The organism is uncultured Gimesia sp. (assembly GCF_963976445.1).
Taxonomy (GTDB): domain Bacteria; phylum Planctomycetota; class Planctomycetia; order Planctomycetales; family Planctomycetaceae; genus Gimesia.
The window spans coordinates 173,014-288,356 of the sequence record NZ_CAXBKP010000006.1; the positions used below are offsets into that span (position 1 = coordinate 173,014).

The following is a 115,343-nucleotide window of genomic DNA, read 5'->3' on the forward strand; positions in this document are numbered from 1 at the left end:
CAACCGTTGCCGAACAATTTCTGAGACGAATTCCTGTCGCGGACGGTGTCGGATTAGTGAGAACAGCGTCCAGGTGGCCCAGGGAGTCAGTGAAAACGGACGCGATAACCACGATTCAATAAACTCGTGAAGCGGGATAGAGGTATCGCTGGCTGCCGTGAGTCTGTCTCACAGTTCCTGCGATAACTGGTTCATCTGACTCAACTTCCCGAAAAGCATGTTTCGATCATTCTGACTTTGATCTTAGCGGATCTGTATCACCAGTCCAGTTCTTTGTTTTCCATGCACAAGCTTTTCCAGTGATAATTCCAGCAAAGCGAAAGACCGTTAAACAAACACACAATCGGCTGATATCTCTTATTATCAACAAGCTTTAGTTGACAGTTGTTGAGATGTCGCTTAATTTGGAAACCTGAAACGGTACGTATGAACAATTAAGGGGTTTTTAAATGGGACAGGGTTTGAGTCGGCGAATTGATCGCCGCGGGTTCTCTTTGATTGAATTACTGGTGGTCATCGCCATTTTGGCGCTGCTGATTGCGCTGTTGGTGCCTGCGGTACAACAGGCGCGGGAATCGATGCGGAAAACAGACTGCCAGAATAAATTGCATCAGATCGGGGTCGCCTTACATAACTATCACGAGCTGCACCGGATGTTTCCGCCGCCCACCTGTTACGGTTCTCAGTCTAACTACAAAGCCAACATGGGAAGCTGGCTGGTCCGGCTGCTGCCGATGATGGATCAGGGACCCGCTTATAATCAGTACGATTGGAGCTGCACTGCCACGGGCGGTTTCAGTGATACACTCTGCGCGGACAATTATATTCTGGCAATGCAGGAGATGCCCAGCTATCGTTGCCCTTCTGATGCGATCGTTCGCAGTCAGAATCGACCGGATCTGGCACGAACAAGTTTCATTGTCTGTCTCGGTCGCAGTCTCGATTTTAACGAGCGTCGTGGCGCGTTTGCTTTGAACCGCGGGACAGCCATCAGTGAAATCAGTGATGGTGCTTCCAACACGATGGCGGCTTCCGAAGTATTTTCACATACCATTTTTAAGGAAACACCGGCCGGGGATCCCCCTGCCTGTCCGGGTCTGCCGACGCCGTTCAATGATGCACGTGGCCAAGCGTGGGCCAGAGCTGCCGGCGTGCGAGACTGGGGATACAATACCTGGTTGAAACCCAATAGCGACGCGCGCGAGTGCAGCAGTTTCAAAGATGGATCTTCCGGTCAGCCCCAGGTTCTGTTAGCAGCAGCTCGAAGTTTTCACCACGGAGGCGTTCAAGTCTTGCTTTGTGACGGCGCGGTACGCTTTGTTTCAGATTCCATCGACATCGAAACCTGGAGGCGATTAGGGGATAAAGCCGACGGAGAAACGGTGGGCGAGTTTTAAAGCGATCTCCGAGGTTCATCGACAGGTCTTCCTTGATTTTGTATCAAGGATCCTGTCTGAGTATTTTTTTCGAAAACAATTTAACGGTAAGCAGCATGACGTTCATTCAAAGTATATCAATTCGAAGTTTGTTACTGTTGGGAATCCTGCTGATTTCCGGCCGCGCGGGGGCTGAAGAATTCACCTATGATTTCGCCACCGCCGAGTGGGAACCCTTGGTTTTTAGAGCCATCGGTACAAAGACCGGTCATCCTGGTGCGCAGTCTGAGGAAGGCGTGATGCTGACCGCACCTCACGAGAAATCGAAAAAAACGCAAGTTGGCTATGCAACGCGTTTTGCCGTGAAGGGCGACTTTGAAATTACCGTGGGCTATAAACTGCGGCAGATCGCGTGTCCCAAAAAAGGGTATGGCACGGGCCTGATGATCAAGTTGTTCAAAACTGATAATGAGCGGGCCAACTTTTCGCGATCAATGAAAGCAGACGGAGAGCAAAAACTGTCCACAGCGATGTGGGTCAAAAAAAAGGACTCCTGGACGCCACTTGTCGAACGCGTTCCGGCGGAGGATTCTTCTGGTGAACTGAAACTGGTTCGTAAAAATGCAACGCTGACTTTCCTGGTGAAAGAAGGAGCTGCGCTAGAGTTCACAGAACTCAGACAGGTCCGATTCGGCCCGGAGCCATTGAAGCGGGTCGAGATCATGGCAGACACGGGCGGCGATCAACAGCCGGTTAAAGTGTTGTTGACAAAGCTCACAATGAGTGCCAACGAAATGTTGCACTCGGCCGCACCGCTGCCGGAAGTGAAAACGATCTGGACCGTCTGGACCATTTCAGGAATCGCGGCCACGATTCTCGTCGTGTTGCTCGGCTCATTCCTCTGGTACCAGCGACGTTAGTCGGGAGCCGTTGATTCTGCTTCGCTTGCCTGTTTCTTTGACGTGACCTGTTTCAGCTTCTTATCAATGCCGCCTCCCAGTTGCTGATAGATCAAAACTCTGTTCTTATCCTGCAGGTTGCGAATCAGTCGTTCTATTTGCTCCCGCAGTCGTTTCGCTTCAGCAGACTGGTCAGCTGCTTCTGCCGCCTGCATCTGTTCAATTTGAAAATAGACAGCCCGTTTGATTAAAGGCACCATCTGAAATAATTCCTCTTGCGATTGCTTTTGTCTCCAACTGGTCAGCGCCAGAAATTGTTTCTCACTCATTTTAAGCGTTCTGAGAGACGACGCCTGAAAGTTCTTCTCAATATCTTCCGCTGCGAGCAAGTGAATCGCTGCGTCAGTTTTACCTGCTGCCTGCAGTTCCATTGCCGCGTCAAGGGGTTCAGGATCGCTTTTCTGACCGCATCCGAATGAAACCAGCAACAAGGCGAGCAAAACCAGAAGTCTGCTTAGGGAGCACATATGGCAGTTGATCCGCATGATCGTTCCTTAAACTTGTGATCGAGTCAGTAGCGATCTACTAATAACGTATTCATCAGCAGGAAGGATCATTTTATTTCGAATTTGCAGCGCGCTACCGATGAATAATCGGTTTCAAATGCCAGGCCGAGTTCCTGTCCAATAGCCTGCTGAAGGTGGTTTGATCGTTGATTTAGTTGAACCTGCCTGAGACGAGCTTTGTCTGCCTGTTATGAAAATCATCGACTTTCCACCATTACCACTGACAGAGTTCCGCTATTTGAATGCCGGAAGTCGCGGCGGTTCTTTTTACGAGGAACGGCTGCCGATTCATCATGCGCGTGTGCATCAACTGCCGCAAGGCTTGGATGCGATGGTTGTCACCGCCGATCTCCAGGGACGCGAACGGTTTCAAGAATCGCAGGGAGGACCGTTGCGGCTGCTGGGTGAAGTGGTGCCGCAACGTCTGGTGGAAGAGGTCTTTCCGGAACTGGAGATCACAGACCCCTCTCGCGTTGCTGCCTTGCTCGCCGGCGATTTCTATACCGTCCCCTCACTCAATAAACGCGGGGGAACAGGCGATGTGAGCTCGGTCTGGCGGGCCTTTGGTGATGAATTTGCCTGGGTGGCAGGTGTCGCCGGCAATCATGACATGTTCGGCGAAAGCAAAGACGCACCACCCCGCTTTTCCCGTCACTTGTATTATCTGGATGGGGAGACGGTTGAGTTGGATGGTCTCCGGTTGGGTGGCCTGGGAGGTATCATCGGAAACCCCGAACGGCATCAAAGGCGCAGTGAAGAGGACTATCTGTTCGCACTCGAGCTACTGCTGGAAGAATCCCCTGATGTGTTGCTGATGCACGATGGCCCGAGAGGCACACAGCCAGGCCAGCAAGGCTCACCTCGTGTGCGTGATTTGTTGATAGAGAGTCCGGTTTCTCTGGTAGTTCGCGGCCATTCCCATTGGGACGAGCCTTTCATTCAGTTTGAGAACGGAACTCAGGTGCTCAACGTCGATGCCCGGGTCGTTGTTCTTACTGCATAATATGGATACACACTCTTGCTTCAGTTGATTAGAATCAAACCTGTAAACTGAGAACAGAAAAAGAGGACAACCCAATGATAGACCGAAGTCGAGGCACTTTGATCGGACTGGCCGTAGGAGATGCGCTGGGGGCTGCCGTCGAGTTCGATGCCCCGGGCAGTTTTGCACCGGTAACCGGTTATCGGAGCGGCGGGCCGCATGGACTCGAAGCGGGAGAATGGACCGACGACACCAGCATGGCACTCGCTCTGGCAGATAGTATTGCTCAGGTGGGGTGGGACTTGAATGATCAGGCGGCGCGCTACGTACAATGGTGGAAGCAGGGCAAGTATTCCGTCAATGGCCGCTGCTTCGACATTGGTATGACGGTCATGTGCGCGTTGGGAGATTTCTCAGCCAATAAAGATGCACTTACGTCGGGCGATCCTTCCGAATCTGCCAGCGGCAATGGTTCAATCATGCGGCTGGCGCCCGTCCCCATACGATACGCGCCGCTTTATGCGACTGAACTGTCTGCGTTTTCGAATCTGGCGGAAGAATCGAGTTTACCGACGCACCCGAGCGAGCAATGCCTCTCAGCGTGCCGGTATCTGGCCTGCGTGCTGGCAGCTTTGATTCACGGCGAACCGCGAGAACTGGTGCTCTCGGCGGACTGGCAGACATTGCAGCAGCTCAACGAAATCAAGCCTTTACATCCGCTGGTTCAGGAAATCGCAGAAGGGAGTTTTCGTCAGAAGCAGCCGCCTGAAATTGAGGGGGCCGGCTGGGTAATCAAAAGCCTGGAAGCATCGTTATGGGCCTTTCACGATGCCGATACGTTTGAGGAAGCAGTGTTGAAAGCCGTCAATCTGGGTGACGACGCCGACACCACCGGCGCGATCTGCGGACAACTGGCGGGCGCGTATTGGGGCGAATCAAAGATCCCTCAAAGTTTGCGCACAGGACTGGCACGCAGGGATTTGTTAGAACTGGCGCTGGTAGGCATTCTGGATGACTAGGGCACGCCTCCCAGCTTTTCCTCAAATCATCCGCTTTTTACTTCACAACTGGTAGCCGATACGCGGCCGCCTGCTCGGAATTTCGCACATACAATCGGTCGCCAGTCAGCACCGGATGGTTCCAGGTTTTGCCATCCAGGGCAGAAAAAGTTGCCAACTCCTCATGCCCTGATGGATCTGCGTTGAGCAAAACGACTTCGCCCTGCTCGCTGATTACCAAAAGATGCCCGGAGTCTTTGACCAGCAGCACCTGGCCTTTCCCGTAGCGGCCTCCCTTCCACTTGCGTTTCCCATCTTTGAGATCGAAGCAGGTAAAAATCGTGCCGTCAAAGCCGTAAGCATGCCCTTCAAAGATCACGTAGTCATTAAAGTCTGGCTTAAAACGGGGCGCATTCCAGACTTGCTCTGCCGCCCATTTTCCGTCGTTGTTCGAAACACGAATCTTCTGAATTCCTTTGCCCATGCCGGTCGCAATCAGAATTTCATTCTCGCCAACCAACTGGGGCTGCAACGTACGCTGCCCCTCAAAGGAACAATCATAGTTCAGCAGAACCGTACCATCCACAGGATCCAGCAGATTGAGTTCTTTGTTCGTCAGCATCGCAATCACGGGTTGTCCGGCGATAGTCAACACTGCAGGAGAGCTATAAGAATGGTCGCCGGCGGGAGCCGACCATTTTAAGTCTCCCGTTTCGGTATCAAATGCCAGGAGCCCTTTATCATCTTTTCCGCCGGCATGCACGATGACCGACCCGTCTATCACCAGTGGCGAAGAACTGAAACCCCACATCGGCGGTTCCCGATCAGCCACCTTGCGAATATCCTGCTGCCAGACAATCTTGCCCGTCCCCGGATCCAGCCGTAGCACATGCCCGTTGGCTCCCAGCACATACAACGCGCCATCCGCCAGCACGGGAGTCGCCCGCGGTCCGGGACCGCCCAGCGCATCAAAAAATCGACTTTTGATCTCCTGCTGCCAGAGTTCTGCTCCGGTCTCCGCATCGTAGCAGACGATCAATTCTTCTTCGCCCCGTTGTTCCTGCGTAAACAGCAACTGGCCGGCGACCACAAATGAAGACCAGCCGGGCCCGACGGATATTTTCCACAGCGGCGTACCCACTTCCTGATTCCAGTCGGCATCGAGGACCACTCCCGTCAAGATGCCGTCACGTAACGCACCACGAAATCCAGGCCACTCAGGTTCATTCAATGATGATTCCAGCGCCGCACCTGTCAGCGCAGTCTGATCTGCAGGAGGCTTCAAATCCTCTTGCGCCAGCAGTCGCTCTTCGACGGTAGGCGTCCAGCGCCAGGCTAGTCCCATCTGAAAGTCACCCCACATCCCCTCGGCACGAAGCAAAAGCGAAAAGACAAAGCCCAATACCGAGCAGGCAACAATAATAAAAGTTCGCTTCACAGAACGCAGCCGAGAGACCAGCACTGCCACTATTCCAAACAACCCCAACCCCATCGGCCCGGTAATCAGCATTGCCCCGGGTCCCTGCATGGTCGGGTCAATCAACGCCAGCGTCGCTCCTCCTGCCAGTAGAACTACAAAAAGTCCAATCAGCTTTTCCTTCCACGTCGCGCGACTGGCCAGCAACCACCACACCAGAATGAGCCCCCCGCAAACCAGAGGCCCGAACACCGCCATCATGATCGGCAGCGCCGAATCCGACTCCACCAGCCGCGGCATGAGCCGTGTTACTACCATCCCGATCAGCAAAAGAATCGGCGGCCAGATTCGCAACGGCTTTAACTCGCTAACGGCAGGAGCCGTTGTACTGTCGGCAATTTTTTCTGGGGTATTGGCGTCTGTTTCCGTGTGATTGTTGTCTGTCATGACAAGCCCTGATGGGAGAGGGGAAGATGGTCGGGCTGCCTTCAGCAAATCAAACCCGCAGAACATCCCGCGCGCTCCGACCTGTCTCAATTCTGATACTGTAACGGGTCCGTTTCCGGTGTCAAATGCTGGAACTGTGATACGATGCAGCACCCTGAAGTCGGATCAGGCTGTCGCATCCATATCGCTTCTCCTCATATCATCAAGACTGTCTCCTATGGATGATTCATAGTGACTTGCCGCGGGGAGTACTGGTGACGGATTGTTGAACCGGACACCTGGGAACCATGTTGCTCTTCAAAGATCTCTATTGTTATTCTAATTCCAGTGGTTTTTCTTTACTTCTGAATTCGGGCAGGGCATGATTAAGCGTTCAGTTCGCAGGCACTCTCGACACAATTCTCATTGAAAGGGTAGCGGTATGAACTCGAATCCCGAACTCATGTCAGAGGTGATCTCGTTCTGGCAGTGGTTTGAAACCAATCTCAACCGGTTGAACAGTTTTGAGGATTATCAGGCAGAGCTGATGGAGGAACTGGGTGATCGGCTTTACGAAGTCGATGACGGACTGACCTTCGAACTCTCCGTGGTGAATGCAGCAGAGGTCCGTGATCTGGTCATCAGTGCTGATGGGATCAAGGATTTGTTTCCCGCGGTGCTGGCGCTGACCGAAAATGCCCCCGAAATTCCTGGCTGGACATTTACCCCGTTTCGTCCGAGACTCGACGTGGCTCAGTTCGGTTTACAGTTTGGAGACACGCAACTGAGCGCGAACGATTTTTATTTCTGGCTCCAGACCGAAGACGGCGCCATTGATCTGATTCTGTTTGCCCCCGATCTCACAGAAGACAATCGGGAGGAAATGATGGGCGCGGGCTTTATCCTGTTAGATATGACACTGGGCGAGTTGGACGTCACGTTGAATCTGCGCTATATCGATTTTCAACCGTTGCCCGAGGATCCCGAATCGGAAGAACTGCAGCCGCTCACCGAGTTGCCTGCAGCGTTTGACGCCCTCTACAGTGCCCTTAATGAAGGATGAGATTATTTTGAGCTTCTACCCCTTTTTCTTTACATCCCCAACCGGCATGATGGAGTGAGCGTCTTTTGCGAATTCCTTCCTATTCCCTGTTGATGAGGCGAGGTAGCTATGCTGGTGAAGAAGTTGAAAGACAAGCTGATCAAAGGCGAGACCGTGTATGGCTCGCTGTTTCAGCATTCCGTTGTGCCGGCGATGGTGGAGTCGATTCCGAAAAACTCCCTCGACTTTGTGATCGTCACGCCCGAACACACCACACTCGATCTTGCCGAGTTCCTGCCGCTGCGGTATGCGTTGAATTCCAAAGGCATTGTCTGTCTGGCTCGCACGCACAGTCGTGATCCCGCCGATGTCGCCCGTGTCTGTGATACATTTGACGGCGTAGTGGTGCCGTATGTCGAAGAATACGAACAGGCGCAACAACTGGCAGCGGCCGCCGTCTATCGTCCGCTGAAAGGCATTGTGCTCGACAAGGTTCTCAAGACCGGCAAATTTGTCAACAAAAAAACAGCAGACTACATTGAAAAAAAGAACGAGAATACGCTGTTCATCCCGATGATCGAATCGGTGCCCGGCGTGGAGAACCTGGAGAAGATCTGTTCGATTCCCGGCGTGCACGCGGTCTTCGTCGGGCCCGGCGACTTAACGACCAACATGGGCATCCCCGGCGAATATGATAATCCCGATCTCATCGCCACGATTCAGAAAGTGATCGACATCGCCAATCAGCAGCATGTCGCCGCCGGTTGCTGGTTCGGAACCACCAAGCAGGCAGTCCGCACGATCCGCCAAGGCGCCCGACTGGTTGTCTACGCCAACGATGGTCTGATGCTGCAGCACGCAATGCAAAGTGCCTTTGGTGAACTGCGCATGGGGTGATCCTTAGTTTTGCTAAACACCAAGTGAGCGGAATGGCGCCAGCCACCGTTTTTGAAACAGCAACCCTAACTCAAAAACGGCGGCTGGCGCCGTGCCGCTCACAGTAGTAACGTTTACTATGGAGACTGTGAAGTCATGAATGAACCATTCACGTATTTCATCACATGGACCACCTATGGAACATGGCTTCAGGGAGATCGGCGTGGATGGCGAAAGACAAACAAAGGCAATCAATTGCCGCAACCGTTTCTTGAAAAATGGTGTCAAAACCAAATGAAGGAACAGTCCGTTCAGTTGAATGAAAACCAGCGTAATAAAGTGGAACAGGTTTGTCATCAACACGCACAAATTCGAGGCTGGCTGATCCATGCAATCAGTGTTCGCTCGAATCATGTCCATATTGTTGTCACAGCGAATGCACCACCGAAGAAAGTTCGCGATCAATTCAAAGCATATGCCACCCGTGTTTTGCGAGAAGGTGCCAACCCGTTGATCAATAACAAAATCTGGACACGGGGCGGCGATATTGAATTCATAGACGATGTAGAGGACAATCTGGAACGAGTGATTCTTTACATCGACGAAGCACAAGACAGAAAAGGGCGGGATCTGTGAAAATTCATCCGCCTGCTCTATTCTTGGTCCCGAATCATGAGCGGAATGGCGCCAGCCACCGTTTTTAAAACAGCAACCCTAACTCAAAAACGGCGGCTGGCGCCGTACCGCTCATAATTTGCGAATCTTCATTTTAATAAAATGTCCAGACAGCCAATAAATTATGCGAAACCACTGCTAATTTTCTCTGCCGGCATGATGGCAGCGGTAACGTGGCACCTCTATCTCAGTGCGCATCATCTGCATCTCGCACTCACAGAGATTGTCTGGGCGTTTGGACTCGGGTTCAGCGCCGGCTTACCGATCGCAGCCTTCGTCGCGTTATTTAAGCATCCTCTGGAGGGAATTTTCGCAGGGGTTTCGATTTACTATTTTCTTGCGTTGGGTTATATCGTAATCTGGGTGGGAATTCCCGTTGAATGGATCTATTAAAAAACCGTATTTGTTATTCGTAAAGCAATTGAGAACAGGAATTAGATAATGGCACAGCCGCTTAAGAATACCGCAGCCCTGTTTGCCATTCTCGCCGGCCTGATCTCGATCCCCCTGAGCTGGATGACAATCTATGGAGCACAGTTTACAGATGGAGCCGGGAATCGGTTTCCGATCCCAATTGATGAGTTCAAAGTGCTAGGTTTTAGTGTAACAGGTATTAATGGCTCGTTTACGTTTTTATTTGAAACACCAATCTGGTTCCTCGTCGGTATCGCGATTTCCGCGAATGTGTTACAACTCATGCACAATTCCACGCAGTTTGCCATTCCAAGTTTTGCTGAATGGGCGACTGCACTTTTCGGGTTCATCGGGATTGGTCTCGGGATCTGCGTGGCACTATTTTCGGACAAGGTTACACTTGGCATAGGCTCGCTCATGGGACTTTTCTGTGCCGGAGTTGCGTTGTTATGTCTGGTGGTCCCTACATCGGATCAACAAGACTCGCTAATGGAATCATAGAGTCACTAAAAGGTGTCTGACACTTTTAAAATACGCAGCTGAAGCCAGCACATGGATACGGACATGCATGAAGCAGAGTTGAAACGGCGATCGGAACTGAAAGCAGCGATGCGGGTTTACCTGCTGGCGCTGATTATTGGGCTGGGCGTCGGCACGTTAGGGTCGGCCTTTCATTATAGTGTGCAGACAACGTCACTGTTGTTTAACATGATCGCAGATCAATTTTCCCATCACAGAACGCTGGCGATACTCATCGCGGCTGCACTTGGCGCCGTCATGGTAGGAATCGCTGCCCTATTGGTCCGCCGTTTTGCTCCAGAAGCCGCAGGGAGCGGAATTCAGGAAATCGAAGGTATCATGTCAGGCCTGCGGCCGTTGCGCTGGCGGCATCTGCTCCCCATTAAATTTGTTGGCGGCGTGCTGTCGATGGGCGCGGGGCTGGTTCTAGGGCGAGAAGGACCAACGATTCATTTAGGAGGCTGTGTTGGTCAGATCGTGGGCGAGAAAGCCGGATCCAATGATGAGACGATGAATACACTGCTTGCTGCCGGGGCCACCGCCGGTTTGAGCGTTGCCTTTAGCGCACCGCTCGGTGCGATCTTTTTTATGATCGAGGAGATGCGGCGGCGGTTTAAGTACAATTTCGTTTCACTGCACGCGGTGATCCTGGCCAGTATCACTGCGAATATTGTGAACGACCAGGTGTTCGGCACAATGCCACAGTTACCAGCTCAGCTCCAGACCTGGCTGCCGAAATTCCCACCACCGGAAAACCTGCTCACATCGTTGCCCTTCTATTTGCTACTGGGCGCGTTGATCGGCGTATTGGGAGCCGGATTCAATACAGTACTGCTCAAGTGCCTGCGAATTTCTGATGGGCTGAACAGACGCGTGATGCAGGTGATTGCCTGTTCGGTCGGAGCCGTCGTCGGAGCACTGATGATAGTCGCACCCGAATATGTGGGCGGCGGTGAAGCACTTGTCAAAGAAATCTTTGATAAATCGCCCATGCTCAGTTTTCTGATAGCCTTACTTGTTGTGCGAGCAGTATTGACATTTTTAAGTTATTCGATGGGCGTTCCCGGGGGCATCTTTGCTCCGATGCTGGCGCTGGGTGCTTTACTGGGAACCAGCTTCGGCTATGTCGCGCAAGAATTTGCACCGCACGCGCATATCTATCCCGGCAGTTGTGCGATTGCCGCGATGGGCGCTCTGTTCGCCGCGACGGTCCGCGCACCGCTGACGGGCATCGTACTGGTGGCCGAGATGACCGCCAGTTTCAATCTACTACCGGCGATGATCATCACCTGCATGACAGCCAGCATCGTCGCACAGTCAATGGGCAGCAAACCGGTCTACGATATGCTGCTGGAACGGACGCTGGAAGGGGATCTCATAAAAGCACAACCAGAGGCTGACTCTTTAATCTCATAAACAGGAAATCCGATGGCAGACCGAGACCGACTGATAGAACTGGTCGAGCAACTGAGCGACGAAATAGAACAGAACGGCAACCGCGATCTGTTGATTGAAGAGTTTGATACGCTGGTTCCGGATACCGGTCAGTACCTGGAAGATTTTTGCGGCTCGAATTATCCATCAGAGTTGATCGTCGATCTCTGCCTGGGCATGACAGAGGCCCAACAGCCATTGACCCGCAAGGAACTACTGGCGCTGGTCAAACGCATTCTGACAGAACCGGCAGAGAGCGAAGCCAAGTCGATTCTGCGAGTCATCGCGTTTCAATATAATTGCAGTCATCCAGGGGGATCGGATCTGCTCTTCTATCCCGATAATATTTTCGGAACTTCAGAGCCGACAGCAGAAATGATCGTGGATAAGGCGATCAGTGAGAACATGGAAAAATAATCGCCTCTTCATTCTCTAATGAGCGGAATGGCGCCAGCCATCGTTTTTAATACCAACAACCAAATACAAAAACGGCGGCTGGCGCCGAGCCGCTCAGAAACTGGGAAGATCGCGTTTGATTTCTCTGAAAAACTGCTTCCCAGCACACGGGTGATCTCATATAAAGAAGAGGTACTTGATCATTAAAGTCGTTTTCACGAGTCAGGCAAGACATGCGTCACGGTTCGAATATAAACCCGCCTAACCGGTTTGAGACAACCTACTCGGAACCGGATTTGGCGCAACTGGAGTGGGATGACGAATATCTCTCTCAGCCGCGACGGATTGAATACATCGCCGATCATGCGAAATCGATTGTCACCGAGAACGATTCGCCCGACCTCAATTTTCGTTATAGCGTCAACCCTTATCGCGGCTGCGCGCATGGCTGCAGTTACTGTTATGCTCGCCCATTTCATGAATATCTGGGGTATAACGCGGGGCTTGACTTCGAAACGAAAATCATGATCAAGCACGACGCACCGCGACTCTTGCGTGACTTTCTGAGCCGCAGCGACTGGGAGACGGAGTTGATCGCGTTCTCCGGGATCACCGACTGCTATCAACCCGCCGAGCGCGAATTCAAGTTAACGCGACAATGTCTGGAAGTCGCGTCCGAGGCGAATCAACCGGTGGGAATCGTTACGAAAAATGCGCTCGTCGTTCGGGATCTGGATCTGCTGGCATCCATGGCGGAGCGAGATTTAATTCATGTGAGTGTCTCCATCACGACACTCGATGCGCAGCTGGCCCGTGATATGGAACCACGCACGAGTATTCCAGCAGCCCGACTGCGGGCGATCCGCGAACTCTCTGCAGCAGGTGTGCCGACGAAGGTGATGGTCTCACCCATTATTCCGGGTTTGAATGATCATGAAATCCCCGCGATCTTAAAAGTAGCGAAAGAGGCAGGGGCCACGTCGGCCAGTTATATTTTGCTGCGATTACCATTAACCGTGGAGCCAGTCTTTCTGGAATGGCTGGAGCGGACACAGCCCACACGCAAGGAACGCATTTTGAGCCGCATCAGACAGACGCGCGAGGGCAAACTAAGTAACGCGGAATTCGGCAGCCGTATGCGGGGCACAGGTGAGATTGCCGAACAGATTCGCAGTCTGTTTCAAGTCTTCACCCGCAAGTACGAGCTAGACCAGCGTCTGCCGGCGTTAGACTTTTCGCAATTCAAACCGCCGACGACCGGCAAGGGACAGCAGTGGTTGTTTTAAAAAGTATCGCTGTTGGTATCGTACTTACGATGCAAACCACAGGCGCATCAACGCGGTAATGGCCTGGGGGCGTTCCAGGGGCGACATGTGGCCGCACTCTTCGATGACGGTGAGCTTTGCATCCTGAATCTGATCTGCGATAAACGGGAGCTCGCCGGCCGGAAAGAGGTTATCCTGCCGGGCATCCACAACCAGAGTCGGGCAGGAAATCCGCGGCAGCAAAGACTCTGTTGCATAATCATCAATCATTGCCTGAATCTGATTAATATAAGCGTCAGGAGAAAATCCTTTCAGCATTTCCTGGAGTGGTGTCACGAGTTCCTGATCTTCAAGCCGATCCGGATAAATAATGCTTTCCAGACTGGCATCCAGTGATTCGCTGAGCAGATTCTGTTGAATATTTTCCTTAAACTGTTCGAGTAATCCGATATGCTCTGGATTGTTTCGGGCAAATGTATTGCACAGCATTAGTTTTGAGACACGTTCTGGAGCGGCGGCGGCAACCGCTTGTGCCAGCCAGCCTCCATATGAATGTCCCGCCAGACAAAATCGCTCAGGCGCCTGGCTGAGCAGTGCAGCGACTAATTCGTCCCTACGCAAGGCCTGATCCATCACTTTCACGTGCACGTCCAACAGATCTCCCAGATGCTGCACCTGATGGTGCCAGGTAACGTTGGTGCTCCCCAAACCCGGAATCAAAATCAGTGATTCTTTCATCGGTTCTCTCATTCTTTTTATAAAGCGTTACAGGACAAACTACCGTCTACCATGAGGATAGACCCGGTCATATTACTGAAGGAATCTAAAGCAAGCAAATACAAGGGGTTCCCGGAATCAATTTCACTTTCTAGTGGCGAAGGATTGAGTCATTATTACTGGAGACTATTATAACGAGAAGACTCCGCTCGACCACAAAAGACACAATTCACACTAAAAAATAACAGAAGGCTGACACAGCATTGATTCAGAGAGAAGCGATCCCATTTCAGTTCGAGGAGCGGGGGCCTGTGACAGCGCGCGGTGTTAAGGTATCGACTTGCTGACTTGCGAATGGTTTAAACAGTTCGCACAGATCCTGAAGATAAATTGACCGTTCTTAGTCGGGTAGTCAGACGGGTCCACTCAATTCAAGTTGTCAGACTGGCCTGCAGCGGCGGATCTTCTGCGTCGGCAAGCGGTGTATTGAGCGGGTTAATATGCAGATTCTCAACAATGATGGCGTAGAGCGCAGGGATAACAAACAACGTCAGTAGCGTGGCCATCAGCAGACCGACGATCATCAGCCAGGCCATGCCAACCCACAACGGGCCGCCAGCTAATGCCAGGGGCAGCAGGCCTCCGACCGTAGTTGCGGTGGTCAGAAAGATCGGGAGCAGTCGCTGCTTGCCGGCTTCGGCCAGGCAGTCGCGGAACTCATCGCGAGTCAGACCGCCAATCGGACCTTGCCCATCGCTTTTTGCAGCACGGGACGCAATCTGAAAATCAGCGAACTCCATAAAGATAATCGCCGTATTCAGTACGATTCCAAACAGCGATAGAATTCCTAATTGCGGCATGAATCCCAGGGGATTGTCAGTCAGATACAGTCCCAGCAGCGCGCCAATCAGTGCCAAAGGCAGGGTGAAGATAATCATTATCGCTTTAGAAATACTGTTGAACTGTATCACCAGTAGTAGCAAGATAGCGATGAATGACATGCCAAAGGCTTTCAGCATCATCACGCTCGCCTGCATTGATTCTTCCAGCGCCCCGCCAATTTCAATTCGGAAGCCATTGGGAAGATTAGCCTCGATCCGTTGAAACTCCGGTGACGACATGACCCGGCTCACCACATCATTGCCGGACGCCCCCGGTTCCACCCGGGCACTGACCTCGATCGTTCGATTTAAATCGCGGCGTTCTATCACCGCAGGTTCCCAGCCATAGTCAAAGGAAGCAATCGCGCTAATGGGAACCTTGCCTTTCATCCCCTCGATAAAAGCGGATTCGATAGACGAGACCGATTTCCGACCTTCGGGAATCAGGCGGAAGTAGACGGGAACCGAATAGTCACCTTCTCGGAACATGGTCAGTTGCCGCCCCGAGTAATACGTATTCAACGTGGCGGCAATCTGAGAGTTCGTAACCCCGGCCAGATTCGCGAGGTCTTCATCCACGTTGACCTGCAATTGGTAACCATCGGCGCCCCAGGAATCATGTGTGTTCCAGGTATCATGCTGCTCACGAATCAGCTTTTTCATCTGATCGGCAACGTCGCGCAATTTCTGCATATCAGCAAAACCATCACCGGTAATCCGCAGCGCGACCGGCGCAGCCGGCGGCCCCAGCATCATCTCCATCGGCACAACACGAATACCGGGCAGCGGCGCAATACCCAATTCCGAATCCCCATTCAGTGCGACTTCCCGGACACGCTGCGCATAGTCATGAGTCAGCTTCGGATCAGAAGTACGAATGAGAATTTCCGCGTAATTCGCTTTCCGTGATTCCGGATTCCATGAAAGATACCAGCGCGAGCCCCCTCCCCCGACCAGGGTCCGCATGGCACGCAACCGTTCGACTTTTTTTCCGGATTCGTCGGTGATTGGACTTAATTTTTTGAGCAGCTCTTCCACCTGCAAAGCAGCCTGATTCGTCTGTTCAATGCCGACATTTTCGGGCAGCCAGACGCCGACAACAAACTGATCCCGTTCGCCTTGGGGAAAGAATTCACTACTCACGGGAAGCTTCAACGCCAGAAAAAACAACCCGACCGAAACCACCAGCGTAATAAATTTGTGCCGGATGGCCTGCTGCACCAGAGCCCCGTAGATATGATTGATGTAGTGTTTATTCTCCGATTTCCAGGAGAATTCGGCTGGTTTCTGTTTACGGAAAATAAAATTCTTAACCCAATAAAAGCTGCGGACCAGCGGCGCGTTGGGTTCGTCTTTGTTTACGGGCGGCCGGATAAACATAGCGGCAAGGATCACGCAGAACGTCATCGCCAGCACCCAGCTGACAGCCAGCATGACTGAAAGTGTGACCGGCAGACTGTAGATAAACTCGCGGTTGCCTCCCTCAAAGAAAATCACCATCGGCACGAATGACGCGATGGTGGTCAGGGTCCCGTTCAGCATGGGAGCCGCCAGCATCCGGGCACCACTGACGCTGGCTTCAATCGGTTTCATGCCTGCCATCTGATTGGTGCGAGACTGATCACAAATCTGCACCGCATTATCGACCAGCAGACCGAGGGAAATGATGATCGACGCCAGCGACATCTGCTCCAGCTGAACTCCGAACAGAGTAATAATACCAATCGAGACGAGAGTCACAAACGGGATGTTGGCGGCCATCACGGTCGCAGTCCGGAACCCGACGACCAGATACACCACGACAATCACGATCACCACCGCTTCGATGACGTTGATGACCACGGCATGAATCCGGGCATTGACGCTTTCCGACTGATCGGAAATCGGAACCAGCCCCAAGTCGGGGGGAAGTTCATAGGTTACGTTCTGAAGTTCATGCAAGCGGTTTTTCGCTGCGCCACAAATATCGATGATGTTTGAGCCGGACTTCATGGTAACCCCCACGATGACCGCTGACTGCGATGTTTCCGGATCAGAATAGCGGCAGATCAGTGAAGCGGGGTCCTGGTAAGCCCGCCTGACGTTCAGACCGAGGTCGTTCAGATAAACCTGGTTGGCGCCTTTATCGCTGCTGGCCATGTCGGCCACAATCGTGTTGATTTCATTCACACCATCCAGTTTCCCACCCGGTTTGACGTAAAAACGACCATCGCCCGTATCAAGTAACCCGCCCGCTTCAATAATATTCCGGGCGGAAATCAGATCTTCAAGGTCTGAAGTTGTCAGCCGCAACTTGGACCAGGTGCCCACGTCCGTTTCGATGTAGATCGCTTCTTCACGTACACCGAAGCGTTGAACTTTGGCGACGCCATCCAACAATCGCAGCGCATCGCGCACCTGTTCCGAAAAGAGATCCAGATCACGGTCGCTATAGACATGCGCAGGGTTAATCTCCGTTTCGCCGGGCAGAGGAGTTTGGTAAATCGCAAACAGAATGACGCTGGTATCTCCAAAATCGTCAGTGACAATCGGCGTGATGTCATCTTCAGGCATCTCTACATTTCGCACCCGCGCACGAACCTGATCCCAGACCTGATCGACGCGGGAGGGAGAAACATTGTCATACAAGTCGACAAAAATCGTCGATAGACCGTTGATGGAAGTGGACCGCAAAACGTCAACTTCTTCAATGCCATCCAGAACCTCTTCCAGTGGGTCAGTGATCAACTCTTCTACTTTTTCGGCAGAAACCCCAGCCCAGCGTGTTGTGACCACGCAGGTCATAATCGTGAACTCAGGGTCTTCGCGGCGAGGCATGGTCTGAAAGGAGATAATCCCCCAGATGACCAGCAATGAAACAACGGTGAAGACAATCGTACGGTAGCGGATAGCGAACTCTGGCAGTAAATTCATCGAATGACCTCCGGCTGCCTTACTATTGTGACCGGTTCTCCCTCGCTCAAAAAGGGCATGCCTTCCAGAACGACCTGTGCGTGTTCTGGTAAGGAGAACCCGGGAGCCGGTCTGATCTGACGCAGCAGCGTATCCTGTGAAGAGGCGAAACTCTTGTCCGACAGGATGACTTCGATCTCGCGGGCAATCGTCTGAGCCTCCGAGTCCTGTTCAATGATAAAAATGGAAGTCTTACCGGAATGATGTCGGACTGCTTTCATCGGCACATAAAGACCCGGTTTTCCTTCTTCATTCTGCAGACTGACACGTACGGTATCTCCAGGTCTGAGCAGCCAGCTAGATTCGTCCAACAGAATATGTGTGCCGTCCCACTGATCCGGTTTCCCTTGACTGACCGTTAATTCGCCAGCCACCAAATCGTTCTCCGGATCAATATTCTCTCCTTTCTGAACGGTCACCGGCACGAAATTCCAGTTTCCCAGAAAGGGGATTCGCATGTTTCCCGGCGTGATGCGAATCTTTTCCACGTTCAACACCCGACTTGACTCGTGCGAGACATCACTCGCCCGGCGGTTGGTAATCTTCCAGAGAAAGGCACCTTCCGCATCGTGGCGGATTGCATTCTCCTCCGTCATCAACATGTTTCCCCCCTGCACGATTGGGGCGAAATTCAGTGGCCAGATATCTTTGGTGCGGGCGATCCGTTCGGACTGGTATTCAGCAGGGATCTTGAGTTGTGTCTTCCGGTTTCTGACCAGTAATGTCACAGTAAATGTTCTGGTCTCCGCGTCTGCGTTCGGATCGGTCATGTAGACATAACCTTCGAGTTTGGTTCCCTGATCATTTCTGCCACCTGCGTAGAGCCGCACGGTATCGCCCCGTCTGAAGTTCCGGGACATGCTGGCGGAAAGTTCCAGCTCCACCTTGATTGGGTCCATAATCTGAATGGTGAGCGCCGGGTCTCCCGCGTCCAGGTAACTACCGGGGACCGCCTCCACATGAGCTACTTGCCCCCGAAAGGATGAGTACAGAACCGTGTCGCGTAAATTCCGCTCTGCTTCTGCCAACTGAAAGCGGGCTTTTTCAATTTCCGCTTCCTGCGAACGGAGTTCGGCCTTTCTGGTTTTGAGTTCCGCTTCAATATTCGCCACTCCGGCATTCGCGGTCAGCACTTCCGCCATCGCCCGATCATATTCGGAACGGGTGGCTACTTTTTTGTTGACCAGACTGATGGTCCGTTTTGAATCAGCTTCAGCCAGTTGCTGCTCTGCTTTTGCAGAAGCCAGGCGGGCGGGGATGCCTTCAGCAATTTCTACGTCCATCGCTTTTTTTCGCTGAATGGCCACATCCATGGCAGCCCGGGCCAAGTCGACCGCAATTCGGTATTGTTCATCGTGCAACCGCGCCAGAATCGTTCCAGGCACCAGAACTTTGCCATTCTGCTGATCGACAACGCGCCCCTCGATTTCGGTTTCTGGTTCCAGTAGACGTGCGACGCGCCCTGATATTTCAAAACCAATTTTTTCGGTCTTCCAGGCGCCCACCGATCCGGTCATCAGGGACTGGGATGCCGGCGTCGTCTGATGCAGTAACAAAACGGTGACGGGCCGCGGTGCTTTCGGTTTTCGTTCGTTTTGACTGGATGATTCACAGGCTGTTGATAAGATAGCAACAGCCACTAGCAGAACTGATCGGGAGACGTTCATGGTTTCCGTGATCGCAAAAGGTATTTTAAAACAATCGCAAGTAAACTACACTGAGCAGTGTATCTTTATCTTAATGTAAGTAAACCGCAAAGTGTACTTTTTATGAAGCAACCATCGGGAAACAAAACCAGACTGACCGACCGGAAACGGGCCGCGATTATCGAAGCCGCTGTTTCAGAGCTAAAATGCAACGGTTATGATAACACCAGTATGGACCGGATAGCAGAAGTCGCATCTGTTTCCAAGAGAACGGTTTACAATCATTTTCCCAGCAAGGAAGAATTGTTTGTCGCCATTGTTTCTGAACTAATGTCTCGATGCCAGATGCTGGAAGAATTCGACTTTGATCCACAAAAATCGATTGCAACTCAACTGACCGCGATTGGCAAGACCGCCGTCGAACTGATGTCATCCACGGAATTTCAGGATCTGGCACGCGTCACGCTTTCTCGATTTCTGCAGTCGCCCGAAATCGCCAGCGAAATGATGATGGAATCGACGCAGATCGAAGCGGGGTTGATTCTCTGGTTCGAAGCAGTTCACAAAGCAGGTCAGTTACGCGTGCCTGATTCGAAACTCGCTGCAAAGCAGTTTCTCGGTCTCATTCAATCCTTTGCCTTTTGGCCACCACTGATCGGTAGAGAACCTCTGTTAACAACACAGCAAAAGAAGACGGTCGTGAAATCGACGGTGAGTATGTTCCTGGATCACTATGGACCGTAGTATCGCGATTCAGACCACTGTGTTCGGTTCGAATTTGTCTCCCTCAACTCTCACGATTGGAACCAGCCGACGGTGCCACACGGCAGCTGTTTCGTATCGAAAATGATCGGGTCGGCGCTAACCGCCGGTAGGGAAAATAGAACCATTCACACAACAGCGGCTAGCGCCGTACCGCTCAGAATAATGGCTGACACTACGGACATCCCTATGGAATTGGGCCCCAGATTTTGACCAGCAGTGCGAACATCGTCGGGTCGTGCGCCTGGAGTTCTGCGCGGACAAACGGATAGAAATCGTTCACACCGAAGTAGGCTTCAGTCGATTCGGCAAAATATTCTTTGTGATTGTTCAAGCCGTAGTGCCGTACTTTTTTGCCCGTATGTACCAACACACTTTCATAAATGCCTTTTTCTTTCGCGGCGTTGAACGTTGCAACAATGTCGGCCTGATCGAAGCTCAACACTTGATCGTGATACGCGTGCGCCAGTTCGTGCAGCACAACGTACGGATGCTTGGCCCACATGTTCCGGGCCAACAGTTGTTCGGCGATCGGAATATGCACGTGCTTTGCCAGACGCGGATCATGCCCGTGCGCAATCAACCAGCCTTTGTCAGGATGGTATTGCATATTGCCCAGTTTCGAGTTCTTGAGCTCAACCCAGATCCGTAGTTTCTGCAGGTCAGCAATACGTTCTTCCGAAACAATATACTTGACCCGCTGCAGGTGATTCGCCAAGGCTGCTAACGCTTTTTTTCCCGTCTCCGCATGTTCTTGTGAGAGTAACAACGGATCGACGGCCACGGTCCAACCTTCGATTTGTTGCTCGACGGGATCATAAAATTGAGGTGATTCTTCCGCCTGCAGGCGACTGGAAGATATTACGACCACACAGAACAGAATTGTTAAAACAAGCAGTGATTCCAGCCGATGATTCAACATGTTGATCCTATGTCATTGAGAGAAGGTGTCGTGTGAGGTTCTATGTTAATGGCTCGAGCCGAAAATAGAAATGATTATTTCAGATCTGGGTGAGCAGTCGGGAAAGATCTCCTCTGGCATTTGTGAATCGCTCGTATAGAATAGAAGGGAAGTAATCGCTTATCACATTGTTTGATCCATCTCGATGACCCATGAATACGAAATCACAATCAGCTTGGAAACGTTGGCTACCGTGGCTGGTCCCCTTACCACGCAGGATGTTTGATAAACCACTAACCGGGAAACAAATGCTCGTTTATTATCTCTGGCGGATGTTCGCATTTTATGCACTCCTGCTGATTCTGTTGATGCTTGTACAACGCTGGCTCATCTATCAACCCACGCGGGTCACCTCTTTATCCGTCGATCAGGCCAATGCTCCCTTCGGTGTGATACATGAGATTTCCACCAAAACGGAAGACGGTCTCGATCTCAAAGGCTGGCATTTTCTGGCAGGGCAAGTCGCCTGTAATGATCGTGCTGGCTGTGACGCGGAACTGGCGAAAGCACAACCGGTAGTGATTCTGTTCCACGGTAACGGCGGAAACCGTCTGCACCGCATCGAAACCTGTCGACTGTTGGCCAGTCTCAACCTGCATGTGTTCGCCTTCGATTATCGCGGCTATGCCGAGAACCCGGGTAGCCCCAGCCAGGCCGGTTTGCTCAACGACGCCCGCGCCTTCTGGAAGTACGCGGTCCGCGATCGCAAAGTAAACCCGGATCGGATTATTCTGATGGGCGAATCGCTGGGAGGCGGCGTCGCGACGTTACTCGCCAGCGAACTCTGCCAACAGAACACGCCACCCGCGGGACTGATGCTGCGTTCCACGTTTAGCTCGATGGTCGATGCCGCCTCGTTTCATTATCCCTGGATCCCCGTTTCCTGGTTGCTCTGGGACCAGTACCCCAGCCAGTCCGTAATTTCCGATGTGGTCTGTCCGTTGCTTGTAATTCATGGCACGAAAGACCAGATCGTCCCCTATGTGCTAGGCAAAAAACTGTTCGACGCCGCTTCGCCCGCCTCCGCGACCGGCATTCCCAAACAGATGATCTCAATCGAGCAGGGCAGCCACAACGGTTTGATCTACGAAGCACGAGGCAAACTGACGCAAGCGTACGCTCAGTTTACCAGGCAGCTTTTCCCGTAAGAATCTGCTATTTGTCTTCCGACCGTTTACTGCGAAAATCGCTGGGGGTCTCCCCCGTCAACTTGCGAAACGTGCGTGTAAAATAAGCGGGCGAAGAAAATCCCAGCTTGCGACTGATCTGATCAATGGTCATCGAAGGATTACAGAGCATCCGTTTTGACTGCCAGATTTTGATCTCATTAAAATAGGCCATGATGCCGCATCCGTATGTTTTCCGGAACGCGGTCTTCGCCTGTGTCGGACTCACGTGCAGCTCCTGCGCAACCTGTGGGATCGTCAAGCGATCATTCACCCGATTCAACAAGAGACGGCGAATCTGTAGCGCGATGTCATCTTCTGTATTTGCGGTGACTGCAGGCGACAAGTGCTCCAGCACCTGCGACAGAAAGACCAGTAAGCTGCTGGTAACGTCCAGCTTCCGGTGTGGATGTTCGGCAATTAACATATCCGCCATCCGCCAGAACGCATGCTGCAGATCAGGGTTCCCTACAGAACTGATGGTGTGCACGCCAGTCACCAGCGTTTCCAGTTCCCGACACGCTTCCACCATTCCTGAGTCTTCCGGCCACTCTCCCAGCCGTTCCGGATCAATCAGAAAGGCGATCGTTGAAGCGGTATGCGGACCCTCGTTCATCCAGTGATGGTCCACGCCCGATCCGATCATACAGAAATCGCCTGCGTCGAGCAGCTGTCTGCCATCGGGAGTTAACATCGTGAGTGGTCCCTGCAAACTCCCATGCATGGCGATCACAGCATGATTGTGCTTCTGCGTCGTCGTGCCCGGCGGAAAATGTCCAGACGTAAACCGCGCAAAGGGCCCCGGGGTCGGATGGTAATAGGCCAGATAACTCCAACTCTGCTTCAGAGAAGCCAGACGCTGGGGCCGTGTGGAGGGGAGATAATAAGAGAGATCCGTTTTCTCCGCATCCGGACTGATTTCACGTTGATGAATCGAGGGTTGCAATCTGTCTGACCCGTTGACGGAAGCTTGATGACGCATGTGTGCACAACTTCGATTAATAGTTCTTAATTCTGCGAACCTGTCGCGATCCCTGAGTTGGTTTTCACTGCCATTACAGCGTCTATCACATCAGTTCAGCGAACCTGTTTTGTCAGATTTCAGAGCACGACTGATTATAGCGTACCCAAGAGGGTCCTCGACAGTCTCAATGATCACATCTCAACAAAACGAGTCTGATATCATCATAAACATCTATTACGAATGAAAATAGAATGTGTACTCCCACAAGCCTCTGGAATGTCCGATTGTGAAATCTTTCGGTCTAAAAAGACATATCACATCTTCGATTACTGAGTAGAGTGGGAAAGAGCAACTCTGGAATTTCACACTGGCACTCAAATTAGCCAAACGGTTTTTCCTGAACCTGTCAGCGGATTCCAGTCTGCTGCCTATCAGAACCTGAGACACTTCCGGAAACCAAACCGTTCATTCGTTTCCAGAGGTTTCCGCGAAACACGTTATTTTAATAACGCGCTCGATCATGACGTGAGAGTCCATTTTTTTTAAACCATTCGATAGTTTAATAAATTTTAGAAAAGGATGAGGTCACGTGAAACGAAAAGCATTTACCTTGATCGAATTACTGGTGGTGATTGCCATCATCGCAATTCTAATCGCCTTGCTGCTTCCCGCTGTGCAGCAGGCGCGCGAGGCCGCGCGGCGAAGTACCTGTAAAAATAATCTCAAACAGCTGGGCCTGGCGTTTCATAACTATCATGATGTCTTCGGTACTTTTCCGATTGGCGCCCAATCTCCCATCTATCAGGCCAACTGGCGTGTCTCGATTCTGCCTTACCTCGACCAGGCACCTCTGTATAATCAATTAACTCAAACTCCCGCTAACGGTCGCGGTTACAATACCTACAACGGCTGGACCGGCGACGGTGGATACGGCACTGGTGCTGGCTCCAATGAAGTCTTGAACAACGCAATGGTGCCTTCTTACAAATGCTCGTCCAGCCCTTTGAGCGCGTTCTTTGCTGGTACAGCAAATGGCATTTCTCCCGGTCAGGATAGAGGGGATGTTGGCATGACGATGGACTATGTCGGAATCGCCGGTGCTTACACCGCTGCGGCTCCCTTCGATACCAACGCAGTCGACAACACTTACTACGGAGCCATGGCTCAAAACGGGATGCTGCAGATCAGCAAATCCAGCAAAATGCGCGACTGCACCGATGGGACTTCCAACACCATCATGGTCGGCGAAGACTCTGGCTCAATCGCCGGAGTGGACTACCGCAAGAATTTATCTGGCGGCTGGTCCGGGCATCGCGGCGTCTCTACCAGCGGCGGTTCCGGCTATGGGGGCGGCGGTGTCGTCACCATCCGTTATTCTCCTAATCCGAAAACCAAACCCGCTTATACCGGCGCCGGATTTAATAACGGACCACTGACTTCGTTTCATACCGGCGGCGTGCATATCCTGCTGGGTGATGGAGCCGTTCGTTTCCTTTCAGACAACATCGACTTCAATACCCTCCTGGCACTGGGTGCATTGAACGATGGTAAAGTGCTCGGCGAATTTTAACGATTTTTGCAGTAGCTTCGGCACGCACCTGTCGCGACTTTCACAGGTGTGTGTGTCACTAAATTCCGGAATACACCTCATGATTACGACACCGATACACTACGGCCGACAGCAATGGCTCCGATTGGGAACTGTGGTCTGTCTGACCTGCCTGCTGTCAGGCTGCGGCGAAACTCAGGCGGAATCCAAGCCTATGGGTACCGTGACCGGCTCCGTTTCGCTCAAGGGAAATCCGCTCACCGACTGCCGCGTCAATTTTATCTCCGAGCAGGTGGGGGCCGGCGCGGGAGGCGATTTGCAGTCAGACGGTTCCTTTACCCTTGATGGCCCTGTTCCCGCTGGCAACTACAGCGTATTTATCTCGCTTCCCGAAAATTTCACTCCTGCCCAGGCTCAAGCCAAATCGGGCCTGTCGAATGTGCCGAAAAAATACCTCAGCCAGTCCACGACCGACTTAAAAGCGGATCTCAAGGAGGGAGAAAACAACGTAAGCTTCGACTTAAAGTAATCCCTAAACTTCCGGTCACGTTCAGAGTTTCATTACCACCATTTTTTTCGAAAGAACAGGTGTTGAAACGTCTGTGGCTCGGTTAAACTAATTAGAAGCTCCGTTTGTATCATCCCGTTTGAATTGACACCCCGGTTCCTCACTTTTCAACCAGACTCAGAAAACCTGACACCATGAATCATTTCTTCTCACACGCGCACGCCAAACAATCACAAAACGCGATCCGAATCAGCTGCGCAATGCTGCTGGTCGCACTCATCAGTTTGATGTCACCCCTGATCGCTGCTGCAGGAGAGCTCCTGGCCGGCGCCGCTAAGGTGGATATCTCGAATCGTAATGTGCCAGTGAATGATCCACTGTATGTGAAAGCTCTGGTCATCAAAGAGGGCCACACAACCGCCATCATTGTCACCGTCGATGCGGTCGCCATCGGCGAGATCGGTTCCATCACCAACGAATATCTGGGCAACGTCCGAGCACAAATTGAAAAAGATCTGCAGATCAAGCCGAAAAACATCATGGTCAATGCCAGCCACTGTCACGGCAGCGTATGTAAAGACGTCGAACAGCGGACCATACAAGCGATCAAAGCCGCCGCCAAAAACCTGGTTCCCGTGAACGTCGGCGTCGGCACCGGACACGAAGACCGCGTGATGGAAAACCGTCGCCTGTTCCTTAAAAATGGTAAAGAAGCCGACGTGCGACATGCATACTCGCTGCCACCGGATGAAGAAGTTGCCAAAATCGGCCCCATCGATCCGGAGATCGGCATCCTGAAGCTCGAAAAAAAGAACGGTGAAACGCTGGCGGTTGTCTACAACTTCGCCGTCCATCCCATTCAGGGCGTCCCCAGTAAAGGCAGTACCGCCGACATGAGCGGCTTCGCCTCGCAGGTTATTGAGGACAATCTGAGTGACGGTGCGATTGCTCTCTTCGTGCAAGGTTGTGGCGGCGATATCAATCCGGCGCAGTACAAAGACGTCGATAACCCCCGCGACGCCGAGACGCTGGGTAACCTGCTCGGCCTCAGTACACTCAAGGCACTCAAAAAAATCAAATGCACTGATGCCGGCTCCCTCAAGGTCATGAATGAAACACTGGCGGTGCCCCGTTCCAACAATGAAACCCGGATCGCATCACTTAAGGTGGAACAGGAAAAGCTATTGAACTCACTGCAGGGAACCAGTCTGAACCTGAAGACATTCCTGCCACTTATTGTGAAGTACAAACTCTATGAAGACTATCCGTCGTACTATTCGCACCGCTATCTGCTGGAACAGAAACTGGGCCGTGACGGCTTACAGAAGCTCGACGCAGAGAACCGTGCAAACATGGAACGCTATATCAACAACGTCTACAGGATGGAGCAAATGACGCGGAATAAAGCGAATCTCAGGCTCATGACCAAGCACCAGACCCGCAATCAGGCCGCCGGCAAAACGCTCGATGTAGAAGTGTTCGGCATTAAGGTTGGCGACTTCCGCATGATCACGTTCCCCGCAGAACTGACCGTCAACATCGGCTTGAACATCAAGAAAAAGTCGCCGTTCGAAAACACGTTCGTCGCCGGCTACACCAACGGCTACAACTACTACGCCCCCACCGCCGATCAGCTCAAAAATGTCGGCGGTGCCCAGGAAGACAGCGACTGCATGCTGGCCCCCGAATGGCAGGCTATCTTCGAAACCAAAGCACAAGAAATGATCAAAGCGCTGAAGTAATTTGAATCAAAATACGGATGCCGGGTGGTACCGGATGCAATCCGGTATTGCCGCAGGCAACAGGAAACTGGCAGAGTTCTGTCGCGAATGTTTTAAATTGCAACAACGCCTGGAATCATAGGGGCCACCCTGTGTGGTTGCCCGTGCTATTGGATTGTTCGCGTATTGATTTTTGAATGGTTCACTCACTCCCATCCACCTGCGAGATAGAAGTAAACGCAACCAGGCGGGCGGACACATAGGTCCCGCCCCTACGAATTAATTTCGCTGTGACAGAATTATTTCGAACGGTTTCTCCATCATTAATTTTGTGAGCGGAATGGCGCGAACCACCGTTTTAAACCGGCTACCCTCAATCCAATAAACGGCGGCTGGCGCCGTGCCGCTCACTTTGTTTCAGGCAGACATATAGATTCCACGACTCTGGAACAATCTATCAGCGTTTTCCGTTCACTGTTGGCCAGCCAACTGTGCCACACGGCCGGTTCTCTTGGCGTCTGATTTCGAACCTACTTCTTCTTAATCGTCAACCACAGGTGAGGTAGTTCGAGATCTGGTTTGGGGCGGGCGGTGTTGCGTTTGGGGCTTATGCCTTTAATGACGGCGGTTGCGGTGTGCTGCTTTGATTTGTCTTTCACACTCGTTCCCTGAATTACCAGCGGGCCTTGAAAGGCGACGTCCTTGTTGGCTTCCAGCTTCAACTTGACCGACTTGCCCCCTTTATCCTTGACCTTCGAAACGACCGGGGCACAAGTCGCCCCTTCCGGCAGACCAATCAGACTGACTTCGATATCGTCGTTGAAACGAGGACTCTGTCGGTTGATCGTCACGTCGATCTCCAGCGGCTTGTCGCCAGCTGTTAGCGTGTATTGTTCATTGGCTGCCTGCAGAGAGAAATCAGATTCAGTGGGCAGGATCGACATTAGATACACATAACGAAAGCCGCCGTGCTGAAAACGATCGGTCACATCCAGACGATATTCGCCATCGGCGGGGATCGTATAATCTAGCCGAGCGTCGAAATCATTCCGCTTCGGATCGTCGATCTCTTTGAGCAGTTTTCCTTTCGCATCGAAGAGTTTCATATGCGTATCCAACGGATAACCCAGCATGTGGGAATCGACTTTGAACGAAAGTTTTTCGCCTTTCTTTGCGGTGAAGCGATAGACGTCGATCTCTTCCGGCTCCGCAATTTTTCCCGTGACTGTCGTCGGCAGCGTCAACGCTTGCCCTTTTTCCTCTTGTGTCGCTTTCGTTTCCAGTACCACTGGAGTGGTACTCATAGGAATCGTCAACCAGTTCCCCAGTTGAGGCGCACTGAGCAGGGCACTCTCATTCGAATCGGCAACGAACGGTAATAGTGTCTTTAGATTATCAGGCAGATTCCACCCTTCCAATGCCACTGGTTTCGCGGTTGAGGGATGCCAAGCCAGAGGCAGACTGTGATCGACAAACGGCCCTGTCGTCAGTGTGAGCCGATAAATGTAAGAACCAGCGCCGGCAAAACGAATCGAGCTGTTGGCATCGGCGGGAAAGGCGAACGTTCTGATATAGTATGTCCCATCGGCGGGAGCGGTAAACACAATCCGCGGATCGTACCAGAGTGTGTCATCGATCTGCGAGAGAACCGTGCCGCGGTGATTGAGAATTTGCAGCACGCCATCCATGGGAGATCCCAGTTGTTCGTTGGCGACCTGCGAGGCAATCAGAGTCTGCCCCTTTTTTAGTGAAACCTGATACGTGTCAACATCACCACTTTTGGCAAGCACGCCGTTGATGGTTGCACTGGGTAACTCAACCTTCTGGGCGTCTGATAATTTTTCGTTGGGTTCGACTTCGGCCTGTTCGGTCAGCGTGCCAACCAGGAAGGGACGAATTCCAGAGGCCCCTTCGGCGTTATGAAACCGCAGCCAGTAGAGCCCCGGTTTAGTGGCGGGATCGATATGTATCGAAAACTGCTTCTCTTTGCCTTTGGCGGGTTTGGCCGGGATCTCGACTTTCAACCCGGGAGCCGATGTCCAGACGGAAACCGGCTGCGTTCCCAGGGTCTTGTCGACGCTGACGTCCACCTTCTGACCAACCTGTCCCCCGGCGGGACTCAGATAATTCACGCTGGGCGGTGCCGCACTGGTTGTTGCAGACAGATCGAAGACAACTGAGAATGCGAGAACAGCGGGCAGAATCTGGGCGGTGGAAAACATCGGCAAAATCATTCTCAGTCGGAGTGCAGTCAGTCTAAGCAAACAATTCCGGAATGGGTGTCGGATCGCTGACCAGATGCGAAGGACGACCTTCCGGCGTATACATGACTTTGTCGGGATCGATGCCCATTTTAGTATAAATGGTCGAGACAAAGTTTTCAGGGGAGAGTACGCGTTCCACCGCGGAGTAACCGGCTTTGTCGGTTGCTCCGAGTGCCAGTCCGCCGGGAGTTCCACCGCCGGCCATCAAAACAGACATCGCGTTCGACCAGTGATCACGACCGCCGCCCGGATTGATTTTCGGAGTCCGCCCGAATTCACCCAGCGCCAGCACCATCGTCGTATCCAACTGACCGCGTTCATCCAGGTCTTCGATCAACGTGGCAATCGTATTTTCAAAAGCAGGCATCCGGGTATTAAAGGATTTGAACAAGCTGCCGTGATTATCCCAGCCCCCTTCATACAGGGTGATGAATGGCACACCCGCTTCGGACAGACGACGGGCAAGCAGGGCTCGTTGACCGAACGAAGTCCGACCGTATTTGTCGCGGAGTGCGTCCGATTCTCGGTCTATTTCAAATGCCTTTTGAGCGTCAGTAGACGCAACCAGGCTATAGCCCTGTTCGTAATATTCATCCAGGTTCAATACCGGATCGCCAGCGACTTTGTCTTTAATGCGTTTCAGCTGATCGACCTGTTCACGTAATTCGCGGCGACTTTCATAACGCCCATCGGTTAACCCGCTGGGCAAAGCCAGATCGCGAACGCGGAAACTCTTCGAATTTGGGTTATCGGAAACAACAAAGGGTGCATACTTCGCACCCAGGAAGTTCGGACCGCCGGAACGCGACATGCTGGGCATCGAGAAATACGCGGGCAGATTATTGGTCGTCGGTTTCTGATGCGCGACAACAGACCCCATGCTAGGATGAAAACTGACGAACGCACCACAGCCCACAGGAATTCGTGGTGGGGCACCGGTCATCATGTAATGGTTGCCCGCACCGTGGTTGCCTTGGTTATGACGAATCGAACGGATCACCGAACATTTATCGAAGATCGAAGCCAACCGCGTCATATTCTGAGAAAATTGAACGCCGGGAACTTTGGTCGGGATCGGGTTGAATTCACCACGAATTTCTACCGGTGCATCTGGCTTGGGATCAAACGTTTCGTAATGCGACGGTCCGCCATCCATCCAAATCAGAATCACACTCTTAGCGGTCGCTTTCGGATTTGGCGATGCTGTTCCTTTCGCTCTGGCTCGCAATCTTAACAGGTCAACCATGCCCAGGCCGGTCATGGCGCCCAGCCCCAGCTGCAAGCAACTCCGTCGAGTCATTCCATCGCAATTTTTTGAAACGTTCATCATTTCTGATCCTGTTACTTTTTCGTTTAAAACAACCGCCGTTTTGAGGGTAGGGGACTTCAGTTCTTGAAAAGGTACTCGGGAGTATTGAGCAGCGCCCACATCAGGTCTTCAGTCGCCTGCTGTCGCTTCGCGCCTTCCTTTTCAAACAGGGAGCGTCCCAGTCGTTGTTCTTCCATGGTCGGATACCGTGAATAAGCTGTCAGATAAATTTCTTCTACAATCTGATCGGGCGTCATCTTACTTTTCGCCCATTTCGCACTATTACCATTTGATGACTGAATGCGAGAATACATATCGCGCGAATTCATCATGTGCAACACCTGCACGACTGTTGTATCGGCGGTCCGTTCGCAAGGCGGTGCCTGATTTGGATCGGGCCGCCCAAAGGAATCCAGGAAGTCCGATTTCACACGGTGCGTCCAAATTTGTTTCGCAGTCGAATCAGCGGGCATCGCCGAGAACGTTTCTGATACACCGATCAATTCGCTGACGCTGTCCACCAGCACTTCGGCACGTAAACGTTGACGATAAAACCGCGAGTAATTTCGCGTGTCACCCACATTCGTTTCGTTGGGCAGCGCGCTTAAGCTGTAAACGTGCGACGTTACAATCGTTTTGATATATTGTTTCATATCAAATTTCTGATCCCGGAAGTGTTTCCCCAGCGCTTTGATCAGCGGCCCATTCGTGGGAGGATTGCTTTCCCGGAAATCATCAATCGGCTCTACAATACCGCGTCCCATCAGATCGGCCCAGATTCGATTGGCACTCACTTCCGCAAAGAAGTGATTCTGAGGTGAAATAATCCAGTCCGCCAGAATATCGCGGGGGTCCTGATTCGGTTTGATTTCGGGTACTTCACCAAACAGAGGTCGTGGCTCAAGTACTTCGTTGGTCAGCGGGTGTTTCACGCTGCCGGAATTCGCCGTAAAGACCATTTCCTCTGAGCCCGAGATCGGCGCTGAAATCCCGCGGCCTTTGCGACCAATTTTCGCGAAGTAAGCAGCAAAGCTGTAGAAATCATCCTGTCCCCAGACTTCGGAAGGATGATGATGACACTGAGCACAACTCAAGCGAATTCCCAGGAAGAGTTGGCTGACGATCGTTGTGAGTTCTTCGGGTTTTCGACGATCGCGGAACATGGTGACCGCACCGTTGTGCCATGTCCCGCCTTTGGCCGTTAGTAATTCTCGCGCGAACTGATCGAGGGGCTTGTTCTGGTGAAATGATTGCCGAATCCAGGCATCATAATTCAACACGGTCTTGATACCCACATGATATGGATTAGGACGCAAGAGATCGGCCCATTTATTGGCCCAGTGATCACCGTACTCCGGTTGTTCCAGTAGATAGTCCACCAGGCGTTCGCGTTTGTTGGGGGAGGGATCCTGCAGATACGCGCGGGCTTCTTCAGCCGTCGGTGTGCGACCGATAATATCGATTGAGACACGACGCAGATAAGTCGCGTCATCGACCGGTTCAGAAGGTTTCAGCCCATATTTCTGAAGTTTATCCCATGCCAGTCCGTCAATAAAATTGTTGCGAGGCAGCTTGGTATAATATAGATCGGGAACAGAATTATCAGAGGGGACCGTCACACTCAGAGACGCAAAGTTTCCCATATAGCGGGCCATGATTGAGGCTTCGCCCATCAGGGAGCCTGCGGTCACGAGACCTTGTTCGTCCGCGGAAACATAGACGCTTTCGCTCGACATGAACTCTGCCAGATCGGTAACGTCACGAGTGGAACCGTCGCTGTAATGTGCGGTGACCACCATTTGCTGTTGCGTTTTGGGCTGCATGATCCGCTCGGTTGGATACGCCGAGATTTTCACCAGCTTCGGTGTCTCAGCGACGCTGCGTGTCGCACCTTCGGCGATCCATTGTTCCATGAGCCGATAGTAGGAACTGTTTTCCAACAGCTTCTTGCCTCCGCCATGCGGGACTTTTCCGGCCCCTTTGAGCAACACCAGACTTTGATCTGGCGCCAATGGAAACGCACGCCGTCCACGTGATTCTTTCGTCAGCGCGGCGTAATCGAATTCTGGATCGAAGGCAAACATCGATAATTGAAACCCACCCTGACCACGTTGCTTCCCGTGACAGGAACCGCCGTTACAGTGAAAGCGGGATAACATCGGATGCACGTCGCGCTCGAAATCGATCAAAGTCTGCTTGTCAAAGTCTTTCACTTCAACAGGTATTTTGATGTTCTGCGCGCCATCGGAAACAGTCACTGACGCCGATCCATTGGAAAGCGGCTGAATTACCCCTGTCTGATCGACACGAATCACCGTCGGTTGATCGGATTGAAATTTCACTATGCGAGTGAGATCAACGGTTTGTTTCTTATTTGTGTCGGAGACCAGCAACTGTTGCCGGGAACGCTTCCCGATTAACTGAACTTTTTCCGGGTAAACTGCCAGCGACGATTTCGGAGGCGCCTCGGCTGCTTGCGCAGAGACAGCGGAAAGCAGAATCAGACAAACAAGATACTGATAGACTAGAGATTTCATCTCGATGTTCTATCCCAAATTCAATAGGAAGGATACGCTGTGAGGTTCGGTGGTAGCAGTGCCAGGAGGAAAATGGGGAAGGAAGTAAAGGCAAGACACTCAAAAGCAAAACTGATCGTACTGACTTCTTAAGTCTTCACTTCTTATTAAGACTTCTCGGTGACTGCTTATATATATTGTCTCTTATATTCCCTATTCGTCAACTTTGTTTTAACAACTTTATTTATGAAACACGTCTTAGCATACCTTTCCTGAGTGGCAAAGACTACCCTTTATTCCAGAAACGAACCATGCGTCCACCATTTTGTGCGTCTCATAACGGTTGTCAGGGCGTATTCTGCAGTCGTTCCAGCTCAGACTTGACGTATTCGACCTTATCACTGATCGCATAATTTGCATTCCAGGCTTGGGGAAACAGAATTGCCTGCCCTCCATGCTTGCGGAATCGGTCCACATTTTTATGCTGGTCATCGATCAGGACCACGTCCGGTTTTGCCAGCAGATACTTTTGGGTCCCAATCATGAAATCCATGAACAAGGGTTGATCAAAGTGCTCTCTGAGCCATTCCACCTTGGCCGAAGCACAGGCGGCACTGCGACTCGGTGAGGTGCTGATGGTAAAGGGCGCTGTCTGTTTGATGAGCGTGAGCAACTCATTCAACCATGGATAAGGAGGAAACTCTTTCCAGAAGCGGCCGCCGATGGAATCGACGGGTTTCCAGAATTCATCCTTGGTCAAACCCAGCACGCCAGCGAAATTCGCATTTCCCTCGGGCCAGTTCTTGAGCAGATGCTCCTGACCATGCAACTCCAGAATTGCGCCCATGAAATCGGAGATGACGCCATCCATGTCCAATAAGATATGTCGCACAGCCATGCAGTTTTTTCACTCCGGGAAGACAGTTTGAAGATAAAACGGTATGATTACCTGTTGAGCATAGAATAAAATGAAATCAACGGCCAGAGTGGCAACACCCGAATTTGACGATGGACCAACACACCATGACAGACTGGATTCCACTGGGAGACGTTTCCGAAATTGCCCCCGGTGAGCGTAAATCATATACGATTAAGGGAATCGAAATCGCCGTATTTCACGTCGCGGACGCAGAACAGCCGGGCGCTTATTATGCGATTCAGGATTCCTGCCCGCATCAGGGCGCTTCGCTGATCGAAGGGGAGGGCGAAGGAACGGAAGTCGCCTGTCCGCTGCACGACTGGAGCTTCGATGTCGCGACAGGCGAATGTCACGACTTTCCGGAATTTCCTTTGACCCGCTACGAACTCAAACAGGAATCAGGAGTACTCCTGATCGATGCTTCCGCGTTTGAAGAACAAGGTCCTCCGCAAAATCTGTTTCTGGTACGTTATGGAGTCATGGGCTGGGTCGATCATTTCGCCGGTGAAGAAGAGGCCTCTTTTGCGCACCGTGATCGAATTATTTTAGAAACAAGTCGCGGCGAAGAGGTCGGCGAGATTCTCTCGTCCGTCGATCTGCTGGAACAAGCGGGAACCTCTGCCGGTTCTATTCTGCGTGAATTCACCCCGACAGACCAGGAGACACTTTCCCGTCAGGAAGATGTCACCGCGCGTGTTTTTCAAGATTGCCAGACCCTGATTCAAGAGCGGGGGATGCCAACGGAAATCATCGATTGCGAACAATTATTTGATCAGCAAACGGTTGTGCTGTATTATCTGGGAAGCAGGATGCCCGCACTGGAAATTCTTGCACAGGAACTGAATGCCAACTATGCCTGGCGCATTGTATTTCATCCCGTCGACGAAGCACCTGCCGCATCGGGCTGTTCCAGTGGCGGATGTGGCTGTGATTCAAAATGAGAACCTGCTTCTGACTTCGTCCTCACCACAACATTCCAACCACCCACTCCAACGGAATTCATCATGAGCCATTCGATCAACCGTCGTTCGTTTCTGGGGACCTCACTGGCCGCCACTGGTTTGGGAGCCGCCGCTGCTTCCTCACTCTCTGCTGCAGAAAAAAAAGAAGAAACGGAGTCTGCCGCCTCTCCGAAACCGATTCAGAATGAGAAAATTCTGCACGCACGAAAAGTGGCCCTCGATATTCTGAAACCGACGCCGAAGCAACTGGAGCACGGTCTGCAGCTCCATGCGGATTCACTGGTGTTCGACTCTTACGGCTTTGCACCACGGGCCGCGATCGATGGCGACAAAATGGCGGCTGCGATTAAAGCAAAAGCGTCTACCACGGAACTGCAGGACCTCAGAGAAGACATGTCGATGACCCGTTGTGCCACTGACCCGACGGAACAACGCGAGTTCAAAGAAGCCTTCGATGCGGCGGGTGTGACCTGCATCTTTCAGAACGCCGGCGAAGAAGGGCAGGATCCGCTGCGGCTGATTAAACGGCTGGCTCGATTCACTTTTACCACAGACATGCTTGCCGATTTTGTGCCCAAAGCGGTCACTCCCGATGATATTGTGCAGGCGAAAAAAGAGGGCCGCCACTGTTTATACCTGACTGGCAACGGCGTTCCTTTGACCCAGCAATGGGAAACAACAACCGACGAAATGAAATACATGCGGATCTTTTTCCAGCTGGGAATTCGGATGATGCATATGACTTACAACCGCCGCAATATGCTGGGCGATGGTTGTGCTGAGCCCGCGAATGCCGGCTTAAGTGACTTTGGCCGAACCGTGGTCGCCGAAATGAATCACCTGGGTATTATTCCAGACGTCGCGCACTCAGGCTGGCAGACCAGCTTGGAAACGGCGCAGGTTTCCGAAAAGCCGGTCGTCGCCAGTCATACCACGTGTGCCAGCCTGCATCACCACATTCGCAGCAAGCCCGACAATGTGATCAAAGCCATCGTCGATACCAACGGCTTGATCGGCATCTGTTGTATTCCCCGTTATCTGGGAGGCGATGGGAACATCAGCGTCTTATTGGATCACATTGATTATGTGGTAAAAAAATATGGCATCGATCATATCGCCATTGGAACCGACGTCTCCTATACCTCGCGCAATAGCGCACTCGAAAACAGAAAAGCGTCTGGTGCACCCCGTTCGCGAACTCCCTGGCGCAGCTTGTGGCCGGCAGACAACTTTCAGGAAACCCCTGAGATGCGAACCAGCGTTTCCTGGACAAACTGGCCTTTGTTTACCGTGGGCCTGGTTCAACGCGGCTACTCAGATGCGGACATTCAAAAAATCATCGGCGGCAATATGCTGCGAGTTTGTCAGCAGTCGACCTCCTGAATCGAACAGCAATTCTATTCCCTCTACGAGAGCTTGATTTTATGAGAGTGTTAATAACTGGTGCCGCCGGTTACGTTGGCCGTTATTTCGCGCAACACTGGCAAACCGAAGACGAATTGATTTTGGGAGACATCCACCCCAATCCCGATGATTCACGTTTTATTACTCTGGATATTACCGACCCGGTACAAACCCGCGCTGCCATGCAGGGCGTGGATGCTGTCATTCACCTTGCGAAACAGGCCGACGAAGGTCCGATGGAAGGGGATGAATTGAACGGGAAACGCTTCGACGTGAACTTGAAGGGGACGTTCAATTTACTCGAAGCGGCCCACGACGCCGGCGTGAAACGGTTTATTTTTACCAGCACGGTGATGACGGTTCTGGGATATCCTGCGCCACAGTGGATTGAATCCGATGCTCCGCCGCTGCCAGTCGGCTCGTATGCACTCACAAAACAATTGTGCGAAGTCATGTGTGCGCGTTATGCGCGTGAGTTTGGTATGTCCATCGTCTGCCTGCGAATTCCCAAGCCGATCGACCTCGAACATCCACTCTGGAAAACACATCCGCTCAGGCCACAATGGGTTCCCTTCCCCGACCTGATGCAGGCTTATCAGAAAGCACTGACGGCTGAGATAGAGGGCTGCGAGGTCATCACCATCGTGGGAGAAAGTTCAAAGCGGCGCTGGGACCTCAGTAAAGCGGAGAAGCTGCTGGGTTATCAGCCAACGATCCTGCCTGAAGAGCTGGGATTTGAAATGGGCAGCGAGGACCAACCGATCCCCGCTGAATCAAATTACGTCTGAATCAAGTCGTCGTTTTTGCACAGCTTGAATCAGACGCGTGATCAGGCTGCCCGTTTATTGCTCAACTCGACAATAAGGGAGTGCCTTTTCGAGTTTGGAGATTCCCTCTTCGGTAATTTCCGATCCATCGATATAAAGCGTTCCCAGATTTTTCATCTTTTTGAGCGAGGAAATTGCCTTATCACTCACATTCGAATTCCGCAGATTCATATCTACGATGCTCTCAAGGACCTTGAGTTCTGCTATCCCGTTATTACCAACCTGAGTGTCATTCAACTCCAGCCATTCCATATCTTTCATCTTGGTCAGATATTTCATACCGTCGTCCGTCACATTGGTATTGCGTAACCAGAGACGCTGCAAACGCGTGAGCCCTTTGATTTTCTTGAGCCCCTCGTCGGAAATATGGGTATCGCGAAGCAAGAGAACCCGCAGTTTTTTCAAACCTTTAATGTGTTCCAGACCTTCATCTGAAATCTGTGTTTCAGATAAACCCAATGTTTCCAGGCTTTTCAAGCCCGCAAGATGTGCCAGACCATCATCGGTAATTTCCATACCCGTCAGGAAAAGCTCTTTCAGGTTATCCAGGCCTTTGAGGTGTTTTAAACCAGCATCGGTGACCTTGGTACGTGACAGATTGAGGATTTCCAGATTGGTTAGTTTTTTGAATTCGCCAAGCCCCTCATCCGAGACCGGAATCCCATGCAGAGAAACTTCACGCAAGCTTTTCAATGGCTTGATGTGAACCATACCCTCGTCAGTGACTTTGGAGCCGGATAAATCCAGCTTCCGCAGTTTTGACAAACGTCCCAAATAGACCAATCCTGCATCGACTAGCTTCGAACCCGAAAATGAGACTTGAGCGATGTTGCCATTGTAGTCCATTTTCAAATTCGCACTGATCTCTTTCAGTGACTTGATATCCGTTTCCAGCGTTGATTCCGGGGGAACTTCTTCCTCTGAACCTGTGGCAGCTTTACTCATTTTTGATAGCCCATTTGGAATGAAATGTCTGACTCTGACGAAGGTCAATCTGTACAGTACACGATCTCGCCTTCGTTGCCTCTTCCAGAAAGGAGTAGCACGAACGCTATCCGCAAGTACACATTGCCCTGGTTTTATATCTACCGGCAATTATAATATACACATTAATCATGAAATTCGCATGTGAACGAACGATTTTTTTACTCGGGAAAACCGAACTTCCACCCATTCTGGGTTACTTTTTAGCCGGTTCAGACCAATTCAGGTTGCGCAGGATAAAGTCAAAGGTATCTTTCCCATTAATCGTATGTGGCCCATCGAAATATTCGATTTCCGTCCGGTCGCCGATCCCCATTTGGACATAAAACCGCCTCACTTTGGCGTATTCGGCTGCCACCCATTCGTCAGGTGCCACACCGTCATTGTGTCCGCGCTCAACCATGAAGGGGCGCGGGGCCATCAGATAAGACAGCTCTGCATAATTGGCAACATGCCCCATGTTCCATTCAAAGATTTCATATTCGCCATGAAACACGTAACTGTAGCGGTGGGCGCTGTCTGCATTTTTCCGAACCCATTCGTTGAAGTCACCCGAACAGATTGAAAAGACATACTGCTTAATAAACGGGGGCACACGCACGGCTGTCTTACCGCCATATGAAAGCCCGTAAAAACCGATCCGCTTCCCGTCGACAAATGGAAGTGAATCAAGCCAGGCCAGCGTGCTTTCGTGCTGGGGGATGATATAACTGTAAAGCGAACGCTGCATCGGATTGGATTTTCGCTGCAGTGTGCGAAACCGATCAAAGCCCCGATACGGATTCTGCGGGACATACACAATGAGTCCTTTTTTCACCAGTTCTGCACTAAAATTTTTGTAAGCGGCAAACAATCTGCCTTCTGCATTAATCGTGTCCATCGGCGTGCCTTCCAGACCATGCTGGCAGACGATCACGGGACGCTGTTCTCCGGGTTTGAGATCATTGGGAATCAGCAAGATCCCGCCAGCAACAATCTCGGGCATCACATCCAGCATGACTTCATAACCCTGATACTCTGCATGCTGAATCACTTTTCGTGTTTTAACATTCAATGGAACCGGCATGGCAGGCTGAGGGAGTCGGCCAATCAATTCATTATACACTTTTGTTCGCAGCGCATCGGAAGCCTGTTCCCACGATTCGACCGATTTATACTTACTCGGCTGCCATTCTTCATCCCGATAGCGGGCCGACTTATTAAGCACTTCCTGAGTGAATTCATTCATTTCATTAAATTGCTGCTCTTGTCGCGCCGCAGGATCAACGACCACACCATTGGCGACCGGCGTCAACACGACGGGCGGAAGTCGTTTTTTATTCATTTTGACTTTCAAGCCGAACAAAAACTGCTGGCGGGCTTGATCCGATCCTGCGGGCTCTGTGCCGTCACCTTTTAACACGAGTGACAGATTCTCTTTGAGTCCCAGTTTCTCGAAGACAGACGCTGCCCTGGCATATTCCGCGCGGACTGATGCGGGAGTTGCGATTTTAATTACTCCAGGTGCCGCAGACGCTCTGGTTCCCGGCTTCGGTTTCGAGGGCCCATCCACAACGGGTACAGAACAGGCTTCGATCACACAGGAGCGCGGCGCGATCATGCCGGCGATTTCCGCATCGCCGAACTCGGTAAGCTGGCTCCAGACATTCCGATAAATGGGCTCCTGCCAGACATCTTCCCGCTGTTGAAAATAGCCGGCGACCCACGTGGCTTTAATGCGGTAATCGGCGGCCCCGCTGAACAACGCCAGCAAGGCACCTTCACCCACCCCAACCACGCCGATCGGTAAAATACGACGCTCTTTTTTATCCAGACGCTCAAACTGATCGACGGCCGCCATCACTTTTTGTACTTCATAACCAATCACATGCCGCCCCATTTCAAACGCCATACGATAGATAAATTCGCGGTGCGGCTGATTGGTATAAAACACTTTTGGATGCCCGGAGAAATCAGACTCGCGACTCATCAAGGTGGGAATCACAACCTGGACTCCCGAAGCCGCCAGTTTCAGTGGAATCTGTGCTGATTTCGGAACGCCCGGCTGCAAACCGAGAAACATTTCCGGTGTCCAGCCAGCATCGGGTAAAGCCACCACGCGTGCTTTGATGTCGCCGGTCGGCTGTAACAAGAGCCCTGCTGCAGTCATGCCGTCTAATACCTGCCAGCGTACGACGTGCACTTTGAATTGCGGACACTCGGCAATCACGGACGTGTTTTCTGTCGTCGTTAATAATTCAAAGCCGGGGCCAGCAACGCGAGGATCAACGGCACCAATAATCGTTTTGAAACGCGCCCGGTTGTCTTTGATGCTTTCAATAAACGCAGCATGGCTGCTGAAAGCATAGTGCCATTTCTCTGGACGTAATTCCGGTGACTTCGCCAATGCGTTTAACGCATAACGATCGATGCCCGCCACCATATGTTCGTCGAGCGGCGCCGTCAGCTTGAGCGGCGCCGTCCCCGGCAGCTGTTCGGGGAACTCCAAAGCTTGCGCAAAAACTAAAGCAGGAAAACTAAGGAATAAAGCGACGACAAACAGGGGGAACGGGTATCGCATCATATGTTCCTGTGGGTGGGATTCAAAAGTGGGAGTGGGTTATGACTACGAACTCAAACAAGGCAGCCGACAGATGCTATTTGACTTTTTTACCGAACAGCAGAATCTCATCAAAATTACCGGTGTCATCGAATGAGCCAATTCCCACTCGTCCTGATAGAAACGTTTTGTCAGTCGCTGTCATGACCGGTTCTTGCATGTTATCAAAATAAATTTTGATCGAGCCTGTTTCCGTATCGCGGACGACACGTGCGTGATGCCATTCATCGTCCCAGTTCGTTCCGGGCGTGGTTTTTGTAGAAATTTTGGTGCGAGGCTTCCCGTTAACAATGAAAATCTGGTTGGCGTGATCATCCATTTTTTTACCGAAATGCACGTAGTAAAAATGGGCATCATCCTGATAGCCGAAAAACAGACATAAATCCCGATGGCCATAATCGGGAATCGTTGATTGCAGTTTGACATCGAAAAGGAAATCGCTGACGGAAATGTTTTTCAACAACGCACGATTATAAGGCGAGCGAACCGGCGGTTCGTATTTACTTCGCTTCGTAATCAAGCTGAATGCTTTGTTGTCTCCCTCCTCGATCATTTTCCAGGCTTTGGCGTCCGTTGGCTCCCAATGATTGGAATTCCCTGACTGAAAATTCTCATGAAACAGCAAAGGCAGTCCCTGCATGCTTTTGGGGAGCTGATCTTTTTTCAATGTTTTTAACGGCGCGGGGTCTTTGGCTTCGAGAGTACTGAGATCTGCAAAGGAAAACAGCATCAGTCCTGTCATCAGGCTGGCTGAGATAAATGAACGCAACATGGAATCGCTCCTGTCTGAATGGAAACCCGCAACCGCAGAATTTCGATACATTTCGAAATGCGTAGAAATTCAGGGATCACGGTATAAAATTCTGATCTTGTTTCAGAATCTATCAGACAGGATTTCGCCTTGATTTTCAAGCATCAGGCTGCTTGGGCGGCGGACCGGGACGTCTCAGAGGCCCTTGACCCGGTCTCCGGTCACGATTTGGCCGATCGCCGGGACCTCGAAATCCTTTGTTGGGGCGATCGTTTTTCTCTTTCGCACGTTCTTTATTGCCTCGTCCACCGGGGCCCTCGAAGCGCTGATCGATCCCCCGTAATAATTGCTGGGCAATCAAATTCTTAACTTCTTCTGACTGCTGTTTAATCTTTTTCTTGACTTCCGGCGGAAGATGTTGACTCAAATACGAATACTTCAGTTTTTCCTGCATTTCCTCTGGTGGGAGTTTCATCAGGTAATCTTTGTGTTTTGGATCCAGCGTCTCAAAATAGCGATGTAAATCTTCATCGGGAGGATTGATTTGAGCCAGTTCCTGTCTTACCGAACCGTATAACTGGTCCATCAACCCTTTTGCTAAAAAGATCGATATCTGCACGCGGCGCAGATCGGCGCGAAGCGCCTCGGCTCTGGGCCCCCGTTTTTCGCCCCGCTCAAAAATGGTATATTGATTGTCTTTCCAGACCTTGTGAATTTCATCAACCACTTCCGGACGTGGCCAGTCAGCTCCGTCAACATCATCCTGTTGTTTTTTTACATTGAGTGCTGCCTGTATTACGGCCAAAGATTGCGCCAACTCAGACATCTGTTTTTTGGGCCGGGGATACGTTACCGGACTCGGTATATTTTTTTCAATGATACCGATCACTTTGTTAAACAGTTCCGGTGTTGGACTTGTAATCCACAGCAGCCTCCTCTGGGGATCCTTAAAGATATCCACTCCCAGAATTTGTGAAATCTCACGAAAATGCCGACTGCCACGACGACGGCCTGGCCTTTGATGGGCCACACGGAATTTGCGAATCAACGCGATGCGTTCTTCTGGTGTTGCATTGCGCAGATCTTCCTGCTCCCAGGGAGAGAGTGTCTTCACCCAGTCGCAATACGATCGCATGACCCGATTCAATTCGGGCTTGCTGTGGGTCGCGCGATGAATCTCCCGGTAACGCTGCTTCTCTGCTTCTGACAGCTTCTGAAATTTTTCGTAATTGCGTTTTAATTGCGCGCGCTCGGCGGGCGACATCGCTTCAATCTTCTTGCGGTTAGCTGCCTCACGGTCTTCCTCCGGACCACTGGCGCCTAATAGAATCATCACACAAACAACCGTTCCCACCCCCACACCCATGGCGCGCAACAGCAGGGACCACAAAGCCGGTTCCTGGCTTGAGTCCTCTGCGGCTCTCTGAGATCGCCGCTGGTCAAGTTTATTGCTGCGCGGTTTCATTGAAGGTTCCTGATTGCTGCAATTCTTCTAGAAATTCCAGGCTTTGGACTTCCGAATAGGTGTCCAGGTTCTCGATAAATGATAACTCACTGAGCAAGGGTTCCGACTCTTCCGGCACCCACTGATTGGTGATTGCAAAACCGATATAAATCGAACAGGCCAGGCCAATCATCCAGCCACCGGCAATGGCAACTCTCCGAAGCTGCTGCTGTGATTTTTTACTCAACGAAAAACCAGAGCGATTCTGGTCTTCCGCGGCCTGTGCTTCCAGTTGGACCGATTTGATTGTGGAGAGCGTTTTATCGGTGAACTCGCTAGAGGCTTTGGTGATCGGTAGCTTGTCCAATAATTCCCAGGTTCGTTCCAGGGAATCGACGTGCGCACGCGTTTCCTCATCCCTCGAGAGAGATTGCTCAACCTCGATCGCTTCCTGATCACTCACCTCGCCATCAAGGTAGGCAACCAGCTTTTCTAGTTCCTGTTCTTTGATCTCTTTTTTCATTTTAGGATTCTACCGCGAATTCCTGTTTTGATTTAACCGTTAATATGCTTTTCCAACTGCACGCGCAAGTTTTCTCGTGCCCGAGACAATAATGATTTCACAGCCGCTTCAGACAGCTTCATGGCTGTCCCGATGTCGGCATAACTCATGCCTTCAAATTTGTGTAACAGAACCGCCATCTGCTGACGCTCGTTCAATGTTTCCATTGCTTCTCGTACAACCGCCTGGGTCTCTTTCAAACCGGCCTGACGGGTTGGCATCATCCCTGATTTTTCCATCAGCAACTGCTCTTCCGGCCTGACACCCAACGGGCCGGAATCCTGTGGATTGAGAGAGACCTCTCTGCGCCGGCCTTTATTGCGACGTGTATTGCTGGCCAGATTATTGGCAATCCGAAACAGCCAGGTGGAAAACTTGGCCTTCGGCTGATAGCTGTCCCGCGAGCGATAAATCCGCAAAAAGACTTCCTGCGCCAAATCCTCCGCTGCTTCCTGATTTCTCAGCAAATGGCAAAATATTCCGACAATCCGGTCCTGGTAATTAGCCACCAGCTCAGTGAACGCACCTTCATCGCCATCCTTGGCGCGCAGCATCAATTGCACGTCAGGATCACGTAAATAAGGTGAATTCAAAATTTCGGTAGTAGCCACGACTGACTTTTGACTCCCATCTCTCGGGGTAAGTGACCCGCCTGTACTAAACACGCAGCATAACAAAAAGTTTCTGTTCGAGTTTGTGAGAAACCCACTTTTTGTCTGTTTTCATGCAGGTTCGTACCCGTTATCGTCGCTAAACTTACATGTTAACACAAGTTGTCTTTGCCAGAAATTTATTCTACAACCGCTATCATGCCTGTAAATTTTTTAAGCAGGTAGTCCGCTGGTTTATCTCGGTTATGATAGTAGTTGTCAGCAGATCGCTCCGTTCGCTGTATTTTCTACTTCCCACCGATATGAGGGCCCTCTGAGGAAGTTCTATGACGCTGAATTCACTGCCTTTGAGTTATTGCACCAACGTGCATCCCGGTTTGACCGTCGCAGAGATCCTGCAGAAACTCGACGACTTTACGATCCCGATCCAACAACAGCTGGCAGCGCCACTGGCCGCCGGGCTCTGGTTGGCTGATCCCGTCATTCGTGAAATCCTCTCCACGCCGGAAGGACATCTGCGGTTTGCGGAAGAGATCCAGAAACGCGATCTGACTTGTTATACGTTGAATGCCTTTCCGTTCGGAAACTTTCACAGCGATCGCGTGAAGGAAAATGTCTATCTGCCTGACTGGTCCACGCCCGAACGCCTGGAGTACACCAAAGGTTGCGCCCGCGTTCTCGCCGCACTGTTACCGGAAGGAACGGAAGGCAGCATTTCCACAGTTCCGTTAGGCTTCAAACAGTTTGAGCACGCCGCCGATTTCAGCAATTCCTGCATTGATCAGTTGATTCAACTGGCACTGTTTCTCAAACAGCTGAAAGAGGAAACCGGCCGTACGATTCGACTGGCCATTGAGCCGGAGCCATTTTGTGTGATTGAATTTACACACGAACTGATCCTGTTCTTCGAACGGCTGTATGAACGCGCTGCGAAAAAACAGTTACTGGGAATTGTCAGAGAATATCTGGGAGCCTGCTACGATGTCTGTCATCAGGCCGTCGAGTTCGAAGACATTCCCGGTTCGATTCGACAGATCACCCACGCGGAAATTCGCATCAACAAAGTTCATATCTCCAATGCCATTGAACTGGACCAGCCTTGGGAGAATGAAGCCGGCCGCACTTTACTCGCCAACTACGCCGAGCCCCGCTATCTGCATCAGACGATTGGCAGCCTGGAAACGGGCGACCTGTATCGGATTGTCGATTTAACTCGCGAGTTCCTGCTGGACCCCGATCCCCGATTGAAAGATACCGATAAACTGCGGGTTCACTTCCATGTGCCGGTCGACGCCGAATCACTGGGCCCGTTGGGAACAACGCACAAAGAATTGAAGCAGGCACTGGCCACCGTCAAAGAACTCGACTACGCGCCGCATCTGGAAGTCGAAACCTACACTTGGGAAGTCTTGCCCGGCGATCAGAAGCCGACGCTAGTCGAAGGATTGACACGCGAATTACAGGCAGCGCGCACTCTCCTGAATACGCTTTAAGTCTCTGACAAAAGTAACCGACCATGCGAGAATTATTACGCGAACTGGAACAGGCAGTCCAACAGCAAAAACCGGTCTGTTATACCTGCCTCGTCGAAACCCGCGGTTCAACGCCACAAAAACCGGGAGCCGCAATGCTCATCTTTCCCGATGGCTCGCAGGCAGGCACACTCGGCGGGGGTTGTGTAGAAGCGGAAGTCAAACGTCGTGCCTTGAGACTCTTTGAATCGGACATATCGGAAATCATGACCTTCCAGCTCGACAGTGACTACGGCTGGGACGATGGCCTGATCTGCGGCGGTCGAATGAAAGTGCTCGTTGATCCCATCAAAAGCGAAGCGGATTTTGAGTACTACAAAAGTATGCAGCAACTGCTGGAAAGCGATCAAGGCTGTACCGAAGCAGTTGTAATCAACCCGGAAACAATAGACGGCGGAAGTGAGACAGACCGCTATCTGATTGATGCCAATTCGAAAGTTGTTGCCTGGCGTGGCCAGCAGGAACCGCCGTCACAATTGTGGGACGGGCTCAAGCCCATCAAAAACCGGCCGCGACCTTATGTAAATGCGGGCATCGCTTATCTGACGTTTCTGCAAACCTGTCAACTCGTGGTTGTTGGCTGTGGCCACATTGGTCAGAAAGTGGCAGGGCTGGCCAGTGATGTCGGTTTTGAAATCATTGCCGTCGATGACCGCCAGGAGTACTGCAATACCGAACGGTTCCCCGACGCGAAACAATTGATCGTGGGAAGTTTCGATGCGGTGCTGTCTGACCTGACCGTCAACAAAGATACGTTCATTATCATCGTGACGCGGGGACACAATCACGATGAAGAAGCGCTCGGGCATCTGGCTCAATCAGAGGCCCGCTATATCGGGATGATTGGCAGTAAGCGAAAAGTGAAATTGATCTTTGAAGATTTACTGCGCACGGGTACGCCACGCGAAGCGCTGGCGAAAGTTCATGCTCCCCTCGGATTCGACATCGGCTCGCAGACCGTTCCTGAAATTGCCTTAAGCATTGTCGCGGAACTCGTCGCCTATCGAAACCTGGATACACTTCCCGCCGGGTATCAACGCACCAGCCTGGTGGAAGAAATCAAAACGCCGCATCAGACCAGTTGACTCCGTCGGTTCGCTTCAGCGTCGTTTATTCGTCCCAGTCATCAGGATCTTCGTACTCCTGCTCTTCAGCCGAGCGAACTTCATCGGTTTTCGAATCACCGCGGCGAAAGACAGCGACGACGTCTTCAATGGGGACCACGAACAGCACATTGTCCGGCTCGAAATCGACGGGAATGGCTTCGCTGGGATTGAACAGCACCTTATCGTATTTCTTGATCGGAAAGTCATCATCCCGCTCGATTTGCACGCTGATTTCGACAACGCGGCCGGTGATGGTCGGAATTTCCGCTTTATCGGGAAGAACAATCCCCCCCTTTGTCGTCTGCCGACTTTCGTCTTTACGAATGAGAATCCTCATTCCCAGAGGTTCAACCCAGTCAGACACCCAAATCTCCCAATCTTATGACATTGATACTCAAAAACGACAGAAATAACACAAGTGATAAAAATAACGCATCAGATGTGCTAAGTACAATCATAGGCCATGCCCCTTGCGAAAAGAACCCCGAATTCTTAACCCTGGGGCGATTGGCAAAGTGGCGGGTCCGATAATTCGCTTTTTTCACTTTACGCGACATTCACAAAACCGGGATCTCAGGCGTTCCCCTCAGTCTGAATTTTCTGCTATTTCCCATAGATCATCAGCATATTTTTCATGGCTGCTTAATCTTCCAGAGTTGATAAAGTAGAATGTTCATCTATAAAGGTAAATAAGTACTTACAACATTTAGCGGATCACTGGCTGGTCCCCCCATTCATTCTTCAGGAGAGAACCATGGACAAGCAAACAATCATTGACAAACTGAATGAAGATCTGGCGAATGAACTCTCAGCCATCATTCAATATACCACGTATGCTGCCAAAGCAACGGGCCCTTATCGGCCACAGCTGACACAGTTTTTCCTGGCAGAAGTGCCCGACGAACAAATGCACGCTCAATTTTTGGCCAATAAAATCGTGGCATTAGGCGGCGAACCAACCACCGTTCCCTCAAAAGTCACTGCAGCACATAGCAACCGGGAAATGCTGGAAGCGATCCTTGCTGCCGAGAAAGCTGCGACCGCTGGTTACACGACACGTGCCAAAGAAGCAGAAGCGTTTGGCGACAAAGCGCTGGCCGTCCAACTGGAAGACATGATCCGCGACGAAAGCGGCCATGCCGAAGAAGTCGAACGCATTCTTTGCGACTGGCCTTTATAAGCAACACACGATATCTCATAGTACGGGCAGCCCTATGTAGGCTGCCCCTACTATGATCTGATTCGTTATCATCTTCTGAAATCGGCCGCGTTCTCTGACAGTTTCCTGTTGTCTGCGCCAATCCCGAATGGCATTCGAGACCACCCCGTCAGATCGTTTTCGTGTGGTTTCGTGATTTTCGTGGTAGTAATATTTCTTCTAGTTAATATCTTCGTGTGGCACTGTTGGCTTGCCAACAGTGCATGGGAAAACGCATTCTCATACAGGGCAACACCACAAAAAATGGGTGGGATCGAACGCAATTCGATCCGAGCGCGTGAGCAGAATGTTGATCGAAAAACAAACGGAATTGTCTCTCACAAGGAGACAGATTCGTAGGGGCGGGTCCATGTGCCCGCCCGCTTGGCGATGTCCGATCCCAAATTATTCTTGGAACGGAACCAGAGAAAAACTCCGAACGACACCACACAAACCACATCGATACAGCGGGTGGACACGTGGGTCCACCCCTACTTTTCTCATCACATAAACGTCTCAAAACAGTAACTAGTTCGTCAACGTTCCAAAAAAGAACGGCATCAACTGGTGCCCTTTGGGAAGCAGCAGGTTACTCACGCTGGCCGTGACTTCATCGTAGCTATTTGCGTGATCGGGGCGGACATTGCTGCCGCAGATCCCGAACGGCACATAACCGTGACTGTGCGTTTTGGTTCTGAGGAATGTGGGATGGTCGGGGCAAACCAGAATCCGATAGTCGCCTTGCTTTTTCAGGTAATCATGCACCGGGCCGACGACATGCTCGTCGATGTTTTCCAGGGCTTTGATTTTTTCCTCGACTTCGCCTTCATGAGAGGCTTCGTCAGTCGCTTCAACATGCACGACCACAAAGTCAGACTGCTTTAACGTCTCAATCGCCGCGCGACCTTTGGCGGCGTAATCGGTATCGGTGTACCCGGTGGCTCCTTCGACTTCGATCACATCCCAGCCCAGCAATTTTCCCAGTCCTCGCAATAAATCGACGGCAGTGATCACCGCACCCGTTTTGCCAAACTGATCCTGAAACGGCTTGAGTGCCGGCCGACTCCCTTGTCCCCATAACCAGATCTGAGTCGCCGGCGGTTGACCATCGGCCCGTTTCTGATTTTTCGCCGACTTCGCAAACAGCTTCTTGCTACGTTCCATCAGGTCGAGCAACAATTCACTCCCGTCCCCCGCAGGAAGATCGTGCTCAATCGATTGATCAGTTAAATCGTGGGGAGGCGTCGTAGAAGTTCCCTTATCAAACGGGTGGTCGTCGGCATCTTTGGCCCGATAGATCAATAGATTCCGATAGCTGACTCCCTGATGGAATTCCCATTGGGGATTACCAGCGGTCGCTTCCTGCAGCAGACCGATTAATTCCTCGCCCACATCGTTAGGAAGTTGCGACGCGGTAAAGCTGGCCATGTTGCCGTCAGTGATCGTCACGAAATTACAACGAATCGCCCAGTCGTGCGGCCCCAGTTCGATTCCCTGTGCGGCTGCTTCGAGCGGCGCACGACCTGTATGAAATACTAATGGATCGTATCCAAACAGACTCATCGTTCCCACATCACTGCCAGACGGCATCGAAGCGGGCACGGTATCGGTTCGGCCGAGAATCCCCTCGGAAACAATGGCATCCATCCGGGGTACGCGAGCGGCCTGCAACGGGGTCTTCCCCCCCAATGCGTCCTGCGGTTCATCCGCACAACCATCTGGAATTACGAGCACATATTTCATCTTTGGGATACTAACTCTCAAGCAGGATCATAAAATCGGAGAATAAAGAACCATTTTGTCCTCAATATCCTGAATTGACCAGCTTCCTGCAAGGAACCCGCCTCATGAAATTACGACACAACCCGTTTCAGGAAGCACGCTCCTGAAAATGGGTGAAAAGAGGCCGCCTATTGTGGTTCCGGGTCAGCTTCCACAAAATCTTTGGGCAGCGGCATTTCCGCCGTAATCACGTTCCAGGACTCACCCATTTCACGAAATTGATTGAAATTTTTCGGCTTGTAAGAAAACTCCAGTTCCGGCGTCTTCATTTTCGCCGAGCCTTTTTCAAAACAGGAATGCATGGCGGCATCCAGGGCCCCCGTCATCAACAAGGTCCGCTCACAGGGATACGGTTCTTCCTTGTGGACAAACAAATGTTGAATCGCATGCGAGAAGGCACGGAATAAATTGCGGTTCCCCCACGGGCCGGGGAAGAACGTCGTTGCTTTCGGCTTCGCTTCCCCTTTGACCTGACAGGCAAAATTCCAGCGCACGCCATTCGAACCAATTTTGAGCATCGTCGCCCGGAACCCATCTTTGTATTCCAGCAGAATGCCGTGTGGCTCTGATTTGCCTTCCTCACCGATCTGATCAAACAAACCACGTTTGCTGTCCCCCAGTTCGGCCTGCATAGCGGCTTCCGCCAGCTTCATCGACCAGCGACCTTCTTTACCGGCTTTGATCAGATCATCGCCTTTCAAAAACTGGACGGACGAAATGCCGGTCTCGCCCCCTTTGCGAAATTCGACCATCGACTGCAACACTTCCAGACCGTGAATGTCATAGCGTTCAATCGGTCCGCCGTGAATGGAGACGGCGTCTTCCAGTTCCGTGCCCTCGGGAATTTCCAGAGGAATCGTACGTTGTGCCAGCGGAACCGAACTGCCGACCATCATCGGGAACTCATACTTCCGCGAGGTATCATACATCTCCCGCGCCCAGTCCCAGCGATAGGAATAATGCTTGTCGCTAAACAGAGGCACGAAGCGGTTCGACTGTTTCATAACGTCCACGATCTCATCAAAAAACCGTTTACGGGGATACTTGGTCTGACCGAATTTCGTATCGGGATAATCGCCGTGCTCACCAATCGACAGCACGGCGTCGACGGCCAGTTCATCGCCACCCACGCAGAGCGCTTCGCGGATCGTTTTATAAATCGGAATGTCAAATTTTTTCGCGACGCCGCGAGAGAGATCACGGTCGGTAAACTGATCGCCATAAAACGACAGCACATCACACTGCGGCTGCTGAATCTTGCCATTAAACAGATACGGCCCCAGGAAGGGATGCATAATATGATACGCGTGCGAGCAGTAAAAGAACTGCGTATAGACGGCAGCGACTTGCGGCCGTTTCGTTTCAGCGGCAGCGAGCCCCGGCTGCAGCCAGTTCAAACCAGCGGTCCCCGCCATCGCAGCGGCTCCCAGTTTCAAAACATCACGGCGAGACAGTGAACCAGATAATTGCGGTTGGCGAAAAGCATCCGTCATGGGGCTGACTCCTGTGGTGGGATAAAACAAGGCGAGACTCTGCCTCTATCGTATCAAATCATCTGCATCTCTCCACCCGATTTTGGGGTTAGTGGGGGATTTCTTGCAGAATTTTGGGAGATGAAGAATTTGGAATCAATCGCTATTTTCGAATTTTGTGAAATCCTATGCGTACTAGCGATCAACAATCTTCAGATACTTTTTTCTTCCATGGAACATCTTTGATCGCAGACTGAATTAAGTCTACATCTAGACCGCGACAGATAATCTTTCCTTGATAACCAGAGGTTGCAAGAATTGCTTGAGAAAGTATTCCGTTAACCTGATACCACAAATCAATACGCTCATTCGACCCGTTATTACGAGATAGTAATTTTTCTACTTTTTTTGGCATACCATGAACAAGTGCATTCCTTACATCTACGAGAACGCAAATTAAATCATCTAGATTAAATTCTCTAGCATAAGCTATTAATTCACTGCACTTTGTCGGTACATCTGATGGGATGGAATAAAGCGATAGAAGTAAGCGTATTTTATCCGACGCTGGTAACGCCTTGAATCCATTAACACTACACAGCTTTCGCTGTTCAACAACCTCAAACCACGCTAAAGACTCTAGTGCCGCCTGTTGTAATACAATCGAACCCTCAATTAATCCAGCACCAAGCTCTGCTTCTATATACCAACCAATTCCAGTCGTTAATACTTCGTACTTCTTTGGCTCATTGTGAGCCCTGAATATACTGTGAAACAGCTCCTCGAAAGTTCCCATCACCATCTCATAATACCAAGAAAATCCCGATCGATTCATACTCGATTTTGTCACTCTTGGAAAAACTCGATTCAGTTTATCTGCATCTGAAGATGCCCATGGACCAACTAAGCCAACCCAATGCCCACACATAAATGAAAGTGTTTTATGTAAAATTGATCCAATCAAATCAATTTCTGGTCTAGAACTGACCTTTTCAAAACTAACCTCGATAATGTGCGAAAATACAAAAGGAGATCGACACGTTTTATTCTTATCTTCTATCTGATCAATAATAATCTCTAAGCCATCAACTTTTGTTTCGGTTCTCCCCTTGTAGACAGAATCGCTTCCATCAATTCTATTTCCAAATAAGTTTGGACCATTGATTACCAAATACTTTATCGAATTGATGGGAGGGTCAGGCTCAACATGCTCGCCCAAGTGGCCTGAAAAAGATTTCATATTGTTAGTATTTGTTACATTGACTGTCATTGGCCCAACTGGTTGCCCACAAGACAGTTCATATTCTCCAAACTTCTCGTTATTAAACAGACTTTCGAAGATCTGAGATGCTTCAGGTTCTTCGTCGCTTTCGAACTCAAATAAGACTTTTGGTTTTGGAGCAAATTCAAAAATAATTTTTCCACTACCACTTTTAGTGTTTCCATCTTTCGATAAAGTTGTTTTTCCAGACCAAAATTCAATCAACCCGGTTTCTTCATCGATCTCACAAGGAAGTGTGAGCCTCTCTGCCAACTTTTTGTCTTCCTGGATCGGTAAAGAATCATTCACAATTAAAGCTCTTTTCTTCAAAAACCCCAGCAAGCGTAAAAGCGGGGCAGACAACAAATTGAGACTTCCGTTCACAGCCTCATCTGCATTCTAGCTGATTTAAACTGTTCTGCCACAGCTTTTGTTGGCCGCTGACTGAGTTTGAGAGATCGCGTTTTTCTAGCCTGTAATTAAACGGCAGCTAGCGTTTTGCCGCTCAGGGGGTAAAAGTCGGATCACCCTGTTAGCTGCATTCGGTATTCGCGGGGGTTCATCTCGTAGATTTTTCGGAAGGCGCGGTTGAAGGCGGAGAGAGAGTTGAAGCCGCTGTTGAGGGCGATTTCCGTGATGCTATGTTGGCGATTGTGCAGCATCGCTGCGGCCGCCTGTACGCGGCTTTTCATCAGATACCGTTGCGGCGTCATTCCCATTTGTGTGGCGAAGTGCGATTGGAGACTGCGGACACTCAAGTCGCATGCGGCGGCGAGTTCCGTAACTGTCAGTGGTTCATGAAAGTTTCGTGCCACCAGATTCAGTGCCGGTGCAATCCGTGACAGGCCGGTTGCATCGGGCGTTGTCTGTGTGGCAGTCTCGCGACGCGGTACGCTGCGGTGGAGTTCGTTGATCAGCAGTAAGAGGAGCGAGCGCAGGTTGCTGTTGCGATATGCGTCCTCGCGCTTCGCTTCGGCGATCAACATCTGCATCAGGTCATGCAGCAACGAGTTCCCGTCGTTCGGAATGACGTTCACGAACGGTTCGCCACAGAAGCGTTCGGATTCCCAGACAAATTCGAACGCCGAATGAGGGGCCAGCAAACGAATCGGGTCGAGAAAAAACCAGACCCACTGGCTGGTCGTGCCCGGCGTACTGTGACAGCGATGATATTCGTGAGCCGTAATGACCGTCATGTCGCCGGCGTGAAACGGCAGGATCTTGTTGCCGACATAGAACGTGCCTGAACCCGCGGTGCAGTAGCCGAGTTCCAGCCCGTCATGCACGTGCAACTGAGTCACCGGCGTATCGTCGCGATGGCCATCCAGGTGCACGTTCAACGGAAACTCAGGATTCAGATTCAGTCGAGAGATACCCGGCTGAAGATCAGAACTCTGCGCATTGGGTTCACTACTTTGCGTTTTCAGACGAGATTGAACCATAATGCGTAGCATATACTGCCAACGCAGAACTCGCAACAACACACGTTGAACCAATTATTGGACACAGGAACCATGCTTTCTCAATTGAAACTCGTCGACGCCACTCTCCACCGCACGGAAACGCAGACGCGAATGCCCTTTCGTTTTGGGATCGCGGTGATGACTGCCGCCCCGCATGTGTTCCTGCAGTGTCGCTACGAAATTGATGGCACGGTCGTCACCGGCATCGCCGCGGACGGGCTGCTGCCTAAGTGGTTTGATAAGTCGCCTGAGAAAGAGGCTGCGCAGGAGATCGATGAAATGCTGCTCGTCATTCGGCGGGCCGTCGGGTTTGCGCGGGAGGTCTCGGCGGCGGCGGCGTTTGAATTCTGGCAGCAGGTGTATCAGGCTCAGGTGAAATGGGCCGCGGAAGAGGGGTTTCCGTCGCTGCTCGCGCAGTTTGGCGTTAGTATGGTCGAGCGGACGTTGCTCGATGCACTGGCGCGGGCCGAGCATTGTTCGCTGGCGACACTGCTGCGGGAGAATCGCGTCGGCCTCGACCTGGCGGCCATTCACCCCGAACTGGCGGGGCACACGCCGAACGAGTTTCTGCCGGAACAACCTCTGGCAAAAATCATCGCCCGCCATACGGTCGGGCTCTCCGATCCGTTGACGGCGGCTGACCTGACGTCCGAGAACCGCATCGACGATGGGCTGCCGCAAACACTGGAAGACTGCATTCGTTTCTACGGACTGTATCACTTCAAGTTGAAAGTGCAGGGGGATGTCGAAGGTGATCTGGAACGACTGCGCTCGGTCACGCAGGTCGTCACACAGCAATGCGGCACCAACTACGCATTCACTCTGGACGGCAACGAGCAGTATCGTGCGTTCCCCCGCTTCGTCGAACTGTGGGATCGTATTCAGGCCGACGCGTCGCTGAAATCCTTCTTTGAAAAACTGATCTTCATCGAGCAGCCCCTGTATCGTGACGTGGCCCTTGATCCCTCGATCGCAAATATTTCCGACTGGGAAAACAGCCCCCCCGTGATCATTGATGAATCGGACGCGGAGCTCAGCGCGCTGGCGCAGGCGCTCGAACTGGGTTACGCGGGCACGAGCCACAAGAATTGCAAAGGCATCATGAAAGCGGCCGCCCATCGCTGTCTGATCAACCATCGCAACGCAATAGAAAACACGAGCCGCTATCAGATGAGCGGCGAAGACCTGGTGAATATCGGCCCGGTCGCGTTACTGCAAGATCTGGCGGCTCAAGCGGCGCTGGGCAATACGTCGATCGAACGCAACGGCCACCATTACTATCGCGGTCTATCCGCGTTTCCAAAGGAGTTCAGTCAGTCCATGCTGCAACAGCACGGCGACTTGTACACAGCAATGGACGACGGCTTCGCACGCGTCAACATCACCGGCGGCGAACTGGACCTGACGTCCATCAACGCCGCCCCGTTTGGGGTTGGTGTGGAAATCCCAACGGATGCATTTGAGAAGTTGTCGCTCTGATCAATCGAAGGAGTGATTCACAAGGTCGGACTCGTTTCAATTCGTAGGGTGCGGACCCATGTGTCCGCCCGCCGGGCGACGTGCGATCCCAATTCAGACTTCAAATGGAACCGGAGAAATACTCTGTATGACAACACACAAGCCACGTCGATACCGCGGGTAGACACATGGGTCTACCCCTAACTACAAAGTGAGGCACGGCGCCAGGCGCCGGTTGTGTGTTGGGGAAGCTGGTTCAAAAACGGTGGCTCGCGCCATTCCGCTCACAAAAACCAGTATGCAGAAAACGTTCGAAGTTGTTCTGTTGTAGCGAAACCAATTCGTAGGGTGCGGACCCATGTGTCCGCCCGCCGGGCGACGTGTGATTCCAATTCAGACTTCAAATGGAACCGGAGAAATACTCTGTATGACAACACACAAGCCACGTCGATACCAGGGGTAGACACATGGGTCTACCCCTACATTACCAAACCGGATCGGACGGGTGAGACAACGGTGTCTCGCTATTTTTCTACCACGAAAATCTCGAAAGACAGTGGGATCGGTTTCATTTTTCGTGCTTTTCGTGGCTTTCGTGGTAGTAAAGAATCATCATTGAGCGAGGAAATCACTGATCAGCCCAGCAAAGACGAATTGACAACAGACTCAGTGGTGCGGATAATTATGACAGAAACATCTGAATTCAGGTTGTTTGATTTTTAAGGAAGTCATCCATGGCCAAGCCGCCAGTTGATGCAGACCCGGAAAAATTTATCATCGGACGAGGGCACTACAATAACCTTCGGCTCGCGCGTCCGTATCACGACGAGCACGTCTTCCGCATCGATCCCGAGCCCATGCCAGTGTGGAACATCGTTATTCTTAACCTGGTATTCGTCGCCTTCTTCTCCGGTTTTCTGTGGGCAGTTCATCACTATAGGCACGACGAAACAGGTCTCTGGCTCATTTACGGCGCGGTGATTGGCATCGGCCTTTTGACCTGCGTTCTGTTTACTGTGATTGGCTATCGCTCGTTTGACAAAGCGAACCGTTTGGGCCCTTGGCTCATCTATCACAAGCAAAGCGGCGAGGTTGAACTGCCGCGCGAAGGAGAGAAATTCGACCGCAGCGAGATCGTGCACTTGCAATACATCACAACGAAGTTGCTGTGGTGGGGCGGCGTGCTGAACAACGAACGCTATTCGGAAATCAACCTGGTCACCAGCCGCGATGGCATCCGAACACGATGGCCGTTGCTAAAATCCGGTTTCAACGTCAAGGCGTTCGAATGGCTGCTCAAGCCGCTTCAGGAACAGACGAACCTGCCGGTCGTGCGCGTGCAGGATGAGTGGTGGGGATGGAATGTCACAGAAACCCCCTACGGCGAAACAGACCGCAAGCAGTCAGCCACACCCATAAATCATCCTCGCGGTTAAACGGCGGCTAGTGCCGTGCCGCTCAGGGGTAGGGGACGTGTAGAAGGTTTGAGCTGGTTTCCTGGATGGGATGTCTGATGCTGGCGGGTGGAGACATGGGTTCGCTGCTCTTTACTGCAACACGGATGGGAAGAGTTTCTCTGTCTCGATCGCGCACCGTCTGACAAGCCGAGCGGTGGCACACGCGAGTCTGATCCGATGTTTGGAACCGTATTCAAAATGGTATCTCATCAGGACTCATTTCTACCACGTAAATTTCGAAATCACACGAAGCAGGGCGGGATGTTATTTGGATAATCAGCGCCCGTTTCAGTCTGTCGCTGTCGTTTTCTCAAACTGCCATTCGTCCTGAGGGGCGATGAGTTGCCAGCATGGTTTTCCCTGGAGCCATTTGCGGGCGTCCTGATTCTGTCGCAGGTAGGTATCCCAGAAAGCCGTCGTGACTCCCAGGATCACGGGATGATGCTGGGGATTGCGGCGGGGCACTCCCAGGCGCTGTCTGCCATCTGAAAATGCGGAGTGCTGCGCATCGAACAGAACCAGTTCATATTTATCGATGGTATCAGGCAGCCCCTGATAGACTTTGCGGCGATCTTCCACTGTGGTGTCCTTGATGGGAGACGTATCTTTGGTGCCGGTCAACAACATCCAGGGAATGGAGACCTGACCAAACGACTGTTCCGGATTTGACCTTCCCTGACTGCTGGGGCTGAACATGACGGCTGCCTTGATGCGGGGATCGGTAAATTTCTTGCCTACGAGTCGCCAAGACTGCCCGCTGACTCCCTGTGTCGTAACCGCACCAAAGGAATGGCCCGACATCCCGATGTGTTTCAGGTCAAACCGTTGATGGAAACGATGTTTCGCGTCGGCATTCCAGTTAGTGAGCTGATCCAGAACGGTTGAGACATCCTGATAACGGTCGATGGTATTTTGCAGCGTTGTCGCGCCCTTTAATGCTTTGAGCCGCTCGCGCGCGGATACGTCTTTCCAGACCGTTTCATCGCTGCCGTGATGCTGCAGATACACCACGACATAACCGCGGGCTGCCCAGTGTTCTCCCAAGTACTGAGAGCCGTTGCGTGATCCCCCTAGTCCATGACTGAATAAAACCACGGGCGCCGCCTGTGTTTGCGCAGGCAAATAGATCCGCAGGGGAATGTCGCGCTGGCGGCCCGAATCTTGAATGGTGATGTCGACCGGTTTTTGTAGACGGCTTTTCTTTTTTTCCAGCGGGTTATACTTTTCTGCGTGTGCGGAACTGGTTTCTGAAATCAGAACACAGACGCTCAACATCAGACAGAGTGGCAGATACTTCATGAATTGAACCTTAACAACGGATGAAAGATGTCTGAGAATAGTGATCTAACACCACTTCCCGGAGCAGGTTCTGGTGATAATAAAGTGATTGAGGCCTTTTTCTGTGATCGGAAAAGGGACCCGTTTTGTCTGTTTCTTTCCTGCTCATTCAATCAGCTTCACCCTTTTCATCTCTGAGAAGCAAAGGCCATTTTATAGAATTGGTGTTGTTACCTTGTGGTGAAGAAACGGCAGCTAGCGCTTTGCCGCTCAGGGTAGGAACTGTTTAGAAGAAACTGGACGGCTTTTGATTTAGGTAGCTATTATCTGCGGGCAGGCATATAGACCTGTCCCGACTCTCTTTCACAGGTAGCATGATGATTTTGGTTAACGGCGTGGAGGAGTCAAGGGGAAGCGATGAATTGGTACTTTGAACGTCAATTGAACATGCAACGAAGTTCTCTGAACTATGAACGAACGGCAGTGAAGTGGCTTCGAAGCCCAATGATAACAGGGGAGCGGGCGAGCAGTGGTTTTGAAAATCGAGCTGAAGCCAGTGGGTTTTATCGTGCTGATTTACTCAGAGGTTCCGGAATTTCAGCTGAACCAGTAGTGGTCTCGCGCGCGACGCTGAAGAGACTACAGTTTTCAGAACGGCGCGATGGTGTCAAGCTCATTTTTTTCACGATGAGCAGTTCCGATTTTTTAGTATGTTGATAGGCTCTGGCCGGCGGACACAGGGGGCCGAACCCCACGCGGAAGTGGGATGAGTTACGAGGAAGGCCATCGGCAGAATGAGAATTTTGTGTCCTGGTGGAAGTATTGTACTCGAAATAAAAAACGATGCAGAGCTTGAAATCTGCTCTGCATCGTTGATATTAAGATTTTGTTGTGTCTCAGGATTTACTGCATCTTTTTGCAGATGGCTTCTGCCATTTCCTGAGTTCCGACGGCGGTCGGATCGTTGCGATCGTCTTTCAGATCGTACGTCACGTCTTTGCCTTCAGCAATCACATCAGCGACGGCCTGATCCAACTTGGCGGCTGCTTCGTGTTCGCCGAGGTAGTCCAGCATCATTTTACCGGACAGAATCAGGGCGACTGGATTCACTTTATTCTGTCCCTTGTATTTGGGAGCAGAACCGTGAGTCGCTTCGAAGATGGCCGACTCGGGACCGATGTTAGATCCGGGCGCTACACCGAGACCACCGACCAGACCAGCACAGAGGTCACTCAGGATGTCGCCATACAGGTTGGAGGTCACGAGCACGTCATACAGTTCTGGCTTCTGAACCAACTGCATGCACATGTTGTCGATCAGGCGCTCATTGTATTCAATGCTGCCGCCACAATCGGTGGCGATGCTTGCCAACTTCGCATCAGGGGCGACGCCTTCGGCGAGCTCGTCCCATTCGAATTTCGCACCATAGGCTTTGGCGACGGCACGGGTTTCGTCGTACCACAGGCCGTCTGTAAACTTCATGATGTTCGCTTTACAGATCGATGTGACCGTTTTGCGATTGTTGTCGACCGCGTATTTAAACGCGTAGTTGCTGATATCGCGGGTTCCCTGATACGACATAGGCTTGATGCTGATGCCGGTCTCGTCGAGGGGTGTGTTGATTTTTTTACCGGTCGCGAATTCGTTGATCTTTTCGATCAAGGCCGCGGTATTCTTTTCGCCAGCCTGGAATTCGACGCCAGCGTAGAGGTCTTCGGTATTTTCACGAACGACAACCAGATCGACGTTGGATTCGGAGAAGTAGGTACGAACTCCCTTGTAAGTTTTACAGGGTCGAATGCAGGCAAACAGGCCGAGTTCCTGTCGCAGAAATACGTTCACACTGCGGAAGCCTTTTCCGATGGGTGTGGTGATCGGTGCTTTCAGAGCCACTTTGTTGGCGCGAATCGACTCCATTACCCGATCAGGCACTCCGCCTTCGGCTTCAATGACTTCGATCCCACATTCCTGAACATCCCAGTCGATTTTGACACCTGTCGCATCAACACATTTTCTTGTAGCCTCGGCGATTTCCGGACCAACACCATCTCCGGGAATTAATGTGACTTTATACATCGTTTCCTCAAATACTTCTGACAAAAGGGGAATGCGACCAGGATCTCAAGCGCATGTACACAATGCGACGGGCCTGCTGACTCTTGAAACCAAAGGCCATACTGGTGGATACTAATTAAATAGTTCACAGACAAGCAGTGACCGTATCAAAACAGAATTCGCTTTTCAACTATACGCGATGGCTGTCGCTTAGTTTTCGAGCCGATCAGGGAATCCAATGATCCAGCGATTTATGCATAATTACCTTCTTCGCCACCAAAATCGAACCAATCAGGTCCTGCATTTGATCGGGGTTCCCCTGACTTTTGGCGGATTGATCGGATTTGGGTTGGCGGGACCGTGGATTTTTGCCGGAATCGCATTTGTCGCCGGCTATCTGCTGCAATTTCTAGGGCATTTCATAGAACACAATGACGCTGGGGAACTGATTCTGATCAAGAAGCTACTGGGAAAACCCTACACAGAATTCGGGCCAGACACTCAAAATCGAGTGAATTTTGACCAATCGTCAAAAAAGTCAAGTTGTAACGATTAAACAGCCGATACCGAATGTAGTGATTTTACCATGCGGCAGAATTGTAATGCGCAGCGAGGTGCATGACATCACACTGACTGCCTCCATACTTTGGTAAATCTCCCTGAACGTACTATCGATTATGAACCTTAAGTGGTTATGGAACTGCATTTTGTAGCCATAATCGACGTTCATGTCTTTAAGGATGGATACATGAACCTTCGTCAGAAGTTACACCAATTTTTCTGTGGTTGCTTTATTACCAGCCAACTCGTCGGTTGCCATGGCTTGGGCACTGATACGGACCTGCATTATCTGGGTGATAAAGATCTTCAATATTATGAAGATGTTGCCACCAAGATTGAGTACCCGGCTGTTTTTGAAGAAACCCCGGAAGAAATAACGTTTTCTGGAAAGCCGCGGACACTGGCAGATCGCTCTCAGGATGAAATCTGGGATTTGCCTTTGATGGATGCGATTCACCTGGGTCTGGCTAACAGCGAAGTCATTCGCGTTTCCGGAACACTGGGGACGAACGGGAACGGATTATTAAATAACCCGGATGGAACGCCCACCATTTTTGACCCTTCGATTCAGGAAACCAACGTGTTGTTGGGTGGATCACGGGGCGTGGAAGCAGCGCTCTCTGCCTTTGATACAACGTTTACTACTAACATGCTCTGGGGCCGCTCGGAACAGGTTCAGAACAGCCCGTTTTTCGGTGGTATTCCCGGCGGCACATTGACACAGGAAACGGGACAATTTCAATCGGGGCTTTCCAAAACATTTGCCAACGGTGGACAGTTTGCCGTTTCGCACAACTGGAATTACACGGGTAGTAACTCAACCAGTCAGTTATTCCCTTCCAACTATGCTGGCAACACGGGCCTGTCTTATCGTCAACCATTCCTGGCAGGAGCCGGAGTGGAATACACGCGTATTGCCGGCCCGATCGGTTCTGGTTTTACCGGAATTACTGGTGTGAGCCAGGGGGTTGTCATTGCCCGGATCAATAACGATCTGGTTTTAGCCGACTTCGAGAAAAACGTGCGAAACCTGGTTTCTGATATCGAAGAAAGTTATTGGCAGATGTATCTGGCGTATCGCCTGTACGATACGCAGGTTGTCGCTCGCAACTCGGCGTTACGCAGTTGGCGGGAAGCACATGCCAAACTGGAAGCCGGGGGTACGAGAAACTTCAAACCGGCCGACGAAGCGCAAGCCAAAGACCGTTTATTCGAAACACAATCTTCCGTCCAGGCCACACGTAGCGATATCTACACAGCCGAAAGCCGATTCCGTCGGCTGGTGGGTCTGCCTGTGAACGATGGAAAAATTATCCGACCGATTGATGACCCGATTGCAGCTGAGTTCACGCCTGACTGGAGCATGTGTCTGACGGAGGCACTGGTACATCGCGTCGAACTCCGTAAGCAAAAATGGAATATCAAAAGTCTTGAATTTCAACACCTGGCAGCAACCAGCCTGACCAGACCACGGCTGGACTTAGTCTCCAGTTATCAGGTGAATGCGTTTGGGGATCGCTTGTTGAGTCAGAAAAACACAGACGGCATTACCGCACAAGGTTTGCATAGCGCTTATGGAACACTGATGCAGAACGATCAGGACAGTTGGTCGCTCGGGTTCGAATTCAGCATGCCACTGGGCTTCAGATCCGCTCATGCTCAGGTTGAGAACCTGGAATTTCGATTATCAAAAGCGCGTGCCGTGCTGAAGGCACAGGAAATGGATGTCAGCCAGGAACTGGCGATCACTTTTCAGGATCTGACCAAGAACTATGCGACCGCACAATCTAACTTCAATCGCTGGCGTGCGGCTCGCAGACGAGTGGAATTGTTTGATGCAGAAGTTCAAGCGGGTACAACCACCCTCGATACTCTGTTGCGTGCCCAGTCCAGTCTGGCAGCGGCCGAGACCGAATATTATCGATCACTGGTGTCTTATAACGTCGCGATTAAGAACCTCCACAAATGGAAAGGGACTTTGTTGAAACATGACAATATCCACTTGATGGAAGGCGAATGGAATCCAGTGGCTTATCAACAGGCCCTCCGACGTGCCTGGGCAAGAACCCATGGTATCGATGCCCACAAACTACGTAGTAAACCGGAGCCCTTTGTGGCGGAAGGATTTATTGGAGAAGTTGGCGTGATGCCAGGTAATGGGGAAACATCTTACACATCCGAACAGGATGGTCTGACCCCAGACATTCTCCCGGTGCCAGAACCAGAAATGAGTCCGGATTACGCACCACCAGTGCCAGTCGCCCCCGTTGAACCGGCGGCTCGCCTGGAAATCAGGAATCCTGTAAATAGAAACCCATTTGCTCCCACAAATGCGGACGCTGCTATTAAGGTCGTGATCGATGCCGAAGGCGAACAGCCTGCGTTTAATATCAGGCGGGTTTCGGCACAGCAGGATGAATTGCCGATTTCTGATACCAGGGACAATCGGGAACTTGATTTACGACCAGCTAAGAGTTTTGTCGAGTAATAGATACAACACCTTCGTCAACCGGGAAGCAGGTGGAATTATTCGGAATGCTCCCATTGCGACACCTTCACAGGTTAGCAATTGGGGCATTTACGTTTTTTGAAACGTCATTTCCAATTTCCATTACTATTTTCCGTAAGTACATGCTAGATTTAGACGAACGGTGTGAGTGAAATCCCGCAGCCGCTTTTTTCACTTGCCTTGTACTCGTATCGATGCCCATCTCCATCGATTGTTGTATTCATCAGTTGGTTTGTTTCTTTCGTTTCCGAAACGTTGATTTCGCGAACTCTTTCTAAACAATTCAACCTGAAGATTCGGGTTTGAAAACCCGCCACTGACCAGGCCCGTGGAAAGCATTCAAAAGTTAATTAATGGTCGCTGGACGAATCCATCGTCTCCTGAAACTGATTGCGCTGTTACAGTCGGGACGAGTTTACAATTCAACACAACTTGCGAGCGAATGCGAAGTCAGCCGCAGGACCGTTTTTCGAGACCTGAGAACTCTACAGGAATCCGGAATCTATGTTCTGTATGACGAAGAAAAGCAGAGCTACACGCTCCCCTGGCGGACCATCGTCCCCTTCAAGGATCTGACCTTTGAAGAAGTACTCGCGTTGGTCGTGTTATGCCAGGACCTTGATAAATCGATCATCGGGCTTCCCGTTCATCAATTTGCCAGATCAGCGTCTACCAAGGTTCTGAGTAGCTTACCGGACTCTTTACGGGAAAATGTGATTGATGCCGCCCAATCGATCTCGATCTGGTTCCCTCCATTCAACCCGGCCATGCGCAACGGAATTCACTACAAAAACCTGCTCAAAGCGACCATTGAAAAAAAGAACATCCGAATTCAATACGTCGGTGATAAAGAACAGAAATCGATTTCCACGATGCTGAGCCCGTATCATATCTTGTATTCGAATCAGGAATGGTTTGTCGTAGGTCGTTCTTCTCTCGATCGCGGAATTAAAGTATTCTCGCTGCTGAAAATTTTGAAATCGGAAATCCTGGAAGAATCATTCAAGAAACCGTCCCGCTTCAACCTGGACCGGTACCTAACTACCTCATGGGATCCAGTCCGCCATTCTCGAAAAACGATCCCGGTAAAAATCCGTTTCAAAAGCAATGTCGCCGAAACCGTCTCGCTGATGTGTTGGAATGAATCGCAGGAGATCAAGAAACTGAGGGGGGGCGCGATTGAATTCTGTGCCCAGGTCGATAGCCTGGAGCGGATTTCTGATTGGGCCTTGAGCTTTGGGGATCAAGCCGAAGTCATCTCACCCCGCTCATTTCGAAATCTGATGAAAGAAAGAATTTCGAGCATGATGCAAATTTACAGTCCACATACGCGTCCCAGTTCCTGATCGCACTGGCTGAACTGAAATCAGCGATCTGCCTATTCTGGGAAACACTTCAATCAACCCGAAAAATACCGCGAACTTCTGAGCCCGAAAACGGTCTGGTTTGGCAGATCGAACTTGAACGACACCGCCCCCAATTTAAATTAAGGTCGCGCATGTATACTGCCTCTCGGGTAAACGCCGATTATTCTGTGAAACCTCTTAAAATCCCCGCTGAAGCTACTGACCTGCCTCCCCATTCGGTTTACTATTTTAGAGTAGCAAAGCCGTACCTGTTGGCTGGAAATCTCCCAATTTCCGTTTGAACAGCGTCTCAAACGATGTGTCTGACATCGTCCTTTGCGTATGATGTATCCAGACACGCTGTTTCATCCCCGGGGATCGATCAAGTATCCCATCCCAGGGAAGAGTCAAAACCCAGAAAGACAGTTAGCAGTGGCGATTTTTTCCACTGTCAGATAAAGATCATAACGAAGCGAGGAAAGACAAAATCATGTCAGATGGAATTCAATTCTCTGAACGGACATCAGTCGAGCAGGTGGAAGAAGGAAACGAGCTGGCTCCAAAATTTGATAAGGACGGTCTGATTCCCGTCGTCACCACCGACTATACGTCCGGTGAATTGCTGATGCACGCTTATATGAATGAAGAAGCTCTCAAGAAAACCATTGAACTGGGTGAAGCCGTCTACTGGAGCCGCAGCCGTCAGGTACTCTGGCACAAAGGGGCTACCAGCGGGCTCGTCCAAAAAGTGAAAGCCCTGCTGATCGATGATGACCAGGACACGATCTGGCTCCGTGTGGATGTTCTGGGAGGCGGCGCCAGCTGCCACGTCGGTTACCGATCCTGCTTTTACCGTCGCGTTCCTGTCAGCCAGGAAATGCAAGATAAAGGGCTGGAATTGCAGTATACGGAAACAGAAAAAGTATTTGACCCGAAAGTGGTCTATGGAGACGCTCCCAATCCCACAAAACTGTAAACGGTGTAACCATCACAGGTGAATTATGAGCCATTTCAGTCGACGCGATTTTTTAGCTGCCTCATTAGCTGCTAGCGGGAGTGCGCTTTCTCTCGAAGAGTGGGTCTTTGCCAATCGTGAAGAGACCACAAACAACCCGAATTTACAGATTGCCCCGTTTCGCTTTGATGTCTCGCCACCCAAAGGACATTCGCTCTGTGGTGGCTGGATCAAGCCGGTTGTCGGCTACGATGATTCACTCGAAGCAATCGGGTATGTACTATTGGGCGCAGGCAAGCCAATTGTGGTCTGCGCAGTTGACTGGACGGGCCTGTTAAACGATGCCCACATCGCCTGGCGGAAGGCGCTGGCCGACGCCGCGGGTACCAGTATTGACCGCGTCGCCGTGCAGTGTGTGCATCAGCACAACGCACCGTTTGCCTGCTTGAATGCCGAACAGATCGTGCTTGAACAAGGCGACCTGCCGCATATCGTCGAACTTGATTTTTTCAACGAATGCTTAGACAAAGCCCGCAAAGCAGTCACAACGGCGATTCCCAAAGCACAGCCGGTGACCCACGTCGCACATAGCCAGGGGAGAGTTGATAAAGTCGCCTCGAACCGCCGCATCGACCGGGACAAGAGTGGAAAGATCGTTCGTATGCGGGGCAGCAGTTGTAAAGACGAACGACTGCGCAGCCTGACCGAAGGGACCATCGATCCCTTCCTAAAAACAATCGCCTTTTATAACAAAGACAAAAAGCTGGTTTCCAGTCACTATTACGCCACACATCCGATGAGTTATTACGGCGACGGACGTGTCAGCAGCGACTTTACCGGCATTGCCCGTAAGCAACGTCAGCAGGAAGAACCCGGCTGCACCCACATTTATTTCACCGGCTGTGCAGGTAACATTTCTGCCGGTAAATACAACGATGGCTCTCATGAATTGCGGGCCATTCTGGCGCGACGGATTTACGATGGCATGATTGCTTCTGAAAAGCAGTTAAAGCCGGAACCGATCGGACATGTCACCTGGAAGTCACACGATATTCTCCCGCCGGTGAGAGACACGTTTAACGAGCAGGAATTAAAGCGGACGATCTCGAATAAAGCCAACAGTGTGGTGAACCGGAATCGTCCTTCCTACATGCTTGCCTGGTTACAACGGCTACAGAAAAAAATGCCGATTACTCTCAGTTCGCTGCAGATAAACGACATTAAAACGCTGCATCTACCAGCAGAGAGTTTTATCGAATATCAACTGCGTGCTCAGAGCATTCAGCCCGATCAATTTATCGCGACCGCCGCCTATGGAGATGGTGGGCCGTGGTATATCCCCGTTGCAGAAGAGTATCCGGCTGGCGGTTATGAAGTCAGTGTTGCCTTCTGTGATCCCAAAGTAGACGCTGTCATCACGCAGGGTATGAAATCTCTGCTGGACAGTTAGCAATTAGTTTAGAATAACTTCAAGTCAATCAAGAGGTCGAGTGAGTATCATGGGTATGACAATCATGCGTCGGATCAAGTTCAACGCGGGACACCGTCTCTTTCGCCATGAAGGAAAATGCCAGTTTTTTCACGGGCACAATTATGTCGCGGATTTCTATGTCACCGGTCCGGAAACCGATGCCGTCGGGCGGATTATTGACTTCGCGCAGTTGAAATCGTTGCTCAAAGGCTGGATCGATGAAAACTGGGACCACGGGTTTCTACTCAACGTCGAAGACGAGAACGGTTTGAATGCGATCCGCATGGTTGAACCCACCAAATACTTCGTGCTCCCCTATAATCCGACTGCGGAAAATATGGCCCAGTACCTACTGGATGAAGTCTGCCCCAGCGTGCTCAACGAACTCGGCGTGCAGGCAGTTAAAGTTGTGATCTGGGAAACGGAAGAGTCCTGCGCTGAAGCCACACTGGACCAGGACGATAAACGGGAACACAGCCTGTTCGACGCCTTTCAAACCGACTCTTTCCCCACCGGTTTGAACTGGTAAACACAATTCGTACACAGTGCATCAAAAAAGGCTTTGGACCAGATCAGTCCAAAGCCTTATTATTTGTTTCGCGTGTCTGCCGCTTAGTCTTCTGCAACGTAAGGCAGCAGGCCGATAAAGCGTGCTCGCAGGACGGCACTACGGACGGCTCGTTGATACAGAGCCGAGGTACCTGTGCGACGACGAGGCAAGATGCGTCCTTCACGATCCAGGAGAGAACGCAGGGTTCTCAGATCCTTGTAATCGACGTATACGGGACGTGGAATATTTCCATCCGGACAGAATCGACATTTGAGCTTCTTTTTCAGACGAGCTCGTTTTTTCCGTCGCTTGACGATCTCTTTTCTTGATAAACCGACTGACATTGTGTTTTTCCTGTTTCATGCGCCGTAACAAGGGACACCCAAAAAACTGGGGCGACGCTGATTTAATAATTGCTGGCTGGAATTGAAGACAACACGCTTCAATCTCGTAAAAACGATCAGCTTACCAGCTTGATTTTTTCATACCGGGGATCAGGCCATCTAAAGCCAAATCTCGCAATGCAATACGAGAAATCTGGAACTTGCGGTAATTACCACGAGGACGACCGGTCAACTGGCATAAACGACGAAGACGTGTTTTGCTGGAACTACGAGGCAGTTTAGCCAGACCTTCGTAATCACGTTTTGCAACCAGTTCTTCGCGTAATACTGCGTACTTTGCTACGAGCTTTGCGTTTCGTTTTTGTTTTTCAATCTTCGACTTGGAAGCCATCTATATACCTTCTCCGAAATTCCAAAAATGGGAACGACTGTTATACTGAATATCGCGCCACGCCGTCAACTTGACCGGCTCTTTTCAAAGTAAAATCCGCTAAAAAAGCACATGTTGAAGCATCTACTTGTGAAGCCGACCCCATTTCGATGTACGTGCGACTACTTTTCCTTCTCGTCTTTTTGCGGTTGTGGGCGGAAATACTTCATTGATTCCACAACGACGGTCCGCCGGGTCGCAATCCGAACCAGAAGTGACAGGAAATAATTCCCCCAGCCCGAAACAGTGTACTGGCGTCTTTTCTCCAGCGACTTGAGGCCTGTTTTAACGACCTGATCGACGGTCTGAAAACGGTGTTTTTTCAACCAGCCTTCCACGCCGGCAACATCAAAAAATTCGGTCTGGGTCGTACCGGGGCAGAGTGCCGTCACTGTGACTCCTTGATCACGTGCTTCAGCCCACAATCCCTCGGTGAAATGCAACACATAACTTTTACTGGCTGCATAGGCCGACATGTACGCCACCGGCTGGAATGCAGCGACTGAGGCAATATTGATGATCGCCCCGTGTCCCCGTTCCATCATTTCCGGCAGGTAGAAGTAAGTCAGCTCGGTCAACGCCCCCATATTAAGCCGTGCCATCTGCATCACCCGTTCCCGATCGGTCGAGGCGATATCAGAAACCACACTGAACCCGGCGTTGTTGATCAATAATTCAACCTGCACACCGCGACGTTTGACTTCTTCATATAACTTCTGGGGTGCATCGTGCTCGGAAAGGTCCAGCACAATGACTTCGGTTTTCGTGCCATGACGGGTCAACAGTTCTGAAGAGATCTGTTCCAGTTGCTCCTGACGGCGTGCGGTTAGAACCAGATGCATTCCTCGTGCAGCGAGTCGGTGCGCAAATTCCAAGCCAATTCCGGATGAAGCACCCGTAATCAGAGCCCATCGGTCAGAATATTCATCTATCACTGCAAACTCTCCAGAACTATCTTGTTGGAGACTAGGAATTTCCATCTTTGAAAATGACCGGGAAGATGTGCCGCCCGCGTTTTGTGAGATCGTAATTTAATTTCTGTCTGGTGAAAACCCCGTAACCACTGTTTATAACCCTACTTTGATCGATTTTTCGCCGTTTTTGATTCCCGATGATGTCTCAAATTCACCAAACGAGGAAAAAATGCCCCCTGTCGAACGACTGAGCCGTGCTGAAGTCCGTAGTGTAGATCAACGGACCATTGAAGAATTTGGACTGCCTGGAATTGCATTAATGGAAAATGCCGGGCAGGGTGTATTTGAGCTGCTTTTATTCCTGAAAGTAACAGGGCCCGTCAAAATTTGTGCAGGCAAAGGAAATAATGGCGGTGACGGATTTGTCATCGCCCGCCACCTGGACAACGCCGGGATCCCCGTACAAATTTTTCTGTTGGCTGATCCCCAACAACTGACGGGAGACGCCGCGATCAACTATCACGTCGCATCTCGCATGGGAATTCCCATCCAGGCTGACCCCGATTTAAGTGATCCGCATGCATTTCGCACATTTCTCAAAAATGCGGACTGGATTGTTGACGCTTTCCTTGGAACCGGCGTGCAGGGAACAATCCGCGCCCCATTTACGACCGCCATTCAAATCATCAACGAAGCTGCCGGAAACAAACTGGCCGTTGATCTCCCGTCTGGCCTCGATTGTGATACAGGGCTGCCGCTCGGCGACTGCATCATTGCTGAGCAGACCGCAACGTTCGTGGCGGAAAAGAAGGGATTCAGTGCTCCCGAATCGAAACAATTTACCGGCACCGTCCATGTAGTGGATATTGGCGCGCCCCGGCAAATCATCACGGAACTCCTTGAAAAGCGGCCTTCCTGACAGGATTCACCTGTCCAAAATGGCTTAACGGAAGGAGAACTCAGCAGAAAATTCACCTGTTTCATGGAAACGGGGGTTCTCAAAAGTAGCTCAATACCTATATATTGTATTTCAACTGAATTACCTCTCGTGGTTTATTTCTGCCAATTCCTGTTTACTGAAACGGGGACAAGGTTCGTCTGAATGGACAAAAATTTCTGGTATCTCAAGAACTGTGATTTGTTTGAACGGCTGAGCCAGGATCAAATCGCGCAGGTCGAACGGAATTCTTCCGTACGGCAATTCGGTCGGGGAAATCTGGTTTACCTCCCGACAGAAAGCAGCGATTCGGTATTCCTCCTGCTCTCCGGACGGATCAAGCTCTATCACATCACCAGCGAAGGCAAGCAGGCACTATTAGCCCTGATCGAACCGGGTGAATTGTTTGGAGAACTGGCGATCCTGGGTGGAGGCGAACGCGAAGAATATGCTGAGGCTATGCTGAAATCAACGATTCTCCGCATCCCCGGCCCGATCATACAAGAACTGATGCAGCAACATGCCACGGTCTCACTGGGTGTGACAAAACTGATGGGACTACGGCGGCAACGAGTGGAACAGAGATTGAAATCGCTGCTGTTTCGTTCGAATCGTGACCGATTGACTCACTTGCTACTTGAGTTAGCGGAAAAATACGGCCGCTTCACTTCCGAAGGCGTTTTTATCGATATCAAACTGTCGCATCAGGAATTGGCCAGCATTATCGGTAGCACACGGGAAACGGTAACCGTACTACTGGGTGAACTGCAGGACGAACGATGTATCGACATTCAGAAGCGCCATGTGATTTTAAGAAAAGCCCAGCACCTGGCGAATTCGATTGATTTTAAACTGACCCCCGCCTTGCGATCCAAGCCAGATCAGTCCGGGGAATATTTGTTAAGGGGCGCGGAAGCCTAACGAAATGGGTCATTTTTCAGTCAACACAAAACAGAATCGTGTTTGATCTGTAAGCTACCTCACAGATTAAACACAAACAGAATACGATAATAAAGAACAGGGACGACTTCCCTAAAACACAAAGGTGTCATTCCTACCGGAAGAGTAGGAGGTTTTAACATGAACAAAAACAACTCAGTCAAACATCAGCCAGATTCTGAAGGGGAGTGGAGTGCTTGCCCGGCAGGTAATCTGTGTAAGTTTGTTTCTGTGATGAAAAAACGGAAACAGATCAGCCATTTCATAACGGGTGCGGAAATTCTAACCGTTTGTCTGGCGATAGGTTTGATCGGGTTTCTGGGCATGAATCAATTTTCCAGCGAGGCGAATCAGCCAGGGCAACGCATTGCTGAAAAACCGTGTCCAGGAGGCCTGTATTGTAAAGAGGTGCTGGCGCATGCCAAAGGCTACGTTGCTCATACACTGGATCAGGAGTTGACGCAAAAAGTCGATGCACACTTGGCAGACTGCCCGCATTGCCAAAAAAAGGTTGATCAACTGAAAGCAAACGCGCACAATAACGCAGCCAATCAGAAAGCCGCCTTACAAAAACAGGCTGCTTGGGAAACCTATCTGCTGGCATTAAATCAATAGTAGTCGCGTCATCAATCACGGAGCGTTCTCTCCACATACGCTTCGGATCTCTGATTCCCTGAAAGGATTGAGGGAAGAATGTCCCAGGAAGAAAAACGACCGGAAGTCAATGATACGGTCTCTAATGAGGATGATTTTCTCGCTGCCTTCGCGTCAACGGGCCCGGTCGATGAAAGTCTGGACGAGGACTTCGAACGTGCCTTGGAAGCTTTAGAAGCCGTCGAGCGAGATCTGGAACTTCCCGAAATTCCTGCCGACGTGGAAGAGGCGCCTGACAACAAAACAACCAGTTCCAGTTCTCAGTCGCATGTGAAGCGGGAAGCCCGCATTCCTCCCCGACAGATTATTGAAGCATCGCTCTTCGTAGGTGGAAAACCACTCACAACCAAGAAGCTCTGTTCCCTCTTGAATGATGAATACTCGTCTTCTTATGTTGACGATTTGCTGGATGACCTAAACCGTCAATACAACGAGGAGTCACGGCCTTATGAAATCCGCATGGAAGAAGGCGGTTATCGACTGATCCTGCGATACGATTTCGAACGCATCCGCAACCGTGTATTCGGCTTTGGACCGAAAGAGGTCAAACTCTCACAAGACGCGTTAGAAGTGCTGGCACTCGTCGCCTATCATCAACCAATCACGAAAGATGCCATCGTGGAAGCCGGCAAAGACAAAGCCGCCGGCATTCTACGCCAGCTCTTAAGACGCGAACTGATCGCCATCGAACGTGAAGAAGACAAAAAAGTGGAAGTCAGATACATCACCACCGCCCGCTTCCTGCAGGTCTTCGGCCTGGGAAATGTCGAAGAACTCCCCTACAGCGAATCGCTGAGCCAGAAGTAATGTTGGCAAAGGTACCACCATTCTCTAACCAATTGCTATTCTGATTCATCTATGATACACAGCCGCTTTGTTGTGAAGTTCGAGACGTCCAGAGCGCACTCGCGGACCAGACTGCAATACTAGCCCACGCCAGTGATCCAAGACCCAGTGAGCGATACATCGCCAACCGCCCCTGGTTCCCGCCAGGATTATCGGGCAGAAAGATTTCTCCCACCAGCAGACTGCCAAAACCGAGCAGGGCGCAGAGTGAAAAGACGACCAGAAACACCCAATGTTGCTTGCGAGGAACGGAATCTAGTTTCATGATTGACCTGCTTCGATTAAAGCGTGTGTTTGATCGCGTGAATAAAAACGGAGCATAAAATATTATCCTTAGCGTTCTACTAAGATGTCAAGCGGTTTCTATTCCAGACGCAATTCCAGCCACCGTTGACCGCTACAATGAATGCGTTTTGAGACGTTGGTTCGAGTTCAGGCTGGATTTCAATGGCCTATGGAATCGTTGCTGACACGGTACTTTACAATTACAACGTGTGCCTGGTTCTCGATTTTTTCAAACGCGTTGCGCATCACATTAAGAGACCATGCTTTACCCCTGTTTCCTGAACCCGATCCAATGAGTGGAAACGCGACACTCTGAAATTGATTTTCATTGACGACCTTCATGGCATTAATCACAGAGTTTGTCACGGAATACTCGGTTGCAAACCACAACAGATTGATTCCGGCAACATGGATGATGCCCTGAAAAGGTAACCGGCCGGCCGAAGTCAGCCGGGCTTCACCCAGGGGAATTGTGCCACATTTGGCGACTTCCCGAAACGGCGTTATGCCTCCCTGCTTCTTAATAGCTCCCGACACGCCTTGCGGTAACAGCAACCACCAGGGAATCACATTACGATTCCAACTGTTGACAATCACTTCCGTTTTCTGATCTAAAATGTTTCCCGTGACAATGTCTATTTTCATGTTCGCGACCAGAAACAAAGAATCATACGCAGAGGGTGTCCTATCACTCCTCATAGAACCTTAGACACGTTCACTCGAATTTTTTGTGTCTATTTTTGAATTAATTCCGCGTGCCTGATCTCTCCTGGGAATCCATTTGCGGGCCATGTCTTTTGAATAATAGCTTCGAATTTGGTCCGGCGTTACTTCGTCTTCGAGTTGGTTAACAATGCCGTATACTCGAATCATCTCGTAGGCAACAGCCATCAAAGCAAACAGCAACCAGAACGGAACTCCGCCAATTTTGTATCTGACGCAAAATCCGATCAGGCAGCTCCCGATCAGAAACGGCCAATTGATGCATGTCGGATAGAGGTCTATTTTTTTCATGTGTTCCTCTGATTTCGTCTCAACGAGGTTTTACCCCGATGTTGAATTGACTGAAATACATTTCTAAAATATCTGTTAAAGCAGTCTGCTGCTGAGGTCATCAATAATTAACGGAGGAACAAGCTTTTCTCTCACCGCATCCAGCTCGTTTCGTGACAACCATGAGACTTGAAAAGTTTCGCCATCCGATTCTGTTCCTGCCTCAGGCAACGCTTCTCTGACAGCATCGTCAATCTGACAGAGATAATGAAACATGATTTCGTGTTCGGGACTTCCCTGAAATTCAAAGATGGATTCATGAAAATTCAGGAATTCCAGCCGATGACCGGTCACTCCCAGTTCCTCGGACAGTTCACGTTTCGCAGCGGCCTCTAGAGTTTCGCCAAATTCCACGCCGCCACCCACGGGAATATAGAACCGAAAATCACGAACTGGATCAAAGCCTTCCGCCAGCAACACCTGCCCCTGATTGATCAGAGAGATAATCACTTTGGCGCGGATTTTCATAGTTGTGTTTTCTTTCAGATCATCGTGTGCCACCGTTCGGCTTGTCCGACGGTGCCGCAAATTATTATAAACGATGAATTCTTTAGAGGATCTCGTTATGGAGCTTCGACCCTTTCCAGGAATTCACCTATCATCTCTCTCTCTTCATGGTTTACAGAATTCACTTTAAAGCGAATCGTATCTTTCCAGGTAACTTCTGAATAGTCGATTAATGACGGCGTATAATCGCAGGGACCGCATTCCTTGAGTGTGAGGCCGTGGGGGCCTTTGCGGACCTTCGTCGTGAGAATCATACCCGGCTGCGGTCCAATTAGCCGCGTTGATGATTCGAATAGAAATTGATCTGTGTCTCCAGTAAATCGAGGTTCAGAATTGATCTTGTCCAGAGGTGCCGTCCGTGAGCGAACTACCACCACATAATCGGCAGGCGCGTTTTCAGGCGGTTGTTGATTTTCGGTCCACCAGCGAGGAGATTCAAACCAATCAATTGAATAGATCTCAACACAATATTTGCCATTGGGAATCGTAAGTAAGATACCGCGTTTTTCATTAACGGAGCTGAATCGCTCAGCGCCTCCCGGTAAACATTCACCGGGCCCAATGAAGAGAGAGCCTGATACAACTTCGACTCCCAGATTCTCTATCAGTTCCTTAGCATAATCACGTTCGTCGGAAGTTAATTCATCACCTGTAACGCGTGCTTGATAAACACCATCACCGCCAAGTGAAATGAGAGCAACGACACCTGCTTTGACTTCTTCAAGCTGCCCGAAATCATCACACCACCAGTCAACAATATCAGCGGCGCGATGTTGCAGACTCTGCGGATCAAAGATAGCTAGCGTCGCCGAGTCAGTAAAAAATTGAACTGTTTGGTCCATCACAGCCTCTCTCCACAATCGTGTCAGCACATATTGTTGTCAGAAAAAGAGTTTGTCCTCTGAATTTGTAGACTCACCGTCTCCACAACAGTAATTTCAGGACCGCAAGATCAGAACCCTTTCCTGATTCTACAAACACAGTATAAGCCACAACAACTTATGTGGCTATTTCAAATAGCTGCCGTGATGGTTGCAGGGAAAAATCAGTATATCAGAGAGCCATGAGTTCCGTGAACGGAAATGAGATGCCTGACAGTTCGGGTATCAGGCCTGGGGTACTGGAAATGCCACGCCTCATAACCCGTTGTCGATTCTATTTCCAGACGTTCCCCGGTCTCGAAGATTAAAATCAGACAACCATCATGGCGGGCCACTGCTTCCTTGAGCTGGATACCGATCAGATGGTCAAGCCTGTGTAAGTCAGCATGCCAAAAACCTTTGCCCGGCTTCGTGCCGTGAATGATGCGTGAATTGTCCGAATCGATGATTCGGAGTTCGTCTTCGAACAAAATCAGGGATTGCTCAGAATCCTGACTTTCGAAGATCATCCCAGTCAGGCCGGTATCGCAAAAGGAAACCAGGGTATCACTCCCAATTGGCAGAATAATATCGCGGCCGCGTTTACAAAGTTTTTTCATTCTTCAACCTGCAATTCCTCCCCGCTTTGGGGAAGCTCCGGTGCATGTTTGATACCGGCTTTATGCAATGCAGCCATCGCGCGAAAGGCCACTTCGCCCCACTGTTTTCGAATTGTTTCGGGCGTCTCTTTTGGGATTTTACGCCATTCATTCGCGAGGAACTGAATCTGTTCAGGATCTAACCAGAGTGCAAGACGTCCTTTTTCTTGTTCTGCGTCGGCGTTCGTTAAATTGCCCTCATCACGAAGTCTGTCACGTGCTTCAGCAAGAATCACTTTATAGTTTGGCAGGAACGGCCCCGAGACAGCCGCTTCTAAAACCGCCTGAAGATTCCACACCGCACGCATCTCAGCCTGATCTTCAAACCCGAACAAGCCCTCTTCTGTAAATCGAGTCAGCAACTCGAACAGAACGAGCGCTTCATCATCGGTGATTTTGATATCCATCGTTTTCATATCTTCTATTTTGCATCGGGTTGTCGGTCGACAAAACGATCATAGAATAACTGCACTGTGTTTCGAATTCGATCATCCAGTAACAGTAAGGTCTGCTCGTATATTTCTTGAGGCACACCGCCATAAAAAGGTTCGGCGATTGCTCCCGCGATACAGGCCATCGTATCTGCATCACCACCTAGTGAAATCGCATTCCGGATGGCCGATTCGTAATCGGTCGACTCCAGAAAGGCGATGATGGATTCTGGTACCGAACCTTGACAGGAAACATCAAACACATAATGCGGCCGAATCTCTTCCAACGAGCGCTGTAAATCATAGCCGAATGTGGTTTCGATATACTCACGGATTTCAGTCCGGGAACTTCCGGTGCGAGCCAGAAAGACACAGGCTGCCGTTGCCTGGGCACCATAAATTCCCTGCTGATGATTGTGGGTAACCTCTGCCGACTTTTTCGCCAGATACAGGCAATCGGCCAGGGTTTCTGTTGCATAAGCCACCGGACTGACGCGCATGGCAGAGCCATTCCCCCAACTCTGATAAGGTACGCGCCGGCGCAACTGAGCCCAAGACAGAAATGTGTGTCCGTAACCTGCCTCCGGATAGAGTTTGACATAACGATGCAGGGTGTTAACAAGATCACTCTCTTTTAACAACCAGTCCGCCACAGCGGTTGTGAGCACCGTATCGTCGGTAAAGGTCGACTCTTCGCGAAATAGATAAAAGTCCGTCGACTTCGTGGGAAAATGTTCGAAATACGAACCGATGACATCGCCTACGATTGCACCCCACATTCGATGTTTCCTACGAAATTATGCTTGTGAAGAATTCATTCACACACCGAATACTTCTTCCAGCGCGGCCCGCATGACTTTGGGATCGGGGTCTACGCCGGTCCAAAGTCGAAAACCAATCACTCCCTGATTCACGAGCATGCCCAGGCCGTCCAATGTGGGGCTTCCTATTTTCGCGGCTTCGCGGAGCAGGTGGGTTTCCGGCGGATTGGGGATCACGTCGGATACAATCATGTTGGGTTTGAGCGAACTGAAATCGAGCGGGAAGACGGCGTCCACATCGGGATACAAGCCGATCGAGGTCGCGTTAATCACAACATCGACGTCCTCGGCAAGGGTATAATCGCCATCCCAATGTGTGAATGAAACGGGCACGCTGGTTTTTTCGCTCAACAGTTGAACGAGTGCTTCGCCGCGCTCGGCGCTGCGGTTGACGATTGTAATTTCCGCGGCTCCTGCGAGTGCGGTTTCCACGCCAATCGCCCGGGCAGCACCACCGGCGCCGAACATCACGATTTTTTTGCCCGCGGGATCTGTCAGTTCTTTTAACGACTGCACGAAGCCTTTGCCGTCCGTGTTCTCGCCTATCAGCTGATCGCCTTTGCGGACAATGCAGTTGACAGCACCCATCATCGCGGCGGCGTCACTAATGCCATCGAGGTGTTGAATCACGGCGACTTTATGCGGGATCGTTAAATTCGCGCCTCGAAATCCCATCGCCCGTAAACCGCCGACCGCCTGCGCCAGATTTTCCGGTGCGACTTCAATTGTCAGATACCGCCATTCCAGGCCGCAGTCATTGTAAGCCGCCTCCATCATGCATTGAGTCGGATTTTCAGCGACCGGCTGCCCGAACACGCAAGTCAGTTCCTGTTTGAAATTGAGCGGCTGATTCATGAGGTTCCTTCTTCTTGCTGCTGAATTGACTACGATGGATAATGGCAGTTACGCTTCGTGGAAACCGAGTGCATCAAAGATGCGTTTGCAGGCGAGCGAACGGTTCAATGCGTAAAAGTGAATGCCGGGCACGCCATCATCGATGAGTTCCTGGCATTGCCGGATCGCGAATTCCACGCCGATTTCAAACTGGGCTTCCGGGTCGTCCTGAACTGCTTCCAGTTTCTCTGTTAATTCCGCGGGAAATTCGGAATTGCACATCGAGCTGATGCGCTGGATCCGCCGAAACTCGGTGATCGGCATGATGCCTGGAATGATCGGGCAGGTAATCCCCGCTTGAACACAGCGTTCGCGGAAATTGTGAAAATGAGTGTTGTTAAAGAAGAGCTGCGTATAGACGGCATCTGCACCAGCATCCACTTTGCGTTTGAGATTTTCCAGATCGGTTTCCGCGTTCTGCGATTCGGGATGAACTTCCGGATAGCCGGCAACGCCGATGCCCATTTGAGGAAAATGTTCACGAATCAGCGCCACCAGTTCATTCGCATGCTTTAAGCCGCCATCGGCGGGCACAAACGTTTCCTGGCCCGCCGGAGGATCGCCGCGTAATGCCATGATGTTCGAGATACCAGCCTCGGAAGCACTATGCAGCCATTCAATCAACTGGTCCCGTGTGGATGCGACGCAGGTAAAGTGTGCGGTAGCCGTGGTATGCAGCTGATCCTGAATCGTTCCACATAGCTCGATGGTCCGTTTGCTGGTAGAACCTCCTGCCCCATAAGTACATGAAACAAAGGCCGGCTGATAGCGGATCAGCTCTTCCAGTGTCCGAAACAGCTCTGCATCGCCGCTTTCGTTTCTGGGAGGGAAAATTTCTACAGAAAGGCCGAATGTTCCGGGACGATATAATTCACTAATTCGCATTCTATTTTCTTGTCTGAAGAGGGTTTAAATCCACGTGCATTGCTCTAGAATCATCCAGAGAGGGGCTTGCACAGTGTATAAATTATCGTTTTTGCAGGTCAACAATTCTGGGTTTTCTATTGCCACTCTGGTTCGATTTTCCTATCTTGCAGTCAGCGTAGACACCGTTTACCTGTCTATCTGGCTCTATTCTGACAACTTTGATGACTCGCAGAAATGTTGGGCCGCACTCCACGGGCCTGAATACCGAAATGATGGTATCTCAGTTTGTTCGAGGTAAACGCCTTCGTTTTAATTTTTCAAAAGCATCAGAGTTCGCTTTTCCATTTGAAACGCGTGCTGATTTTTATTGGTATCATACGCTGATTTTGATCAGTGTTAATTTTGTCTGCTTAAGTAGAGCAACTATAATGCCATCATTCAAGCCCGTTTCCGCTTGAACACGAATCAAAAACTCCCCTTTTCCAATTGAATCACAAAGGATTGCGAATGTCGACCGAAACCAACTCACTACCGTATAAAGTCAAGGACTACAGCGAAGAGGAATTCCAGAAGCTGGCTGCCTGGGGTCGCAAGGAAATTGAACTGGCAGAAACTGAAATGCCCGGCTTGATGTCGTTACGGAAAAAGTATGGCAAAGAGCAACCGCTTAAAGGAGCACGGATCGCTGGCTGTCTGCATATGACCATTCAGACGGCAGTGCTGATCGAAACATTAACTGCGCTGGGAGCAGAAGTTCGCTGGTCGAGCTGTAACATCTTTTCCACACAGGACCATGCCGCAGCTGCGATTGCCGCGACCGGTGTCCCTGTTTTTGCCTGGAAGGGCATGAATGACGAGGAATTCGACTGGTGTATCGAGCAGACGCTCTACTGGCCGAACGGAGAATCCTTGAATATGATTCTGGACGACGGTGGCGACTTGACTGTCATGGTACACGAAAAGTACCCCGAAATGCTCAAAACAATCAAAGGACTCACCGAAGAAACCACCACCGGTGTGCACCGTTTACATCAGATGCATGAAGCTGGAAAGCTTGGTGTGCCTGCAATCAATGTCAACGACTCTGTTACCAAGAGTAAGTTCGACAACCTGTATGGCTGCCGCGAATCGTTGGCAGACGGCATCAAACGTGCCACCGATATTATGATTGCCGGTAAAGTCGTCGTCGTCTGTGGCTATGGTGATGTCGGTAAAGGTTGTGCCGACGCCATGAAAGGCCTGGGAGCACGTGTGCTGATCACAGAAATCGATCCGATCTGTGCACTGCAAGCTGCGATGGAAGGCTTCGAAGTCACCACGATGGAAGAAGCTGCCAGCCGCGGCGATATCTTCGTAACCGCTACCGGTTGCTGTGACGTTATCTGTGGCGAACATCTTGATAACATGAAAAACGAAGCCATCATCTGCAACATCGGCCACTTCGATTCGGAAATTCAGGTTGCTTACCTGAAGAACCGGAAAGATATCGAGCAAATCGAAATCAAACCTCAGGTCGACAAGTTTGTTTTCCCTGATGGTAAAGCGTTGCTCGTGCTCGCGGAAGGTCGTCTGGTCAATCTGGGTTGTGCGACCGGCCATCCTTCTTTTGTGATGTCAAATAGTTTCTCCAACCAGGTGATCGGCCAAATCGAACTCTGGAACGAAACCGACAAGTACGAAATCGGCGTGTACATGCTGCCGAAAGAGTTGGATGAAGAAGTCGCCCGTCTGCATCTGGATAAACTAGGTGTCAAACTGTCGAAACTCTCCAATGATCAGGCAGAATACCTGGGTATTCCTGTCGAAGGACCTTACAAACCGGAATACTATCGCTACTAAGAGCGATGAACCTCCGACATGTTGAATTTTGAAGCCTCCGAATCACCCTGGCTGTGGTTCGGGGGTTTCTTTTTGATGGTATCAGATTCTGTGATTGTCAGCTGAGGGATGAGTTTTTATAATCCGAAAGCAGTTTTTCCTGTGAAAACTGATCCTGCAAATCCATTCATCACAAACAAAGAAAGCTTCTTTCATGACACAGTCTTCTTCCCGCCGTGATTTCCTGAAACAAACGACCGCCTTTTCTGCCGGACTCGCTTTGACCGGTTGGGCCGGTTCCGCTTTTGCGGCGACTTCGCTCAACAACCCTTTGTTCGAAATTTCCCTGGCAGAATGGTCTCTGCACCGTGCACTCAAAGGCGGGAAACTGGATAACCTTGATTTTGCCAAAGTCACCAAAGAAGAGTTTGGTATCAATGCAGTTGAGTATGTGAATCAGTTCTTCAAAGACAAAGCCCGGGATGCGAAATACTTGGCCGAGATGAATAAACGGGCCGCTGATGTGGGCGTGAAAAACCTGCTGATCATGATCGACGGAGAAGGGGCACTCGGTGATCCTGATCCTAAAAAACGGACACAGGCAATTCAAAATCACCACCAATGGGTGGAAGCGGCCAAAACGCTGGGCTGTCATTCAATTCGTGTGAATGCCCGCAGCAATGGCAGTTATGAAGAGCAGCAAAAACTGGCAGCCGACGGATTAAGTCGTCTTACCAAATTTGCCGCGAAGTCTGGCATCAATGTACTCGTGGAAAATCATGGTGGTCTGTCTTCCAACGGTGCCTGGCTGGCTGGTGTAATGAAGCTGGTCAATCTACCCGGCTGCGGAACGTTGCCTGACTTCGGCAATTTTGTAATCGACCGAAAAACCGGCGAACAATATGACCGCTATAAAGGGGTCAAAGAACTGATGCCTTATGCCAAAGCTGTCAGTGCCAAAACACACGAGTTTGACAAAGACGGCAACGAGATCAAAACAGATTACGTGAAGATGATGAAGATCGTGCTTGATGCCGGCTATCATGGCTACGTGGGCATTGAATACGAAGGCAGCAAGCTCGACGAATATGCGGGCATCAAAGCCAGCAAGCAACTGTTGTTAAAAGTTCGCGAGGAACTGACTCCCGAACCTGAAGCTGAAGTCTGTTGCCCTGTTGAGGAAAGAGGACGACGCCTGGGTCGAATTTTCCGAAATCGTCGCTTCAGAAGGTAATTCGAACATTGATCCATGTCGTTTATGATCGACAATAAAAAAACGCCCCATTCGCTTTCAAAGCAAATGGGGCGTTTTCTGTATCTCAAATTTGTTACGATGCCCGATGGACTTTCGCAACGTCACGATCAGAGAGAATTTCTTTGGCGACATCCGTTACAAAGTTATCTGCAGCCAGCCATTTTTCTTTTTTCGGGGCAGGGGCTCCTGCATTCATTCCCACTCCTGGATTCCAGAGTGCGGGCAGGGTATGCCTGACGGCGGCCATATAAGTTGTAAAGACCGGATATGTCGTCTCGGGATTATCAGCCTGATAACCATCCATTTTCTCGACCAGTTTATTGTGAGCAATTTTAGGATGTCGGTGATGAGGTCCATGCACGAAGATATCGAAATTGATGTAAGTGCATATGCGGGTAATCAGGCCGCTACCAATCACCGTTCTGGTACCCAGCAAAGGATCATAACTTTGCATACCCAGGTGTTCGGTAAATTTGCGAAATGTTTGAATGACACCTGCAACCCAGTGTGGAATGATCCAGGCGATGAAAAAGATTTTCCAGGCAGAGAACCAGGCAACGGTTCCGATAATCGCCGCCCAGAAGACCGCAATCACGGCATATTCAATCCGCATGGTTTTCATGACTTTGGCGTTTCTGACTGGTGTGTTTCTACCGAAGCACAAGCGTCCGTAAACGAAGGGAGAGGTAAACACGCCTAAAGGAATTTCCAACCAGCAGAAAATCCGCCGAAAGGTCAGAGATGTTTTGGGATCGGAATAAGGCCACAATTCCCAATCGCCGGGCTTATTCAGGTAGGCATGATGCCGGATGTGGGCTTCCCGGTAAGCGGTATAGGAAACGAATTGAATCGTACCCAGAACTCGGCCCAACCAGATACTGACCCAGGGTTTTCCACAAATACCCTGATGAGAAGTTTCATGAAAGCAGCTTGTCCAGCAGAACATGCTATATGCGGCAATTGCCGTCAATCCAAGCTGGAAATACCAGGCGTTAGATGGCCATTGAAACGCCAAGGCAACGATTGCCAGCGTTCCAAAGGGGGAATGTAAAAAACGGGGCGTCGTTGACTTTTCTTCGAGTGCACAGATTTCTTTAGCGGTAAAATGTGTAACCGACATGGCACGTACCTCCTGGTTGTGCTCAGACCTTCAAAACTGTTCGTTAAATTACGTATCGGAAAAGGGGACCCATGTTGCATAAAGGGAAATGCAACATTTTGCCCGGTTCAGCTTGAGTTTTGGTAGAAGGGGTCTACTTCACTCAATCTTCCCGACACTTTTAGAATAAGTCGGCAAATCGATGATGCAAAAATGAAACATCGGGTAATGCAGATAATTTGTAACGCCAGCCGAAAGACTATCGACTGTGTCGATTTTAACGGCAGCAATACTGAGAGGCCGGATGTAGATCGTTCAGATGCGAAGGAGTAATCCCACTGAATGGAATTACTTGGAGGCAGGCAGATAGAGCGAAGACTCGGGAAACAGTTTCTTCGTCATCAGTACGGTCTTTGATTTGCCACCATGCCAGAGATCCCACTTCGGATCGGCGTATTGGGCAAAGAACTGATCCAGTCGCTGCTTGAGTTCTTTCTGCGTGTTGTTGAATTGAGAATCATCAATCAGATTCTTTCGTTCTCCGGGATCTTGTGTTAGCTGGTAGAGTTCATTCGGCGTTTCCCGAAACCGTTCTATGTATTTCCAGTCTCTAGTGCGGATCGCGCGCACGTTTTCAAACTCATAGAACACAACTTCCGACCAGGGAATCTGTTCGCCTTTGAGGACCGGCGCAAAGTTACGACCAGGTGTCGCCGGTTTTTCAGGAATTTCATCCTGCAATCCCAGATAGTGGAGCAAGGTCGGGTACACATCATAGTTGGCCACCATCATGCCCTGTCGAGCACCGGAAACGATTTTTCCGGGTTGAGAGAAAATCATCGGGATCGTCATCGTCCAGTCGAACGCCGTCAATGGTCGCGTATGATCGCCCATGCCCCAGTAGCCACTATGACCGCCGGCCAATCCCTGATCAGCGGTGAAAATCACCAGTGTGTTCTCACGAAGTCCCAGCTCTTTCAAAGTCTGCATGATCTCTCCGACGCCATCATCGACGGCGGAAACTTCAGCCGCATATTTACGAATGATGCCCAGGTCTCCAATCCAGTCTCCATAATTGAAATTCCAGGGTTGTGGCTTCTCTCGGGGGAACGAAGGGAACGTCATTTTTTCATAGTCTGTTTTGAACCGGTTTTTAATCGGCTCCTTCATCGCTGACCCTAAGCCATAAGGGCCGTTGTATGCCAGAAACAGAAAGAATGGTTTATCCCGGTTTTGTTTGATGAACTTGATGCCGTGCTGCGTCCAAAAGTCCGTGAGGTAGGTTGGCTCCTTACGAATTTTCTCATGCTCAATCACGTTCTGATTATAAAAACCTGCGCTACCACCATGTGGTTTCGTAATCCAGTAGGAAAAGCCTTCTTGAGGATGGAGGTTATCTCCCAGATGCCATTTTCCCGACAGCCCGCAAACATAACCGGCATCGTGGAGGACCTGTGGAATCGACTGAAATTCTTCCAGCGTATTAAACGAATCGGGGCCAGTTTGTATTCGCGGTCTAAGATAACAGTGCACTCCATGCTGGCAGGGCATGAGGCCGGTAAGAAACGTGGCGCGAGTCGGAGAGCAGACGGCGTTGTTCGCAAACGCGCGTGTGAACAGCGTTCCTTCTTTCGCCAACTGATCAATATGCGGAGTCTTAATATCCCGATTGCCATAACAACCTAACGTCCACTCGCCATGATTGTCGGTCATGATAATCACTACGTTAGGCTGTTTTTGTTCCGCAGCCGACAACCCTCCCATAGTCAACGAGCTCAGGAACAGGATCAGGCTACTGTTGAGAATTACTGACATTACCCGACGCATGAGCATAACCCCTTCTGGAAGTCAAACATGGATTACTAACGGCTGTTAATTAAATCATGCTGCATCGTTGGATTATTTTCAAGCGGTTCTCTTGATTGAGTCGTAGATTGATTACCGAATCAACGAAGTTCGAAGAATTCAGCACTCTGTCCCAAAGTTCTGTCAGGAAAGAATTACGTCTGAAATAGAGGGCTTAATAATGAGGCGGTTTTTCCTGATGGGGGTCCCGGCCTTCGTCGTCTTCTTCCAGAACGCCGAGACGGGAGTTGAGTGATTTCATTGACTTGTCCAATGTATCAACGGTTGTGTTCTGCTGGATAACGGCCTGATTTAGTTGCTCGACTTCATGTTGAAGATGCATCAACACGGATTCAATCTGAGATATTCGAGACGATAGTTCTTCCAGTCTGGATGGATTATCATTCATTCGGGAGTGTGCCTTTCACGGACGGTGCTATTATTATTGAACTGAAGAGTTATGATGGCGTTAGCCTGTATCCAGGTTTACTATAGCGTCTCCAGCACCATCTGGACCGAGTATCATAGAATGAGAGACGCTATGATTAAATGGGATGCGCTCTAGAATTTTATTTAGTCGCGTTTTACATTGAAACAATCTGAGGTGAGATTCACTATGATTCAACGATTTCGGTCTTGTCTGCTGACACTCTTGTTCTTGATTGCGTTCTCTCTGCTCCTGTTTGCTGAATCCCAGGCGGCCGAAAACACATTTCAAGTCCGCTTTGCGGATTCGGTTCATCAGCAACCCTTTACGGGCCGCGTTTATCTGATATTTACCCGCATGGATCGGGAGCCACGATTGGGACCATCATGGTTTCAACCAGAATTATTTATTGCCCGGGATGTGAAAGATTGGCAGCCGGGAGATCTTCTGGAGTTCACCCCCGATTTAAAGGGGTTGCTCTCGTTCCCGACGCCGTTATCCGAGATGAAACTCTCTGGATATCGCGCACAAGCGGTAGTTCGTTTTAATGATACTGCACCCCAGATCGGTACCGCTCCCGGAAACGGCTTTAGTCAGGTCATCACAGTCCCGGCTGGCGGCTTTCAAAATCCACCGTTGTTGACGGTCGACAAACTGGTACCTGAAAAACCGGTCAAAGAGACCCAGTGGAGCAAGCTGTTTAAAGTTCGTTCTCCTCTGTTATCGAAATTTCATGGTCGAGATACATATTTCGAGGCTACAGTTCTGCTGCCACAAACTTATTTTGAACAACCCCAGAGAAAATACCCGGTAATTTATACGATCCCCGGCTTCGGCGGCGATCATCTTCGCGGACGAAGTCTGACTCCGGTTCCGGAGCAGAATAAAGGAGGCGTGGAATTCATTCGCGTCTTGTTGAATCCTCAATGTCGCTATGGGCATCATGTTTTTGCCGACTCGGCCAATAATGGGCCCGTAGGAAAAGCGTTTACAACAGAGTTTCTGCCCGCACTCGAAATAACCTATCGAGCGATTCCGCATCAACGGGCCCGGTTTCTAACAGGACATTCCTCGGGGGGCTGGTCTTCGCTCTGGTTACAGGTGACCTACCCCGAAACGTTTGGCGGAACCTGGAGTACGGCTCCCGATCCCGTTGATTTTCGAGACTTCCAACAAATCAACCTCTACGATTCATCAAGTAACATGTATCGTGATGCTGCGAATCAGCCCAGGCCGCTTGCCCGTATGGGACAGGTACCTGTGTTATGGTATGAATCCTTTGCCAAAATGGAACATGTTCTGGGGCATGGTGGTCAGTTGCGAAGCTTCGAAGCCGTTTTCAGCCCGCGTGGTAAAGATGGAACACCTTTAAAACTCTACGATCGGGAAACGGGTACCATCGATTCTCAAGTTGTGGAGACCTGGAAGGCCTATGATATCCGGCTGATTCTGGAAACGAACTGGAAGAAACTTGCGCCACAACTGGCTGGAAAAATTCATGTCTTCATGGGTGACCAGGACACGTTTTATCTGGAAGGTGCAACCGTATTACTGAAACAGACTTTGGATCGTTTAAATGAAAATATTGCTGCCGACTCAGTCGTCGAAATCTTTCCGGGGAAAAATCATTCTTCACTGATGACGAAAGATCTGGTCTTGCGCATGCGTAAAGAGATGGTGCAGTCGTTCCTAGCACATCAGGCTGAGATCAAATAACAGGCTCAGACAGTCTGTTTCCCAACGGTTTAACTGCCGATGTAGCGGGCATAGATCGTTTTCGCTATCGAAGGATCATCGGTGCCTTTAATAATCGCACGGCCGTCACGAAACAGGCTGACTTCATAATCGGGGTTCTTCAGATTCAGCCTGAGCAGATACGCGTTATAGTCTACCGCTCCGGAATGCTGGAGTTTTTTCGCCAGCTCTTCAAATACAATCTGCCCCTTATCTGCCGGAGAAACCTGAACCGCATTTCTGCCACACAGGCGCGTGGTGCGCGAACCTTGTTCTCCTTTCAGCCAGATCCGTTCTCCCTGGTGGCAGGCTTTGCAACCCGCTTTCTCACGAAGCTCGGCTACACTCATCTGTCTGAACGATCCTTCCCAGACATCGATCACGGTGAGTACCGGCTTAATCAGATCTTCGCGGCCGGCGAGCAGTTTGATTGCGTCGATCGCTTCCATTGACGCGATCACATTTACCGTCGGTCCCAGGATGCCTGCGGTATCACAAGTCTCGGTGCTACCCGGTTCCGGTGCGGAATCGATCAAACACCGCAGACAGGCGGACTTGCCAGGCAGAATGGTCATCGTCTGCCCGGTACTGCCGATGCAGCCACAATAAATCCAGGGAATGCCCAACTCTAGCGAGACATCGTTAATCAAATAGCGGACTTCAAAATTATCTGTACCGTCCAGAATCAAATCGACGTCCTTCGCCAGTGCGAGGATATTGGTATGATCAATGTCTTCGACGATCGGCTCGATTTTGACTTCGCTGTTAATTTTTTTCAGTTTCTCGGCAGCGGCGATCGCTTTGGGGAGTTTGGCGGCTACATCGGTTTCATCAAACAGGACCTGTCTCTGCAGGTTACTCAGTTCGACAAAATCGCGATCAACGATTTTCAACTGACCGACACCCGCCCTGACCAGCGTTTCTGCTAAGACCGTTCCCAAGGCACCACAGCCACACAATAAGACGCGCCCCTGCATCAAACGAGTCTGACCTGCTTCTCCCAGTTCTGAAAAGAGGACCTGCCGACTGTAACGTTCCAATTCCGGTTTCATGTTGATGATCGCCTGATTGCTGATTTTGAAAGAAGATCTCTCTTTATTTTAGCAATCAACTACCGGGATAACAGGGCGCCGTCGCCAGAACCGGTGTGTTCTCACTGAGCAGAGGCTGAAGATTCGCTGACAAGCATAAAAAGAACCCCACTGTAGAATACAGCGGGGTTCGGTTCTATTTTATTTTGCGTTCGCTGAAAGATCAATCAACGCTGATTTCCCGTAAGAGTGAAACAAACTGCGGCTTAATCAATCGATTTGTCGACTCAGACCAGCCTTTGGAGGCCACTTTCAATGTGATCTTCGGTTTGATCCAGGTAGCAGATCGTCTGACTTTCACAAATGGCGTAGATTGTTTCAAACTCGGCAGTCGACTCTTCCATTTTTCCAATACATCATCGGGAATCTCATTTACATCGATTCTTCCTGCGTAGACCAGTTGTTTTTTATGGGAGGCGGCTAACAATACCGAATCAATCCTGCCGCTCGATAATGCTGTGTATCCGACCAACAGACAATCAAATTCCGTCAGTTTTGGTGCGGCTTCTTTTTCTTCAGGAATGGGAATGGCGACTTCTGCTGCCTTATCAGTTCCACCTGCAAAGTCGTTTAGTGCGTCTTCCAGATTCTCTGCGCCCCCGTCTGCTTCTTTGGCCTGATCGACGATAGAAGCTACCAGGTTCACATCCGCAGACTTCCGCACGCCCCAGTCTTTGAACAGGGAATTGAATTCGAAGCCGCCTACAATGGTAAATGCGCCTACAACTAAGGTCAGTCCCCAGATAGCCATATCTAATTTCCAGGCACCTGCCGGAAAACGGCGAATCGTCGGTCCCCAGATTTTGAGCGGCGTCAGGAAAATACTCAAGATGCTAAACTCTACTGATTTCGAAACCGCGTTCACATAGACAATCATATGCGCGATCATAAACATCAGGAATCCAACGGTGGCTTGAGTTACTGTCCACAAACATAACTCAGCTGCGTTGCTGCAATAGAAACGTCCGCCAATACTCAAACCGATGGAGCCAATGGTACCGATTCCGAGGATCCAACCCCATGCTGGAATGATTTCCCAAACGGTTTGCGGTTGTGGTTTGATTTCGTCCTGATTCTGAAGTTCAACCTGGCCCACACATTTTCCCAGAGCCGGATAGTAACCACACTTCGGACACCAGGAGGAAAGGCCCCAAGGCTCATGAGTACCACACTCAGAGCAAGTGGGTTTTGCCTGTGAATTGTGGATGTCCTGTAAAAGTTGGTCGTTACTTTGATTAATATCGGGCATGACTCGGTTACTTTTTGAAGTTGACAGAGAATATAGATCGTTGAAAATTTATGTGACTCTCTGAGAACCTTAGCTTACAAAATGCAACATCGACGTATTTTGAGTGGACGAAATATCAACATCCAAGTAGAAAACCCCAGGCAACAGGCAGTAAAATCCACACACGCCACACAACCGGACTGCCGTTTTCCAGTGGAACTTCAATACAAAAAAAGCCGACGCACAAAGAAGGGCGTCGGCCTGGGATTAATTGTTTAAGATTTCTCTAAGACAAATCAGTTTACTTTCAGTAACTCAATGTCGAAGATGAGCACTTCGTTTGGTCCGATATCAGGACCTGAACCACGCTGGCCGTACGCCAGATCGCTGGGGATAAATAACTGCCATTTATCTCCTTCTTTCATCAGCTGCAGGGCTTCAGTCCAACCGCTGATCACACCACTGACGGGAAACGTTGCTGGCTGATTTCGTTTGTAAGAACTATCAAATTCTTTTCCATTCGTTAAAGTTCCACGATAATGCGTGGTCACTTTGTCATTCTGACCGGGAGTCTTTCCCGTTCCCTTATTGATAACTTTATACTGCAGCCCACTTTTAGTGGTCTTAACGCCTTCCTTCTTGGCATTCGCAGCCAGGAACTGTTTTCCTTTGGCGATGTTTTCGGCTTGCGCTTTTTTCATTTTTGCTTCCTGCTGCTGGCGTAATTCCTGCTGGAATGCAATCAATGTGGCGCGAATTTCATCTTCGGTCATCTGTGGTTTCTGCTTGGTCATGGCATCCATAATACCTTTGACCAGAATCTGTGGATCAAGCTCTAACTGATCCTTTAACAGGTTTTGACCCAGATTGTAGCCGATCCCGTAACTAACTTTCTGTTTCTGATCTTTGAAAGCAGATTTACCGGAACCTGCTTTTTCATTCTGCGCGTTCGCCAGTTGTGTAAATCCAAACAACGCAATACATAAGCAGGCAGAGAGATGCCATTTCGACATAGGAACAACCTTTCGGTGAGCAATGAAACTAATTGTTAAAAGGGGTGACCATACGGGACGGCGAGATCCGGGCTGCCGCTGTCGGCATCTGGATTAGCAGGTGATGTATTGCATGGTGTCCTCAATCGGAGAGGAGCTTCGACTTAAATCAAGTTAATAATTATACGTGAGTCTCCCGCGAAGTGTCTACAATAAACGGCCATTCGCCTGTAAAACACTGTTTTCCATCACTGATGGTCCGGTTGCACTCTCTATCCAGGTTAACGGACGACGTTCTGAAAACGCGTCACAGCTTCATTGATATTATCTCTACTGTTGAAAGCACTTAGACGGAAATACCCTTCGCCAGCAGCGCCAAATCCACTGCCCGGAGTGCCAACCAGGTGTGCTTTTTGCAACAATTCGTCAAAGAAGTCCCAGCTGGACACACCACCGGGCGTATGAAGCCAGACATAGGGAGCATTGACGCCACCGTAAACCGAGATCCCCACCGATTCCAGGCCTTCCCGCAGTAACCGGGCATTTTCCATGTAGAACGCGATCAACGTCTGAATCTGCTGTTTGCCCTGCTCAGAATAAGCGGCTTCTGCCCCTTTCTGGATGATGTAAGACACGCCATTAAATTTGGTACAATGACGACGATTCCACAAAGGATGGATGTCTACCGTTTCGCCCGTAGCAGTCTTTCCCTTTAATTCTTTGGGTACCACAGTGAAGGCACAGCGCGTCCCGGTGAAGCCGGCATTCTTACTGAAGCTGCGGAATTCAATCGCAACTTCTTTCGCTCCCTCAATCTCATAAATGGAATGCGGGATTTCAGGATCAGTAATGAAGGCTTCGTAGGCGGCATCGAAGAAAATAATCGACCCGTTTGCTTTGGCGTAATCAACCCACTGTTTGAGGGTTTCTTTTGTTGCGACCGTTCCCGTGGGGTTATTGGGATAACAGAGATAAATCAGATCGACGGGTGATTCGGGCAAAGCCGGGACAAAGTTGTTCTCGGCAGTCACAGGCAGATAAGTCAAACCTGCGTAGCGTCCACTCTCATCCGCGGAGCCCGTGCGGCCGGTCATCACATTGGTATCGACATAAACCGGATAGACGGGGTCAGTGACGGCGACTTTATTATCCGCACCAAAAATATCGAGGATGTTTCCCGTGTCACATTTCGAACCGTCTGAGACAAAAATTTCGTCTGCGGAAATATCAACGCCCCGCGATTGAAAATCGTTTTGAACGATCGCGTCTCTCAGGAATGCGTATCCTTGTTCGGGACCATAGCCACGAAACGTATCAGGATTTCCCATCTCATCAATGGCGGCGTGCATCGCTTCCCGGATCGCAGGCGGAAGAGGCTCGGTGACATCACCAATCCCCAGTTTGATTACGGCAGCACTCGGGTTCTCGTCGCAAAACTTATTGACACGACGTCCGATTTCCGGAAACAGATAACCCGCTTTGAGCTTCAGGTAGTGGTCATTAATCAAAGCCATTTCACGCCTCAAATCATAAATAGACAAAACTTGTGTTGGTGAATCATCAGGAAGGATTTTTTTCAAAACCAGAAACGCCGTTGTATTTTGAATCCGGCAGAATTGCAACCGACGCACGCAGGAGAGACAGCTTTTCACGGAAAAGGTTCAATTCTCTTCGGTCGCCAAACTGTCGTTTTCCCCTAGATCAAAGGGGCGAGGTCGGGCATTGAACCAGAACCGTTGCGTGAGCGGCTCAATTTGTGTTAAGCCTGTGTACTCACTGATTTTGCGCTTGCCCGTTAACCGATGGGCTGCGCTTTCGAACAGCAGCCTGACTTGGGGTTGTTGTGAGCCGTTCTCATGATCCTGCTCTGAAATCCTACAGACCGCGATGGCCGCTCCCAATTGAAAGCGTGCTTGTGGATAAACGGGGGCACCGAGTTCTGCCAGCGACCAGCGATCAACGCGTACCCGACACCAGGAACTTAGTGGTCGAGGCGGATCAATAAACGGCTGCAGTGCAGGGGGGAGCTTCCATTTTTCTTCTTCGTCAACCAGCAGCGTCACACGATCATGCGAACTCGCATACAAACCCCAGGCAGGCCAGTGATCAAAATATCCGGTGGGTTCTAACAAGGGCGCCAGCATCACAAACCAGGCGACAGTCATGATGCTCTTTTCTCTTCCGGAACGATGTTGAAACGACAGACTGAAATCGGCTTGACTGATAGACGCCTCTCCCGATCTCGCCAGACCGAACAATCCACTAAACAAAATCAAATCCTGTATGATGAAATAAATATTCCAGATGAGAACGCCGCCATGGTGGTTCAATCCCCAGGGACCAACGGCAAGGATGAGACAGGCATGCATCGAGACGACAGCCCAGAATGTCCATTGGCGGGTACGGGGAATCAACAAACCCACCGCAATCAAAAATTCGGCAACCGAAAATGAAGCAGCGATCAAAGTTAAAGTACGCTCTGACCAGTATGCGGTCGACACGCCGATTCCGGTAAACAGACCTTTCACCAGCTGCGGGCCCAACGTCTGTAAAAAACTGGCATCGCATTTGGAGAGCGCGGAATAGAAATAAATGCTGATTACAAACAGTCGAAACAGCCGAATAGCACGCGGCGGCTTCAGACAGGTCAGCAACAAAAAACCGACAGCAAACTGATACGCCCAGGGTTGAATACGATGCTGGTCAAACGCGATTGAAATTAGAAACGCGAAAAAAAACAAACCACCGCATATTTGTTGGCCTGTTTGGCAGAACTCCCGATCCTGTCTCTGCAGAAACCATGAGGTGAAGACCATCCCCAGGACCAACAGACTGGAAACAACCATCGAAGTCAGCGTCAACCAGTCTATTGACGTAGGGAGATTAAAAATCGAAGAGAATAAAGGGACCTGAGGAAATCGCGTTTGCGGTATCCAGAGTCGCCACGTAATGCAGAGCAGCCCCAGCGAGAAACATGCCAGAGTGACTTTCAGTAATCGTAGTTGTAAGTGAAGCTTCTGCTGTGACATGGATCGGCTCGCCGTTTTTGCGCTCATTATAACGCCCGGCGATGGCTTTCACCGCTCTCTGACAGAGACACACAGAAAAAAACCAGTGAATCGGTCGCTTAATTGAGCGAAGTCAAAACCGTTCCCAAAAACTCTTGATCCTCGGAAACGAGCTGAACTTCGGTACCCGGATCATTCGAACCACGTCGCAGCAACGCCATCGCGACAGCAGGATACTTTCCATACGATTTGGCAGAAGAAGCAATCGTGCCAACCTCCTGGCGTTCTTCAGCGTCTTTCACGACTACCTTCGTTCCCGCTGGAGGGACCCATGCCTGATCAAGGCCAATCGCTCGCAACTCGCGATTCACATGTCCCAGTGAATCAATTCGCGCGATGGGCTCCTGCCCCAGGTAGCAGCCTTTTTTGAATGAGATCGCGCGATCAGTTCGATTTGCTTCCTGCGCCAGATTCTCCTCTGAGAGATCAATACCGTATGTCGGGAACACGGATTCAATGCATAGCGCCTGGAACACGTCTTGACCTCCTGAAGTTGCACCCACTTCAAGCAGATTAGTCCACAAATCAGAGATCTTGACATACTGCAGACAACAAAGAAAGCCTGGCTGTTGTAACCAATCAACGCGTCTGACAGTCAGTTTCTTATCACCATTCGACACACGTAGCTGTTGATTTACCGCAAGCGACTCAACCGGAATACCCGTACGACAAAGCATGTCTATTGAATCTGGGCCAGTCAGATACAGATTACCGAACTCCGGTGTGCGCATTTCAAAATTGGCATCTTCCAGAATGAGATACCGGTCCAGGTGTTTGATGATCGCTGTACTTTCTCCGGGCGCGGTATCAATCCAGATTGACTCTTCGTGATTGAAGGCAAAGATGTGACCTAAGATACGGCTCTGGACATTCGTTATAAACGCCTCACATCCGTGATCGGGCTGCAAACTTTTGATATCGTTCGTACAGAAATTGTGCAGAAACTTTTCCCGATCTTTGCCCTTTAACTCTAGTTGATCTCGATGACTCAGATCGAAAAGTACAGCGTTCTCTTGCGCACTCTGATACTCTTTCTCAGGAGTTCCAAAGTCAGATGCAAGTGGATAAACCTGTTCAAGATCTTTGAAAACGGCGCCCTGTGATTGTTGAAGAGTCTGGAATTGGCGTAATGGCATTCGTGTTCCACGTTAACTGTTTAAGAATGATAAATAACGCTCTGAAAGAACTCTGCACGAGAGTTCTTCAGTAAGAGCAGAATCTGACTGTGCGTAATGACTACGTGGACAGATGCGGAGATAAGAAAACGTATCTTATCCCAGTCGGAGAGAGGTTCTTCAAAAGAAGTGGGGTTGCGTTTTTCATTCTAGGAGTCGGTCAGGTTTTTTCAAGAAAAAACTATGACCTTATCAAGTGGATTCGAAGACTACTCGATTTTTTCAATCTTAAGCTGATCGACGTTCAGTACTCCGATGCCACCATTGAGTCCCAACTGAATGACTGCTTCGCGTGTCTGTGGCGGAATCGAGATTTTTTTTGACTGCAGATGCCACTCACGACTTCCAACCCAGGGGCCAATATATGCCTGTCCAATATTCCGACGAATCTTGTCATAAAAATGGATAATGAATCCGGGTTGTTGAAAGTTCTCAACTCCCTGAGCCGTATTCAAGTAACTGACCTGAAGACTGATGTCGAGCGCATGAACTTTGGAACCATCAATGGCCATTCCCTGCAAGATTTGTGATAAGTTTCCGGGAGTCTCATTTTCAAATTGCAGATAAGAGGTTCCATCGGGAGCACCAACGTTGATCCAGTTAACTCGACGTTGATAGTGCCAGTTATCAACTTTTTTATCTCTGTTTGCATCGAGTTCAAAACTGCCGTTGATGATTTGCGGCTGGAGGGGATTTGGTTTGACCTCACGTTTATCTTCAGAGCGACCCGTCATGGGAACGAACAAGGTCGGAATGAGCCGTTTATGCTTTAGTTGCCCCTGTTCTTTCTGAAAGAGATGAAAGACCTGTTGATATCTCTCTCCCAGAGGAATTAATAGCATGCCTCCTTCTTTCAGCTGGTCGATCAAAGGCTGAGGCACTTTTTCCGGTGAACAGGTCACGATGATCTTGTCGAATGGTGCTTCTTCTGGCCAACCTAGATAACCATCGCCAATTCGCGTGTGGACATTATCATATTTCAACCGCTTCAACCGCACCGCTGCTTTCTTTCCGAGTCCTTCCACAATTTCGATGGTATAGACGTCTTTCACCAGACCGGAAAGTACCGCCGCCTGAAAACCACTGCCTGTGCCAATTTCGAGCACTTTATCCTCAGGCTGAGGGTCGATGATCTCTGTCATATACGCCACGACATAGGGAGGAGAAATTGTCTGCTTATAGCCAATCGGCAATGCCAGGTCCTGATAAGCCAGATTCTTCAACTTGGAACTGACAAATTCATGGCGGGGAACCTGCTTCATGGAAGAGAGCACGCGCGGGTTTTTTATTCCCTCTCCCTCAATATAACGTGTCACCATTTCATGGCGCAGGTCACGAAAGAATGCGCTGCTCTGTGCAAGGACTGGCTCCGGAGAATTCCCGATCACGAAACCGGTAATGACATTGATTAATAAGAAGACAATAATCCGCTTCATCAGAGAACCTCTCTGCCATATTACTGTGAAATTCACGATTTAAATCTGGAATGATCGTAAATTATAGCACTTGCTGGTAACCTGCGTTAATGTTGATTTCTCAATAAGTGACGATGAATCACAAGATTGACTTTGGAATGTGCGGTTTCTATCTACCAACTTCTATCTACACAGAGAAGAAAATTCGTTATGATCCTTAAATTAAGCCCGTTTTCGATGGATCTTTGAGCGGATGGATTCCAGTCAGATGAATGTGTATCGCGTAACAAGCATTGTTTGTGCTCTCGGTTTTGTTCTCTTCGTTCAGGGATGTAGCTCGTCCGACTCTCCTTCCGAGGAGAAACCGGTTTCAGCATCTGGCATTAAAAACGATTCCAAAATCGCAGCATCCGAACAAGTCGCTGCTCCTGAAGAACCCGTAGATCCGCAACTCGAAGTCAAAGCCGTTTTTCAAAAATTACTGGCAAATCGCACGGAACCTGATCCAGACGAATGGCAAAAAGCCGACAAGCAGTTGACGGCCTTTGGAACCACGGCTGTCCCGACTTTGACCGTAGAAATGTCCAGTTCAGAAACTGCTGCACGAGAGTTGGCCAGTATGTATCTGGCTAGTTTGGGACCGGAAGCGAAGGAGGCTGCACCGGTTCTCGAACAAGCATTGCAAGATGAATCACCTTTTATCCAAGTCAATGCCGCTTCGACGCTGACACACTTTCCTGAATACCGCGACAAAGCCATTCCTGTTTTGATCAATCTGACAAAACATGCGGACGCCAATACCCGTGTCACCGCCGTTTATGCACTGGGTAGCCTCGATGCCCATTCGGATGAACAATTGGAAGTCATCAAGGCGGCCCTCAATGACTCAGACAGCGATGTCCAATTAGCGGCAATCAAGGTACTGGGTCAGATCGGGAACCCTGCTAAAACGACATTAACTGACCTGCAGACACTGATCGATGACACCAATACCGATCAAGTACTGCGTGAAGCGGCTCTTTCCTCGAAATCGCAGATTGAACGGGCAAAGCAATAGGTACCACTGCCAGCTTTGCGCTACCCTCTTTCACGTTGGATCAAGCGCCCCGGTTCAATTGCCCGTCTCCCTGTGGCGATTGTAGCGATTTTACCGAACCCGGCTGTAAGCGAATTTTCCGACATGTATCGGAGAAAAGCGAATTTCTGAAGATCTTACGCAAATCCGTTTGACTAACGATGCGCGTGACCTACTTTTATTGGCAGAGAGGGACTGCTGACCTCTCAACGCAATCATCATATTTTTCCTCTGCTTCTAATCGAAGCGAGGATCTACAGCGCGGCAAGGAAAGCTGGGAGCTTTGAGGGGACCTTGCCGCGCTTTTTTGTCTTGAAACCATCTGACTTGATGGTGCTTGATACTCTGGTCTCTTCCTGATTTCTGAAGGACCACCGGCATGATGCAAATCGGCACCCTCGAGCAGAATATGACTGGAACAGCCCATGGCAACCAGAAAACAATGGTTGCAGCGATCCCGCCGCAACGGATTCACACTCGTTGAATCGCTGGTCTCTGTGACAATCACAGCGATTGCCGGAGTTGCTCTATTCTCAGCCATCGGTGCTTCGCTGGGCGCCAGTTACTCTGCATTGAATCATAATGTCGGCACAGGTCTGGCAGATCAATTGCTGGAAGAACTCGCAGCGGTCCGATTTCCCACATCGAGTGACACACGTCCGCACTCCACTGGAAAGCGAAAGGATTTTGATGACCTGGATGACTACGACAACTGGTCGGCTTCACCACCAGTCAATAAAGAAGGATATCCATTAGGTAACGAACCAGTCACGATTCTGGAATACTACTTGATTACACGTCCCAGCCTGCTGGTTCCGGATACCAGTTTTTTAGGCAGACTCCGGCGAGAAGTCTCTGTCGAACGCATCAAACATGACAACGGCTCAGGCTGGGTTGTGACGAATGACGAGACCGATTTTCGCAGAGTCACTGTCACCATCAAACTGGCAATGACGACAGATGCCGGTTCACGTAATCATGTGATTTCAGAAGCAACACGAATATTCAGTTATGTACCACTTTCACCCTGACAACTCGAAGAGGGCACCGCACGTGTTTTCAGAAAGTCCACTCTTAATCGAGCTGGGCCGTGTGCGTTTCTGCGCAGAGAGAGCTCCGGGTTCACGAGGTGGTTTAACGCTGGTTGAGTTATTGATGGCGATGGCCATCTCCTCAATCTTGGTTGTCGCATTGGGAGGCATTGTGACGGCCACACAATCTGCCTGGAAACATACGCAGGGCATCGAAGATTCTCAAGCGCAGATCACCGCCACATTTGATCGCATAAAAATGATGGTTTCACAAGCAGGCATTTATCAGGTCAGTGGTCAACCGCCGCAGGTCGGATTGGCCGTCGTCACGAATTCCTGGAACAGCATTGATATCGCAAACACACTCGTCGTCTGGACAGGCGGCCGTAATGGCGGCATCAGCGATCAAGGCACATTGACACGACTCCCGAAAATCAACGAACTATTAATCTATACCAGCGACCCCGACGATGCACATAATCTGATCGAACTCGCACTGCCCGACATAGATTCATCAATCGATTTCAACAGTTCCTCATTTAATAGTACGATTCGCTCTGCGATTAGTTCAAATAGTGCCGAATCGGCTTTGTTGAGCAACCGGATCAAAGCCAGTCAGTTCATTCTGTCGGGAAACCCCTGGGGAACCCCCGTCGGAAATATTCGTTTTGAGATTGTAAAAACTCCCAGTGACAGCAATCTAAGTGGAGTCTCTCCCGGGACCAGCGCTTGGATGAACCTTTCCTGGCCACAGGGTACAGCGAGTGCAACGAGTGGTTTACGCCAGATAAGAATCAATTACGAAATCCAGTTTGAAACTGCAGAACGGACGGCATTAAACGACGCGAATTCACCCACGGCACTTCCATTTTTCGGGTCCAGTTCGAGGTATTATGCATATGTACCTTAAACAGGATCAATTAAGAGCGATTCTGCCAGCCTGTGCTAAACGACACGGGCAGACACGGAAGGTACGCACCCTTCGCTCGGGTATCTCTTTGATTCTGGTGATGTTTGCATTAAGCATGTCTATGGTTTTAACGTATTCGTTCATTCAAACTCAAAGTGTGCTGACACAAATTTCTGAAAATGGGTCGCGACGCGATCTGGCAATGAATGCCGCCCGTGCAGGCATCGCCGAAGCACTTAACCGCATGAATTCGCTTGACTGGGCGGGTGCCAATGATCAAATAGTTCGCGATTTTCAGTCCGATTCAGATGGAACCAGCACTTATCGCGTTTCGTTTCAAGCACCCGGTGATTCTCTCAGTTCGGTGCTAGAACTGGAAATTCATTCGCTGGGTGTCTGGACGTCTGCCGAAAATAACAACCTGAGATCCGAGTATCAGATTACGGCGAAAGTCCGGCTGGTGCCTCGTTTGAAAGGCAGAATAATCTTACCTGGGGACTCTGCCAGTGCAACCGATCAGGTCGCTAATCCAGGCGACTTCGATCTCATCAGACAATATGCCCTGTTTGCTGAGGAAGGAAAAGATTCACTGATCCTCGATCCCTGTGACCGAATTGATGGAAATCTCTGGTTAAATGAGCGTTTAATAATCTACGAAGATCCTGACTGGAAACCCTCTGTCCGCAGTAGCTTCCTGAAGGATCTGGGAAATCGGCTGGTGACATTTCCAGCCGGGTCAACAAACTTGTCTGATGCCAGCGTTCATTACCCACATCCCATCGCAGGTAATATCACATTTTATCAATCGCCAAAAAATTCTGTTCAGGATGACCTTGAAGAATTGAACGTAAGCTGGTCGACGACGGCACAAGAACTCACGATTCCGAGCCTTGATGAGTCTCATTTTTCCTCATATCGGCTCTATGCCGGCGGCCCGGAATATCAGGCAGTCTCGCTCAGCTCCACATTATACAACGTTACGTTGAAACCGACTCCGGAAAATCCGCTGGGAATTTTTTACCGCAATGGAAATCTAAATGTTTATGATAACGTCATCGTTCAGGGAACTCTGGTCGTAAAAAATAAGCTTCAGTTTCAAGGCAAGGGCATCTATATCACTGCCTTCAATTGGACAGGCGCTTCCGGCGAACCGTTGGTTTCAGATGCTCATCTTTGGCCACGACTTCCCACATTGGTCGCTGACGACATTGAATTTGATAGAGAAACACAATCTACGATTGAAGGCGCTGTTATCTGTCAAAATAACTTGAAGGGAGCCGGTGGTTCTGTCAGCTACCCGAATGCCGCGCCAATTCAATTGACGGGAACAGCGACTGCCATTTCCACGGAACAACCCTTTAGTATCGTCACGCTACGTGAATCCCAAGTGCTGGATAGCTTGTCCACCGATGGAACATATGCGATCTGGTTAAATACATCCGGCACAGGCAATACTGGATCAACGGGTACCTGGTATCCGATTATCGGAGTCGATGGCCAGAACCAGCAGGTAACGGTTCGAGGCGAAATAAATCATGCGACACCGACCGGTTATGAAATCAAACTGCATAAACGGTCGCTAACTCAAATCCGCGGGCCCGTCTGTGCAGAAACGTTTGATTTCAATCGTTTGCATGAATGGGTGCTTTCCAATTATCTCTGGAATGATCGCCATTCTTACTGGGAATATGAAAATGACTTACGCGAGTATTTGGGACTCTCCCTGCTGGGCTTCGCTGAATGGCTCAAGAACCCGCTGAACTTCACTGGCTGGAGCTCCTATTATCAACTTTACGGATTGGATCTGGAACCAACGCTGCACATTCAGCATCTGACGGATCAGGAATACCGTTGGGAACCGCCACTGTTTCAACCCTATGACGGCGGTGATGCCAACCCCGAATACGCGGGATATCGCTGGTCGTTGATTGACTGGAAAGAAATTCCCTAAACCGTTATTGGAATCGAATGCAAAAGTTTGAACCACATGACTGGCAAAGCAGCAGGCGTTTTTCGAGAGAAAAAACGCCTGGAATCGTGCTGCGCGCCAAGCAACGGCATCCGACAAGCCGACACGGTTTCACACTGATCGAGATGCTGATTGTGATGCTGCTGATCGCGATTCTGGTTTCTGTCTCCTTAATTTCGACGGATTCCAGCAGATCAATGTCACTCGAAGCAACCGCCCGTATGCTGGTAGCCGATCTGCGGCTGGCCCGCAATTACGCCATTAAATTCAATACAAAATACAAAGTACTTTTTGATCTGGATGCGCAATCTTATGAAGTTCAGCATTCAGGTAGTGGTACCTTGCCTGTTCCAAAAAATAATCTGGCAGGTAGTGCAGAGGCTTCAGACAAATATATCAAACAACTACGAAGTGATTCCTTGAATCTACCGGATCAGGTTTTGATCAGACAAATCAACCTGAAAACATCCCGCTCCAATGTGACGGATCTGGAATTTGGCCCAATGGGTGGTACAGGACCAACCCGAAATGAGGATACGATTCTGATCTTGTCTACGGAAAGAAATGGCACGACTTTTATTTTTCCCATCACCGTTTCCTGGGTTACCGGCCAGGCGTGGGTGGAAGAGATACAAACTTTAAAAAACTGAGACAGCAAACCTATCAATCAGAAATACGATTATGATTTCCATACAACGTTCACAATATAGTCCTATCGGCTTACAGCTCGGGCCCAGTTCCGCCACGCTGGTCCAGTTGACAGGACCGCGCCACAATCGGGTTGTGCATGCGATTGCCCAGGAACATTTTGATATCGATGAAAAATGTTCGCTGGAAGAACGCGATGCAAAAATCGCGTTGGAGCTCCGTCGGATCTTGTCTGACCATCATTTTAAAGGGCGGCGGGTCATCAGTTGCCTGGGGTCGCAGGAATTATTCATTCAGAATGTCCGGTTACCGCAATTGCCGGCAGAAGAAATTCCAAAGGTTGTCGCCTGGGAAGCAGAAGAGAGATTGCCTTATCCGGTTGCCGATGCCGAAATTCGACATCTACCCGCCGGTCAGGTTCGTCAAGAGTCGAATACCAAACAGGAAGTGATTCTGCTCGCATGCCATAATGGAATTTTGGAACGGCATCTGAACCTACTGGAACAGGCTGGACTGACTGCCGTTGCTATCGATGTTGAACCATCGGCCACGTTACGCTGTTTTCATGATGCTTCTGAGAATACTCATACGAATTCTGCCAGTTGTTATTTGAATTTTGGCGATGCCGCTACGACTGTTATTTTTGCAGATCAGCAGAACGTACTGTTTCTCAAATATATTATGCAGGGTAGCGACCACCTCGATCGTGCTGTGGCTGATAATCTGGATATGCCTTTGAAAGAAGCAATCCGCCTGCGAAAAATCGTGACGAATTCGCCGACATTGGACGCCAGTGATGAACTGCATCGCTCGGTGATTGATTCCATCCGTTCCATTCTGGAATCGATCAGTACCGAAGTCGAAAACTGCCTGCGATATTACAAGGTGACCTTTCGCGGGAAAAAGCTGGATCAGCTGATTGTCACGGGAAATGAATCCAGTCCCTGGCTGATCGATTTCCTGTCAGAACGCTTAAACACCGATTGCAAGATGGGTAATCCATTTGAAAGCCTGAAACGCTGGCCGACTTCCACTTCGCTTTTGGAACGTCCCGGCCGCTGGACAACCGCGATGGGGTTGGCCATGAAAGAGAAAGTAGACCGCTAAGGATAGAACCATGATACCTGAAATAGATTTTTTACCAGCCAGTTATCGCGAAGTGCGCAGGCGGCACCGGAATCGAATCTGGCGGCGTACGATCGTTGTAATTTTCCTTACATTGGTCACGTTAGGCACGGTTCGCCAAAGAGAAATTCAACATGAACTCCAGACGAAAAAGAAAACCCTGGAAGACCGCGTGCAGTTGATGCATCAACAACTGGAAGATCCGGCTCAACTGAACCAGAAAATCAAACAGGCCGAAATTCGAGCCAATTTGCTGTGTGGGCTCCAACTGGATGAATCACCGGCACAGGTTTTGAGCATCATCAGTTCCGCGCTGCCAAACTATGTCTCGCTGAACGAATTCCAATTCCAGTTTGAAAAAGTCTTTGATCGAGATCAACCTCCCGGCAAAAAAATCGCTGTTAAAACACCCGACAATACGCTTCCTGAACTGGTGGATTTACAGAATCTGCAGAGTTTGCATGCACAGGAAGACCTTGTCATCAAACTGCAAGGTATTTCTCCCGACCATCTTTCCATTTCCAACTATATGTCGAATCTGGATCAGATGGGAATGTTCAAGGAAATCGATCTGATTCAATCAAACGAGACCATCTTCGAAGGTCAGCCTATGCGGGCATTTCGACTGAGAGTCGTTGTGAATGCGCCTGGGACATACGTCCCCAGGGTGAATCCTCGAAGCTCAGTCGGCTTAGATCACCCCATCGCAGGAGGATTCAGCAATGAATGAAAAATTACGTCGTGATAGCTTAATCACCATCATTGGGCTTTCGGTTGTGGTCGCCTTATTTACGTTTGTGGTGTATCTACCGGGTCTAAAAAATAAACAGGAAGTGAATAAAGAGATTACCGCGATCCAACAGTCCATTTCGGAAATCCCTGCGAAAGTCAAACATCTAGAAGCACTCCATCGCGAACTGGACCAGCGACAGTCATTCGTCAAACGGCTCAGTCAAAGAATTCCTGCGGACAGAGATACGCATCAGGTTTTACAACGAGTTGCATTACTGGCAAAAACAGCTTCACTGAGCGTGAACGAATTGAACCCAGGAGAATCAGTGATGCACGAAACTTATTTCCAACAGCCTTTTCAATTGAGTGTGACCGGCCCTTATTCCGGTCTGGTTCAATTTTTGAACGGATTGGATCGAGAGGAACGTTTGTTTACTGTTTCGGGCGTCACTCTCTCAAAACAAGATGAGGAATCTGAGGGGTATATCAGAGGAACGATTAGGCTGTCGGTTTACGTGCTTCGCGAGAACCAGGGAGATTTTTCTGATTTTGCCGAGAATAGGGTTAGTAGCGAGTTAATTTCAGCCGATAAGAGATAAGGGCGCACCTCGATTCAAGTTTCTGTCATTTAAGAGTTATTGAAGAAAAGTGCCTGAATTCAGTCTCTATAACCAGTTTTATAATCCCATCCATTTGTATTTGTCTAAAGCAGTGATCCACTCGTGAAATCATTCAGCGAACAATTATTACATGATTTAAGAGTCAGCTGGCAGAAAACCCTGCTGTTGGGCCTCTTATTTTTTGTGGGATTGTACTTCTGGGTTCCGCCTTTATACCGTGCCATTCGGGGTACGTCTTCCCCGGCGATTGTTCCGGCAAAGAACAATCCGGCAGTGATTCCGCAACGTCCTCCGGTCGAGACGGAAATGAGTTTCACACAAAGTGAAACTCAGGATGCGCCACAGCACTCATGGGAGCAGTTTGATTCCCTGATGCAGACAGACCCACTGGTTCAATCAGTTCAAATGGGAGCCGTCCAGAAAAATCCGTTTCAGGTCAATCGAGATCAGTTTTCTCCTCCGATCCTGTTCGCAGAAGAGCCAGTTCAACCCAAGACCAATCTGGCAGAGAAGAAACCAAAAGAGGTTCCTGCACTGCCGGATAATCTCGTATTGAAGACAACGATTATTGGTAAATATCGTAGAGCGGCCATTATCAATAATAAAATGTACTACGAAGGTAAGGCGTTTGAGCATGAGGATGTGACTTACACGTTGGAACAAGTTGCGGCCCGCAATGTGATTCTAAAACAAGGCGAGCAGAAATTTGAATTAAAAATTCAAAATAATCCTTCCGCATTTATCAAATTTGCACAATAACAGTTCGCATCACTGGGCTCTTAATTATTGATTCGAACGATCATGGATGATGGTCGAAGCATGAAAAAACAATTTTTTATACCGGCATTCTGGGCTACTCTGACAGGGCTGTCACTTTTGTTGATCGCCGCGATGACCAACATCAATACGCCTGAGTCTTTGTTTATTTCTCCCCACCACCGGGCAAAATCACAGCACACCGTCTCCGGAAATTCACAGAACCGAAGCCGTCAACCTGTCGTGCTTAATCAGCCAAGTCTGCGCGAAGCAGCGCCCCAAACTCCAGACAGTCCGCTGCAGGCTGATACAACATTCGTTCCACGACAACCGGCACACGAACCGGCTATTCTGCCCGCGGAAACAGAACCACAAACGGTATCACTCCAGAAAAAACCGGCTCGTTCACGGCTCCTGATCGAACCGGGAATCGATATTTCCAATGAACAAAACACGAAAACAATGCGTGCTCGGTCCATTCAACTGAATCTCGCTCCCGATCCTGAATGGAACACCGAAAATCAAACTTCTTCCAAAATGGAGCTTCGCTTAGCCAGCTTGACGAAGCAGGTTGATCGATTAACCAATCTTCAACTTCAGACACAGCAAAAGTCGAATCTGGAACTCGCACAGAATACAGACCGACTCGAACAGGCCACGAAACTGCTGCAACAGATGCAGCAGACAAACCAGTTACGCGACTTAGAAAAGAAACTGGACAGCTTACAAAAAAAACCGGCGATTCCAGCGCCGCCTGAGAAGAAAACGGAGCCTGTCGAAACAGGGAGTTTACAAACAGAAGCATCTGAACTGTCTAAAACGGAGACAAAACAGCCTGTCCTCAAAGTCAGCCCGAACAAAGATTCCAGCGAAACGTTTTCCCTGCAAATTCAGGATGCGGAAATTATGCAGGTGTTGGACATGCTGGGTGAATTGTCCGGATTGAATATTCTGACCGGGCAGGGCGTCAGCGGTACGATCTCGGCAAATTTAAAAAATGTAACTCCAACACAGGCTCTGCAGGCGATCTTGCGTTCGCGTGATCTTACGTCGGAAAAAGAAGGAGAGTTCATATATGTCATGACTCTGGCACAGATGGAGCAAAAAAAGAAAACCAACCGAAAAGTCATCACCAAACTGTATACCCCGTTTTATGTCAGTGCGAAAGAATTACAGACTTTGATCACACCCATTTTGACGGAAAACATTGGGGTTGTCTCACTCACAACCCCCAGTGAAGTCGGAATTTCACCCGATGCCACAAGCGCCGGCGGTGATGCCTTTGCACAAACGGATGCGATCCTGGTTCGTGATTACCCGGAAGTTCTGGGCGAAGTAGATCGTCTACTGGAAACTATGGATATCCCTCCGATGCAGGTCGTGATCGAAGCCATGATTATCAGTGTGAAGCTGACTGATGAAATGCAGTTCGGTGTCAACTTTGCCATGCTGAGCGGAAATAATAAAAATCTGATTGTTGATGGCAACGGCCGGGTATTAAATAATTCCAGCGGTTTTCCCGGTTCTGGAAATTCATCCATCGTGCCACCAACGGGACAATTTCTGGCGGATGTGGCCGGCCTGAAATACGGATTTTTACATGGCGATATCAGCGGTTTCATAGAAGCGCTGGAAAATATAACGGAAACGAACCTGATTGCTTCACCTCAACTGAGGGCGTTAAACAAACAAAAAGCAGAACTGATTATCGGCAAACGCACCAGTTATTCCACGATCACACAAAATGGAACGACGTCGATTCAGAACGTCAACTTTCTGGATTCGGGGATTGTGTTGAACATGCGGCCCTTTATAACCCCAGATGGACAGATCCGAATGGAAATCCATCCGGAACGCAGTACTGCAACAATTAACGAAGAAACCCTACTACCTGACTTAGAAACTACTGAAGTCACGACAAATGTCATGGTACGTGACGGCAATACTGTTGTGATTGGAGGCTTGATCGAAGAACGACTCTCGGACGGCAAATCACAAGTTCCACTGTTAGGGGCCATTCCAGTCATCGGCAATGCGTTTCGACAGAAACGGGAATCCATGGAGCGGTCTGAGTTGATTGTGCTGATTACGCCTCGCATCGTGCATCCTGAGATTGCTCAGGCTGAAGGCGAACTTTTGGAATATCAAGAAGCAGAACGACTGGAAGCATTTAAGGAAAATTTCCTGCCGATCAACCAGGTGCGCATTGTCCAAGCACAAATCAAACAGGCTAAGAAGTACCTCAGGATCGGCAATTTGCCCAAAGCGAAGCGTCATATCGATATTGCAGTTCGACTGGATAAGAACAATATTGAAGCGATCCAATTACAGAAATACATCGACGAAGCGCTGAAAAACCGAAATCGCAGCCTGATCGGATTACCTCCGGTTTCATCTCCCGGAGTCCATATTCCTACCCTGGAGGGAGATCAGTAAAAATGGCTCGATATACTGCGCTCCAGTTCGTGTTTCTGGTTTGTGCCGCGTCTTTAATTTGCAGTGGCTGTCAGTCGATCCCGGTTTCAACATTATCATTTCTCTCGCAGCAACCAACAGAAACAAAGTATTCTGAGCCTGATCAACTCATGGGCTCGGCTGAAGAAAACGGCAGGACGTCTCCTTACCATCGGCAGGCGAATGAACTGGTACAGCAGGCCGTCGATCATTATGCAAATGGGGAATTAAGTCAGGCAAAAATCCTGCTGGCTTCAGCCCGAAAAATTGACCCCGGTCATATTGGGACTTTCGAGATCGAAGCCCAACTTTCATATGATATGGGAGATCGTGCCCAATATTTACAGTCGCTACGTGCGATTCGAGCGGCGAGTCCTCATAATTCGCAAAAACAGAGTGCCATTGGTACTCTGTTTTTTCAAGCCGGCCAGACTCAGGAAGGGATTGCCTGTCTGAAGCGAGCCATCGAATTGAAACCCTACGATGAAGACTATGCGCTCAAACTGGCTGCTTTTTATGAGCAAACCGGAAGGACAGACGAAGCACAACAGATTCTCTTGCGCGCGCTGCATACCTCATCTGGTAGCAAACGGCTCCCGATTGCTTTGGGCCGGATCTGTGAATCCAATCAGCAATGGACCCAGGCCAGCGTCTATTATGCTATGGTGGTCAATCATTTCCCAAAAAATCATGTCTGGCGAAAACATCGCGCCCGCTGTCTGTACCATGCAGGTAACTATTCAGCGGCATTTGAGCAATTCACAATCTGTCAGAAAAATGACCCGGAATCATTGTCGCTTTCTGAGAAGATCACATTCGGCGATGCCGCTCTGCGGTTAGGGGATCTTGAGAAAGCCCAACTTCTGTTTGATGATGTTTCTGCAGAACATCATCACCAGTTGCTCCATGTAGAGATATTGCGCGGGTTATGCGCTATAAACCGAGGCCAGAGCATCAGCGCAAAATCAATAATTGATACAGCCCGCAAAAAATGGCCTGCAGACCCGACGTTGTTAGAGGTAGCGGCCTTGGTCCCTGCTGAATAGTAAAACCGCACTATTCCTGCAAGACATGGACGTGCTTATACATACGATTCTGCCGATTGCATTCTCCATACCAGAATTGGACAAACGGCATTTCGTAACCTAGATTTAAGTAGTGAGATACCTCCAGTTCTCCATTGGTTGAGGTCTGTGAGGCGTGCTCTTAATCTGGAAGACGAAATCCGTTGTTTGTTTTTCAGTAGTGCGTTGCGCCTGCTGAGAAAGTAATCGGCTATGAAAATTTATGGCAAATATTGGTTGCTGGTAGTGCTGCTCATCGTAGTGAGCTGCGCAGACAGCCTGCTTGTAGCCAGCAATTTAGCCGGGCTCGGAACCGCATTTGCAGTATCACTCTTTGCATCACTGGCAGGCTGGTTCTGGCTAGTGAAAAGCATCCAGAAAGATCGACAGCAGGTCGCTTCCTGCCTGAGAAATCCCGAATTAACGCGACGGGGATTCCAACGTAAAAACTTTTTCGGAAACATCTTCACGGAAGCGATTCAGAAAATTGAAGAATCAGATACCGAGCTGACATCCACGAAGCAAGTCCAGACGATGCTGAAAGCGCGGGTCAATTCCTTACTTAAAAAAGAGGCCTTGCTGGAATCTGTGCTGGGGTGTCTCGATACCGGGATACTGGTATTCGACGCACAGCATGAACTGGAATATTCGAATCCTGCCGCGAATCCGTTTCTGATTCCGGTATCAGAGCAACGCGAGAACCATCTCGATTCAAGTTTGTCGCTGAGCAAAGCATTAATAAATAATGCTGTCACTCCTGAGCTTTCTAAATTACTGACAAAAACCATTGAACGTAAAGCTGCCACAAAACGCAGACGGACCGAGTTCGAGTTTACTGTCAACGGAACTAAGTCACACTTCCGGGCCATCGCAACGAATCTACGCGACGAGAATGAACAGGTTCTGGGTACCGTTGTCGTTGTAGAAAACATTGGCGAAGAAAATAACCAAAAAACAAAACACGCAGAATTTGTCTCATCAGTGGCACACGAATTGAAAACACCGATGTCTGGGATCAAGGCATATGTCGAGATGCTGATGGACGGTGAATGTGATGAAGAAGAATCGCAGGAGCTGTATGGCTTTATCAATCAACAAATTGATCGACTGACGCGATTGGTTAACAGCATGCTCAATCTGGCGCGCATTGAAAGTGGCGTCGTTGAAATTAAGCGGCACGATTATGAATTAAATGACATTTTGAAATCCGCCGCGGACGTGGTCTCGCCGAATGCCACGGAAAAAGACATTGCCTTTTCCACCGAATTAAGCGATTTGTATTTACCCGTGTATGTAGACAAAGACATGCTCGGACAGGCTATTATTAACCTGTTATCAAATGCCGTAAAATATACACCCAATGGTCATGAAGTACGTTTACGCAGTCGCATGGAAGAAGCTTCTGCCGTGATTGAGGTTCGTGATACAGGACTGGGAATTCCAGAGTATTCGCTGCCACATATCTTTGATCGATTCTACCGCGTTCCAGAAAATAATGCTTCGGCAGCGGGAACAGGGCTGGGACTGTCACTGGTGCATTTCATTATCACCAATGTGCATAATGGTTCGATCTCAGTTCAATCGAAGGTGAACGAGGGAACTAGCTTTACCATCACGATTCCATTAGGCCACAAAGAGCAGAAAAAGAAGAAACAGCTGGCATCGCCGGCAAATGTCTGAACAGGGTCGAGTGCTTCGCTGATCCTGAACGAAAAAGAGAGAGACAAGGAATATGAAATGTCCCATCTGATTTATGTTTGTGATGATGATTCACACATTGTTCGCGCTATCAGCATGAAACTCCGAAAAGCGGGTTTTGAAGTAGAATGTTTTCCTGATGGTTTCGCCTGCTGGGAAAATATGCAGGTTCGCGCACCGCAGATGATTATCACCGACCTGCAAATGCCACGCATGAATGGCCTGGAACTTTGTGGAAAAATCCGCGACTTTCCGGCAACTCGGACGATTCCTATTACGTTACTGACTGGTAAAGGTTTTGAATTCGACCATGACGAATACATGGAATCATTGAAAATCAACAACGTCATGGTGAAACCGTTCAGCCCTAAAAAACTGCTCACTCAAGTCCAGGAAAGTCTGAACCTCACGAACGATGTGATTGGTTAATAGATACCACAAATCAACTTTGCTGAAATTTTTAATACTATGCGAAATTATTATACTGCCATCCAGTTCTGGTCTTATTCGCTGCTGGTAGTCTGCCTGTGTCCGCTCGCCGTTTTTCTGGGTTCGTACATGGGTTGGCCACTCGGTATTGCGCCATTATTGCTGCTGGCTCCGATCACAGTTCTGGCGGCGATCTCGTCACCTCGAGTCTGTTCCTGGACCATCACAGCGTTGGCCGTCGGTGCCTGCTTTGCAGAAATCTTTTTCCGGTCGGACATCAGTGAGGTCAAAACCACCTATCCACTCAGTATCATGAGTGCGGCTGTGTTGATCGGGTTGACATTATTGATCGACGCTTACATTGGAAAATTGCGACAAAAACTCGCTCAGATTTATAATCAGAACGATGAGCTGGTGCGCCAGTTGTATCAAAGCCAGAGAGAGACAGCTCCTGCTCAGACGACTTCCGAAACCGGCACAAAGGAAATACCCCAGGTGGATTCGAAAGAGAATCCTGCTGCAGAAATTGGTGTCAATTATCCTTTATTACTTCTAACTCTGCAGGATATCGGCCGCCGCATCTCAACAAATCAATCGAATGAATCACTGATCCCCACGGTAATTAGTACTGCAAAAGCTTCGTTACAGTGTGGATATTGTCAGGTTTATCTGTGGGACGGCAAAGCGGGTGCTTTGAAAAATGCACTACCAGTCCGAAATCGTGATAAACACGAATATCGGCCTGTTCCCAATAGTGGTGTTGCTGCCTGGGTCATCGAGAATCGTCAGATCGTCATGAGAAACGATGCCGAAAAAGATTATCGGTTGAAACGCATTCTGGAAGAAGACCCGCATATGCCTGATGCGATCGCACCACTGACTGTGGGTTCCGATCTCATCGGCCTCTTGATCATCGACAAGGTCGATATTGAGTCTCCCACCATTGGGCGGTTGATCTACATTCTTTCCAATATCTATGCACTGGGTATTAAAAATTCCCAGTTGTTTAAACGAATCGAAGAAATGGCCAGTCGGGATGGTTTAACCGGGCTGTTCAACCATGCCACGTTCCAGGATAAGCTGCAAGAATTGATTAAGAGTGCGGAAGCACAATCAACGACGCTCAGCGTCATCATGAGTGACATCGATCATTTTAAAGCGTTCAACGATACATACGGGCATCAGGCGGGAGATTTCGTCCTGAAAGAAGTCGCCCGCATCTGGAAAACGGTGATGCCGGATAATGCCATTGTCGCCCGATATGGGGGCGAAGAATTTATCGGCGTTCTGGCAGATCATGAGTATTCACAGGCAGTACAAATTGCCGAAGATCTGCGCGAAACGATGGAAAATTGCCCGATTCTATTTGAAGGTCAGCAATTACAGGTTACCGCCAGTTTTGGTGTGACGGAACTCAGACACCCTGCCACCACAACCAACGAACTCGTAAAAGTGGCAGACGAATATTTATACAAGGCTAAAGAAGCAGGCAGAAATAAGGTAGCGGGCAGTGCACCGAATTCGGCTAGAAAACCCAGTACGTAGACATCAATCCCATGCAAATTACGACAGAAATATTTGGAAATGTGCTAGTAGCACACACACCTGACGAATTAACGGATGATACATCCACCGAATTCGTCAACGCACTGTCTACGGCCATCAATGAGCAACACTACCAGGTTGTTCTGCAGATGGATCGTAGTGAGATTCTGGATAGTACAGGATTAACGGCACTGTTGGACTTACAGGATCTGACACGTGAACAAGGGGGAAACCTGAAAATCAGCGGGCTGGAAGACCCTGGAAAGAAAATTCTGGAAATGACGCGACTTGATCAGCGGATCGATCTGTTCGATTCTGTAATCGAAGCCGTTTCCAGTTTTCATTAAACACACATTAAACTGATATGAATAATAATTCCCTGCTACAACCGAAAATGCGACTCGGTGATTTACTCATTTATAAAGAGTTTATCACTTTGGAACAGTTGGAGTCCGCGCTGGAGGAGCAGTCACAAGGTGACGGCGACCAATTACTCGGGGAATTGCTGGTCCATAACGAATATTGCACCGAAGAACAGGTTCTGGAATGTCTGGCACTGGAATATCGAATTCCTTACGTGCAACTCGACAGTCGCATGTTCGACTCGAAAGTCTTCGATGTGCTGCCACGGGAATTTGTGGAAAAGCATACTGTGCTTCCGCTGTTTAAAGTCCGCAATGTTCTCACCGTTGCCGTCGCAGAACCGACGAACGTGTTTCTTGTCGATCAATTACGAGATCTAACAAAATCCGAAGTGCAAATTGTTGCTGCCAGTGCTCGTGAAATTCGGCGTATGGTGCAAACCTATATGCCCAACACCAATGTGTTCGTGATTGACGATATCATTGATGATGCGAACGGCACAAATGTAGAACTCATCGAAGATTCGATAGATGATATCGGGTTTGATGCTGAGTTTGCCGGTCAAAGTCCGATTATTAAGCTCGTAAACTACATCGTTTACAATGCCGTTCGCGAAGGCGCCAGCGATATTCATATCGAGCCAACGGAGTCGCAATTACGGGTCCGCTACCGTGTGGACGGGGTCCTGCAGCATGCATTGGAACCGCCGGTACATCTGGCACCTGCAGTCTCTTCGCGTATAAAAATTATGGCCAGTCTCGACATCAGTGAACGCCGCCTGCCTCAAGACGGTAGAATCCATGTCTTGATGGAGGGGCGCCCTATCGACTTGCGGGTCAGTACATTGCCGATGCCTACCGGCGAAAAAGTAGTCATCCGAATCCTCGATAATCGCAGCGTGAATATCTCGCTGGAACAATTAGGATTCAGTTCGGAAGTGCTGGAAAATTTCGCAGAACAATTGGAAAAACCAAATGGCATCATTCTAGTTACTGGCCCCACGGGGAGTGGTAAAAGTACCACGCTCTACGCCGCTCTAAATGCAGTAAGTTCCATCGAAAAAAATGTCTGTACCGTCGAAGATCCGATTGAATATCAGCTGCCGGTGATCAATCAGTTTCAAGTCAACGAAAAAATTGGTCTCTCGTTCGCAACGATTTTGAGAAGTCTACTGCGTCAGGATCCCGACGTCATCATGGTCGGCGAAATCCGAGACCAGGAAACGGGAAAAATTGCGATCCAGGCTGCTTTGACGGGACACCTGGTTTTCAGCACGCTACATACCAACGATGCCATTTCTGCGGTCACACGCTTAATCAACATGGGCGTCGATGATTATCTGATCGGAGCCGCCGTCAATATGGCACTTGCTCAAAGACTCTGTCGAAAACTCTGTCCCAAGTGCAAAACACCATACGAGCTCTCGAAAGCAATGCAGCTTGCCGTTGAACGAGTAGGCTTGGACATTGACGAATTTTATAAAGGCAAAGGTTGTAGTCGTTGCCGCAACACTGGATTTTCCGGGCGTATTGGCGTTCACGAAATCCTGACGATTGACGACCCACTGCGTGAAATTATAACGACGAATCCGACTGTCGCCGCCGTCAAAGAGTACGCACAGAACAACGGAATGATTCCTCTGCGATACGATGCACTTCGCAAGGCGAAGGAAGGACTGACTACGATCGAAGAAGCGCTCAAAGTCAGTGACGAAGGCTGGATTCCTAAAAAAACCGCGATCAAGCATTAAACACCGTTTTGTAATAACGGATTATAATACAGAGGCCTGAGAAAGCGACTCAACCATGGAAATGAATGACTTGTTACACGCTGCTGTTGACAGCAATGCATCCGACATTCTGCTGGTAACCGATGCGCCTCCGATGTTTCGGATCGATGGAGAGTTGAATACAACGACTTTGGAAGCACTAGACCCTGAAACCATTCGAGACCTGTGCGATCAAGTTTTGAAAGAGAAACAGAAAGAGACGCTGGAAAAACAAAAAGACGTAGATTTTGCAATCACAATTCCTCGGCTGGGACGTTTCCGTTTTAACATTCACGTTCAACGGGGTTCCCTGGCTGCTGCCATTCGCCGCTTTTCGAACGAAGTTTGTACGTTGAGCAGTCTAGAATTGCCGCCCGTGGTGGAAGAGTTGACCCGTCTGAAAACCGGATTGATTCTGGTGACTGGTCAGACAGGGTCCGGGAAATCGACTACTCTGGCAGCGATGGTAGAAGCCATTAATCAGCGGGACTCAAAGCATATTATTACGCTCGAAGACCCCATTGAATATCAATTTCAACATGGGAAATCTCTCATTGAGCAACGGGAAATCGGTGAAGATTGCCCCGGTTTTGCATCGGGACTCAAACATGTTCTCAGACAAGATCCTGATGTGATAATGGTAGGAGAGTTGCGCGACCTGGATACAATTCGCGTAGCTCTGCAAGCCGCGGAAACGGGTCACCTGGTTTTGGCATCACTGCACGTTTCCAGTGCGGCCGGTGTGGTAGATCGTTTGGTTGAAGTCTTTCCGCCACAAGAACAATCACAAATTCGCAGTCATCTGGCAGAATCTCTACGGGCGGTACTTACACAAAAATTACTCCCGGCG

General features: G+C 50.0%; 102 protein-coding genes (1 of these 102 running past the window's edge). 55 read left to right on the forward strand and 47 right to left on the reverse strand.

Annotated elements, in window-relative coordinates:
* Positions 1 to 449 precede the first annotated feature (449 nt).
* The gene (locus tag AAC022_RS09075) at positions 450 to 1,397 is read left to right on the forward strand and encodes a DUF1559 domain-containing protein (protein ID WP_339730267.1); all 948 of its coding nucleotides are present in this window, start codon (positions 450 to 452) and stop codon (positions 1,395 to 1,397) included.
* 95 nt (positions 1,398 to 1,492) lie between these two features.
* Complete coding sequence (locus AAC022_RS09080) at positions 1,493 to 2,296, forward strand: DUF1583 domain-containing protein (RefSeq protein ID WP_339730268.1); 804 nt, start codon at positions 1,493 to 1,495, stop codon at positions 2,294 to 2,296.
* On the opposite strand, the gene AAC022_RS09085 is transcribed toward AAC022_RS09080, so the two are convergent.
* A complete protein-coding gene (locus AAC022_RS09085) occupies positions 2,293 to 2,820 on the reverse strand; it encodes a hypothetical protein (protein WP_339730269.1) in 528 nt (175 codons plus the stop codon). The two genes, AAC022_RS09080 and AAC022_RS09085, sit on opposite strands and share 4 nt — an antisense overlap.
* Before the next feature lie 211 nt (positions 2,821 to 3,031).
* Between AAC022_RS09085 and AAC022_RS09090 the strand changes: the two genes are divergently transcribed.
* Both AAC022_RS09090 and AAC022_RS09095 read left to right on the forward strand, forming a co-directional pair.
* A complete protein-coding gene (locus AAC022_RS09090; protein WP_339730271.1) occupies positions 3,032 to 3,844 on the forward strand; it encodes a metallophosphoesterase family protein in 813 nt (270 codons plus the stop codon).
* Between the two features lie 74 nt (positions 3,845 to 3,918).
* Positions 3,919 to 4,842 carry an ADP-ribosylglycohydrolase family protein gene (locus AAC022_RS09095; RefSeq protein WP_339730272.1) on the forward strand — a complete coding sequence of 308 codons (924 nt, stop codon included), beginning with the start codon at positions 3,919 to 3,921 and terminating at the stop codon, positions 4,840 to 4,842.
* 37 nt (positions 4,843 to 4,879) lie between these two features.
* Here the strand turns inward: AAC022_RS09095 and AAC022_RS09100 are convergent, their stop codons facing one another.
* Positions 4,880 to 6,685, reverse strand: a complete 1,806-nt coding sequence (locus tag AAC022_RS09100; protein ID WP_339730273.1) for a PQQ-binding-like beta-propeller repeat protein — start codon at positions 6,683 to 6,685, stop codon at positions 4,880 to 4,882.
* A 421-nt stretch (positions 6,686 to 7,106) separates the two neighbouring features.
* Between AAC022_RS09100 and AAC022_RS09105 the strand changes: the two genes are divergently transcribed.
* The 8 genes from AAC022_RS09105 to AAC022_RS09140 all read left to right on the forward strand — a co-directional run bounded on the left by AAC022_RS09105 (position 7,107) and on the right by AAC022_RS09140 (position 13,306).
* Positions 7,107 to 7,727, forward strand: a complete 621-nt coding sequence (locus tag AAC022_RS09105; RefSeq protein WP_339730275.1) for a hypothetical protein — start codon at positions 7,107 to 7,109, stop codon at positions 7,725 to 7,727.
* Positions 7,728 to 7,835: 108 nt separating this feature from the next.
* Positions 7,836 to 8,603, forward strand: coding sequence for an aldolase/citrate lyase family protein (locus tag AAC022_RS09110; RefSeq protein ID WP_339730276.1), 768 nt, complete (start codon positions 7,836 to 7,838; stop codon positions 8,601 to 8,603).
* A gap of 135 nt (positions 8,604 to 8,738) precedes the next feature.
* Positions 8,739 to 9,218, forward strand: coding sequence for a transposase (locus AAC022_RS09115; protein ID WP_339730278.1), 480 nt, complete (start codon positions 8,739 to 8,741; stop codon positions 9,216 to 9,218).
* 141 nt (positions 9,219 to 9,359) lie between these two features.
* On the forward strand, positions 9,360 to 9,650 hold the full coding sequence (locus AAC022_RS09120) for a hypothetical protein (RefSeq protein WP_339730279.1): 291 nt from the start codon (positions 9,360 to 9,362) through the stop codon (positions 9,648 to 9,650).
* 48 nt (positions 9,651 to 9,698) lie between these two features.
* Positions 9,699 to 10,172, forward strand: coding sequence for a hypothetical protein (locus AAC022_RS09125; protein WP_339730280.1), 474 nt, complete (start codon positions 9,699 to 9,701; stop codon positions 10,170 to 10,172).
* A gap of 51 nt (positions 10,173 to 10,223) precedes the next feature.
* Positions 10,224 to 11,606: a H(+)/Cl(-) exchange transporter ClcA gene (clcA, locus tag AAC022_RS09130; RefSeq protein WP_339730282.1), complete on the forward strand. Its 1,383-nt coding sequence runs from the start codon at positions 10,224 to 10,226 to the stop codon at positions 11,604 to 11,606.
* 12 nt (positions 11,607 to 11,618) lie between these two features.
* Positions 11,619 to 12,041 carry a bacteriocin immunity protein gene (locus tag AAC022_RS09135; protein ID WP_339730283.1) on the forward strand — a complete coding sequence of 141 codons (423 nt, stop codon included), beginning with the start codon at positions 11,619 to 11,621 and terminating at the stop codon, positions 12,039 to 12,041.
* A 212-nt stretch (positions 12,042 to 12,253) separates the two neighbouring features.
* A complete protein-coding gene (locus AAC022_RS09140) occupies positions 12,254 to 13,306 on the forward strand; it encodes a PA0069 family radical SAM protein (protein ID WP_339730284.1) in 1,053 nt (350 codons plus the stop codon).
* A gap of 24 nt (positions 13,307 to 13,330) precedes the next feature.
* On the opposite strand, the gene AAC022_RS09145 is transcribed toward AAC022_RS09140, so the two are convergent.
* The 3 genes from AAC022_RS09145 to AAC022_RS09155 form a co-directional block, all read right to left on the reverse strand.
* Positions 13,331 to 14,023 (reverse strand): alpha/beta fold hydrolase, encoded by a 693-nt coding sequence (locus tag AAC022_RS09145; protein WP_339730285.1) that lies wholly within the window; start codon positions 14,021 to 14,023, stop codon positions 13,331 to 13,333.
* Positions 14,024 to 14,433: 410 nt separating this feature from the next.
* On the reverse strand, positions 14,434 to 17,796 hold the full coding sequence (locus AAC022_RS09150; RefSeq protein ID WP_339730286.1) for an efflux RND transporter permease subunit: 3,363 nt from the start codon (positions 17,794 to 17,796) through the stop codon (positions 14,434 to 14,436).
* Positions 17,793 to 19,502 carry an efflux RND transporter periplasmic adaptor subunit gene (locus AAC022_RS09155; protein ID WP_339730287.1) on the reverse strand — a complete coding sequence of 570 codons (1,710 nt, stop codon included), beginning with the start codon at positions 19,500 to 19,502 and terminating at the stop codon, positions 17,793 to 17,795. The genes AAC022_RS09150 and AAC022_RS09155 overlap by 4 nt, the downstream gene beginning before the upstream one ends.
* 102 nt (positions 19,503 to 19,604) lie before the next feature.
* Between AAC022_RS09155 and AAC022_RS09160 the strand changes: the two genes are divergently transcribed.
* The gene (locus AAC022_RS09160; RefSeq protein ID WP_339730288.1) at positions 19,605 to 20,225 is read left to right on the forward strand and encodes a TetR/AcrR family transcriptional regulator; all 621 of its coding nucleotides are present in this window, start codon (positions 19,605 to 19,607) and stop codon (positions 20,223 to 20,225) included.
* 205 nt (positions 20,226 to 20,430) lie between these two features.
* Here AAC022_RS09160 and AAC022_RS09165 read toward each other — a convergent pair whose 3' ends face one another.
* Positions 20,431 to 21,165 (reverse strand): metallopeptidase, encoded by a 735-nt coding sequence (locus AAC022_RS09165; protein WP_339730290.1) that lies wholly within the window; start codon positions 21,163 to 21,165, stop codon positions 20,431 to 20,433.
* 191 nt (positions 21,166 to 21,356) lie between these two features.
* Here AAC022_RS09165 and AAC022_RS09170 point away from each other — a divergent pair, with 191 nt between their 5' ends.
* On the forward strand, positions 21,357 to 22,352 hold the full coding sequence (locus tag AAC022_RS09170; RefSeq protein ID WP_339730292.1) for an alpha/beta hydrolase: 996 nt from the start codon (positions 21,357 to 21,359) through the stop codon (positions 22,350 to 22,352).
* 7 nt (positions 22,353 to 22,359) lie between these two features.
* On the opposite strand, the gene AAC022_RS09175 is transcribed toward AAC022_RS09170, so the two are convergent.
* Positions 22,360 to 23,352 (reverse strand): AraC family transcriptional regulator, encoded by a 993-nt coding sequence (locus tag AAC022_RS09175; protein ID WP_339730294.1) that lies wholly within the window; start codon positions 23,350 to 23,352, stop codon positions 22,360 to 22,362.
* A gap of 571 nt (positions 23,353 to 23,923) precedes the next feature.
* Here AAC022_RS09175 and AAC022_RS09180 point away from each other — a divergent pair.
* The 3 genes from AAC022_RS09180 to AAC022_RS09190 all read left to right on the forward strand — a co-directional run bounded on the left by AAC022_RS09180 (position 23,924) and on the right by AAC022_RS09190 (position 27,133).
* Positions 23,924 to 24,904: a DUF1559 domain-containing protein gene (locus tag AAC022_RS09180; protein ID WP_339730295.1), complete on the forward strand. Its 981-nt coding sequence runs from the start codon at positions 23,924 to 23,926 to the stop codon at positions 24,902 to 24,904.
* Positions 24,905 to 24,983: 79 nt separating this feature from the next.
* Positions 24,984 to 25,412, forward strand: a complete 429-nt coding sequence (locus AAC022_RS09185; RefSeq protein ID WP_339730296.1) for a hypothetical protein — start codon at positions 24,984 to 24,986, stop codon at positions 25,410 to 25,412.
* Between the two features lie 173 nt (positions 25,413 to 25,585).
* Entirely contained in the window at positions 25,586 to 27,133 is a 1,548-nt protein-coding gene (locus AAC022_RS09190) for a hypothetical protein (protein ID WP_339730297.1), read from the forward strand.
* A gap of 509 nt (positions 27,134 to 27,642) precedes the next feature.
* Here the strand turns inward: AAC022_RS09190 and AAC022_RS09195 are convergent.
* The 4 genes from AAC022_RS09195 to AAC022_RS09210 form a co-directional block, all read right to left on the reverse strand.
* Positions 27,643 to 29,334, reverse strand: a complete 1,692-nt coding sequence (locus tag AAC022_RS09195; protein ID WP_339730298.1) for a PPC domain-containing protein — start codon at positions 29,332 to 29,334, stop codon at positions 27,643 to 27,645.
* 34 nt (positions 29,335 to 29,368) lie between these two features.
* Positions 29,369 to 30,706, reverse strand: a complete 1,338-nt coding sequence (locus AAC022_RS09200; protein WP_339730299.1) for a DUF1501 domain-containing protein — start codon at positions 30,704 to 30,706, stop codon at positions 29,369 to 29,371.
* 56 nt (positions 30,707 to 30,762) lie between these two features.
* Positions 30,763 to 33,222 carry a DUF1549 domain-containing protein gene (locus AAC022_RS09205; protein WP_339730300.1) on the reverse strand — a complete coding sequence of 820 codons (2,460 nt, stop codon included), beginning with the start codon at positions 33,220 to 33,222 and terminating at the stop codon, positions 30,763 to 30,765.
* 325 nt (positions 33,223 to 33,547) lie between these two features.
* The gene (locus AAC022_RS09210; protein WP_339730301.1) at positions 33,548 to 34,099 is read right to left on the reverse strand and encodes a hypothetical protein; all 552 of its coding nucleotides are present in this window, start codon (positions 34,097 to 34,099) and stop codon (positions 33,548 to 33,550) included.
* Between the two features lie 125 nt (positions 34,100 to 34,224).
* On the opposite strand from AAC022_RS09210, the gene AAC022_RS09215 reads away from it, so the two are divergent.
* The 3 genes from AAC022_RS09215 to AAC022_RS09225 all read left to right on the forward strand — a co-directional run bounded on the left by AAC022_RS09215 (position 34,225) and on the right by AAC022_RS09225 (position 37,274).
* Positions 34,225 to 35,061 (forward strand): Rieske 2Fe-2S domain-containing protein, encoded by an 837-nt coding sequence (locus tag AAC022_RS09215; RefSeq protein WP_339730302.1) that lies wholly within the window; start codon positions 34,225 to 34,227, stop codon positions 35,059 to 35,061.
* 63 nt (positions 35,062 to 35,124) lie between these two features.
* On the forward strand, positions 35,125 to 36,465 hold the full coding sequence (locus tag AAC022_RS09220; protein ID WP_339730303.1) for a membrane dipeptidase: 1,341 nt from the start codon (positions 35,125 to 35,127) through the stop codon (positions 36,463 to 36,465).
* A gap of 41 nt (positions 36,466 to 36,506) precedes the next feature.
* Positions 36,507 to 37,274, forward strand: a complete 768-nt coding sequence (locus AAC022_RS09225; RefSeq protein WP_339730304.1) for an NAD(P)-dependent oxidoreductase — start codon at positions 36,507 to 36,509, stop codon at positions 37,272 to 37,274.
* Between the two features lie 54 nt (positions 37,275 to 37,328).
* On the opposite strand, the gene AAC022_RS09230 is transcribed toward AAC022_RS09225, so the two are convergent.
* The 6 genes from AAC022_RS09230 to AAC022_RS09255 all read right to left on the reverse strand — a co-directional run bounded on the left by AAC022_RS09230 (position 37,329) and on the right by AAC022_RS09255 (position 44,264).
* Positions 37,329 to 38,258, reverse strand: a complete 930-nt coding sequence (locus AAC022_RS09230) for a hypothetical protein (RefSeq protein WP_339730305.1) — start codon at positions 38,256 to 38,258, stop codon at positions 37,329 to 37,331.
* 235 nt (positions 38,259 to 38,493) lie between these two features.
* Positions 38,494 to 40,857: a hypothetical protein gene (locus tag AAC022_RS09235; RefSeq protein ID WP_339730306.1), complete on the reverse strand. Its 2,364-nt coding sequence runs from the start codon at positions 40,855 to 40,857 to the stop codon at positions 38,494 to 38,496.
* Between the two features lie 76 nt (positions 40,858 to 40,933).
* Entirely contained in the window at positions 40,934 to 41,668 is a 735-nt protein-coding gene (locus tag AAC022_RS09240) for a hypothetical protein (RefSeq protein WP_339730308.1), read from the reverse strand.
* A 136-nt stretch (positions 41,669 to 41,804) separates the two neighbouring features.
* On the reverse strand, positions 41,805 to 43,112 hold the full coding sequence (locus tag AAC022_RS09245; protein WP_339730309.1) for a hypothetical protein: 1,308 nt from the start codon (positions 43,110 to 43,112) through the stop codon (positions 41,805 to 41,807).
* A complete protein-coding gene (locus AAC022_RS09250) occupies positions 43,093 to 43,614 on the reverse strand; it encodes a hypothetical protein (RefSeq protein WP_339730311.1) in 522 nt (173 codons plus the stop codon). The genes AAC022_RS09245 and AAC022_RS09250 overlap by 20 nt, the downstream gene beginning before the upstream one ends.
* A 32-nt stretch (positions 43,615 to 43,646) precedes the next feature.
* A complete protein-coding gene (locus tag AAC022_RS09255) occupies positions 43,647 to 44,264 on the reverse strand; it encodes a sigma-70 family RNA polymerase sigma factor (RefSeq protein WP_339730312.1) in 618 nt (205 codons plus the stop codon).
* 326 nt (positions 44,265 to 44,590) lie between these two features.
* Between AAC022_RS09255 and eboE the strand changes: the two genes are divergently transcribed.
* Together eboE and AAC022_RS09265 are read left to right on the forward strand one after the other, a co-directional pair.
* Positions 44,591 to 45,757: a metabolite traffic protein EboE gene (gene eboE / locus AAC022_RS09260; protein ID WP_339730313.1), complete on the forward strand. Its 1,167-nt coding sequence runs from the start codon at positions 44,591 to 44,593 to the stop codon at positions 45,755 to 45,757.
* 23 nt (positions 45,758 to 45,780) lie between these two features.
* Positions 45,781 to 46,881, forward strand: coding sequence for an XdhC family protein (locus AAC022_RS09265; RefSeq protein WP_339730314.1), 1,101 nt, complete (start codon positions 45,781 to 45,783; stop codon positions 46,879 to 46,881).
* Between the two features lie 25 nt (positions 46,882 to 46,906).
* Here AAC022_RS09265 and AAC022_RS09270 read toward each other — a convergent pair whose 3' ends face one another.
* Positions 46,907 to 47,266, reverse strand: a complete 360-nt coding sequence (locus AAC022_RS09270) for a co-chaperone GroES (RefSeq protein ID WP_339730315.1) — start codon at positions 47,264 to 47,266, stop codon at positions 46,907 to 46,909.
* A 390-nt stretch (positions 47,267 to 47,656) separates the two neighbouring features.
* Between AAC022_RS09270 and AAC022_RS09275 the strand changes: the two genes are divergently transcribed.
* Positions 47,657 to 48,082: a ferritin-like domain-containing protein gene (locus tag AAC022_RS09275; protein WP_339730317.1), complete on the forward strand. Its 426-nt coding sequence runs from the start codon at positions 47,657 to 47,659 to the stop codon at positions 48,080 to 48,082.
* Between the two features lie 546 nt (positions 48,083 to 48,628).
* Here AAC022_RS09275 and AAC022_RS09280 read toward each other — a convergent pair.
* The 4 genes from AAC022_RS09280 to AAC022_RS09295 all read right to left on the reverse strand — a co-directional run bounded on the left by AAC022_RS09280 (position 48,629) and on the right by AAC022_RS09295 (position 54,057).
* Positions 48,629 to 49,843 carry a cofactor-independent phosphoglycerate mutase gene (locus AAC022_RS09280; RefSeq protein WP_339730318.1) on the reverse strand — a complete coding sequence of 405 codons (1,215 nt, stop codon included), beginning with the start codon at positions 49,841 to 49,843 and terminating at the stop codon, positions 48,629 to 48,631.
* Between the two features lie 167 nt (positions 49,844 to 50,010).
* The gene (locus AAC022_RS09285) at positions 50,011 to 51,375 is read right to left on the reverse strand and encodes a hypothetical protein (protein WP_339730319.1); all 1,365 of its coding nucleotides are present in this window, start codon (positions 51,373 to 51,375) and stop codon (positions 50,011 to 50,013) included.
* 181 nt (positions 51,376 to 51,556) lie between these two features.
* Positions 51,557 to 52,924, reverse strand: a complete 1,368-nt coding sequence (locus AAC022_RS09290) for a hypothetical protein (protein WP_339730320.1) — start codon at positions 52,922 to 52,924, stop codon at positions 51,557 to 51,559.
* Between the two features lie 215 nt (positions 52,925 to 53,139).
* A complete protein-coding gene (locus AAC022_RS09295; RefSeq protein ID WP_339730321.1) occupies positions 53,140 to 54,057 on the reverse strand; it encodes an AraC family transcriptional regulator in 918 nt (305 codons plus the stop codon).
* Between the two features lie 72 nt (positions 54,058 to 54,129).
* Between AAC022_RS09295 and AAC022_RS09300 the strand changes: the two genes are divergently transcribed.
* Positions 54,130 to 55,557 (forward strand): hypothetical protein, encoded by a 1,428-nt coding sequence (locus AAC022_RS09300; RefSeq protein WP_339730322.1) that lies wholly within the window; start codon positions 54,130 to 54,132, stop codon positions 55,555 to 55,557.
* Positions 55,558 to 56,270: 713 nt separating this feature from the next.
* A complete protein-coding gene (locus tag AAC022_RS09305; RefSeq protein ID WP_339730323.1) occupies positions 56,271 to 56,972 on the forward strand; it encodes a hypothetical protein in 702 nt (233 codons plus the stop codon).
* A gap of 309 nt (positions 56,973 to 57,281) precedes the next feature.
* Here the strand turns inward: AAC022_RS09305 and AAC022_RS09310 are convergent, their stop codons facing one another.
* Together AAC022_RS09310 and AAC022_RS09315 are read right to left on the reverse strand one after the other, a co-directional pair.
* A complete protein-coding gene (locus AAC022_RS09310) occupies positions 57,282 to 58,292 on the reverse strand; it encodes a dienelactone hydrolase family protein (RefSeq protein ID WP_339730325.1) in 1,011 nt (336 codons plus the stop codon).
* Between the two features lie 882 nt (positions 58,293 to 59,174).
* Entirely contained in the window at positions 59,175 to 60,347 is a 1,173-nt protein-coding gene (locus AAC022_RS09315) for an isocitrate/isopropylmalate dehydrogenase family protein (RefSeq protein WP_339730326.1), read from the reverse strand.
* A 217-nt stretch (positions 60,348 to 60,564) separates the two neighbouring features.
* Here AAC022_RS09315 and AAC022_RS09320 point away from each other — a divergent pair, with 217 nt between their 5' ends.
* The 6 genes from AAC022_RS09320 to AAC022_RS09345 all read left to right on the forward strand — a co-directional run bounded on the left by AAC022_RS09320 (position 60,565) and on the right by AAC022_RS09345 (position 67,697).
* Positions 60,565 to 60,882 (forward strand): DUF962 domain-containing protein, encoded by a 318-nt coding sequence (locus tag AAC022_RS09320; protein WP_339730328.1) that lies wholly within the window; start codon positions 60,565 to 60,567, stop codon positions 60,880 to 60,882.
* A gap of 192 nt (positions 60,883 to 61,074) precedes the next feature.
* Positions 61,075 to 63,375: a TolC family protein gene (locus AAC022_RS09325; protein ID WP_339730329.1), complete on the forward strand. Its 2,301-nt coding sequence runs from the start codon at positions 61,075 to 61,077 to the stop codon at positions 63,373 to 63,375.
* A gap of 374 nt (positions 63,376 to 63,749) precedes the next feature.
* Positions 63,750 to 64,742, forward strand: a complete 993-nt coding sequence (locus AAC022_RS09330; protein WP_339730330.1) for a WYL domain-containing protein — start codon at positions 63,750 to 63,752, stop codon at positions 64,740 to 64,742.
* A gap of 490 nt (positions 64,743 to 65,232) precedes the next feature.
* Entirely contained in the window at positions 65,233 to 65,718 is a 486-nt protein-coding gene (gene hisI / locus AAC022_RS09335; protein WP_339730331.1) for a phosphoribosyl-AMP cyclohydrolase, read from the forward strand.
* Positions 65,719 to 65,743: 25 nt separating this feature from the next.
* On the forward strand, positions 65,744 to 67,147 hold the full coding sequence (locus tag AAC022_RS09340) for a hypothetical protein (RefSeq protein WP_339730332.1): 1,404 nt from the start codon (positions 65,744 to 65,746) through the stop codon (positions 67,145 to 67,147).
* 49 nt (positions 67,148 to 67,196) lie between these two features.
* Positions 67,197 to 67,697: a 6-carboxytetrahydropterin synthase gene (locus tag AAC022_RS09345; protein WP_339730434.1), complete on the forward strand. Its 501-nt coding sequence runs from the start codon at positions 67,197 to 67,199 to the stop codon at positions 67,695 to 67,697.
* Positions 67,698 to 67,780: 83 nt separating this feature from the next.
* Here AAC022_RS09345 and rpsR read toward each other — a convergent pair whose 3' ends face one another.
* The 3 genes from rpsR to AAC022_RS09360 all read right to left on the reverse strand — a co-directional run bounded on the left by rpsR (position 67,781) and on the right by AAC022_RS09360 (position 69,427).
* Entirely contained in the window at positions 67,781 to 68,062 is a 282-nt protein-coding gene (gene rpsR / locus AAC022_RS09350; RefSeq protein ID WP_339730333.1) for a 30S ribosomal protein S18, read from the reverse strand.
* Between the two features lie 121 nt (positions 68,063 to 68,183).
* Positions 68,184 to 68,453 (reverse strand): 30S ribosomal protein S14, encoded by a 270-nt coding sequence (gene rpsN, locus AAC022_RS09355; RefSeq protein WP_339730334.1) that lies wholly within the window; start codon positions 68,451 to 68,453, stop codon positions 68,184 to 68,186.
* 161 nt (positions 68,454 to 68,614) lie between these two features.
* Complete coding sequence (locus tag AAC022_RS09360) at positions 68,615 to 69,427, reverse strand: SDR family oxidoreductase (protein ID WP_339730337.1); 813 nt, start codon at positions 69,425 to 69,427, stop codon at positions 68,615 to 68,617.
* Positions 69,428 to 69,635: 208 nt separating this feature from the next.
* Here AAC022_RS09360 and AAC022_RS09365 point away from each other — a divergent pair, with 208 nt between their 5' ends.
* From AAC022_RS09365 to AAC022_RS09380, 4 genes are all read left to right on the forward strand, one after another.
* On the forward strand, positions 69,636 to 70,325 hold the full coding sequence (locus AAC022_RS09365; RefSeq protein ID WP_339730338.1) for an NAD(P)H-hydrate epimerase: 690 nt from the start codon (positions 69,636 to 69,638) through the stop codon (positions 70,323 to 70,325).
* Positions 70,326 to 70,508: 183 nt separating this feature from the next.
* Positions 70,509 to 71,264 carry a Crp/Fnr family transcriptional regulator gene (locus AAC022_RS09370; RefSeq protein WP_339730340.1) on the forward strand — a complete coding sequence of 252 codons (756 nt, stop codon included), beginning with the start codon at positions 70,509 to 70,511 and terminating at the stop codon, positions 71,262 to 71,264.
* A 159-nt stretch (positions 71,265 to 71,423) separates the two neighbouring features.
* Positions 71,424 to 71,897 (forward strand): zf-HC2 domain-containing protein, encoded by a 474-nt coding sequence (locus tag AAC022_RS09375; protein WP_339730342.1) that lies wholly within the window; start codon positions 71,424 to 71,426, stop codon positions 71,895 to 71,897.
* Between the two features lie 78 nt (positions 71,898 to 71,975).
* Complete coding sequence (locus tag AAC022_RS09380) at positions 71,976 to 72,743, forward strand: SMC-Scp complex subunit ScpB (protein ID WP_339730343.1); 768 nt, start codon at positions 71,976 to 71,978, stop codon at positions 72,741 to 72,743.
* A 49-nt stretch (positions 72,744 to 72,792) separates the two neighbouring features.
* Here the strand turns inward: AAC022_RS09380 and AAC022_RS09385 are convergent, their stop codons facing one another.
* The 10 genes from AAC022_RS09385 to metF all read right to left on the reverse strand — a co-directional run bounded on the left by AAC022_RS09385 (position 72,793) and on the right by metF (position 79,177).
* Positions 72,793 to 73,047 carry a hypothetical protein gene (locus AAC022_RS09385; RefSeq protein WP_339730345.1) on the reverse strand — a complete coding sequence of 85 codons (255 nt, stop codon included), beginning with the start codon at positions 73,045 to 73,047 and terminating at the stop codon, positions 72,793 to 72,795.
* A gap of 179 nt (positions 73,048 to 73,226) precedes the next feature.
* Complete coding sequence (locus tag AAC022_RS09390; protein WP_339730346.1) at positions 73,227 to 73,712, reverse strand: macro domain-containing protein; 486 nt, start codon at positions 73,710 to 73,712, stop codon at positions 73,227 to 73,229.
* A gap of 60 nt (positions 73,713 to 73,772) precedes the next feature.
* Positions 73,773 to 74,081: a hypothetical protein gene (locus AAC022_RS09395; protein WP_339730347.1), complete on the reverse strand. Its 309-nt coding sequence runs from the start codon at positions 74,079 to 74,081 to the stop codon at positions 73,773 to 73,775.
* 75 nt (positions 74,082 to 74,156) lie between these two features.
* Positions 74,157 to 74,588, reverse strand: coding sequence for an NUDIX domain-containing protein (locus tag AAC022_RS09400; RefSeq protein ID WP_339730348.1), 432 nt, complete (start codon positions 74,586 to 74,588; stop codon positions 74,157 to 74,159).
* A gap of 95 nt (positions 74,589 to 74,683) precedes the next feature.
* The gene (locus tag AAC022_RS09405; RefSeq protein WP_339730349.1) at positions 74,684 to 75,469 is read right to left on the reverse strand and encodes a DUF6386 family protein; all 786 of its coding nucleotides are present in this window, start codon (positions 75,467 to 75,469) and stop codon (positions 74,684 to 74,686) included.
* A gap of 203 nt (positions 75,470 to 75,672) precedes the next feature.
* On the reverse strand, positions 75,673 to 76,107 hold the full coding sequence (locus AAC022_RS09410; RefSeq protein ID WP_339730350.1) for a DUF6188 family protein: 435 nt from the start codon (positions 76,105 to 76,107) through the stop codon (positions 75,673 to 75,675).
* Entirely contained in the window at positions 76,104 to 76,562 is a 459-nt protein-coding gene (locus AAC022_RS09415; RefSeq protein WP_339730352.1) for a hypothetical protein, read from the reverse strand. Before AAC022_RS09415 ends, AAC022_RS09410 begins: the two co-directional genes overlap by 4 nt.
* Positions 76,563 to 76,567: 5 nt before the next feature.
* Complete coding sequence (locus AAC022_RS09420) at positions 76,568 to 77,356, reverse strand: ADP-ribosylglycohydrolase family protein (protein WP_339730353.1); 789 nt, start codon at positions 77,354 to 77,356, stop codon at positions 76,568 to 76,570.
* A 39-nt stretch (positions 77,357 to 77,395) separates the two neighbouring features.
* Entirely contained in the window at positions 77,396 to 78,253 is an 858-nt protein-coding gene (gene aroE, locus AAC022_RS09425) for a shikimate dehydrogenase (RefSeq protein ID WP_339730354.1), read from the reverse strand.
* A 48-nt stretch (positions 78,254 to 78,301) separates the two neighbouring features.
* Positions 78,302 to 79,177 (reverse strand): methylenetetrahydrofolate reductase [NAD(P)H], encoded by an 876-nt coding sequence (gene metF / locus AAC022_RS09430; RefSeq protein ID WP_339730355.1) that lies wholly within the window; start codon positions 79,175 to 79,177, stop codon positions 78,302 to 78,304.
* 489 nt (positions 79,178 to 79,666) lie between these two features.
* Between metF and ahcY the strand changes: the two genes are divergently transcribed.
* Both ahcY and AAC022_RS09440 read left to right on the forward strand, forming a co-directional pair.
* Positions 79,667 to 80,998 (forward strand): adenosylhomocysteinase, encoded by a 1,332-nt coding sequence (gene ahcY, locus AAC022_RS09435; RefSeq protein ID WP_339730357.1) that lies wholly within the window; start codon positions 79,667 to 79,669, stop codon positions 80,996 to 80,998.
* A gap of 193 nt (positions 80,999 to 81,191) precedes the next feature.
* Complete coding sequence (locus tag AAC022_RS09440; protein WP_339730358.1) at positions 81,192 to 82,211, forward strand: sugar phosphate isomerase/epimerase family protein; 1,020 nt, start codon at positions 81,192 to 81,194, stop codon at positions 82,209 to 82,211.
* A 94-nt stretch (positions 82,212 to 82,305) separates the two neighbouring features.
* Here AAC022_RS09440 and AAC022_RS09445 read toward each other — a convergent pair whose 3' ends face one another.
* From AAC022_RS09445 to AAC022_RS09455, 3 genes are all read right to left on the reverse strand, one after another.
* Positions 82,306 to 83,352, reverse strand: a complete 1,047-nt coding sequence (locus AAC022_RS09445; RefSeq protein WP_339730362.1) for a fatty acid desaturase — start codon at positions 83,350 to 83,352, stop codon at positions 82,306 to 82,308.
* Positions 83,353 to 83,679: 327 nt separating this feature from the next.
* The gene (locus AAC022_RS09450) at positions 83,680 to 85,158 is read right to left on the reverse strand and encodes a sulfatase-like hydrolase/transferase (protein WP_339730363.1); all 1,479 of its coding nucleotides are present in this window, start codon (positions 85,156 to 85,158) and stop codon (positions 83,680 to 83,682) included.
* 193 nt (positions 85,159 to 85,351) lie between these two features.
* On the reverse strand, positions 85,352 to 85,585 hold the full coding sequence (locus AAC022_RS09455; protein ID WP_339730364.1) for a SlyX family protein: 234 nt from the start codon (positions 85,583 to 85,585) through the stop codon (positions 85,352 to 85,354).
* A gap of 207 nt (positions 85,586 to 85,792) precedes the next feature.
* Here AAC022_RS09455 and AAC022_RS09460 point away from each other — a divergent pair, with 207 nt between their 5' ends.
* The gene (locus tag AAC022_RS09460) at positions 85,793 to 87,319 is read left to right on the forward strand and encodes an alpha/beta hydrolase-fold protein (protein ID WP_339730365.1); all 1,527 of its coding nucleotides are present in this window, start codon (positions 85,793 to 85,795) and stop codon (positions 87,317 to 87,319) included.
* Positions 87,320 to 87,348: 29 nt separating this feature from the next.
* Here AAC022_RS09460 and AAC022_RS09465 read toward each other — a convergent pair whose 3' ends face one another.
* The 7 genes from AAC022_RS09465 to AAC022_RS09495 form a co-directional block, all read right to left on the reverse strand.
* Complete coding sequence (locus tag AAC022_RS09465) at positions 87,349 to 88,389, reverse strand: ThiF family adenylyltransferase (protein WP_339730367.1); 1,041 nt, start codon at positions 88,387 to 88,389, stop codon at positions 87,349 to 87,351.
* Positions 88,390 to 88,591: 202 nt separating this feature from the next.
* On the reverse strand, positions 88,592 to 89,677 hold the full coding sequence (locus tag AAC022_RS09470) for a hypothetical protein (protein ID WP_339730370.1): 1,086 nt from the start codon (positions 89,675 to 89,677) through the stop codon (positions 88,592 to 88,594).
* Between the two features lie 275 nt (positions 89,678 to 89,952).
* Entirely contained in the window at positions 89,953 to 90,669 is a 717-nt protein-coding gene (locus AAC022_RS09475; RefSeq protein WP_339730372.1) for an FKBP-type peptidyl-prolyl cis-trans isomerase, read from the reverse strand.
* A 260-nt stretch (positions 90,670 to 90,929) separates the two neighbouring features.
* Positions 90,930 to 92,162 carry an LL-diaminopimelate aminotransferase gene (locus AAC022_RS09480; protein ID WP_339730374.1) on the reverse strand — a complete coding sequence of 411 codons (1,233 nt, stop codon included), beginning with the start codon at positions 92,160 to 92,162 and terminating at the stop codon, positions 90,930 to 90,932.
* 147 nt (positions 92,163 to 92,309) lie between these two features.
* The gene (locus AAC022_RS09485) at positions 92,310 to 93,704 is read right to left on the reverse strand and encodes a hypothetical protein (RefSeq protein WP_339730377.1); all 1,395 of its coding nucleotides are present in this window, start codon (positions 93,702 to 93,704) and stop codon (positions 92,310 to 92,312) included.
* 71 nt (positions 93,705 to 93,775) lie between these two features.
* Positions 93,776 to 94,852 carry a hypothetical protein gene (locus tag AAC022_RS09490; protein WP_339730378.1) on the reverse strand — a complete coding sequence of 359 codons (1,077 nt, stop codon included), beginning with the start codon at positions 94,850 to 94,852 and terminating at the stop codon, positions 93,776 to 93,778.
* 248 nt (positions 94,853 to 95,100) lie between these two features.
* A complete protein-coding gene (locus AAC022_RS09495) occupies positions 95,101 to 96,327 on the reverse strand; it encodes a protein-L-isoaspartate(D-aspartate) O-methyltransferase (protein WP_339730379.1) in 1,227 nt (408 codons plus the stop codon).
* A 232-nt stretch (positions 96,328 to 96,559) separates the two neighbouring features.
* Between AAC022_RS09495 and AAC022_RS09500 the strand changes: the two genes are divergently transcribed.
* The 17 genes from AAC022_RS09500 to AAC022_RS09580 all read left to right on the forward strand — a co-directional run.
* Positions 96,560 to 97,363 (forward strand): HEAT repeat domain-containing protein, encoded by an 804-nt coding sequence (locus tag AAC022_RS09500; protein ID WP_339730380.1) that lies wholly within the window; start codon positions 96,560 to 96,562, stop codon positions 97,361 to 97,363.
* A gap of 443 nt (positions 97,364 to 97,806) precedes the next feature.
* Positions 97,807 to 98,412: a prepilin-type N-terminal cleavage/methylation domain-containing protein gene (locus tag AAC022_RS09505; RefSeq protein ID WP_339730381.1), complete on the forward strand. Its 606-nt coding sequence runs from the start codon at positions 97,807 to 97,809 to the stop codon at positions 98,410 to 98,412.
* A 22-nt stretch (positions 98,413 to 98,434) separates the two neighbouring features.
* Positions 98,435 to 99,322 (forward strand): prepilin-type N-terminal cleavage/methylation domain-containing protein, encoded by an 888-nt coding sequence (locus AAC022_RS09510; RefSeq protein WP_339730382.1) that lies wholly within the window; start codon positions 98,435 to 98,437, stop codon positions 99,320 to 99,322.
* The gene (locus AAC022_RS09515; protein WP_339730385.1) at positions 99,312 to 101,273 is read left to right on the forward strand and encodes a hypothetical protein; all 1,962 of its coding nucleotides are present in this window, start codon (positions 99,312 to 99,314) and stop codon (positions 101,271 to 101,273) included. Before AAC022_RS09510 ends, AAC022_RS09515 begins: the two co-directional genes overlap by 11 nt.
* Positions 101,274 to 101,290: 17 nt before the next feature.
* Entirely contained in the window at positions 101,291 to 101,941 is a 651-nt protein-coding gene (locus tag AAC022_RS09520) for a prepilin-type N-terminal cleavage/methylation domain-containing protein (RefSeq protein WP_339730386.1), read from the forward strand.
* A 31-nt stretch (positions 101,942 to 101,972) separates the two neighbouring features.
* Positions 101,973 to 103,046 carry a pilus assembly protein PilM gene (gene pilM, locus AAC022_RS09525; protein WP_339730387.1) on the forward strand — a complete coding sequence of 358 codons (1,074 nt, stop codon included), beginning with the start codon at positions 101,973 to 101,975 and terminating at the stop codon, positions 103,044 to 103,046.
* A gap of 10 nt (positions 103,047 to 103,056) precedes the next feature.
* On the forward strand, positions 103,057 to 103,794 hold the full coding sequence (locus AAC022_RS09530) for a PilN domain-containing protein (RefSeq protein ID WP_339730388.1): 738 nt from the start codon (positions 103,057 to 103,059) through the stop codon (positions 103,792 to 103,794).
* Entirely contained in the window at positions 103,787 to 104,395 is a 609-nt protein-coding gene (gene pilO / locus AAC022_RS09535; protein WP_339730390.1) for a type 4a pilus biogenesis protein PilO, read from the forward strand. The genes AAC022_RS09530 and pilO overlap by 8 nt, the downstream gene beginning before the upstream one ends.
* Positions 104,396 to 104,518: 123 nt before the next feature.
* Positions 104,519 to 105,175 carry a hypothetical protein gene (locus AAC022_RS09540; RefSeq protein WP_339730391.1) on the forward strand — a complete coding sequence of 219 codons (657 nt, stop codon included), beginning with the start codon at positions 104,519 to 104,521 and terminating at the stop codon, positions 105,173 to 105,175.
* A 60-nt stretch (positions 105,176 to 105,235) separates the two neighbouring features.
* Entirely contained in the window at positions 105,236 to 107,608 is a 2,373-nt protein-coding gene (locus AAC022_RS09545; RefSeq protein WP_339730392.1) for a hypothetical protein, read from the forward strand.
* A 2-nt stretch (positions 107,609 to 107,610) separates the two neighbouring features.
* Positions 107,611 to 108,672 carry a tetratricopeptide repeat protein gene (locus AAC022_RS09550; protein WP_339730394.1) on the forward strand — a complete coding sequence of 354 codons (1,062 nt, stop codon included), beginning with the start codon at positions 107,611 to 107,613 and terminating at the stop codon, positions 108,670 to 108,672.
* A gap of 231 nt (positions 108,673 to 108,903) precedes the next feature.
* Positions 108,904 to 110,370, forward strand: a complete 1,467-nt coding sequence (locus AAC022_RS09555) for a HAMP domain-containing sensor histidine kinase (protein WP_339730396.1) — start codon at positions 108,904 to 108,906, stop codon at positions 110,368 to 110,370.
* 57 nt (positions 110,371 to 110,427) lie between these two features.
* A complete protein-coding gene (locus AAC022_RS09560) occupies positions 110,428 to 110,817 on the forward strand; it encodes a response regulator (protein WP_339730398.1) in 390 nt (129 codons plus the stop codon).
* Between the two features lie 39 nt (positions 110,818 to 110,856).
* Positions 110,857 to 112,362, forward strand: coding sequence for a sensor domain-containing diguanylate cyclase (locus AAC022_RS09565; RefSeq protein WP_339730400.1), 1,506 nt, complete (start codon positions 110,857 to 110,859; stop codon positions 112,360 to 112,362).
* Positions 112,363 to 112,373: 11 nt separating this feature from the next.
* Positions 112,374 to 112,709 carry an STAS domain-containing protein gene (locus tag AAC022_RS09570; RefSeq protein ID WP_339730402.1) on the forward strand — a complete coding sequence of 112 codons (336 nt, stop codon included), beginning with the start codon at positions 112,374 to 112,376 and terminating at the stop codon, positions 112,707 to 112,709.
* Positions 112,710 to 112,726: 17 nt separating this feature from the next.
* The gene (locus AAC022_RS09575) at positions 112,727 to 114,475 is read left to right on the forward strand and encodes a GspE/PulE family protein (RefSeq protein ID WP_339730403.1); all 1,749 of its coding nucleotides are present in this window, start codon (positions 112,727 to 112,729) and stop codon (positions 114,473 to 114,475) included.
* Between the two features lie 55 nt (positions 114,476 to 114,530).
* Positions 114,531 to 115,343 carry the 5' portion of a PilT/PilU family type 4a pilus ATPase gene (locus AAC022_RS09580; RefSeq protein WP_339730405.1) on the forward strand. The gene runs 258 nt beyond the window's last position, so the window shows 813 of its 1,071 coding nt (coding positions 1-813); the start codon lies at positions 114,531 to 114,533; its stop codon lies beyond the right edge, outside the window.

Coding starts and splice junctions, on each gene's coding strand:
- AAC022_RS09340 (WP_339730332.1), top strand. CDS start 65,744: ATGAGCCATTTCAGTCGACGCGATTTTTTAGCTGCCTCATTAGCTGCT.
- AAC022_RS09280 (WP_339730318.1), bottom strand. CDS start 49,843: ATGAAATATGTGCTCGTAATTCCAGATGGTTGTGCGGATGAACCGCAG.
- AAC022_RS09140 (WP_339730284.1), top strand. CDS start 12,254: ATGCGTCACGGTTCGAATATAAACCCGCCTAACCGGTTTGAGACAACC.
- AAC022_RS09150 (WP_339730286.1), bottom strand. CDS start 17,796: ATGAATTTACTGCCAGAGTTCGCTATCCGCTACCGTACGATTGTCTTC.
- AAC022_RS09480 (WP_339730374.1), bottom strand. CDS start 92,162: ATGGCTTTGATTAATGACCACTACCTGAAGCTCAAAGCGGGTTATCTG.
- ahcY (WP_339730357.1), top strand. CDS start 79,667: ATGTCGACCGAAACCAACTCACTACCGTATAAAGTCAAGGACTACAGC.
- AAC022_RS09415 (WP_339730352.1), bottom strand. CDS start 76,562: ATGAAAACGATGGATATCAAAATCACCGATGATGAAGCGCTCGTTCTG.
- AAC022_RS09200 (WP_339730299.1), bottom strand. CDS start 30,706: ATGATGAACGTTTCAAAAAATTGCGATGGAATGACTCGACGGAGTTGC.
- AAC022_RS09545 (WP_339730392.1), top strand. CDS start 105,236: ATGAAAAAACAATTTTTTATACCGGCATTCTGGGCTACTCTGACAGGG.
- pilM (WP_339730387.1), top strand. CDS start 101,973: ATGATTTCCATACAACGTTCACAATATAGTCCTATCGGCTTACAGCTC.
- AAC022_RS09100 (WP_339730273.1), bottom strand. CDS start 6,685: ATGACAGACAACAATCACACGGAAACAGACGCCAATACCCCAGAAAAA.
- AAC022_RS09215 (WP_339730302.1), top strand. CDS start 34,225: ATGACAGACTGGATTCCACTGGGAGACGTTTCCGAAATTGCCCCCGGT.
- AAC022_RS09440 (WP_339730358.1), top strand. CDS start 81,192: ATGACACAGTCTTCTTCCCGCCGTGATTTCCTGAAACAAACGACCGCC.
- AAC022_RS09205 (WP_339730300.1), bottom strand. CDS start 33,222: ATGAAATCTCTAGTCTATCAGTATCTTGTTTGTCTGATTCTGCTTTCC.
- AAC022_RS09120 (WP_339730279.1), top strand. CDS start 9,360: ATGTCCAGACAGCCAATAAATTATGCGAAACCACTGCTAATTTTCTCT.
- AAC022_RS09245 (WP_339730309.1), bottom strand. CDS start 43,112: ATGAAACCGCGCAGCAATAAACTTGACCAGCGGCGATCTCAGAGAGCC.
- AAC022_RS09490 (WP_339730378.1), bottom strand. CDS start 94,852: ATGCCATTACGCCAATTCCAGACTCTTCAACAATCACAGGGCGCCGTT.
- AAC022_RS09450 (WP_339730363.1), bottom strand. CDS start 85,158: ATGCGTCGGGTAATGTCAGTAATTCTCAACAGTAGCCTGATCCTGTTC.
- rpsN (WP_339730334.1), bottom strand. CDS start 68,453: ATGGCTTCCAAGTCGAAGATTGAAAAACAAAAACGAAACGCAAAGCTC.
- AAC022_RS09275 (WP_339730317.1), top strand. CDS start 47,657: ATGGACAAGCAAACAATCATTGACAAACTGAATGAAGATCTGGCGAAT.
- metF (WP_339730355.1), bottom strand. CDS start 79,177: ATGCGAATTAGTGAATTATATCGTCCCGGAACATTCGGCCTTTCTGTA.
- AAC022_RS09195 (WP_339730298.1), bottom strand. CDS start 29,334: ATGTTTTCCACCGCCCAGATTCTGCCCGCTGTTCTCGCATTCTCAGTT.
- eboE (WP_339730313.1), top strand. CDS start 44,591: ATGACGCTGAATTCACTGCCTTTGAGTTATTGCACCAACGTGCATCCC.
- AAC022_RS09365 (WP_339730338.1), top strand. CDS start 69,636: ATGCCCCCTGTCGAACGACTGAGCCGTGCTGAAGTCCGTAGTGTAGAT.
- AAC022_RS09295 (WP_339730321.1), bottom strand. CDS start 54,057: ATGGTTCAATCTCGTCTGAAAACGCAAAGTAGTGAACCCAATGCGCAG.
- AAC022_RS09265 (WP_339730314.1), top strand. CDS start 45,781: ATGCGAGAATTATTACGCGAACTGGAACAGGCAGTCCAACAGCAAAAA.
- AAC022_RS09135 (WP_339730283.1), top strand. CDS start 11,619: ATGGCAGACCGAGACCGACTGATAGAACTGGTCGAGCAACTGAGCGAC.
- AAC022_RS09515 (WP_339730385.1), top strand. CDS start 99,312: ATGTACCTTAAACAGGATCAATTAAGAGCGATTCTGCCAGCCTGTGCT.
- AAC022_RS09455 (WP_339730364.1), bottom strand. CDS start 85,585: ATGAATGATAATCCATCCAGACTGGAAGAACTATCGTCTCGAATATCT.
- AAC022_RS09570 (WP_339730402.1), top strand. CDS start 112,374: ATGCAAATTACGACAGAAATATTTGGAAATGTGCTAGTAGCACACACA.
- AAC022_RS09370 (WP_339730340.1), top strand. CDS start 70,509: ATGGACAAAAATTTCTGGTATCTCAAGAACTGTGATTTGTTTGAACGG.
- AAC022_RS09190 (WP_339730297.1), top strand. CDS start 25,586: ATGAATCATTTCTTCTCACACGCGCACGCCAAACAATCACAAAACGCG.
- AAC022_RS09105 (WP_339730275.1), top strand. CDS start 7,107: ATGAACTCGAATCCCGAACTCATGTCAGAGGTGATCTCGTTCTGGCAG.
- AAC022_RS09550 (WP_339730394.1), top strand. CDS start 107,611: ATGGCTCGATATACTGCGCTCCAGTTCGTGTTTCTGGTTTGTGCCGCG.
- AAC022_RS09520 (WP_339730386.1), top strand. CDS start 101,291: ATGCAAAAGTTTGAACCACATGACTGGCAAAGCAGCAGGCGTTTTTCG.
- AAC022_RS09505 (WP_339730381.1), top strand. CDS start 97,807: ATGGCAACCAGAAAACAATGGTTGCAGCGATCCCGCCGCAACGGATTC.
- AAC022_RS09125 (WP_339730280.1), top strand. CDS start 9,699: ATGGCACAGCCGCTTAAGAATACCGCAGCCCTGTTTGCCATTCTCGCC.
- AAC022_RS09320 (WP_339730328.1), top strand. CDS start 60,565: ATGATCCAGCGATTTATGCATAATTACCTTCTTCGCCACCAAAATCGA.
- AAC022_RS09220 (WP_339730303.1), top strand. CDS start 35,125: ATGAGCCATTCGATCAACCGTCGTTCGTTTCTGGGGACCTCACTGGCC.
- AAC022_RS09285 (WP_339730319.1), bottom strand. CDS start 51,375: ATGACGGATGCTTTTCGCCAACCGCAATTATCTGGTTCACTGTCTCGC.
- AAC022_RS09085 (WP_339730269.1), bottom strand. CDS start 2,820: ATGCGGATCAACTGCCATATGTGCTCCCTAAGCAGACTTCTGGTTTTG.
- AAC022_RS09160 (WP_339730288.1), top strand. CDS start 19,605: ATGAAGCAACCATCGGGAAACAAAACCAGACTGACCGACCGGAAACGG.
- AAC022_RS09310 (WP_339730325.1), bottom strand. CDS start 58,292: ATGAAGTATCTGCCACTCTGTCTGATGTTGAGCGTCTGTGTTCTGATT.
- rpsR (WP_339730333.1), bottom strand. CDS start 68,062: ATGTCAGTCGGTTTATCAAGAAAAGAGATCGTCAAGCGACGGAAAAAA.
- AAC022_RS09345 (WP_339730434.1), top strand. CDS start 67,197: ATGGGTATGACAATCATGCGTCGGATCAAGTTCAACGCGGGACACCGT.
- AAC022_RS09095 (WP_339730272.1), top strand. CDS start 3,919: ATGATAGACCGAAGTCGAGGCACTTTGATCGGACTGGCCGTAGGAGAT.
- AAC022_RS09465 (WP_339730367.1), bottom strand. CDS start 88,389: ATGAAACCGGAATTGGAACGTTACAGTCGGCAGGTCCTCTTTTCAGAA.
- AAC022_RS09315 (WP_339730326.1), bottom strand. CDS start 60,347: ATGTATAAAGTCACATTAATTCCCGGAGATGGTGTTGGTCCGGAAATC.
- AAC022_RS09075 (WP_339730267.1), top strand. CDS start 450: ATGGGACAGGGTTTGAGTCGGCGAATTGATCGCCGCGGGTTCTCTTTG.
- AAC022_RS09165 (WP_339730290.1), bottom strand. CDS start 21,165: ATGTTGAATCATCGGCTGGAATCACTGCTTGTTTTAACAATTCTGTTC.
- AAC022_RS09460 (WP_339730365.1), top strand. CDS start 85,793: ATGATTCAACGATTTCGGTCTTGTCTGCTGACACTCTTGTTCTTGATT.
- AAC022_RS09235 (WP_339730306.1), bottom strand. CDS start 40,857: ATGCGATACCCGTTCCCCCTGTTTGTCGTCGCTTTATTCCTTAGTTTT.
- AAC022_RS09110 (WP_339730276.1), top strand. CDS start 7,836: ATGCTGGTGAAGAAGTTGAAAGACAAGCTGATCAAAGGCGAGACCGTG.
- AAC022_RS09240 (WP_339730308.1), bottom strand. CDS start 41,668: ATGTTGCGTTCATTTATCTCAGCCAGCCTGATGACAGGACTGATGCTG.
- AAC022_RS09485 (WP_339730377.1), bottom strand. CDS start 93,704: ATGAGCGCAAAAACGGCGAGCCGATCCATGTCACAGCAGAAGCTTCAC.
- AAC022_RS09410 (WP_339730350.1), bottom strand. CDS start 76,107: ATGAAAAAACTTTGTAAACGCGGCCGCGATATTATTCTGCCAATTGGG.
- AAC022_RS09375 (WP_339730342.1), top strand. CDS start 71,424: ATGAACAAAAACAACTCAGTCAAACATCAGCCAGATTCTGAAGGGGAG.
- AAC022_RS09230 (WP_339730305.1), bottom strand. CDS start 38,258: ATGAGTAAAGCTGCCACAGGTTCAGAGGAAGAAGTTCCCCCGGAATCA.
- AAC022_RS09385 (WP_339730345.1), bottom strand. CDS start 73,047: ATGAAACTAGATTCCGTTCCTCGCAAGCAACATTGGGTGTTTCTGGTC.
- AAC022_RS09250 (WP_339730311.1), bottom strand. CDS start 43,614: ATGAAAAAAGAGATCAAAGAACAGGAACTAGAAAAGCTGGTTGCCTAC.
- AAC022_RS09175 (WP_339730294.1), bottom strand. CDS start 23,352: ATGCGTCATCAAGCTTCCGTCAACGGGTCAGACAGATTGCAACCCTCG.
- AAC022_RS09325 (WP_339730329.1), top strand. CDS start 61,075: ATGAACCTTCGTCAGAAGTTACACCAATTTTTCTGTGGTTGCTTTATT.
- AAC022_RS09115 (WP_339730278.1), top strand. CDS start 8,739: ATGAATGAACCATTCACGTATTTCATCACATGGACCACCTATGGAACA.
- AAC022_RS09530 (WP_339730388.1), top strand. CDS start 103,057: ATGATACCTGAAATAGATTTTTTACCAGCCAGTTATCGCGAAGTGCGC.
- AAC022_RS09560 (WP_339730398.1), top strand. CDS start 110,428: ATGTCCCATCTGATTTATGTTTGTGATGATGATTCACACATTGTTCGC.
- AAC022_RS09495 (WP_339730379.1), bottom strand. CDS start 96,327: ATGAAGCGGATTATTGTCTTCTTATTAATCAATGTCATTACCGGTTTC.
- AAC022_RS09380 (WP_339730343.1), top strand. CDS start 71,976: ATGTCCCAGGAAGAAAAACGACCGGAAGTCAATGATACGGTCTCTAAT.
- AAC022_RS09090 (WP_339730271.1), top strand. CDS start 3,032: ATGAAAATCATCGACTTTCCACCATTACCACTGACAGAGTTCCGCTAT.
- AAC022_RS09185 (WP_339730296.1), top strand. CDS start 24,984: ATGATTACGACACCGATACACTACGGCCGACAGCAATGGCTCCGATTG.
- AAC022_RS09445 (WP_339730362.1), bottom strand. CDS start 83,352: ATGTCGGTTACACATTTTACCGCTAAAGAAATCTGTGCACTCGAAGAA.
- clcA (WP_339730282.1), top strand. CDS start 10,224: ATGGATACGGACATGCATGAAGCAGAGTTGAAACGGCGATCGGAACTG.
- AAC022_RS09155 (WP_339730287.1), bottom strand. CDS start 19,502: ATGAACGTCTCCCGATCAGTTCTGCTAGTGGCTGTTGCTATCTTATCA.
- AAC022_RS09170 (WP_339730292.1), top strand. CDS start 21,357: ATGAATACGAAATCACAATCAGCTTGGAAACGTTGGCTACCGTGGCTG.
- pilO (WP_339730390.1), top strand. CDS start 103,787: ATGAATGAAAAATTACGTCGTGATAGCTTAATCACCATCATTGGGCTT.
- AAC022_RS09300 (WP_339730322.1), top strand. CDS start 54,130: ATGCTTTCTCAATTGAAACTCGTCGACGCCACTCTCCACCGCACGGAA.
- AAC022_RS09555 (WP_339730396.1), top strand. CDS start 108,904: ATGAAAATTTATGGCAAATATTGGTTGCTGGTAGTGCTGCTCATCGTA.
- AAC022_RS09400 (WP_339730348.1), bottom strand. CDS start 74,588: ATGAAAATCCGCGCCAAAGTGATTATCTCTCTGATCAATCAGGGGCAG.
- AAC022_RS09395 (WP_339730347.1), bottom strand. CDS start 74,081: ATGAAAAAAATAGACCTCTATCCGACATGCATCAATTGGCCGTTTCTG.
- aroE (WP_339730354.1), bottom strand. CDS start 78,253: ATGAATCAGCCGCTCAATTTCAAACAGGAACTGACTTGCGTGTTCGGG.
- AAC022_RS09565 (WP_339730400.1), top strand. CDS start 110,857: ATGCGAAATTATTATACTGCCATCCAGTTCTGGTCTTATTCGCTGCTG.
- AAC022_RS09305 (WP_339730323.1), top strand. CDS start 56,271: ATGGCCAAGCCGCCAGTTGATGCAGACCCGGAAAAATTTATCATCGGA.
- AAC022_RS09145 (WP_339730285.1), bottom strand. CDS start 14,023: ATGAAAGAATCACTGATTTTGATTCCGGGTTTGGGGAGCACCAACGTT.
- AAC022_RS09225 (WP_339730304.1), top strand. CDS start 36,507: ATGAGAGTGTTAATAACTGGTGCCGCCGGTTACGTTGGCCGTTATTTC.
- AAC022_RS09080 (WP_339730268.1), top strand. CDS start 1,493: ATGACGTTCATTCAAAGTATATCAATTCGAAGTTTGTTACTGTTGGGA.
- AAC022_RS09470 (WP_339730370.1), bottom strand. CDS start 89,677: ATGCCCGATATTAATCAAAGTAACGACCAACTTTTACAGGACATCCAC.
- AAC022_RS09210 (WP_339730301.1), bottom strand. CDS start 34,099: ATGGCTGTGCGACATATCTTATTGGACATGGATGGCGTCATCTCCGAT.
- AAC022_RS09500 (WP_339730380.1), top strand. CDS start 96,560: ATGGATTCCAGTCAGATGAATGTGTATCGCGTAACAAGCATTGTTTGT.
- AAC022_RS09575 (WP_339730403.1), top strand. CDS start 112,727: ATGAATAATAATTCCCTGCTACAACCGAAAATGCGACTCGGTGATTTA.
- AAC022_RS09420 (WP_339730353.1), bottom strand. CDS start 77,356: ATGTGGGGTGCAATCGTAGGCGATGTCATCGGTTCGTATTTCGAACAT.
- AAC022_RS09330 (WP_339730330.1), top strand. CDS start 63,750: ATGGTCGCTGGACGAATCCATCGTCTCCTGAAACTGATTGCGCTGTTA.
- AAC022_RS09475 (WP_339730372.1), bottom strand. CDS start 90,669: ATGTCGAAATGGCATCTCTCTGCCTGCTTATGTATTGCGTTGTTTGGA.
- AAC022_RS09405 (WP_339730349.1), bottom strand. CDS start 75,469: ATGGACCAAACAGTTCAATTTTTTACTGACTCGGCGACGCTAGCTATC.
- AAC022_RS09390 (WP_339730346.1), bottom strand. CDS start 73,712: ATGAAAATAGACATTGTCACGGGAAACATTTTAGATCAGAAAACGGAA.
- hisI (WP_339730331.1), top strand. CDS start 65,233: ATGTCAGATGGAATTCAATTCTCTGAACGGACATCAGTCGAGCAGGTG.